Below are 114,097 nucleotides of genomic sequence, written 5' to 3'. Positions count from 1 at the left end.
TGGTCGGCGAAAGAAGGCCGGTAGGTAATGCCGAGGTCTAGATTCTTGATCCAGGGAGTCCGTCCAGCATCACCCGGAGGAGATGCCTGGCCTCCGCAGTAATGATAGGCAGAGCCATAACCGATCGGATTTCCTTCGTTGGATCCAAAGTAGCCAAGGCATGAAATCGGAGTGCCCGACATGACGCGTACCGTGGCCGACGCCATCCATTCCGGCGAGAGCTGATACGCCCCGAATGCCTTTAGCTGATGCCGACGATCATTCGCCAGGCTACCACCGGCGTAATACATCAGTTCGGCAGCATCCCAGTCCTGAGTCTTGGAAACGTCGGACTGACCAATATCAGACTTCACCTGGCCTTCCGTGTTGCCGTAGCTATGTGACCAAGTGTAGTCGACGCGGCCATACCATTTTTCATCGAACGGATGCTCCAGGAACAGATCAACCGCGACGTAGTTGCGACGCGCCTTATCGGTGAATCCCCAGTCGGACTGACTCATGCGCAGCTGCGTGTAGCCTGATCCGTCGACGTTGGCAAGATTGTAGGTATTGGTCTGTCCAGGGTTGAACATGACGCAGCCCGGGATACTTACGCTGTTGACATCGCCACCGCTTGCAGCCAACTTCGCGGACATCTTGCCAGGATCGCAGACGTCATCGATCGCGCTCTGCAACTTGCGGTATGTCACCTTCGCACCGGAATTCCAGCTCTCGCCCAATGTCTTTTCAAAGCCGAGAATGATTTCGTCCTGGTACTGTGACTTCAGATCGCTTGGTGCGAAGGCGTTGGGATCTGGTGCCTGGCCGTACTCACCATTGCTCGAGACAGGGCCGGGACCGATAGCGCCAAGACCGGTCGGCTCGCCATTCGCATCGATACCGGTGTAGGTGAAGTATTCATCGGTGTAGGTGGATGCCGACGCACCGCGAATCGCGACGCTGTTAGGCAGTGCCAGATAGTAACGGCCGAGGTTGGCAAACACCTTCAACGAAGAGTCACCGAACACATCCCAGCTTGCGCCCAAGCGGGGTGCCCACTGGTCGCCACTATCCACATAGGCGACGTGATCGCTGTTGAAGTTGGTGAACTTGTCGTTACGGATGCCGAGCGTCAGCAGCCAATTGTCGTTGACCTGCCAACGGTCTTCCAAATAATAGGCTTTCTGTTCGACTGCCATGCTGGTTGTCGTGGAAAAGATCCGACGTTGCGCGTAGTAACCCTGGCCACCTGGCGCACCGACGCCGAGTTCCGGATTAATACCTTCGGCGGGGTTGTCCTGTCGCCCGTAGATCCATTGATAGCCCGGACCCGTGGTGCGAACGCCCTCGTCGTAGGCATTGAAATACATATTGTCCACGCCTGCGGTCAGGTCGTGATTACCCAGGCGATATTCCAGCTCAAGGCGAAGGCTACGGGTTTTATTGATCGGATCGTCCGCCTTCGCCCGATTGGTAGCCTGGTTGTTGCGGATGGGCGTGGTGCCGACGATTGCCGGGTCTTGATCTGTGACCCCGTCCAGGAACGGAAGCGCCGAGATGTTGGGGTTGAACTGGCGGTTGTGCTCGGTGCTACGGCCCCAGGTAGCGTTCAAGGTCAAATCATCGGTGAGATAACCGGTGTATTTGAAGATGTCGTACTTGTCGGTGATCTTGAACGTATCAGGGAAAGTGCCGGTTGCACCGCCAGTGCTCAAATCGTTGTAATTGAATGCGGTGTAATAGCCACCACGGCGGTCCGTGTTCTGAATGCGTGTGTATTCAAGAATATTGGAGTCGTTGATGTTCCAGTCCAGCTTCCCATAGAACTTGGGAGAACTGTACCCATAGTTGTTTTGCCCCTGGATCGCACTCGTGCGAGCGTTCGTGGTGACGCCGTCGGTCTTATCGGTTTCGCCCGCGACAAAAATGAAGAGCTTGTCTTCGATCAACGGACCGCCTGCGTACGCGCTGTAAACGGTACGGGTCTGATTATTGTCTTTGCCGCTGCGATAGAGCGTCCCGGGCTGGGTTCGGTTGGTGTAGCCGTAATTTGCCGGCAGCGTCTTGTTCGGGAACCAGACATCGCCGGTGGAACTCGCCAGGGAGTCCGGCTCCCACACGGCTTGCGCACCAAAATGCCATTCGTTGGTACCGCGCTTGCCGACCTGGCTGATCACGCCGCCGGTCGAGCGGCCGTACTTGGCGCTGTAGCCGCCTGTATAGGTTTCCTGCTGGTCGATCGCGCCATAAGGCAGGCTGACGCCGCCCAGATTGCTCAACGGATTGCTGACGTTGAAGCCGTTGATGTAGTAGGCGTTTTCGGTGACGCCGGAGCCGCCGAAAGACACCACCGAACGCGAGCCATTGTTGAATGCGCCTGCGCCGGACACGGCACCCGGTGCCAGCAACGCGATCGCCTCGGCGCTACGTCCCAGCGGCAAGGTGGCCAACTGCTCGGAGGTGATCACCGAACGCGAGCTGGTAGAGCTGACATCGATCTTCGGTACATTGGCGGCGGTAACGGTGATTGCACCGAGCGTGGTTGCATCGGCATTGCTACCCGAAGTGCCTGCGCCAGCGAAGGACACTTCCGTGCCCGAGCCAACGCGCAACTGCACGTTTTTGCGGGTGTCGACGACCTGGTCGCCGCGCTTCAAGGTGACGGTGTAGGCACCCACCGGCAGCGAGCCGAGCGTGTAGCGGCCATTGGCGTCGATGGTGATGGTGCGGCTGAGGCCGGTGTCGCTCTGCACGACAATCGTGCTGCCGGCTTCGGACGGGGCGCTGCCGTAGATGCTGCCGGTGGTGCTTTGCGCGTAGACCGCGCCGTTGGTTAGGCAAGCACCGAGCACGACGGCGAGGGCGGTGCGTTTGAGGACTTGGCGACGCAACTGATTGCTCATTCCTGACCTTTTCAACTGAAGTTCGGATAAGGGGCGGTCATCGGGGAGTCAGATGGCCTTAACCCGAACGTAATGAATGGCTGCTATGCAGTGCAAGCTTTTGAAACGATTTGTTAATGAAATAGTCCGGATCCGCGTCGAAAGTGAGGAATTCGGCACAAAATGTCGCCGCGCAACACACCTAAACAAACGACCTCGAGCGACACGCGTGAATTAATGGTTACGTTCGATACAGTTTCCTTCGTGTCGCAAGCGAGCTCAGCGTTGATCACAGTGTTCCCGGCGGCGAGTGAAGATCAACAGGTATGCCAAATCCGCAAAAAGCCCCGACAAGCGGGGCTTTTTTTTTATGTGCATCAAGCCATCGGAATCTCACCGGCGTTCCCAGGTAGAAGAACCGGCCCACGTTGTCGTCCAGCGCAGAGGTGAAATCCGAGCCGACGTAGCTGCCACACCAGACCGTACGACAGGCTGCGCGCGTGCTCCGGCTTCAAGTCCGCATTTGTCGCCGCTCACACCGGAGCGAATGGAGGTACGAGTGGAGATAAGGGTGTCGATCCAGCCCACCGGGATGCCCAGCACACTGCTCTTGGCCTGGCGCAATGCCACATCGCACATCCGGTCGAGCCGGTACACTCACGCCCTTCTTTTGATGCAGCGCCGAGCGATGCTCAAGTCGCTCGCGCCGTAGCACACGACAAGTCGAGTAAGCGATGAACACGATGGTTGAAGTTGGTTGCGTGGCGGCAGTGGCTCTGACAGGGGCGGCTCGCGCATGACGGGCGAACGCAGAGTTGCAGCGCATGCGGTGCAGGGCGCGTTGGCGCCGCACCCGCGCATCCGCAATGTCATTGCGGTGGGGTCGGGCAAGGGTGGGGTGGGTAAGTCCACCACCGCGGTGAATCTGGCGCTGGCGCTGCGCCAGCTCGGCGCGCGGGTGGGTGTGCTGGATGCCGATATCTATGGCCCCAGCGTGCCGGCGATGCTGGGCTTGAGCGGCAAGCCCGACAGCCCGGACAACAAGTCGATCGAACCCTTGCGTGCGTTCGGGATCGAGGCGATGTCGATCGGCCTGCTGGTCGACCAGGACACGCCGATGATCTGGCGCGGGCCGATGGCCACCTCCGCCCTGACCCAGCTGTTCAACGACACGCTGTGGGACGACCTGGACTATCTGCTGATCGACCTGCCGCCCGGCACCGGCGACATCCAGCTGACCCTGTCGCAGAAGATTCCGGTGGCCGGCGCGTTGATCGTGACCACGCCGCAGGACATCGCCACGCTGGATGCGCGCAAGGCGCTGAAGATGTTCGAAAAGGTCGAGGTGCCGGTGCTGGGCATCGTCGAAAACATGGCGGTGCATACCTGCAGCAACTGCGGCCACCGGGAGCATCTGTTCGGCGAAGGCGGCGGCGAGCGCATGGCCGCGCAGTACGGCGTGCCCTTGCTGGGCTCGTTGCCGCTGGAGATCGCAATCCGCGAGCAGGGCGATGCCGGCCAGCCGATCGTGATCGCAGCGCCGGACTCTGCGGCTGCGCAGGCCTACCTGGCCGCAGCCAGGCGCTTGTCGGAAGAGTTGGGCAAGCGTCCGCGCGCCAGCATCCCGATTTCCGCCTCGCTGCTGTAACGCGTCGGCCGGCCTCCGGTGCCGGCCGCTGGTAGAATTCGCCGTCTTCGCGCGGGCCGCTCGGCCCGCCGCCTTCCGTCTTCAAGGAACACCGCATGAGCATCAAGAGCGACCGCTGGATCAAGCGCATGGCCGAACAGCACGCGATGATCGAGCCGTTCGAGCCCGGCCAGATCAAGCACGACGCCGCCGGCCAGCGCATCGTCAGCTTCGGCACCTCCAGCTACGGCTACGACGTGCGCTGCTCGCGCGAGTTCAAGGTCTTCACCAATATCAACTCGACGATCGTCGACCCGAAGCATTTCGACCCGGGCAGCTTTGTCGACATCGAATCGGATGTCTGCATCATCCCGCCGAACAGCTTCGCACTGGCGCGCACGGTGGAATATTTCCGCATCCCGCGCGACACGTTGGTGGTGTGCCTGGGCAAGAGCACCTATGCGCGCTGCGGCATCATCGTCAATGTGACCCCGCTGGAGCCGGAGTGGGAGGGTCACGTGACGCTGGAATTCAGCAACACCACGCCGCTGCCGGCGCGCATCTACGCCAACGAAGGCGTGGCGCAGATGCTGTTTTTCCAGTCCGACGAAGTCTGCGAAACCTCGTACAAGGACCGCGGCGGCAAGTACCAGGGCCAGACCGGCGTGACCTTGCCGCGCACTTAGAGCAGCGACCCAAACGACTGCGCTCACCGCCAGGCGGGCGCGGCCGGTGCCCGGAATCGGCACGTACCACGCATACGCGGCGTTTCCTCCGCGCCATCCACGCCCACCGGGCGACTGCTCGTTACGTTCTGTTAGACGCCCTGGAAGAAGGATCCGCAGTGCCTTCAGCAGGTCGCGGCAGCGTTCTCGCGGTAGCGCAGTAATTGGCGCACGCCAGCGGCGATGAGAAACACCGGCCACCAGGTTGCGATCAGGTTGCCGACATCCATATGGGCCAGGCCCAGGTTGTCCAGCAGGAACAACGCGCCCAGGACGATCAGGAACAGGGCGGGGATCAGGCGGTACTTCATGGCGATGTCCTCGTTGGGTGTGAGGCCATCCTGCGCCGGATGCACCTGCCGATCAGGTGCCGGAAGTCAACAATCGCAGATGACACACGTCATGTCGCCAGCGGCATGGGTCGCGACGGGCGGTGGCGGAGGTGTGGGCGTTGCTGCGTGTGATCGGCCGTTGCCGACGCGACGGCCGACGCAGTCTGGTCGCAGACGTCAAGTTTCGAAGCGCAAGCGACAGCGTGCCAGGCTTTGCCCATCCCCGCATCCGCCCCTTCCGGGCACCTTCTCGCGATGGGAGAAGGAAGCTGCGGTGAGCGAAAGACTGCACTGGCTCTGCTCAGGACAGAGCTGACCCCGTCCAACCCTGCAGCAACCGATGCGTACGGACAGCATGGGTAAGAGAGCGATCGTTGATTGAACTGCCACGCGCGCAATAGCAACGGCGCGATCAAGCGTCGGGCCTGACCTCAACTGGCAAGCGCCAATCCTGCCCAGCCGCTGGAATATCAGCAGCGCCAGCAGCCCGCTCTCATCACTCCCAATCTCAGCTCCCCACTCCCGGCCCCGCCTACTTTCCGCGCCCGAACAGCATGCCGATTCCGCAAGCAACCAAGGCGGCCGGCCACCAGGTAGCGATCAGACGACCAATACTGAGATTGGTCCAGCCCAGGTTGTTGGCCAGGAACAGCAGGCCGACGAGGATCAGGATCAGCGCGGCGACGACATTGGATTTCATGCGGGAGACTGGTTGAAAGACAGGCGCCTATCGTAGCCGCTGCGCCCACGCTGCGACATGGTGCTGCAACGTGTCGGGCGCAAAGCGCTGCGCACTGCCGCTGCCCCAGACGGGGCCCGGCCAGGCCGCATCGCCGGGATGGCGACCGACCAGATGCACGTGCAGCTGCCGCACGATATTGCCCAACGCGCCAATATTGAGCTTGCTGACCGCAGGTTCGACGCGCAGCAACTGCGAGAGCTGGTTGACTTCGGCCAGCAACAAACGCTGCTGGCCACCATCCAGATCGATCCACTCACTGACATCGGCCACCCGCGGAACGAGCACCAGCCACGGGAAGCGCGCATCGTCCATCAGCCGCACCTGCGACAGCGGTCCGTCGGCTACGAACACGCTGTCCGCCGCCAGGCGCGGATCGAGCTGGAAACCGCCCGCAGGCGCGCCTGGTGCGGTGTCGCTCATCCCAGGTGCGCTGCGAAGAAGCCCAGGGTGCGCTCCAATGCACGCTCGGCACTGTCGGCGTCGTAGTGCGTCGGGTCGATGCTGCGGTTGAAGGCGTGCCCGGTCGGATACACGAAGGTTTCCATCTGCGGCAGCTTCTCGCGATGGGCCTGGATCGCCTCGGGCGGGATGCTGGCATCGCGCTCGCCAAAGTGGAACATCACCGGTGCCTTGGGGGTTTCGTCCAGCAGCTGGGTGTTGCGGCCGCCGTAATAGCTCACCGACGGCAGGCCCAGGCGAATCGCCGACAGCAGTGCCACCGAGCCGCCCCAGCAATACCCCACCGTGCCGACCTTGCCGGCGCGGGTCAGCAGGGTCGCTGCGGATTTCACTACTTCCACCGCGCGCTCGAGGCCCACCGTATTGGCCAGCGCCAGGCCCCGCTGGACGCTTTCCTGGTCGTACGGCAGCTGCACGTCTTTTTCTTCGAGGTCGAAGAAGGCCGGTGCCAGCACTTCATAGCCGCGTGCGGCGTAGTCATCGGCCACTGCGCGGATATGTTCGTTGACGCCGAAGATCTCTTGAATCACCACCAGGCCGCCGCGCGGGCTGGAAGCAGGTGTGGCGTGCCAGGCGGCAACCTGGCCGTCGGGGGTGTCGAGCGTGGTCCAGTGACCCATGGAAATTCCTGCTGAAGGACGGGGAGAGGCGCGCATTATCGACCGGATTGGCGGCGCGGAAGGTGAGGGTTCCGCTAAGATGAACTTGCTTGCGCGGCATGTGGCTCAGAGCGCTGCTCACGCACCGCTATAATTGGTCCGCTCAGGCCCCAGGCCGCTCCGTTCCCAGGCTCCTGCTTCCATGTCCCAGCTGAACCCCAAAGTCGGCTTCGTCAGCCTTGGCTGCCCGAAGGCGCTCGTCGATTCCGAACGTATCCTCACCCAGCTGCGCGTGGAGGGTTACGACATCGTGCCCAGTTACGACGCTGCCGATGTGGTGGTGGTCAACACCTGCGGTTTTATCGATTCTGCGGTGACCGAGTCGCTGGACGCGATCGGCGAGGCGATGAACGCCAACGGCAAGGTCATCGTCACCGGCTGCCTGGGCAAGCGCCCGGAGCAGATCCGTGAGGCGTACCCGCAGGTGCTGGCGGTGTCCGGCCCGCAGGACTACCAGAGTGTGATGGAGGCGGTGCACGCCGCCTTGCCGCCGCGTCACGACCCCTTCGTGGATTTGGTGCCGGACTACGGCATCAAGCTGACCCCGCGCCATTACGCGTATCTCAAAATTTCCGAAGGCTGCAATCACCGCTGCAGCTTCTGCATCATCCCGTCGATGCGCGGCGATCTCGTCTCGCGTCCGGTCGATGAGGTGCTGCGCGAGGCCGAACGGCTGGTACGCGGTGGCGTGAAGGAATTGCTGGTGGTGTCGCAGGACACTTCCGCCTACGGCGTGGACCTGAAATATGCCGAGCGCCCGTGGCGCGACCGCATGTACCAGACCCGCATGAAGGCGCTGTGCGAGGGCCTGTCGGAGCTGGGGGTGTGGACGCGCCTGCATTACGTGTATCCGTATCCGCACGTGGACGACGTGATTCCGCTGATGGCCGACGGCAAGCTGCTGCCGTATCTGGACATCCCGTTCCAGCACGCCAGCCCGCGCATTCTGAAGTTGATGAAACGTCCGGGTGCCGTGGAAAAAACCCTGGAGCGCGTGCAGCGCTGGAAGGCGATGTGCCCGGAGATCACCGTGCGTTCGACCTTCATCGTCGGTTTCCCCGGCGAGACTGATGCCGAGTTCGAATCCTTGTTGAACTTCCTGGATCAGGCGCAGCTGGACCGCGTCGGTGCATTCGCGTATTCGCCGGTCGATGGCGCCAGCGCCAACGCCTTGCCGGACCCGGTTCCGGAAGAAGTGAAGCAGGAGCGCCTGGCGCGCTTCATGGCCAAGCAGGCAGAAATCTCTGCGTTGCGTCTGGAAGCCAAGATCGGCAGCGTGCAGCAATGCCTGGTGGATCTGATCGAAGACGGCATCGCAGTGGCCCGTTCACGTGCCGATGCCCCGGAAATCGATGGGCTGGTGCATATCCAGAACGGCGGCGAGCTCGGGTTGAAGGTGGGCGATCTGGTCGACGTGGAAATCACCGACAGCGATGAGCACGATCTGTTCGGTGATGCACTGCCGGCGAATGTCGCACCCCAACAAGGGCGCCCGTTGAATCTGCAGATGGTGTGATCGGCGTGCGCTGCAACGGCGACGTGTTCCGGTTAAACCCAGAGCGTGTTGCTCTGTAGGAGCGCGCTGGCGCGCGATGCAGGCTGACCGATAAAGCCACATCGCGCGCAGGCGTTTCGATAGGTCAGCCACTTGCGGGCAGCTGCCGACTACGGAGTTGCGTAGTCCACCGACACCACCACAAAGGTGTGCTTGCCGGCCGGCAATTGCGCGTCGAATTCGTCGTCCACGCGCTTTTTCAGCAGCGCACGCGCCAGCGGCGAATCAATGCTGATCCAGCCGCGTCCGGCATCGGTTTCGTCCGGGCCGACGATGCGGTAGCGCAGCAGCTCGCCGCTGTCGGCATCTTCCAGTTCCACCTGCGCGCCGAAAAACACCGCATTCGGGTCGGTGGGCGCCGTATCCACCACCCGCAGCGCTTCCAGGCGCTTGCTCAGATAGCGCACACGGCGGTCGATCTCGCCGAGCTGCTTCTTGCGATAGGTATATTCCGCATTCTCCGAGCGGTCGCCTTCAGCGGCTGCCGCCGCCAGTGCGCGGACCACCTCGGGCCGACGCACGCGCCACAAGTCGTCCAGCTCGGCCTTGAGGCGGGCATGGCCTTCGGGCGTGATCAGCGCGGTGCTTTTTTCGGCAGGTGGGCGCCAACGGCTCATGGGCTGGGTAGGTTCGAACGGCGGGGCCGCGATGCTAGCGCGCATGACGTGCTTGCGCATCTGCCGCCGCACAGCGAAGCTTTGCGCCATTCTCGGACACGGACGTTGTCATGTTGATCATGCCGCTGCATAAACCCTGGTCGCGCCAGAACATTCCCTGGGTGACGCTGCTGCTGGTGCTGATCAATGTGGCGGTCTACCTGGGCTACCAGCGCAAGGACGACAGCCTGGTCGAGAGTGCCGTGCACTATTACGTGCACTCCGGATTGGGCGCGCTGGAGGCCGATGCGCATACCCGTTACCTGCAGCAGACCGCTGACGCCAAGCTGCGCGCGGCACGCCAGGCAATGCTGGACACTGTTCCCGCGCAGCAGCGCATTGCATATCTGGCGCACCTGACGATGCACGATGTCGCCTTCGAACAGGCGCTGCGCAGCGGTCGCTTGTTCAAGGATGACGAGCATCTGCGCGAATGGCGAGCCTTGCGTGCGCCTTACGACACGCGGCTGTCCAAGATATTCACGCTACGCCATTTGCAGCGCAGCTCCGAATGGTCGCCAGCGCGCATGCTGACCGCCACGTTCCTGCATGGCAGTTTCGACCATTTGTTGGGAAACATGCTGTTTCTGCTTGCGCTAGGCACGTTGTTGGAAGGGGCGATTGGCAGTGGCTGGTTCCTGCTGCTGTATCTGCTCGGCGGATTCGGCGCCAGCCTGGCAAGCCTGTGGTGGCGTTGGGGCGAGCCGGGTGGCGGCTTGGGTGCTTCCGGTGCCATCGCCGCCTTGATGGGCGCGTTTTGCGTGGTCTGGGGACGGCGCAAGGTGCGCTTTTTCTATTGGTTTTTCGTGGTCTTCAACTACGCGCGTGGCCCGGCGATCCTGCTGCTGCCCCTATGGCTGGGCTGGGAGTTGTATAGCCTGGCATCCAGCGACAACGGTGCAGTTGCCTTCGAAGCGCATGCCGGCGGTCTGGTCAGCGGTGCACTGCTGGGCGTGTTGCTGGTACTGCTGCGGCGAACCCGGCCGGCATTCATGGAGGAGGGCGATGCGGCAGAGGTGGACGATCGCTGGGAGCGTGCGCAGCGGCATCTGGGCCGGATGGAAAACGCCGAGGCCGAGTCTCTCTTGGCAGAGTTGGCCAGCGAGCAGCCGCACAATCGTGACGTTGCGCTTGCGCGCTATCGGGCCGCACGTCATGCAGGACGTCGCCAGGAGAGCCTGCGTCATGCCGAGACTTTGCTGACACTGCAGACGCACAGCGCGGAACAGACGCGTGTCCAACTGGCGGTCGCCGACGAACTCAGCAAGGCCAAGATCGCCTATGGTCTTCCGGCACGCAGGGCGCTGATCGCTGCGTGCATACGCAACGGACTGCTGGCCGATGCCGAGCGCTTGTTGAAGGAAGGCGAGCTGAGTGCGCCACGCGACGAACTGGCGCAACAATGGTTTGTGCTTGCCTTGCGTCACGGCGAGCTGCAGGCAGGCGAGCAGCGCACGCGCCTGCTGCGTATGGTCGCAGAGCAGTTTCCCGAGCAAGGGCAGGCCACCAAGGCACGGTTTCTGCTCGACAATGGGTAATCCGTTTCAGCCTGCTGGCTTGCTGCACCAAACCAAACATGCACTGCCATCGATCGTGTGTCGATAATAGAGCGGATGATCTGTGGCTGATTGCAGGGCCCGTGCGCCCCTATCGCAGCGAACGCTGCAACTACGTCCATGCACGCTTTTGTGCGGCATCCTTTCCGTCTAAAGCTTCGCGACGGCGAGCAGGCAAGACCCCGTCGTGTTGGCTTGCCCCTGCGCGGAGTCTCGATGCGCGCTGTTTGATCAGAGCCCTCAAGAAGTTTGACAGCCGCTTAAGCCGGTTGAATTGTCACAGCTTTCAACGCTGCATCCAGCTTCGCGCGGAGTGCATCGTCTTCGCAGCGATCCATTGCATTCTGCAATACGCCACGTGCCTCGTCATCGCGACCGAAGCGCTCGGCCAGCAGCAAACCGGCGTCCAGCGACCAGGTTGGCAACATCGGGTCGCGTGGCCATGCAGCGATGGCGGCCAGCAGGCCGTCGGTTGCCAATTGGAATTGTCCGGCCATCTTTGCGCGCTCGGTCAGCACATTGGCCTGCTCGGGCGTCAGCGGTGTAAATGTGGAGTCGATGTCCAGTGCCTCGCGCTGTAGTGCAAGCGCGCGCCGTTCCTGCTTTTCCTGCAGCAGGCGATGGATGTACTGGCGCGTGTGTTCGCGTAGCTCGTCGTTGCGGTGATGTTGGTGGAGCAGACGCTGATACAGCTCGTGTACCGCCAGACTCACCGCACGCGAGCGCACCGCACCACGCAAGGCCTGGAAGGCTTCATCGGAGTGGCCGTCGCGCACATATTGTTCCGCCTCATCGAGCAGGCGCTGATCCGGGTCGCTGCGTGCGTGCGCCGCTCCGCTGTTGGGCTCGTAGCCGAGCTCCTCGTGGTACTGGTAGACCAGATAGCCCAGCAGGTGAAAGCTGGCGAACAGGGACCAGATCGAGGTCATGACCACCGTCGCTTCGCGCACCAGTGGGGGCAGATAGTTCAGCGCGAAGAAGACCGCTGCCGTGCCGCTGCCCTGGATGACATAGAGCAGGCCGTAGGCGGCCAGATACGGCCAGCCGATCCGCAGCGCCATGTCGATCGAGACGGCGGGATTGAGCGCGCGACGCAGGCTGCCGTCGATGGCAAGCGAGATCAGCATGCCGGGCAGCAGCAACATGGTGCCCAGATAGGCAATGGTCAGGCCGAACCGACCCGCGATGGCGGCAGCCGCGCCGATCACGATGCCAAGTGCAATGGCCAGCAGGATCAAGCGCAGCACGGCACTATCGAAGCTGTTGTAGCCCAGGCGTGGTGCGTCGGTGTCGCCATCGGCGGTATGGCGCAGGATGTCGAACGCATAGGTGTAGGTGGCCATGCCCAGCACGCCAGCAATCACCAGCGTCACGATGCCCGGCAACGCCAATAAGGCGCTGCATAGCGTCAGCGCGATCAGTGCGTACAGCGCCGAGCCACGCAGCGGATAGGTGGCGATGGAGGGAATGCGGGTCCAGAACGGTGCAGGCGCAGCCTGCGCGGCCACCTTGCGTGCGCGAAAACGGTCTTCCATGACGCTCCCCAGGCGTGTGATGTGAAGGGATTGTGAGGTGATGCGCGACCGGGCGCAATTGCGGCATCGCGTCTGGCGCGTTGAGGTCCGCTTGAGTGGGGTCGGGGGCGCCGGCCTCTACCCCGGCGGCTCCACTGCGCTCAGCGGTGGACTGCGTGACGCAGCAGCTGGTGGAGACGGGCCTGCCCAGTTGACCGTGCGAACGCACACCGATGGTGCCGGCACACGCTGTGCTCACGACGATTGCGATCATCGCGATCATTGCAATGGGCGGGCCGTGGGCCATCATGCCCACCGGCCGCGCATGGACTTCTGCGCAGAACCTGTGGTCCGCTACCTGTCGGCCGCCCGCCATGTGGCGAGGTTGCCGCAGGCGGCATGCGCTTGCCTGCAATCGCGAAGGTGCGGCCCGTCCCTTTCTCGCAAGGAGTCTCGCTTGAATCCATCCGTCGCCGACACCCCGCAGGTTCGCATTCGCAGCATCGATGTGCTGTCGGACAACTGGTACGTGCTACGCAAGGTCACCTTCGACTTTCAGCGCAAGGACGGCCGCTGGCGGACCCTGTCGCGCGAAGCCTACGACCGCGGTAACGGCGCCACCATCCTGCTCTACAGCCGCGCCAGGCAGACGGTGATGCTGACCCGGCAATTCCGCTTGCCGACGCTGCTCAACGGCAACCCGGATGGCATGTTGATCGAAGCCTGCGCCGGCCTGCTCGACCAGGACGATGCGCTGACCTGCATCCGCAAGGAAACCGAAGAGGAGACCGGCTACCGCATCGACAACGTGCGCAAGGTGTTCGAGGCCTTCATGAGCCCCGGCTCGGTCACCGAACGCCTGTACTTCTTCGTCGGCGAGTATTTCGACGGCGACAAGGTGAGCGCCGGCGGAGGCGTCGAAGAGGACGGCGAAGAGATCGAGGTACTGGAGCTGTCACTCGATGCAGCGCTGGCGATGATCGCGTCCGGTGAGATCGCCGACGCCAAGACCATCATGTTGCTGCAGTACGCCAAGTTGCATGGGGTGTTGGATTGATCAACACGCGTTCGCCTGCCGTGTCCGGCAGCTCGTGGGCCGCCGGGATTTAATCGAGCGTTGAGACTGCTCAGCGCACACGTTTGAGTGTTTTGTCGAGATATTCGGACGCGCCGCCACTTTCGCAGTCCGAACCATCCTGTGAGAGCACGATGCTGTGGCTTGCTCCAGGAGCCTCGTTTTCGAGGATGCGAAAGCCGTATAGCGGGTAGTAAAGGGGCGGGTTGAGTGCTGGGTCTGGCTCTCGTTCCAGTATCAGACAACTGCCTGCAATCTCAACGATTCCCCAGGTGCTGCGTAGCGTCACGATCTTCTTGCGGTAGTTCGGATCCTTTCCCGAGAGGCAGGTGTAGGTCAGTGTGTAGTGAAGACTGTCTGGGCGCCCTTTGATGGCCTCCAGGCGCAAATCTGCGGTCGCTGAAGGGCAGGCACGTCGATCTACCTGCACCTGGATCTTGCCGGTGTAGCGTCCGGCAAGCAGATGTTGCCGACGCGCGGGCCATTTGATCGGGCCGTAGTTGGAGCCGGGCGTGTAGTCGTAATCCGGATTGCGCGCCTCCTGTGCAGGGCACGTGGCCGCCGTGAGCAATAAGAAGCCGATTCCAAAACGATTCCGCGAGCTGGGGTGCATGATATACGTCCTTGTCGTGATCGGACGTGTTTAGCGCTTCCCACTAAAAATGCTACCGAAAATGCCACGCACGATCTGCTGGCCGATCTTGTTGCCCACGGTGCGCGAGGTCTGCTTGGCCATCGCCTCCAGCATGCCCTGGCGACGGCTGGTGCCGAAGATCGCGTCCTTGACCGCCTGGCCGAAGCCGCTGTCGTGCGCCTCGTCGTCTTCGCGGGTGCGGGCGGGTGGGGCTGCGCTGTGTTCGGCCACCCGTTCGACGCGGCGGGCGAGCAGTTCTGCGGCCGATTCGCGATTGATGGCGGTGTCGTAGCGCGTGCCGACCGGGCTGGTGGCGCGCACCTGCGCGCGTTCGGGTGCGGTGATCGATCCCATCCGGCAACGCGGTGGTGCAATCAGGGTTTGTTGCACCGGCGCAGGCACGCCTTTGCCCTGCAGCGGCGACACCAGCGCCTCGCCGGTGCCCAGGCTGGAGATGGCGGTGGCGACATCGAGCTTGGGGTTGCCCACGAAGGTCTGCGCGGCGGTCTTGACCGCCTTCTGGTCGCGCGGGGTGTAGGCGCGCAATGCGTGCTGCACGCGGTTGCCGAGCTGGCCGAGAATGTTGTCGGGAATGTCGTCGGGAAACTGCGAGCAGAAATACACGCCCACGCCCTTGGAACGAATCAAACGCACCACCTGTTCGATCCGCTGCACCAGCGCAGGCGGCGCATCGTCGAACAGCAGGTGCGCCTCATCGAACACGAACACCAGCTTGGGTTGTTCCAGATCGCCCACTTCCGGCAAGCGTTCGAACAATTCCGATAGCAGCCATAGCAGGAACGTGGAATACAGCTTCGGCTTGAGCACCAATTGGTTGGCAGCCAGGATGCCGATCACGCCGCGGCCATCGGGCGCAACGCGCATCAGCTCGGCCAGCTCCAGTGCGGGCTCGCCGAAGAAGTGTTCGCCGCCATCCTGCGACAAACGCAGCAAGGCGCGCTGGATGGCAGCCACCGATTGGCTGGACACCAGCCCGTAACTGGTCGAAAGCTCCTTGCGTTGCTCGATCACCAGTGCGAGCAGCGCGCGCAGGTCGTCCAGATCCAGCAGTAGCAAACCGCGGTCATCGGCCAGCTTGAAGACGATGTCGAGCACGCCGGACTGGGTGTCGTTGAGTTCCAGAATGCGGGCGAGCAGGGTGGGGCCCATCTCGCTGACGGTGGTACGCACCGGGTGCCCGAGCTGCCCGTACAGGTCCCAGAACACGACCGGGTTGGCGGCCGGGGCGTACTCGGCAATGCCCATCTCTTTGGCGCGCTGCAGCACACCGGGCGCGCCATCGCCAGCCACGGCCAGGCCGGCGACATCGCCTTTCACATCGGCCAGGAACACCGGCACGCCCAGTCGCGAGAATCCTTCGGCCAGGGTCATCAGCGTCACGGTCTTGCCGGTGCCAGTGGCGCCGGCCACCAGCCCGTGGCGGTTGCCGAAGCGTCCTTCCAGCACAACCGGAATGTCGTCGGTGACGCCTTTGCCGAGCAGGAACGAGGCCATAGCGCAGATCCGGTGGGAAAGTTCGGATTCTAGCGGGCATTCCCGGCGGGCAATGCCCGTCTGCACATCAGCGGCTTCTGGCCCGGCAGCCTGGATGGAACCGGCCGATCACGCGCACGCCACGCTGTATCCGTGGGCTCAGTCACTCGTCGCCATGGCGAGCCGGTTTGCAGGTGCCGCAAGCATCGATCACTCCCACCAAGCTAACGGCCCACTGACCCCGGCGACCCCGCCGCCTTGCCCCGGTGTCGCCCCGGCGGCTACCCTGCCTGCCTTTCCGCTGTACTGCCTACGATGCCGCTCGCTCATTTTGGTTTGCGCCCATGGCCGGTTCTGGTCGTGGTTGCGTTGATGTCTGTCGTCCCCGCCGCCCACGCTATCTCCAAACGCGACACGGAGAAGGCCGCCGCGCTTGATGCGCGCATGGCCGCCGCCGAAAAGCGCTATCGCGATGCGCTGGTGCTGGTGAACAACTCCGATCCCAAGGGCACCGCCGAAGGCGACGCCGCGCTGGAGGACATGGAAGACATCATCGACGCCTGCATCAAGCAGCGCGGCTGCCTGGTTTCCAATCAATTGGCCACCTACAAGCGCCTGCTCAAGGCGCGCGCCGATGCCGAAGCGCCGGCCGCTGAAGATCCGGAAGACGACGACACGCTGCTGCAGGCCGACCCTGACCATCTCGGCCCGGCGTCGAACGGCGTTCCCGAGGCCGCGCGTGCCGCCACGCTGCTCAACGACCAGCGCCACGACTTCGACAAGATGGTGCAGTACAACCCGGCCGTGCAGGCCGGCATCCGGCGCTGGCTCACCGATATGCGCCCGGCGCTGCTCACCAGCTACGAGAACTACGGCAACCTGCGCGGCGTGATGTGGCCGGAATGGCAGAAGCGCGGCCTTCCCGAGGCGCTGCTGTTCGGCATCATGGCCAAGGAATCCAATGGCAAGGTGCATGCCAGTTCGCGTGCGGGCGCGGCCGGGCTGATGCAGTTCATGCCGGCCACTGGGCGTCGCTTTGGACTGGGTCCGGACGGCACCGGTTTCGACACGCGCTTCGATGCACGCAGCGCCGCCGAAGCCAGCGCCGCCTATCTCAACGAGCGCATGGCCGAGCTCAACCGCAGCATCGAACTGGCGCTGGCCGCCTATAACGGCGGCGAAGGGCGTGCCGCGCGCGTGTTCTCGCAGAGCGGTGGGCGCGGCTTCTGGGATCAGGACGTCTACAACCAGTTCCCGGCCGAAACCAAGGATTACGTGCCGATGGTGATCGCGGCGGCGTGGATCTTCCTGCACCCGCGCCAGTACGGCGTGGACTTCCCCAAGCTCGATGCGCAGCCGGCCACGCTCAAGCTGGCCAAGTCGACCACCATCTACGAGCTCACCATCTGCCTGGGCAGCATGGGCACGCGCGACGGCTACATGCGTGCGCTGCGCAATCTCAACCCGCGCTACGAGTCCGATGGCTGGATTCCGGCCGGCACCGTCATCAACGCCACCAACCGCATCGTCAGCCTGTACACGCGTTACTGCGTCAACGGCCCGCGCGCGGATCTGGCGCGGACCTTGATCACTGCCGACCTCAATAGCGCAATCGTGCGCAGCAGCGCGCCTGAGTACGTGCCCAGCGTGGCGGTGGGCGATGTCAGCCAGATGGCCGGCGTGCCAACCACCGTGGCCACCGGCAAACCGGCAGTGGCCAAGCCCAAGGCCAAGCAGGTGCGCAGTTACACCATTGCCAAGGGCGATACGCTCGGGCGCGTCGCGCAGAAGTACCAGTGCGAGATCAAGGAACTGGCGAAGGCCAACGGCTTGAAAGCGCCGTCGTACGCGCTGAAGCCGGGGCAGAGCATCAAGCTGGCGGGCTGCGATCGCTGATGCGACGCAGTCGGTGCCAACGCACCTAGCGATGCGTCGGCAACCGCGTGCTGGCCGGGCTCTTCTAGCAGCAGCTTAGCCCCGACGGAGCTGTTCCGGTAGCTCCATGCAAGCCGCGCCTGCAGGGGGGCGCTAGGCCGCAGGCTAAGCCGATGCTGCTGCGCGCGCCGCTACGCGTCAGCCAGGCTGACGACGTGCGAGTGCCTGGCCAAGGCGAACCGCTGTTTCGGCACGAAGTCCGCCATCGAGCTTTGCCACACCCGGCGGCAGCAGCACGATCACCGTCGAGCCGTAGTTGAAACGCGCCATCTCCGCGAACTTTTCCAGCACGATGCCCTTGCCGCGGTAATCCTTGCGCGTGATGCGGTCGCCATAGCGCGGAATCTCCACGCCGCTCCAGACCGTCTCCACGCCGGAAACCAGGAGCGCGCCCACCATCACCGAGGCCATCGGGCCGAAGTCGGTGTCGAAGTGGCACACCAGCCGCTCGTTGCGCGCGAACAGGCGTGGCACGTTGCGCACTGCATCCGGGCCCACGCTGAACAGCCGCCCGGGCACGTGCACGGTTTCGCGCAAGGTGGCGGTCCATGGCATATGCACGCGGTGGTAATCCTTGGGCGACAGGTACACGGTGGCGAACAGGCCGTCGTTGAACGGCACTGCCGCTGCTTCGTCGCCGAGCAATTCGGCAGCGGTGAATGACTGCCCCTTGGCCTGGAAAATGCGGCCGTTCTCGATCGGGCCGAGCTGGCTGATGCGGCCGTCCGCCGGCATCAGCAACGCCGCCGGGTCGGCATCCGGCACGCGGGCATCGGGCTTCAAGGCGCGGGTGAAAAACGCGTTGAAGGTGGGATAGGCGCGCGGATCCGGCTCCTGCGCTTCGCTCAGGTCCACACCGAACTTGCGCGTCACCGTGTCGATCAACCACTGCTTGGTGGAGGGTGTCTCCGAATACGCCAGCGCGCGCGCCAGTGAAGACAGCAACCGGTGCGGCAGCACGTAGGTCAGGGAAGTGACGAGACTCACGGTGCGGTTACCTTGGTCAGCTGTTGGAGGTCGGCGGCAATCGCCTTGGGGTCGAGCGGGGGGCGAATCAGCCCGGCCAGGCGGCCTTGCGGATCGAGCACGGCGATGGCGGCCGAATGATCCATGCTGTAGTCGTTGGGATTCTGTGCGTAGCCCTTGCCCGGCACCTTCTGGAACACGAAGCCCAGCGCGGTGGCGAAGCGCTCCAGTGCCGGCACGTCCGCGGTGGCGGCCAGGGTGTCCTTGTGGAAGGCGTGCGCGTACTCGCCCAGGCGCGCAGGCGGGTCGCGCTGCGGGTCTATCGAGACGAACAGCACGCGCGGGCGCAAGCCATCGGGAATGCTCTCCCATTGCTGCTGCGCCACTGCCAGATCGGTCAAGGTGGTCGGGCAGACATCCGGGCAAAAGGTGAAGCCCAGAAACACCAACGTCCAATGCCCCTTGAGCTCGCCGGGCACCAACTGAGTGCCGTCGGACTGGCGCAGGCTGAATTGCGGCAAGGGGCGCGGCTGCGGGTAAAAGGTGATGGTCTGGGTGGGCGGCCAAGGCGAGCGGGGCGCCCCGCCGAAGAACTTCTGACCCAGCAACAACCCAAGACCGGCGGCCAGCGCCACCAGTAGCACGATGCCGGTATTGCGATTGAACATGGCGGTTTCCAGTGCAACGGACGCTCATGATACCGATCCGACCTCTATAATCGGGGACCGATTCCTCTTTAGTTGTTGCCATGACTGCCGCCGCGGCCGACGAACTGCACACCATCATCGACCTGATCCGCTACGGCACCAGCCGTTTCAACGCAGCCGGTCTGACCTTCGGCCACAGCTACGACAATGCGCTGGACGAAGCCACCCAACTGGTTCTGCACAGCCTGCATCTGCCGCACGATCTGGGCCCGGCTTACGGCCAGGCGCGATTGCTGCGCTCGGAAAAAGAGCGGGTGCTTGGCTTGTTCGAGCGCCGCATCACCGAGCGTGTGCCGGCCGCTTACCTCACCGGCGAGGCCTGGTTTGCCGGCCTGAGTTTCAAGAGCGATGCACGCGCCCTGGTGCCGCGTTCGCCGATCGCCGAATTGATCGACGCTGGCTTCGAGCCCTGGCTGGGCGGCCGCGAAGTGACGCGCGCGCTCGATCTGTGCACCGGTTCGGGCTGTATTGCCATTGCGATGGGTCACTACAACCCGCAGTGGGATGTGGATGGCGTGGACATCAGCGACGATGCGCTGGCGCTGGCTGCCGAAAACAAGGAGCGTCTGCATGCCGACAACGTCACCTTGCTCAAGTCGGACCTGTTCGCCGGGCTGGGCGGTCGCCAGTACGACCTGATCGTCACCAATCCGCCGTATGTCACCAACGATGAAACCGACGCGCTGCCGCAGGAGTATTCCTACGAGCCCGAACTCGGCCTGCGCGCTGGCGACGACGGTCTGGACCTGGTGCTGAAGATCCTGCGCGATGCGCCGCAGCACCTGAGCGAAGACGGCTTGCTGATCTGCGAAGTGGGCGAGTCCGAGCAGCATCTGATCAAGCTGCTGCCGGAAGTGGATCTGGCCTGGGTCGAGTTCAAGGTGGGGCAGATGGGCATCTTCGCGGTGGAATGCCGCGAATTGATCGCACACGGCGCCCGCATCGCCGAGCTGGCCGCGCAGCGATGAGCCTGTGCGCATGAGTGCCAATTCCTTCGGCAAGCTGTTCACCGTCACCACCTTTGGCGAATCGCACGGGCCGGCGATCGGCTGCGTCGTCGATGGCTGCCCGCCCGGTCTGGAGATCGCGCCGGAAGAGTTCACCCACGATCTGCAACGGCGTGCCAGCGGCAAGAGCCGGCACACGTCGGCGCGCCGCGAAGCCGATGAGATCGAGATCCTGTCCGGCGTCTACGAAGGCCGCACCACCGGCACGCCGATCGGCCTGCTGATCCGCAATACCGATCAGCGCAGCAAGGACTACAGCAACATCGCCCAGCAGTTCCGCCCTGGGCATGCGGACTACACCTATTGGCAGAAGTACGGCATCCGCGATCCGCGCGGCGGCGGGCGCTCGTCGGCGCGCGAGACCACCATGCGCGTGGCTGCCGGCGTCATCGCCAAGAAGTGGCTCAAGCAGCGTTACGGTGTACTGGTGCGCGGTTACCTGTCGCAGCTGGGCGAGATTCGTCCGACCGGTTTCGATTGGGATGCGGTCGAAGACAACCCGTTTTTCTGGCCGCATGCCGCGCAGGTGCCAGAGCTGGAAACCTACATGGACGCGCTGCGCAAGTCCGGCGATTCGGTCGGCGCGCGCGTGGACGTGGTGGCCGGCGGCGTGCCGGCAGGCTGGGGCGAACCGATCTACGGCAAGCTCGATGCCGAGCTGGCTGCTGCATTGATGAGCATCAATGCGGTCAAGGGCGTGGAGATCGGCGATGGCTTCGCCAGCGCCGTGCAGAAGGGCACCGAGCACCGCGACCTGATGACCCCGGAGGGCTTTCTCAGCAACCATGCCGGCGGCATTCTGGGCGGCATTTCCACCGGCCAGGCGGTCACCGCCTCGATGGTGCTCAAGCCCACCTCCAGCCTGCGTCTGCCCGGCGCAACAGTGGATGCGGATGGCAGTGTGGTCGATGTCATCACCACCGGCCGGCACGACCCGTGCGTGGGCATCCGCGCCACCCCGATCGCCGAGGCGATGATGGCGCTGGTGTTGATGGACCAGGCGCTGCGTCATCGCGCGCAATGCGGCGATGTCGGCGAGGTGTCGCCGCGCATTCCCGGTCAGGTCGATGTCTGAAGCAACGCGCCCCAAGGTGTGGGTCAGCCAGCCGCTGTTCGACGATGTCGTCGCGCAGCTGGGCGAGCATTTCGAGCTGACGACCACCGAGCACGTCAGCGCGTATTCGCCGGCAGAACTGGCCGCGCACCTGGCGCCGCTGGACGGTGCCCTGATCACTCTCAACGAGCGTATCGGCGCGGCCGAAATCGCCTCGGCGCCGCAACTGCGTGCGATCGCCAATGTGGGCGTGGGCTACAACAATCTGGATCTGGATGCGCTGAGCGCCGCCGGCATCCTGGCCAGCAACACGCCGGATGTGCTCACTGAAACCACGGCCGATCTCGGCTTTGCGTTGCTGATGGCCACCGCGCGCCGCATCACCGAATCCGAGCGCTGGCTGCGCGACGGGCAGTGGGGGCAGTGGTCGTTCAAGACCATGCTCGGCGCCGATCTCCACGGCAGCACGCTCGGCATCCTGGGCATGGGCCGGATCGGGCAAGGCATCGCGCGGCGCGGCGCGCATGGCTTCGGCATGCGCGTGCTGTACCACAACCGCAGTCAGTTGCCGGCCGCCACCGAACAGGCGCTGGGCGCGCACTACGTGGATTTCGATACGTTGCTGGCGCAATCCGATCATCTGGTGCTGGTGTTGCCCTACACCAAGGAATCGCACCACATCATCGACGCGGCGGCGCTGGGCAAGATGCGCGCCACCGCCACGCTGGTGAACATCGCCCGTGGCGGTATCGTCGATGAGGTGGCGCTGGCCGATGCGCTGGCTAACGGGCGTCTGGCCGGTGCCGGCCTGGATGTGTACGAGGGCGAGCCTCGCGTGCGTCCGGAGCTGTTGGCGCTGCACAACGTGGTGCTCACCCCGCATATCGGCAGCGCCAGCCTGGCCACGCGCCGCGCGATGGTGCAGTTGGCGGTCGACAACCTGATCGCTGCGCTGGGCAAAGGCCCCCATGCCGGCCATCCGCCGAGCGCGCTCAATGCCGATGCGGTTGCCGCTGCCAACCATGGCGGTACCGACGCGGCCGCGAAAAAAACCGGCGTCACCGGCACCATTTCGAGCAAACGATAGGGAACCTCCGCGGCCAGCTTTGGAGGTTCCCCGAACCCAGCGCGCAGTGCTTCCTCTTTCCCCTTTTCGATAAAGACAAACCTCATGAGCAACGAAAACCGTCGTTTCAACGTCGCGGTCGTGGGCGCCACCGGCGCTGTCGGCGAGACCATGCTGAGCATCCTGGCCGAGCGCAACTTCCCGGTCGCCACCTTGTACGCCCTGGCGTCGTCGCGCTCGGCGGGCGGGCAGGTCGAGTTCAATGGCGGCAAGGTCGACGTGCTGGATCTGGCCGACTTCGACCCGACCGGCGTGGACATCGCGCTGTTCTCCGCAGGCGGCAGCGTGTCCAAGGAATACGGCCCCAAGTTCGCCGCCGCCGGCGCGGTGGTGATCGATAATTCCTCCGCGTTCCGCTACGACGACGACGTGCCGCTGGTGGTGTCGGAAGTCAATCCCGAAGCGCTCAAGCAGCGCCCGCGCGGCATCATCGCCAACCCCAATTGCTCGACCATGCAGATGCTGGTGGCGCTGGGCCCGATCCACCGCAAGTACGGCATCGAACGCATCAATGTGGCGACCTACCAGTCGGTGTCCGGCGGCGGCCGCTCGGCGATGGAAGAACTGGGCAAGCAGACCAGCGAGCTGCTGAGCTTCCAGGAAATCGATCCGCAGCGGTTCCCGGTGCAGATCGCCTTCAACCTGATTCCGCACATCGACGACTTCCAGGACAACGGCTACACCAAGGAAGAAATGAAGCTGGTCTGGGAGACCCGCAAGATCCTCGGCGACGACAGCATTCAGGTGAACCCCACTGCGGTGCGCGTGCCGGTGTTCTACGGCCATTCCGAAGCGGTGGCGATCGAAACCCGCGACAAGATCACCGTGGAAGCGGCGCGCGCGCTGCTGGAAGCATCGCCCGGCGTGGAAGTGGTGGACGAGCGCAAGCCCGGTGGCTACCCGACCCCGGTCACACACGCTTCCGGCAAGGATGCAGTGTTCGTCGGCCGCATCCGCGAAGACCTCTCGCATCCGCGTGGTCTGAACCTGTGGATCGTCTCCGATAACATCCGCAAGGGCGCTGCGCTCAACGCCGTGCAGTTGGCCGAATTGGTCGCCCAGGAAGGCTGAGAGCCGCTACAAAAACGCCTGCGCAGCCGCCGCGCAGGCGGCCGGTGCCCCGGATTGGTCGGTGCCACGCGTGCACTGCATTCCTGTGCGCTGTCTGCAGGCGCCTGACGACTGCTCGCTGCGTTTCGTTAGGCGCTCCAGGCCGCCGCCCACGTGCAGGAGCGGGCCCGCGCGATGATGTGTCCCGGGGACGCCTCATCGCGCCAAGCGCTCCCGCAGGTGCAAACCGGCGCATCGATTGAAGGAAGTGGCTACCTTCAACGAAAGGTTCAACGTGCAGGCGCGCGGTCATCGCGCGCCTGCCTGCATGCGTGGCCTGCACGTGTCAGTTCATAGTGAGGGGCCTACGTGTTGACGGAGCGGTAGGTTGCGCTACCGCGGTCACGCTGCCTGCATCTTGCGCACCCTTCGCTTGCTCACGCGGCAACTCATGACCCTGCCATCGACGCAATGTCATGGCATCACGCACGTCATTGTGCATCACGCGAGCTGCTGATGAGCCGCTGCACGCGTGAGACGCAGCGCAGTGGTGTCGCCCATCAATGGGCACCGATCTGCATCGGCCGTGCATGCATGCCGCACTGCGGCAGTCGCACTCTCGCATCGCTCTGCATCACGGCGCCGACTTTTTCGCTCATCCAGCGGCTATATTGATGCCCATGAAACATAGGGGCGGGGGCGCGATGCGTCCGATACAAGGGATAGGTGCGTTGCTGCTGATGGCCTGCAGCGGCGCTGCCATGGCGTTGGGGTTGGGCGATATCCGGGTGCTGTCCAAGCCCGGGCAGCCGCTGGTGGCCGAGATTCCGGTCATCTCCAACGAGCCGGGCGAACTCGACAACGCGCGCGTGGCGCTGGCATCGGCCACCACGTTTGCGCGGGTCGGTCTGGAACGCCCGCAAGGCTTGGTCAGCAATCTACAGTTCCAGTTCGCGCAGGACGCGCGCGGGCGTGCGGTGATCCGCGTGACCAGCAGCCAGGCGGTGGACCAGCCGGCGATCAACTTCCTGATCGAAGTGGAGTGGGGCCAGGGCCGACTGGTGCGCGAATATTCCGCCCTGGTCGATGCACCCAACACCGCTGCCGCGATCGCCGAGCCGGCCATCGAAGCGCCGCGCGCCGGTTCCAGCAACACCATTGCGCGCGCGCCGGCGGCTGCGCCGGTTGCCAACCGCGATGCACAGGACAACGCGAGAGCCGAGCCTGCTGCACGTGCAGCCGCCAGTGCGTCGGCTGCATCTTCCACGCAGGCAGGCGATGTGTTGCCGGCCGTGCGCTCGGGCCAGACCTTGTCGGAGATCGCCGCGGTGGTGGCACGTTCCAGCGGACATTCGCTGGACCAGACCATGCTGGCCTTGCTGCGCACCAATCCGGATGCCTTCATCAACGGCAACATCAACCGCCTGAAGCAGGGCGCGGTGCTGCGCACACCGCAGGAAGACGCGCTTGCACAAATCGGCGCGGCCGAAGCGGCAGTGATGGTGCGCGAGCAGGCTGCTCAGTGGCGGCAGGCACGCTCGGCGGTGCCGCAACCGGCCGAAGCCGGCGCTGCTGCCGCACCAACCCCGCCAACCGCCACGCCTGCCGCAACGGCCGGTGCCGGTGCGCGGCTCGAAATCGCCCCTGCAGTGGCGAGTCAGACCAACACCGCCGGCGTCACGTCCGGTACCAGTGCCGAAGGCGAGGGCGAGATGGCGGCCAACCAACAGTTGCAACAAGCCAAGGAAGATATCGCCACCCGCGATGCGGAATTGCAGGATCTACGCACCCGCGTGGCCGACCTGGAAAAGCTCAAGCAGCAACAGCAGGCGCTGATTGCAATGAAGGATACCGATCTGGCGGCCGCACAGAAGCGCCTGTCGGAAGTCCCGGCGGCCGCGCAACAGGGCGGTGGTTTTCCGATGTGGTTGATCGGCGCGCTGGTGTTGATCGTCGCTGCGGTGGTGGCGTGGTTGGCTGCCCGCCGTCGCAAACCGTCGCCACTGCCGCCGTTGCCGCGCCGGCAGTACGACTTCGTCCTGCCTGGCGCGCCAGTGCAGGCCGCCGAGCCGCAAGACGAGGCGCAGGCCACGGAGCCGAGCGAACGTGATGTGGTGCACGAGACCGAATTTGAGCAGGCCGATCTGCGCGAAGACGAGCGCGCCCACGACGTGCACCACCCGCTATCGGACGTGCTGCGTCGCGAACCGCTGCTCTCCGAGCCTGCTGCTGCGCCAGTGGCGGTCAACAGCGACGATTGGCGCGCGCTGCGTGCCACGCCGCCGGTGGTGAAGGAGTCGCAGCACACCGCGCCCATTGACGAGCCGCCGCACTCTCCGGCGCCCGAGGTTGTGGCGCCGAACCCTGCCGAAGTCGTACCCACGCCAAGCGAAGGGCCGTCCGCTGCGCCATCGATATCTACGCAGAACAGCCTGGATTTCGATTACCCCTCTGCAGCGCCGATTGCTGCGCCCAGCACCTCGACCAGCCGCGAATTTGCCTCGGCCGGGCGCGATCGCCTGGAGCTGGCAGTGGCCTACATGGATCTGGGCGACAAGGACACTGCTCGCGGTCTGCTGCTGGAAGTTGCCGCCACCGGCGATGACGCCACCCGCGCCGAGGCCGCCAAGCTGCTGGAACGCCTGGCATGAGCCCGGCGATCGACCATCTCGTCCCGCACGAAAGCACCGCACGCGAGCGCCGGATCGACTATGTGGAGTTCGCCTCGGTCGATCCGGACGCCAGTCGCGCGTTTTTCGAAATGGTGTTCGGTTGGCGGTTTCAGGCTTATGGCCCGGATTACCTGGCCTTCAACGACGGCCGCCTGGACGGTGGCTTCTACCGTGCAGCCGCGCCAGCGCCGGCCGAAGGTGGCCCACTGGTGGTGCTGTATGCCGATGACCTGGCGCCGGTGCTCGAGCGGGTGCGTGTTGCGGGCGGAGAGATCGTCAAGCCGGTGTTCGGCTTCCCTGGCGGCAGCCGCTTTCACTTCCGCGAGCCCGGCGGCACCACGCTTGCCGTGTGGTCCGAGCGGACCGTCGCGGTCAACGCCTAACACCCCGCCTGCGCGTTGGCCGCACGCGCGACGCCGCTGCTCGGCATCGGACGATGCTGCTCGTACACTTCACGTTCTCCGCAGCGGCGGGGCCGTGCCGACCATTGCCTGCGATGGCGTGGTCTGCATGACCTGCGCGCGCATTCCATCGATTCATTAGAGGCAGGTACCGATGCGTTACGCGCTGGGCGTGGAGTACGACGGCAGCGAGTTCCAGGGCTGGCAGCAGTTGGGCGAGCATGGCGGCCCGAGTGTGCAAGCCAGCCTGCAGGCGGCATTGTCGTCGGTCGCCGATGCGCCGGTGCAGGTGGTCTGCGCCGGACGCACCGACGCGGGCGTGCATGGCGAATGCCAGGTGGTGCATTTCGACAGCGACGCACGCCGCGAGCCGCGCGGCTGGATGCTGGGCACCACCGCGCGGCTGCCGCCGTCGATCGCCGTGCGCTGGTGCGTGCCGGCAGCCGACGACTTCCATGCGCGCTTTTCCGCGCGCGCGCGCCGTTATCGCTATCGCCTGCTCAACCGGCAGATTCGCCCGGCGCTGTATCGGCACACCTTGAGTTGGGAGCGTCGCCCGCTCGATGCCGATGCCATGCATGCGGCGGCGCAGGCCTTGCTGGGCGAGAACGACTTCAGCGCTTTCCGCAGCGTGCAGTGCCAGGCGTTGCATGCGCGCCGTAACTTGCAGACCATCGACGTGCAGCGCATCGGCGAGGTGGTGGAGGTGCAGGTCCAGGCCAATGCATTCCTTCATCACATGGTGCGGAATATTGTGGGCTCGCTGATTTTGGTCGGTACCGGCGAGCAGCCGGCCGACTGGATCGCGACGTTGCTCGCCGGACGCGACCGCACTGTGGCCGGCCCGACAGCGCCGCCACAGGGTCTGGTATTTATCGGACCTCTGTATCCTGCAGAGTGGCATCTGCCTGCTGAGGTGACCCAATGAATCGATCGCTGTACCGCACCCGTATCAAGTTCTGTGGCATGACCCGCGCCGGAGACATCCGACTGGCCGGGGAGCTGGGTGTGGACGCGGTGGGTTTCATCTTTGCGCACGGCAGCCCGCGGCGCGTGGCACCGGCTGAGGCGCGGGCGATGCGCCAGGCCACCGCGCCGATGGTCGATGTGGTGGCGTTGTTCCGTAACAACTCCAAGGAAGAAGTACGCGAAGTGGTGCGCACTGTGCGCCCGACCTTGCTGCAATTCCATGGCGAGGAGGACGACGCGTTCTGCCGCAGCTTCAATCTGCCGTATCTCAAGGCGGTACCGATGGGCAGCACTGGCATGAATGGCGAAGACGCCAATGCGCGCACGCTGCAGTTGTCGTATCCCAATACCGCTGGCTTCCTGTTCGACAGCCATGCGCCCGGCGCAGGCGGCGGCACCGGCAAGACCTTCGATTGGTCACGCTTGCCCACCGGCCTGCATCGTCCGTTTCTGCTGGCAGGCGGCATCAACGCCGATAACGTGTTCGACGCCATCGTGGCCACACTGCCCTGGGGCGTGGACGTCTCCAGCGGCGTGGAGCTGGCCCCCGGCATCAAGGATGGCCACAAGATGCGCAAGTTCGTTGAGGAAGTGCGACGGGCGGACTGTCACGAGATGTCGTGAGGCTGGGATTGGGAGTTGGGATTCGTAATGGCAGGTGCGTAACGCGGCGGGTTTGTTGGGTGTTTGGCTCGTTGGCTCAGTCCCTAGGCGTTGGCATGCTTTCCGAATTCCGGTTGACGATCAGCCATTAGCGGCGTGTCCGCTTTGCGTCTTCCTGCCAGTGGCGCCGATGCGAGGTGTTTCCGCTCGGTACACATAGCTCCTGGCGGCAGGCGTGCCCGTGGTAAGAACGGCTAACAAAACATAGCGAGCAGTCGTCAGGTGGGCGTGGACGATGCGCTCAGAACGACAGTGTATGGGTGTATATGTCGATTCCGGGCGTCGGCCGCACCCGCCTGGCGGTGAGTGCAGTCGTTCTGTTAGCTGCTCTAAGTCATGGGCTGGCGATGCAGGTTTGCACCGAGCATCCGTAATTGCCGCTTAGGCGTTCCCTGTTTGCATGGCCGGTGAGGCGCGCTGGTCGTTCGCCAAGGCTTTTTCTAGCCACTCTGCCAGCCGTTCGATGCGTGGGTCCGGGTTGCGCTTTGCGGCACATAGCACCCAGCGGCCGCGCGTGGCGGTGAATCCCCACGGCGCCAGGAGGCGTCCGGCCGCCAGATCGGCCGCCACCAAGGGCTGCGGCGCGATCGCGATCCCCAGGCCGGCGGCAGCGGCTTCCAGTAGATACACCAGGTGTTCGAATTCGGTGCCGAAGCGCAGGGCGTCGGGTGCCAGGCCCTGCGCCTGCGCCCATTCTGGCCAGGCTTGCGGGCGCGAGCGGGTGTGCAGCAGGGCGTGATCGCTCAGTGTGGCCGGGTCGTTCCCACCGATCTGCAAGGTCGATGCGAGCTGCGGGCTCAGCACCGGTCCGATCCACTCCATGCCCAGCACATGCACCTGCCATTCGCTTGGCCAGGGCGGGGTGTCCAGCAGCAGGGCGGCATCCAGGCCGTCCAGGTCCGGGCCGGGCGGCTGTTCGCTGGCTGACAGGTGCAAGCGCACGTCAGTCAGGTCGTGCTGCAGCAGGCCCAGGCGCGGGATCACCCAGCGCGCCAGCAGGCTGCCGGAACACCCCAGCACCAGCGGCGCCTCGGCGACCGGGCGCTGCAACGCTGCCCAGGTCTGGCCAATCACACCAAAGCCTTCGCTGGTGGCATCGCGCAGCCGGGCGCCGGCCGCGGTCAGCACCAGGCCGCGGCCCTGGCGCGCAAACAGCGCAGCACCCAGTGCGTGTTCCAGCGAACGCACGTGCCGGCTGATGGCGCCATGGGTGACGTGCAACTCCAGTGCAGCGCGGCTGACGCTCTGCAGGCGAGCGGCAGATTCGAATGCACGCAGCGCCGCCAGCGGCGGAAGGGAGCGGGTCATATGTGATTCCAGATCACAGGTGGCGGTAATCTTATCGATTTATCGCACACTGCGGCTGCGCTAAAGTGACGCCTCTCGTATGACGCATTGCTGCAGAGGATTTCCATGTCGGCCCAGCCCATCAGTGACTTTTACGCCTATCCGGATGCTGCCGGCCACTTCGGCAAGTTCGGTGGCCGGTTCGTCGCCGAAACCTTGATCGGCCCGCTGCAGGAACTGGCCGCCGCCTACGATCAGGCGCGTCAGGACCCGGCCTTCATCGCCGAATACGACAAGGACCTCAAGCACTACGTCGGCCGGCCTAGCCCGATCTATCACGCCGAGCGGCTCAGCCGCGAAGTGGGCGGGGCGCAGATCCTGCTCAAGCGCGAAGACCTGAACCACACTGGCGCGCACAAGATCAACAACACCATCGGCCAGGCGCTGTTGGCCAGTCGCATGGGCAAGACCCGCATCATTGCCGAGACCGGTGCCGGCCAGCACGGCGTGGCCAGCGCCACGGTGGCGGCGCGGCTGGGCCTGGAATGCGTGGTCTACATGGGCGCCACCGACATCGAACGGCAGAAGATCAACGTCTACCGGATGCAGCTGCTGGGCGCGAAAGTGGTTCCGGTGACCTCCGGCTCGGCCACGCTCAAGGATGCGCTCAACGAAGCGATGCGCGACTGGGTCACCAATGTACGCGACACCTTCTACATCATCGGCACCGTGGCCGGCCCGGATCCGTATCCGCGCATGGTGCGCGACTTCAACGCGATCGTGGGCCGCGAGGCGCGCGAGCAGATGTTGCAGGACTACGGCCGGCTGCCGGATGCGATCAGCGCCTGTGTCGGTGGCGGCAGCAATGCGATTGGCCTGTTCCACGCCTTCCTCAACGACCCGGGCGTCAAGATCTACGGTGCCGAAGCCGCCGGCGACGGCATCGCCACCGGCCGCCATGCCGCGTCCATCGCCGCCGGCCGCCCCGGCGTGCTGCACGGCAACCGCACCTACGTGATCTGCGACGACGACGGCCAGATCACCGAAACCCATTCGATCTCCGCCGGCCTGGATTACCCCGGCGTCGGGCCCGAGCACGCGTTCCTGTCCGATAGCGGCCGCGCGGTGTACCAGGGGATTACCGACGACGAAGCGATGGCCGCGTTCCATCTGCTGGCGCACACCGAGGGCATTCTCGCGGCGCTGGAATCCAGCCACGCGGTGGCGCAGTCGATCAAGCTGGCGCGCGAGCTGCCCAAGGACGCGCTGATCCTGTGCAACCTGTCCGGGCGTGGCGACAAGGACGTCCACACCATCGCCGCGCGCGAAGGCATGGTGCTGTGATCGCAGCGCAGATGCGCACGCTGGGCGGCGGTGCGGCGCTGTTGTGCATGTCTGCGCTCGCCCTGGCCGCGGCGCCTGCGCTGGGTACCTCTCAATGTGGGGCCTTGGGGCCCTGCGGCTATGTGGAAGCGGGGCTGCTACCCGATGCAGTGTCGATGATGGTCGAAGACGATCGCATCGTCCGGTTCGACGTCAGCGACCCAGGCGCGGTGGGCCCGTTCGGCATCCGGGTGGGCGACAGCGAAGCTGCCGCGCGGGCGCGCCTGCCGTCGGGCTACCGCGTCCAGCCGCATAAGTACGGCCGCGACGGCGGCAACGCTCTTTATCTGACTTGGCGCGACCCGCAAGGCGAGCTCGCCGTTCGTTACGAAACCGGAGAAGGCACTGTGACATCGATCTACTGGGGAAGCTGGGATGCCGTGCAGTTGGTGGAGGGGGGCGCATGAGCCGCGCGCCAGACCGTATCGCCACACGTTTTGACGTCCTGCGTCAGGCTGGCCGCAAGGCACTGATCCCCTTCATCACCGCCGGCGACCCGTCGCTGGAGGCCACCGTGCCGGTGATGCACGCGTTGGTGCGCGCCGGTGCCGACGTGATCGAACTGGGTGTGCCGTTTTCCGACCCGATGGCAGACGGCCCTACCATCCAGCGCAGCTCCGAGCGCGCGCTGAGCCGCGGCGCTGGCCTGGCCTACGTGCTGGAAGCGGTGCACGAATTCCGCCGCGAAGACGCCACCACCCCGGTGGTGCTGATGGGCTACCTCAACCCGGTCGAGATCCACGGCACGCGGCGCTTTGCCGAAGCCGCAGTGGCTGCTGGCGTGGACGGCCTGCTGCTGGTGGACCTGCCGCCGGAAGAGGCCGACGAGACGCGCGCCATCTTTACCGAGGTCGGGCTGGCGCTGATCGCGCTGGCCTCGCCGACCACCAGCGAGCAGCGGCTGGACATGCTGTGCAGCACCGCGCAGGGCTATCTGTATTACGTCAGCTTTGCTGGCGTCACCGGCGCCTCCAACCTGCTCGACACCCACGCCGCCAGCGACCGCCTGCGCCAGCTGCGTCAACGCGCCGGCGCACCGGTGGTGGCTGGCTTCGGCATCAAGGACGCCGCCAGCGCTGCCGCCATGGCGGTCGATGCCGATGGTGTCGTTGTCGGCAGCGCCCTGGTCGCGGCCTTGGCCAACGCCACCGACGTGCGTACTGCGCGCGAATGCGCCGAGGCTTTTCTGACGCCGCTGCGCCAGGCGCTGGATAAGGACTAGGACTAGGCCCGTTTTCCGGCTGCTATGGGCTGTGTGGATCGCCCGGCGCGAGCGATGCCCCCATCCGCCCTTCGGGCACCTTCCCCCGCAGGCGGGGGAAGGCAGGTAGGTCAACTGTTGCGCTGAAGCCCCTCTCCCGCGCGCAGGAGGCAGCCGACCGTGAAGCCCCTCTCACGCGCGCGGGAGAGGGGTGGGGTGAGGGCACCGGACGCAGGCAAAGCCCCCGCGCACCCAAGAAGCAGCGCACCTGGCCACCCTCCGAACTGCCGCCCCACGCCCACATTCACCCTCCGCGCTACCTGGGCCTTCGCGCAGCGCGTTAGACTGTCGCCCCTCTGCGGCCCGCATCGCCGCCCTGCATGGATTGTCATACACGCATGAGTTGGCTCAGCAAATTGATGCCCTCCGGCATCCGCACCGAGAACACCCCGGCCAAGAAGCGCAGCGTTCCCGAGGGTCTGTGGGAAAAGTGCAGCAACTGCGGCAGCGCGCTGTACGGCCCGGAGCTTGAGGAGAACCTGGAGGTGTGTCCGAAGTGTGACCACCACATGGCCATTCGCGCGCGCGCGCGCCTGAACTCGCTGTTCGACCCGGAAACCGCGACCACCGAGATCGCCGCCCAGCTGGGCCCGGTCGACGTGCTCAAGTTCAAGGACCAGAAGCGCTACGGCGAGCGCATCAAGGCCAGTCAGAAGGCCAGCGGCGAATACGACGCGCTGATCGCCATGCGCGGCACGCTCAAGGGCAACCCGTTGGTCGCCGCTGCCTTCGATTTCGCCTTCATGGGCGGCTCGATGGGGTCGGTGGTCGGCGAGCGCTTTGCGCGTGCGGCCGAAGTGGCGCTGGAAATCGGTTGCCCGTTCGTGTGCTTCTCCGCCAGTGGTGGCGCCCGCATGCAGGAAGGCCTGTTCTCGTTGATGCAGATGGCCAAGACCTCGGCCGCGCTCGGCCGTCTGCGCGAAGCGGGCTTGCCGTACATCTCGGTGCTGACCCATCCCACCACCGGTGGCGTGTCGGCCTCGTTTGCGATGCTGGGCGACATCAACATCGCCGAGCCGCACGCGTTGATCGGCTTTGCCGGCCCGCGCGTGATCGAGCAGACCGTGCGCGAAACGCTGCCGGAAGGCTTCCAGCGCTCCGAGTTCCTGCTCGACCACGGCGCCATCGATCAGATCTGCGATCGCCGCGAGATGCGCGACCGCATTGCCGAGCTCACCGCGATGATGATGCGTCAGCCGCATCCGCAGGACGCTGACGCCGCATGAGCGCACGCAAGTACTTCGGCACCGACGGCATCCGCGGTCGGGTCGGGCAGGGCGTGATCTCGGCCGATTTCGTGCTGCGGCTGGGCAATGCGCTCGGCCGCGTACTGACCCAGGGCCGCAGCAAGCGGCCGTTGGTGTTGATCGGCAAGGACACCCGCATTTCCGGCTACATGTTCGAAGCAGCGCTGGAAGCCGGCCTGGTCGCCGCAGGTGCCGACGTGCAGCTGATCGGCCCGATGCCAACCCCGGCCATCGCTTTCCTGACCAGCACGCTGCGCGCCGACGCGGGCGTGGTGATCAGCGCCTCGCATAATCCGCATTACGACAACGGCATCAAGTTCTTCTCTGCCGAAGGCGAGAAGCTCGATGACGCCACCGAAGCGGCGATCGAAGCGGCACTGGACGAGCCGTTCCACACCGTGGAATCCGAACGTCTGGGCAAGGCCATCCGCACGCGTGATGCGATCGGCCGCTACATCGAATTCTGCAAGGCCAGCGTGGCGCGGGGCTTCACCCTGCACGGGCTGAAGATGGTGCTGGACTGCGCGCATGGCGCCACGTATCACATCGCACCAATGCTGTTCCGTGAGTTGGGCGCCGAGGTGGAGGTCATCGGCGCGGCGCCGGACGGGCTCAATATCAATGCCGGTGTCGGCTCGACGCATATCGACAACCTCGCCGCCAAGGTGCGCGAGTGCGGTGGGCATCTGGGCATCGCCTTCGACGGTGACGGTGACCGCGTGCTGATGGCCGACGACCAGGGCAACCCGGTCGATGGCGACGATCTGCTGTATGTGCTTGCGCGCTCGTGGCAGGCCAGTGGCCGGCTGACCGGCACCGTGGTCGGCACTTTGATGACCAATTACGGTCTTGAACAGGCATTGGCTGCGCTGAACATTCCGTTTCAGCGCGCCAAGGTCGGCGATCGCCACGTGCATCAGGCGCTGGTCGAAGGCGGCGGCACCTTGGGCGGCGAAACGTCCGGCCATCTGCTGTGCCTGGACCGCGCCACCACTGGCGATGGCATCGTCAGCGCGCTGCAGGTACTCGAAGCGCTGGGGCGAGATGGGCAGAGCTTGCGCCAGGCGCTCAGCAGCCTGAGCAAGGTGCCGCAGAAGACCGTCAATGTGCGCCTGGATGGCGGTGCGGCCAAGGCCATCGTGGAAGCGGCCAACGTGCAACAGGCATTGCAGCAGGCGCAAGCCGCCGTTCAAGGCCGCGGCCGCGCGTTCCTGCGCCCCTCCGGCACCGAGCCGGTGGTGCGCGTGACCGTGGAAGCCGACGACGCGAGCCTGATGCAGGACACGCTTGATCGTCTCTCGGGTGCAGTGCGTGACGCGGCGTGAGTCAATCGTCATTGGCGTGTGCGTGGTCATTGCCAAGGCCGCGACGTTTTACCTGTTGTATCGCCTGCTGATCTGACCAGCAGGCTTTCTCTCGACCTTTTCGACTTCGACTGCAGACATCCGTATGAGCGCGCGCATCCCCACGCTGGACATCACCCGTTTCGACACCGACCGCGACGCCTTCGTCGCCGAGCTCGGTGCTGCCTATCGGCAGTGGGGCTTTGCCGGCATCCGCAATCACGGCATCGCGCAGACCGATATCGATGCGGCCTACGACGTGTTCAAGGCGTTTTTCGCCTTGCCCGAAGAGGTCAAGCGCCGCTATCACGTGCCGGGCAGCGGCGGCGCACGGGGCTACACCGCCTTTGGCGTGGAAACCGCCAAGGATTCCAAACACTTCGACCTGAAGGAGTTCTGGCACATCGGTCGCGAGATTCCGGACGATTCGCCGTACCGCGACGTGATGGCGCCGAACCTGTGGCCGGAAGAAGTGCCCGGATTCCGCGAGCGCGGCTATCAGTTGTATCAGCAGCTCGACCAGTTGGGCTCGCGCGTGCTCTCGGCGCTGGCGCTGCATATCGGTTTGCCGCAGGACTATTTCGTCGACAAGACCAACAACGGCAATTCGATCCTGCGGCCGATCCACTACCCGCCGATCACCAGCGACGACATCCCCAATGTGCGCGCCGGTGCGCATGGCGACATCAATTTCATCACCTTGCTCGTCGGTGCCAGCGCTGCCGGTCTGGAAGTGCGCTCCAACGATGGCGAGTGGGTGCCGTTCACCGCCGACGCCGACACCATCGTGGTCAACATCGGCGACATGCTGCAGCGCCTGACCAACCATGTGTATCCGTCCACGATCCACCGCGTGGTCAATCCGCCGGGCGAAGCGGCGCGCAAGCCGCGCTATTCGGTGCCGTTCTTCCTGCATCCGAATCCGGATTTCCTGATCGACGTGCTGCCCTCCTGCATCAGTGCCGACAACCCCAGCCGTTACCCCGAGCCGATCACCGCCCACGGCTTCCTGGAAGAGCGCCTGCGCGAGATCAAGCTGAAGTAACTCGGCGGACATCGTGACCGTTGACGATCGGGTTACTCATCGCCGGGCGTGCAACGCGCGGCTGCTCGCCCATGCCGCGCATGGCCGCGTCCGCAGCACGTGCCATGACAGAGCCCACAGTTCTGTTCATGAAATTCCTCTCGCGTCTGGTTAAAGCTTGCGTTCACCCGCGCCGATAACACAGGCTGATTGTTAGCGTGACGTCGGATTCGCCTGGCGTACGCTGCCGATTGCACGACGTAGGGGGCGCGCATGCGGATGCGGTGGTTACAACAACTAGGTGCGGTGTCGTTACTGGCGCTGAGTGGCACAGTGGCACCGGCCGCAGCGACGCCGGTCAGCGTCACCGTGACCGATGCAAACGGTGTCCTGGTCGATGCGGTGGTCAGTCTGGAATTGCCGCACCCCGCCGCAGCCAGCGCGGGCAAGGTGTTGGAGATGGATCAGGTCAACTCGCAGTTCGTGCCGGCGGTCTTGGTGGTGCGCACCGGGACCTCGGTGCGGTTTCCGAACAACGATCAGATCCGCCATCAGGTGTATTCGTTCTCGCCTGCCAAGCGCTTTGAACTGCCGCTGTTTCAGGGCACCACCGCTGCGCCGGTGCGGTTCGATCAGGCCGGTCTGGTCACGGTGGGCTGCAACATCCACGACTGGATGCTGGGCTATATCGTGGTGCTGGAAACGCCGTACTTCGGCAAGACCGGCAGCGATGGTCGCGTGCAACTCGATGTCCCGGCAGGAAACTACACGCTGCGCGTCTGGCATCCACGCATCAAGGGCGCTGCGGTGGGCGAGCCGCTGGTGATTGCGCGCGATGCCGTGCAACGCAAGGTCACCCTGCAGACCACCGGCGCCGCCCCGGTCGTCGCGCCGCCGGACGAGCGCGTGCGCGCGCTGCAGGACAAGTTCCGTCGCGCCGATCCCAAGAAGTCGCACCCATGAGGGCGATGCGCCTGCATACGCGCATCGCGGCCTTGCTGGTGCTGGTCGTGCTGGCCACGCAGGCGTTGACCTTCATCGCCGTGCAACTGGCGACCGAGCGCAGCGTCAAGGCGCAACTGGGCGAAGAACTGCAGATCGGCGAACGCGTCTGGGAGCGCATCAATCTGCGCCGCGATGAGCAACTGATGCAGTCGGCGTCGGTGCTGGCAGACGACTTCGGGTTTCGTGCCGCAGTGGCCAGCGGCGATGTGCCCACCATGCAATCGGCGCTGCGCAACCATGCCGCGCGCATGTCTGCGCAGACCGCCGTGCTGCTCTCGCCAGATGGCCAATTCCTGACCGGGCTGGCCGACCTTCCGCAAGCCGAACAACTGCGTGCGGTGCAGGCGTTGTTGCAACAGGCGCAGCGCGATGGGCGCGCGGTCGGCGTGGTTGCCCTGGATCAACACATCGTGCGCCTGGCCGTGGTGCAGGTGCTGGCGCCCAGCCGCGTTGGCTGGATTGCGATCGGCAACGAATCCGGCGACGGCCTGGCACAGGATTTCCGTAGCACGACGGGACTGGATGCCACGTTCTTTACCGATGGACCGCCGGTCCGCGTGCTGGCATCCACCCTGGAGCCGGCGATGCGCGGCGAGTTCGCGCAGCAGTTGCCGGCTGCCGAGCACACGCCGGCGGCGGCGATTCCGCTCAACCTGGGGCAGTCGCGCTACCTGGTCAAACTGCAATCGATCCAGGGCGGCAGTGACGTGCGGGTGGCCTTGCAGGCCTCGCTCGATCGCGCGGTCGCGCCCTATCGCATTCTCAAATTGCGCATCCTGCTGCTGGCCGGTCTGGCGACTGCTGCCGCGCTCGCGGTGGCGATCTTTCTCGCACGCAGCGTCAGCAAGCCGGTTGCGCAACTGGTGCAGGCGGCGCGCCGCATCCAGCGCGGCGATTATCAGACGGCGGTGGACGTTCCGCCCGGTCGCGAGCTCGCCGAGCTGGCCGACAGTTTCGGGCGCATGCAGCATCAGATCGCCAGCCGCGAGCAACACATCCTGCATCAGGCCCGACACGATGCCTTGACCGGTCTGCCCAACCGGATCTGGTTGCTGGAGCGGTTGAAGGAAGTGGTGGAGCAGACCGTGGCATCCGGTGGCACCGCAGCGGTGCTGATCCTGGATCTGGAGCGCTTCAAGGAACTCAACGACAGCCTGGGCCACGACTTCGCCGACCAAGTGTTGGTGGAGGCCGGGCGCCGGCTGGTGGAGGTCGTGCAGGAGCCCAATCTGGTGGGCCGGTTGGGCAGCGATGAATTCATGGTAGTCGTGGCGCAAGCCGATGCGGCCAGCGTGCAGCAGGATGCGCAGCGCCTGCTGCTACAGCTGCGTCGCCCGCTGGTATTGCCGCAGGCGCGTATCCAGCTCGAAGCCAGCATCGGTATCGCCCTGATTCCCGACCATGGCGCCGACCCGGATACTTTGTTGCGCCGCGCCGATATCGCGCGGCGCCAGGTCGGCACCACAAACGCTATCGGCCCCAGCGTCTATCGCCTGGGCCAGGACGAACAGCATCTGCGGCGTTTGCGCCTCACCGGCGATCTGCGTCAGGCCATCGGCGGTAACGAATTGAGTCTGCGCTTCCAGCCCAAGATCTGCCTGCGCAGCGATCGCGTCGAACAGGTCGAAGTACTGGTGCGCTGGCATCACCCGGTGCTTGGCCCGATCGGCCCGGACGAATTCATTCCGCTCGCCGAGCACTCCGGCGTGATTCATCCGCTCACCCGTTTTGTGCTGGACGAAGCGCTGCGCTGCCAGGCGCAATGGCGCGAGCAAGGGCTGGTACTTGGCATGGCAATCAACCTGTCCGCGCTCGATCTCTCCGACCCCGGCTTGCCCGACTTCGTGCGCGGCCGGCTGGAGCACCACGCCGTGCCGGCGCAGTCAGTCACACTGGAACTGACCGAAAGCGCCTTAATGCGCGATGTCGAATTCGCACTGCACATGCTGCATCAGTTGCGCAGCGTGGGGGTGCGTCTGTCCATCGACGACTTCGGTACCGGTTATTCCTCGTTGGCCCAACTCAAGCGCATGCCGGTGAACGAATTGAAGATCGACAAGAGTTTCGTCATGCAGTTGGCCGAAGGCACCGACGATGCCTTCATCGTCCGCAGCACGATCGATTTGGGGCATAACCTGGGACTTAGCGTCATCGCCGAAGGTGTCGAGAACGCCACCGCGCTGGCACTGCTGCATGGCTACGGTTGCGACATGGTGCAGGGCTATCTGTATTCGCCACCGCTGGAAGAAGCGCCGCTGGTGGCCTGGTGCATGCGCCAACTCGGCATGACGTCTGCCTCTCACGCAGGTGCGTAGCGATGAGCGTGCGTCTGCGTGTTGTAGTGCTCGCTGCATCCATTGCTGGTGCATTTGCGCCAGTGCACGCATTGGCCGGCGACGGCCGCCTGCTCGCCACCGGCGGCGTGTCGATGATCGAAGGCAGCAGCGGTGGCGGCATCGTGCCGTGGGCCACGTTGTCCGGGTATGGCACGCGCGATGAACTCGGCACCGTGCTGTTCGCCACGCATGTGGACAGCGGTGATTACCGGCTCGATGTGCAAGGCGCCGCGCTGACGGTCGGCAATCGGCTGGAGTTGTCGCTCGCCCGCCAACGTCTGGACTTGGGCACGTTGCAGGACCGGCTTGGCTTGCCGTGGAATGCGCTCGGCCAGGACGTGTTTGGCGCCAAGTTACGTCTGGCCGGCGATCTTGTGTACGGACATGCGCCCCAGGTCAGTCTGGGCGTGCAATACAAGCGCTTGCGTAACGGCACCTTGCCGTTGGCGATCGGTGCGCGCGACGACCACGGCACCGACGTCTACGTCAGCGCAAGCCGCTTGTTGCTGCAGGGCGCCGGCGGGTATCAGTTGCTGCTCAACGGCACCTTGCGCGCCACCCGCGCCAACCAGACCGGCTTGCTCGGCTTCGGCGGCGATCTTCGCAACAGCTATCGTCTGGTCCCCGAGGCCAGTGCTGCGGTGGTGCTGTCGCCGTCCTGGGCGGTGGGCGTGGAATATCGCGACAAACCGAATAACCTCGGTTTCGCACGCGAGCAAGCGTGGGCAGATGCATTCGTCGCCTGGTTCCCAAGCAAGCATGTCTCGTTGACTGCTGCATTCGCCGATCTTGGCGACATCGCCACGCTTGCCGATCAGCGCGGTCCTTATCTTTCCTTGCAGGTGGCGTTCTGATGAACCGATGGTTGCGCTGGTCCTTGCTGTGCATGCTCGGCCTGACCAGCGCCTGCGCCAGCACGCAATCGCGCCCCACGCTCTACGACGAACTCGGCGGGCACGCCGGGATCGAAGCGCTGGTGGAAACCATGCTGTCGCGCATCGCCGACGACCAACGCATCGTCGACAAGTTCGCGCGCGTCAACATCGTCATGCTCAACGAGCGCCTGGTGCAGAAGTTCTGCCATGTCGCCGACGGCCCGTGCCCGGATACCGCCAAGTCGATGCAGCAGGCGCACGCGCACCTGGCCATTCGCGAAGGCGACTTCAACGCTTTGGTAGAGGATCTGAACTGGGCGATGGATCAGCGCAAGATTCCGCGCCGCACGCAGAACCGTCTGCTGGCGCGGCTGGCGGCCATGCATGGCGAGATCGTCAATCACTGAGAGCTGCGATTGGTTTTCGCGCGTGTGGTTGGGCGCGTGAGCCGATGTTGGTGTGGACCGACGTGCGCGCGCATCCACATCATTCGACGATCGATACATGCGCTTGCGTGGTCATCCCACGCCCTCCAAGCACCGAGGTTGCAGGCAGGCACGAAGCGCTGCTGAGCACCGGCGATATCTCCCGCACGCGCATCCTGCCACCTCAATCCAGCGGTCGCACGCGATGCGAGCCGCGCGCCATCAGGCGCAAGGCAAACGCATGCGGCAGCAGCCGCAGTGCGGCATTGACCAGCCGATAGCGCCAGCCAGGGACCGCCAGCACCTGGCCGCGTTCCATTGCATCTATTCCGTACTCCGCTACGGCATCGGCCTGTAGCCAGGCCCAGGCGGGCAGGGCGGACATCGCTTCGCGGGTGCCGGTCACGTCGTGGAATTCCGACCAGGCAAAGCCTGGACAGAGCGCGCACACCTTGACGCCGCAATCGGCGTTTTCCAGCGCAAGCGACTCGCTGAAGCGCAACAGAAAGCTCTTGCTGGCCGCGTACAGGGTCTGCCCATCGGCGCTCGGCGTCAGCGCCGCGAACGAGGCGACGTTGAGAATGCGGCCCTGGCCGCTGGCGCGGATCATCGGCAGCAGCCGCCAGGTGAGTTCGCATACCGCAGTCACCATCACCTGCAGAAAGCGCGCATGCGTGGCCCAGTCGTTATGCAGGTAACGGCCCGGCACGCCGTACCCGGCGTTGTTGACCAGTGTGCCCACGGTCCAGCCATTGCGCTGGATCTGCGTCGCCAAGGCGTCGGCCGCGGCCGGGTCGGCCAGATCGGCCGGCAGCACTTCCACCCGCACCGCGCTGCGCAACTCATCGGCCAGTGCCTGTAGCCGATCCTCCCGGCGCGCGGTCAGGATCAACGGCACCCCACGTTTGGCATATGCCCGCGCGATCTCACGGCCGATGCCGCTGGAAGCGCCGGTGATCAGCGCGAAGACGGGTGAAACGGACATGGCAGGTTCCTGTCGGGGGAGGTGTGAGACATGTGGCAGACAGAAGTGTGCCGGTTGCCGACAGGGCATGGGCTATTCTGTGGCCTGTCTTCAACTCAGGAACCTGCGCCTGATGCGTCGAAAGATCGTTGCCGGAAATTGGAAGCTGCATGGCAGCCGCGCCTTCGCCACCGAGTTGGTGGCCAAACTCGCCGCGCACATGCCCCTGGAGGGTGTCGACGTCGTCATCCTGCCGCCACTGCCTTACCTCGGCGACCTGATCGAGGATTTCGAGGCCCATCACCTGGCGTTCGGAGCCCAGGACGTCAGCAGCAATGAGAAGGGTGCTTACACCGGCGAGGTGTCGGCCTCGATGCTGGTCGATGTCGGTGCCGTCTACGGGTTGGTCGGCCATTCCGAGCGCCGTCAGTATCATCAGGAGAGTAGCGAACTGGTGGCGCGTAAGTTCGCCGCCGCCATCCATGCTGGGCTGATTCCGGTGCTGTGCGTGGGCGAATCGCTGGAACAACGTGAAGCTGGTCAGACTGAGGCAATCCTACGTGCCCAGCTCGAACCGGTCCTGGCGCTGGTTGGTAGTGACGGTTTCGCAGGCGCAGTGCTGGCCTATGAACCGATCTGGGCCATTGGCACCGGCCGTACCGCCACCCCGGAGCAGGCCCAGGCCGTGCACGCCTTCCTGCGTGGCGAAGTCGCGAAGGCGGATGCTAGAATTGCCGATTCATTGCCCATCCTGTACGGGGGTAGTGTCAAGCCTGATAACGCCGGCGAGCTGTTCGAACAGCCCGATGTCGACGGCGGGCTTGTCGGAGGCGCCTCCTTGGTGGCCGAAGATTTCCTGGCCATTGCGCGTGCGGCGGCCGCTTGTTAACCCATTAAGTTTTGTCCGGGGACGGATTTCGAAATGCTGATGTTGATCCTCAATGTGGTCTACGTGCTGGTCGCGCTGGCGATGATTGCGCTGATCCTGATGCAGCGTGGCGCAGGTGCGGCGGCCGGTTCCGGCTTCGGTGCCGGCGCGTCTGGCACCGTGTTCGGTTCGCAGGGTGCCTCGAACTTCCTGTCCAAGTCGACCAAGTGGTTGGCGGTGGTGTTTTTCAGCATCAGCCTGTTCATGGCGTGGTATGCCACGCACGGCGCTCGTCCGACTGATCAGAACCTGGGTGTGATGTCGCAGTCGGCAACGCCGGCTCCGGCTGCCGCAGGCGAGCTGACCCAGCCGTTGCCGAAGGCGCCTGCCGCCGGTGCGGTACCGACCGCTCCGTCGCAGCCGGTTCCTGCCGCCGCGCCGGCAGCAGCGCCAGCACAGTCCGCACCGGCGCAGCCGGCGCCTGCAGCACGCGAAGAAAACGCTTCAGAACCAGCACAAAAACGCTGAAGCCGGTTACAATACGCTGCGCACTGGGATGCCCAGCGGCGCAACGTATGCCCAGGTGGCGGAATTGGTAGACGCACTACCTTGAGGTGGTAGCGACTTAGGTCGTAGGGGTTCGAGTCCCCTCTTGGGCACCATTGTTTGGCTGCAGTTCCTGCGCATCGTTCGTCGCGCGCGGGGTCTGCCTATACCCCATGCCGGCACGCGGCGCGTGTGGGCAGAGGCAAGAGAGAATCGCTGTGCTGGCCGAATATTTGCCGAGTCTGCTGTTTCTGATCGTCGCCACCGGTATCGGCATCGTGCTGATGTTGATTGGTCGGTTCCTCGCTCCGCGCAGCCCGGACGCGCGCAAGCTTTCTCCGTACGAGTGTGGCTTCGAGGCATTCGAAGACGCGCGCATGAAGTTCGATGTGCGCTACTACCTCATCGCGATCCAGTTCATCGTGTTCGATCTGGAAATCATCTTCATCGTGCCGTGGACGCAGGTGTTCATGGAGATCGGCGCACGTTCGCTGGTCACCATGGGGCTGTTCGTCGGCATGTTGTTCCTGGGCTTTATCTACGTGTGGAAGAAGGGAGCGCTGGAATGGGAGTGATTCAGACCCTGGATCGTCTGATGACCAACCCGATGCCGGAAGGCCGGGTGGAAGACATCCTGCGCCCGGAAGGCGAAAACCCGCTGCTCGAAAAGGGCTATGTGACCACCAGCGTCGATGCGCTGCTGAATTGGGCGCGCACCGGCTCGATGTGGCCGATGACGTTCGGTCTGGCCTGTTGCGCTGTCGAGATGATGCATGCCGGCGCCTCGCGCCTGGATCTTGACCGTTACGGCGTGGTGTTCCGCCCGTCGCCGCGTCAGTCCGACGTCATGATCGTCGCCGGTACCCTGGTCAACAAGATGGCCCCGGCGCTGCGCAAGGTCTACGACCAGATGCCGGATCCGAAGTGGGTCATTTCGATGGGCAGCTGCGCCAATGGCGGCGGCTACTACCATTATTCGTATTCGGTGGTGCGCGGTTGCGATCGCATCGTGCCGGTGGACATCTATGTCCCGGGCTGCCCGCCGACCGCCGAGGCCTTGGTCTACGGCATCTTGCAGCTGCAGAAGAAGATCTGGCGTACCCAGACGATCGCGCGCTGACACCCGTCTTCTTCCACCGAGAGCAGCCAAGCCCCCATGGCAGAGCAAGCATCCTCCTTCACTGACCGACTTGCGGCACGTTTCGCCGGTGCGCAGATTGCCGTGGCCTTGCCGCGCGGCGAAGTGACGCTGGAAGTCGCTGCAGCCGATTGGCACGCCACGTGTCTTGCATTGCGCGACGAGCTTGGTTTCGAGCAGCTCAGCGACCTGTGCGGCGTCGATTACCTGGGCTATGGCAGCGACGAGTGGGATACCGCCGACGTGTCGTCGCAGGGCTTCAGCCGCGGCGTCGAAGGCAAGGCCGTCGGTCGCTTCGGCTGGGGCGAGTTTCCCAGCCAGGAAAGCTCCACCGGCGCCCATCCGCAGCACATGCCCAAGCAGCGCTTTGCAGTGGTCGCCCAGCTGATGTCATACCAGCACAACCAGCGTCTGCGCGTGCGTTGCTACGCACCGGACGCGCAGGTGCCGGTGGTGGCGTCGGTCACCGATATCTGGCCGGGCGTGAACTGGTTCGAGCGCGAAGCCTTCGACCTGTTCGGCATCGTGTTCGACGGCCACCCGGACCTGCGCCGCATCCTGACCGACTACGGATTCGTCGGCCACCCGTTCCGCAAGGATTTCCCGCTGATCGGCAACGTCGAAGTGCGTTATGACGAAGAGCGCAAGCGCGTTGTGTACGAGCCGGTGACGTCGGTCGAGCCGCGCGTCGGTGTACCGCGCGTGATTCGCGACGATGCCCGCTATGAGACTGCCGCTGGTGAAGTGGGCAAGTCGGAGACTGCCAAGTGAGTGAGTTCCGCCAGGCAACCGATGCCTTCGCGAGCAATCCTGTCGAAAGCAAGCAGGAAATCCGCAATTACACGATGAACTTCGGCCCGCAGCATCCTGCGGCGCACGGCGTGTTGCGCCTGATCCTGGAAATGGACGGCGAAACCGTGGTGCGTGCCGATCCGCATATCGGCCTGCTGCACCGTGGCACCGAGAAGCTGGCCGAGTCCAAACCGTTCAACCAGTCGGTTCCGTACATGGATCGCCTGGATTACGTGTCGATGATGTGCAACGAGCACGCTTACGTGCGCGCGATCGAGTCCCTGATGGGCATCGAGGCGCCCGAGCGTGCGCAGTACATCCGCACCATGTTCGACGAGATCACCCGCATCAAGAACCACCTGATGTGGGTCGGTTCCAACGCGCTCGATCTGGGCGCAATGGCGGTGATGCTGTACGCGTTCCGCGAGCGCGAAGAATTGATGGACGTCTACGAGGCCGTCAGTGGCGCGCGCATGCACGCTGCCTACTACCGTCCCGGTGGCGTCTATCGCGATCTGCCCGATCGCATGCCCAAATACAAGGAATCCCGCTGGCACAAGGGCGGGGCACTGAAGAAGCTCAATGCAGCGCGCGAAGGCTCGATGCTGGACTTCCTCGAGGATTTCACCAATACGTTCCCGTCGCGTGTGGACGAGTACGAGACGCTGCTGACCGATAACCGCATCTGGAAGCAGCGTACCGTCGATGTCGGCATCATCAGCCCGGATCTGGCGCGTGCCTGGGGCATGACCGGCCCGATGCTGCGTGGCTCGGGCATCGAATGGGACCTGCGCAAGAAGCAGCCGTACGCCAAGTACGACGCAGTGGAGTTCGACGTGCCGGTCGGCACCAATGGCGACTGCTACGACCGCTATCTGGTGCGCGTGGCCGAGATGCGCGAGTCCAACCGCATCATCAAGCAATGCGTGAAGTGGCTGAAGGCCAATCCTGGCCCGGTCATGGTCACCAATTTCAAGGTCGCTCCGCCAAGCCGCGAAGGCATGAAGGACGACATGGAAGCGCTGATCCATCACTTCAAGCTGTTTAGTGAAGGTTACTGCGTGCCGGCCGGCGAAACCTACAGCGCGGTCGAAGCGCCCAAGGGCGAGTTCGGTTGCTACCTGATGTCCGATGGCGCCAACAAGCCGTTCCGCGTGCATCTGCGCGCGCCGGGTTTTGCGCATCTGTCGTCGATGGACGCGGTGGTGCGTGGCTATTTGCTGGCCGACGTCGTGGCGATGATCGGTACTTACGATTTGGTTTTCGGTGAGGTTGACCGATGAAGGCGACGGGTAATTTCGAAGCGGCGCGCGACGTCGATCCGCAGGTGGTGCTGAGCGACAAGACGCGCGCGCACATCGATCACTGGCTGGCCAAGTTTCCGCCCGATCGCAAGCGTTCGGCGGTGCTGCAGGGCCTGCATGCTGCGCAGGAGCAGAATCAGGGCTGGCTGACCGATGAGCTGATCGTCGGTGTGGCCAAGTATCTGGAACTGCCGCCGGTGTGGGCTTACGAGGTCGCCAGCTTCTACTCGATGTTCGAGACCGAGAAGGTCGGCCGCCACAACGTGGCATTCTGCACCAACATCAGCTGCTGGCTCAACGGCGCCGAAGATCTGCTGGCGCACGCCGAGAAGAAACTGGGTTGCAAGCTGGGGCAGTCGACGGCCGATGGCCGCGTCTACCTCAAGCGCGAAGAAGAGTGCCTGGCGGCCTGCTCTGCAGCGCCGATGATGGTCATCAACGGCCATTACCACGAGCACCTGACGAAAGAGAAGGTCGACGCGCTGCTGGACGGGCTGGAGTAAGACATGGCACATCATCACGCACCTACAGGTCCGGTCGGTCCGGCGCCGTTGCCCCATCAGGTCGTCTATACGACGCTGCATTACGACACCCCGTGGTCGTATGAGAGCTATCTGAAAACCGGTGGCTACGCTGCGCTGCGTAAGATTCTCGAAGAGAAGATTCCGCCGGCCGACGTCATCGAAATGGTCAAGGCCTCTAACCTGCGCGGCCGCGGTGGCGCAGGCTTCCCGACCGGTCTGAAGTGGTCGTTCATGCCCAAGGGCAACATGCAGAAGTACATCCTGTGCAATTCGGACGAATCCGAGCCGGGAACCTGCAAGGACCGCGACATCCTGCGTTACAACCCGCATTCGGTGGTGGAGGGCATGGCGATCGCCTGCTACGCCACCGGTTCGACCGTGGGCTACAACTACCTGCGCGGCGAGTTCCACCACGAGCCGTTCGAGAACTTCGAACTGGCGCTGGCCGATGCCTATGCCAACGGCTGGCTGGGCAAGAACATTCTCGGCAGCGGCGTGGATATCGATATCTACGGTGCGCTGGGTGCCGGCGCCTACATCTGCGGCGAAGAAACCGCGCTGATGGAATCGCTGGAAGGCAAGAAGGGCCAGCCGCGCTACAAGCCGCCGTTCCCGGCCAACTTCGGCCTGTACGGCAAGCCGACCACCATCAACAACACCGAGACCTATGCGTCGGTGCCGGCGATCATTCGCAACGGCCCGGAGTGGTTCTTGGGGCTGAGCAAGACCAAGAACGGCGGCCCGAAGATCTTCTCGGTGTCCGGTTGCGTGCAGAAGGGCGGCAACTTCGAAGTGCCACTCGGCACCACCTTCGATGAGCTGCTGGAAATGGCCGGTGGCCTGCGTCCGGGCCGCAAGCTCAAGGGCGTGGTGCCCGGCGGCGTGTCGATGCCGGTGCTGAAGGCCGACCAGGTCGCTGGTCTGCAGATGGATTACGACACCTTGCGCGCGCTCGGTACGGGCCTGGGTTCCGGCGCCATCGTGGTGCTGGACGACAGCGTCTGCTGCGTGCGTTTCGCTTGCCGCATCTCGCAGTTCTTCCACAAGGAATCCTGCGGCCAGTGCACGCCGTGCCGCGAAGGCACCGGCTGGATGCACCGCGTGCTGGAGCGCATCGTCGCCGGCAAGGCCACGATGGAAGACCTGCACCAGCTGCGTACCGTGGCCGGCCAGATCGAAGGGCACACCATCTGCGCGTTCGGTGAAGCGGCGGCGTGGCCGATTCAGGGCTTCCTGCGCCAGTTCTGGGACGAGTTCGAGTACTACATCGTCAACGGTCGTTCGATCGTCGATACGCAAGTCGGAGTGGCTGCATGAGCGCCCAACCAGTGAACCCGAACGTGCCGCCGGACCATGTCACCGTCGAAATCGACGGCCAGAGCCTGGTGGTGCCGAAGGGCTCGATGATCATCCAGGCGGCCGACAAGGCCGGCATCCCGATCCCGCGCTTCTGCTACCACGAGAAGCTGCCGATCGCGGCCAACTGCCGCATGTGCCTGGTCGATGTCGAAAAGTCGCCGAAGCCGTCGCCCGCCTGCGCCACGCCGGTGATGGACGGCATGAAGGTCACCACGCGTAGCGAAAAGGCGCTGAAGTACCAGCGCAGCGTGATGGAGTTCCTGCTGATCAACCACCCGCTGGACTGCCCGATCTGCGATCAGGGCGGCGAGTGCGAGCTGCAGGACGTCTCGCTCGGCTACGGCCGTTCGGTCAGCCGTTTCAACGAGCGCAAGCGCGTGGTGCCGGACGAGGATATCGGTCCGTTGGTCGCCACCGAGATGACCCGCTGCATCCAGTGCACCCGTTGCGTGCGCTTCACTGCAGACATTGCCGGTACCTACGAGTTGGGCGGCATGTATCGCGGCGAAAACCTGCAGATCGGCACCTACGACGGCAAGCCGCTGACCACCGAGATTTCCGGCAACGTCATCGACGTATGCCCGGTGGGCGCGCTGACCAACAAGGTGTTCCAGTTCCGCGCGCGTCCGTGGGAATTGATGGCGCGCGAGTCGCTGGGCTACCACGATGCGATGGGCTCGAACCTGTTCCTGCACGTACGTCGCGGCGAAGTGCTGCGCACCGTGCCGCGCGAGAACGAGGCGGTCAACGAGTGCTGGCTGTCCGATCGCGACCGTTACTCGCATCAGGGTCTGTACTCCGAAGACCGTGCGGTCAAGCCGCTGAAGAAGATCAACGGCGAGTGGACAGAAGTGAGCTGGACCGAAGGTCTGGCCGCTGCGACCCAGATCCTGCGCGACAACGCTGGCGATCAGCTTGGCGTCCTGGTGCATCCATCCACCTCCAACGAGGAAGGCGCGCTGCTGGTGCGTCTGGCCGAAGGTCTGGGTAGCGGCAATCTGGATCACCGTCTACTCACTCGCGATTTTTCCGACGCTGCGGTGGCCGAAGCCTTTGCAACGCCGCTGGCCGAGATCGAACAGGCCGATGTGGTGGTGTTGTTCGGCACCAACGTGCGGCATGAATTGCCGTTGCTGCATGCACGTCTGCGCAAGGCGCAGGTGCAGAACCGGACCCAGATTCACTCGGTCAATCCGGTCGATTTCGATTTTGCTTTTACTCAGGCGAGCCGCACCGTGGTGGCGCCGTCGCAGCTGGAAGCTGCGCTCGACGACGCAACGCTGCGCGATGCGGTCAAGGGCGCAAGCCGGGCCGTCATCGTAGTCGGCGCCTTGGCCGAAAACCATCCGCAGGCTGCGGCGCTGCGTGCTGCTGCACGCGATTTTGCCGCCGCCACCGGCGCATCGTTGTGCCGCATCCCGCAGGGGGCCAATGCCGTCGGTCTGGTGTCGCAGGGCGTGCTGCCCACCGCGCGCGATGTCGCCGGCATGCTGGCCCAGCCGCGTCAGGCCTACGTGTTGTATGGCATCGAGCCGGGTCTGGATTTTGCCGATGCCGTCGCTGCACGCAGTGCGTTGGCGGGTGCCAAGGTCGTTGCATTCAGCCAGTTCGCCTGCGCGTCGACGCGCGATGTGGCCGATGTGATCCTGCCGATCGGTGCGTTGCCGGAAATCGATGCATCGCTGACCAATCTCGATGGTCGCGTGCAGACCGCACGTGCCGCAGGCCGCCTGCCGGTCGAAGCGCGCGAGGGTTGGCGCGTGTTGCGTGCACTCGGTGGTGAGCTGGGTCTGGCCGGGTTCGAATTCATCGACCTGGTTGGCCTGCGCGCCGGCATGCAGAACCGCGATGTGCGCCCGGTGTCCTCGGCTCAGCCGCAGGCCACCCATGACGGGCTGGAGGTTGCGGCAACCGCTGCGATCTATCGCACCGATGCGGTGGTACGTCGCGCCGCTGCGCTGCAATCGCATCCGCTCAACATCGCACCGTGCGTGGCGATGCATCCGGAGCAGGCTGCACAGTTGCAGGTCCAGGCAGGTCAGATGGTCAAGGTCGGTACCGATGCCGGTAAGGCAACGTTGCCGGTGGTGCTGGACAAGCGCGTCGCACCGGGCACGGTGTGGATCGAATCCGGCCATGGCGCAACCGCGCCGCTCGGTGCCGGTCGTGTAACGGTGGTGGCTGCATGAACGAATTGCTGTTGAACCTGGTCGACCCCTTGCACCAGTGGTTTCTGGGACTGGGCGATGGCGGCGTGGTGCTCTGGTCGGTATTGAAGATCCTGCTGATCGCCGTGCCGGTGATTATCTCGGTGGCCTTCTACGTGGTCTGGGAGCGCAAGCTGATCGGCTGGATGCACGTGCGCCACGGGCCCATGTATGTGGGAATGGGCATCTTCCAGGCCTTCGCCGACGTGTTCAAACTCCTGTTCAAGGAGATCCTGCAGCCGAGTAGCTCGCACAAGGCGATGTTCATCATCGCCCCGTTGCTGACCCTGGCACCTGCATTTGCCGCGTGGTCGGTGGTGCCGTTCGATGCGAAGCTGGTGTTGTCCAACGCCAACGTCGGTCTGCTGTATCTGCTGGCGATGACCTCGCTGGGCGTGTACGGCATCATCCTCGCTGGCTGGGCCTCCAACTCCAAGTACGCCTTCCTGGGTGCGATGCGCTCGGCCGCGCAGGTGGTCAGCTACGAAATCGCGATGGGCTTTGCGCTGGTCGGCGTCATGATCGCTTCCGGCAGCGTCAACCTCAGCCAGATCGTGTTTGCGCAAGCGGGTAATTCCGGCTTCTTCGACTGGTTCCTGATTCCGCTGTTCCCCTTGTTCATCGTGTACTGGGTCTCCGGCGTTGCCGAAACCAATCGCGCGCCGTTCGACGTGGTGGAAGGCGAATCGGAAATCGTCGCCGGCCACATGGTGGAATATTCGGGCGGTGCATTCGCACTGTTCTTCCTGGCCGAATACGCCAACATGATCCTGGTCAGCTTCCTGATCTCGATCTTCTTCCTGGGCGGCTGGCTGAGCCCGATCCAGGGTTGGGTCACAGCGGATATTTCGCCGTGGGTCAATTGGGTGTGGACTGGCGGTTGGCCGTGGCTGCTGATGAAGGTGTTCTTCTTCGCCAGCGCCTACATCTGGTTCCGTGCCAGTTTCCCGCGCTACCGCTACGACCAGATCATGCGTCTGGGCTGGAAGGTGTTCATTCCGCTCACGATCGTGTGGATCGCAGTGACGGCGTTGATGGTGTTTTACGGCGTGATCCAGAAGGGCGTGTAACTGATGAACAAGATCACCCATTACTTCAAGAGCTTGCTCCTGCTCGAACTGCTCGGAGGCTTGTGGCTGACGTTGAAATACACGTTCAAGCCCAAGTACACCGTGCTGTATCCGATGGAGAAGTTTCCGCAGTCGCCGCGTTTCCGTGGCCTGCATGCGCTGCGCCGCTACCCCAACGGCGAAGAGCGCTGCATCGCCTGCAAACTGTGCGAAGCGGTGTGCCCGGCGCTGGCAATCACCATCGATTCGGCCAAGCGCGAAGACGGTAGTCGCCGCACGACGCGTTACGACATCGACCTGTTCAAGTGCATCTTCTGCGGTTTCTGTGAGGAAAGCTGCCCGGTGGACTCGATCGTCGAGACGCACATCCTCGAGTATCACTTCGAGAAGCGTGGCGAAAACATTATCAACAAGCCGCAGCTGCTGGCGATCGGAGACCGGTTAGAAACCGAGATCGCCGAGCGTCGCGCTGCCGATGCCGCCTTCCGTTGAGGTCATGATGGACTGGGTCTCTATTGCTTTTTACGCCTTCTCCGCCGTCGCGGTCGTGTCCGCCGGTGCGGTGATCAGCGTGCGCAACCCGGTGTACGCCGTGTTGTGCCTGATCCTCACCTTCTTCTCGATGGCCTGTATCTGGCTGCTGGTCGGTGCCGAGTTCCTTGGCGTCACCCTGGTGCTGGTCTACGTCGGCGCGGTGATGGTGTTGTTCCTGTTCGTGGTGATGATGCTGGACATCGACACCAGTCGGCTGCGCGAGGGCTGGGTCAAGTACATGCCGCTGGGCGTGATCGTTGCGGTGGCGATGCTGGCGCAGATGGTCACCTTGATCGGGGTCAAGTCGCGCACTGCCACGCCGTTTCCGGTCGACAATGCAGCAGCGCAGGCTGCCGACAGCTCGAACCTGACCTGGCTGGCCAAGAGCCTGTACACCGAGTTCCTGCTGCCGTTCGAATTTGCCGCGGTGATTCTGACCGTGGCGGTAGTGGCTGCGGTGATGCTGACCCTGCGCAAGCGCACCGGCATCAAGCTGCAGAACGCCGGCGAGCAGTCGCGAGTGAAGGCTGGCGACCGTTTGCGCATGGTCAAAATGGCGGTTGAAAAGCCGGTACAGGTTGCGCCGCAGAGTGACGCGGCCGACGGACAGGAGGCGAAGTCTTGATTACCTTGGGCCACCTGCTGGGACTGGGCGCGGTGCTGTTCTGCATCTCCCTGGCCGGCATCTTCCTCAACCGCAAGAACGTCATCGTGTTGCTGATGTCGATCGAGTTGATGCTGCTGTCGGTCAACGTCAACTTCATCGCGTTCTCGCGCGAGCTTGGCGATACCGCCGGTCAGTTGTTCGTGTTCTTCATCCTGACCGTTGCCGCCGCAGAGGCCGCCATCGGTCTTGCGATCCTGGTGACTCTGTTCCGTACGCGCCGCACGATCAATGTGGCCGAAGTCGACACGTTGAAGGGCTGACCCGTAGATGGAAATCACTCTCTCCAAGAGTCTGCTGATCGCAGTGGTGCTTGCACCGCTGGTCGGCAGCATCATCGCCGGCCTGTTCGGTCGTCAGGTGGGGCGCAAGGGCGCGCAGTACGTCACCATCCTCGGCGTGGCGGTCAGCTGTGTGTTGTCGTGCCTGACCCTGTATCAATTGGTGGAGCAGGGCGCCAGCCCGTTCAACCAGAACCTGTATACCTTCTTCGACGTCGGCAATTACTCCGCGCATGTCGGCTTCATGGTCGATCGCCTGACCGCGATGATGATGGTGGTGGTGACCTTCGTGTCGCTGCTGGTGCACATCTACACCATCGGCTACATGGAGGAAGACCCGGGTTACCAGCGCTTCTTCAGCTACATCTCGTTGTTCACCTTCTCCATGCTGACGCTGGTGATGAGCAACAACTTCCTGCAGCTGTTCTTCGGCTGGGAAGCGGTGGGTCTGGTGTCGTACCTGCTGATCGGGTTCTGGTTCAAGCGCCCGACCGCCGTGTTCGCCAACATGAAGGCCTTCCTGGTCAATCGCGTCGGCGACTTCGGCTTCATCCTCGGCATTGCCGGCGTGTTGTTGTGGTTCGGTTCGCTGGATTACTCCACCGTGTTTGCCAACGCGACCACCATGGCCGGTGCCAAGGTGCAGCTGTTCGCAGGCCACGAGTGGAGCGTGATGACGCTGATCTGCATCTGCCTGTTCATCGGTGCGATGGGCAAGTCGGCGCAGGTGCCGCTGCATGTGTGGTTGCCGGACTCGATGGAAGGCCCGACCCCGATCTCGGCGCTGATCCACGCTGCCACGATGGTCACCGCCGGCATCTTCATGGTGGCGCGTATGTCGCCGCTGTTCGAGCTGTCCGAAACCGCGCTGAACTTCATCCTGTTCATCGGTGCGACCACGGCCTTCTTCACCGGCCTGATCGGCATCGTGCAGAACGACATCAAGCGCGTGGTCGCGTACTCGACGCTGTCCCAGCTCGGCTACATGACCGTGGCGCTGGGCGTGTCGGCCTATTCGGCCGCCGTGTTCCACCTGATGACGCATGCCTTCTTCAAGGCGCTGCTGTTCCTGGCGGCCGGCTCGGTCATCATCGGCATGCACCACGAGCAGGACATGCGCAAGATGGGCGGCCTGCGCAAGTACATGAAGGTGACTTACTGGACCAGCGTGATCGGGACCCTGGCGCTGGTCGGTACGCCGTTCTTCTCCGGGTTCTACTCGAAGGACACCATCATCGAAGCGGCTGCGCATCACGCACATGAGTCGCATAGCTGGATCGCGACCTATGGCTACTGGGCCGTGCTCGGCGGCGTGCTGGTCACCAGCTTCTACAGCTTCCGCCTGCTGTTCCTGACCTTCCACGGCAAGGAACGTTTCCGCGATGCCCATGCGCACGATGCGCATGCACACCACGACAGCGCGCACACCGATGCCGAGGCGCAGGTCCACGCGCACGACAGTCATGCGCACGACGCACATGCACACGACGCACATGCACACGATACGCACGGCCACGACGACCACGGTCATGGCCACCATGGTGCGCACGAGCCGCACGAATCCAAGTGGGTGGTGACGCTGCCGTTGATCCTGCTGGCGATCCCGTCGGTGGCGATCGGCTTCTTCACCATCGGCCCGATGTTGTTCGGCACCGATTGGCAGGGCCATCACCCCGCGCACGCGCTCAAAGGGCAGGCCGTGTCGTTCTTCACCGGCATCGTCGACTTCTACGACCCGGCACGCGATACCGTCGGTGCGCTGGCCGAAGAATTCCACGGCCCGGTCGCGTTCGCGTTGCACGGCATGATGGCGGCGCCGTTCTTCCTGACGGTCGCCGGTCTGTTGCTCGCTGCGCTGTTCTATCTGTGGAAGCCCGACCTGGCCACCAAGTCGCGCAAGGCGTTCGCGCCGATCGTGTGGCTGCTGGAAAACAAATACGGCTTCGACAAGCTGTGGATCAATGGCTTCGCCGGTGGCGGTGTTGTCCTTGGCAAGGCGTCACGCGCCATCGATACCCATGTGGTCGACGGTGTCGTCGTCAATGGTTCTGCCCGACTGATCGACCTGGCTGCAAATCTGCTGCGTCGCACGCAATCCGGTTTCCTCTATCACTACGCCTTCGCAATGATCATCGGTTTGATCGCCTTGTTGGCGGTACTGATGCATTTCTGGCGTTGACCTGTACGGAATAAGAAAACGTGTCGAACTGGCCTTTACTGTCTATCTTGATCTGGCTGCCGATTATCGGTGGCGCCCTGATCCTTGCGTTGCGCAACGCCGAGACTGCCCGCTGGGCATCCCTGGCGGTGGCGGTGGCGACCTTTGTGCTGAGTCTGCCGCTGCTGGGCTACGACACGGCCAATGACGCGATGCAGTTCATCGAACTGCACGCCTGGATTCCGGCCTACAACATCGGCTACAACCTGGGCGTGGATGGCATCGCGGTCGCGTTGATCGTGCTGACCACGCTGGTGACCGTACTGGCCCTGATCGGCGCCTGGCGCTCGATCGACAAGCGCGTCAATCAGTACGTCGCCGCGTTCCTGATTCTGGAAGGCGTCACGGTCGGTATCTTCGCTGCCACCGACGCGATGCTGTTCTATGTCTTCTTCGAAGCCATGCTGATCCCGATGTTCCTGATCATCGGCGTCTGGGGCGGTCCGCGGCGTATCTACGCGGCGATGAAGTTCTTCCTCTACACCTTCCTCGGCTCGGTGCTGATGCTGGTGGGTCTGGTCTACCTGTACCTGAAGGGCGGCAGCTTCCAGCTCGCCGACCTGTATGCGCTGCAGCTGACCGCCAAGGAGCAGACCTGGATCTTCTTCGCGTTCCTGATCGCGTTCGCGGTCAAGGTGCCGATGTTCCCGGTGCACACCTGGTTGCCGGATGCGCACGTGGAAGCACCGACGGCCGGTTCGGTGATCCTGGCGGCGATTGCGTTGAAGATCGGTGGCTACGGCTTCCTGCGCTTCAATCTGCCCATCGTTCCCGATGCCAGCCATGAGTTCGCGTGGCTGGTGATCACGCTGTCGCTGATCGCGGTGATCTACGTCGGCCTGGTGGCATTGGTGCAGGACGACATGAAGAAGCTGGTGGCGTATTCGTCCATCGCGCACATGGGTTTCGTCACCCTCGGCACCTTCATCGCCTTCACCCTGGTGCGCGAGTACGGCAGCACCGATGCGGCTCGCCTGGGCCTGCAGGGCGCGATGGTGCAGATGATTTCGCACGGCTTCGTGTCCGGCGCGATGTTCTCCTGCATCGGTGTGCTGTACGACCGCATGCACACGCGTCGCATCGCCGACTACGGCGGCGTGGTCAATGTGATGCCGTGGTTCGCCACTTTCTCCATGTTGTTCTTCATGGCGAACGCCGGCTTGCCGGGCACCAGTGGTTTTGTCGGTGAATTCATGGTGATCCTGGCCAGCTTCCAGAAGCACCCGCTGGTTGCCTTCGCTGCTGCCACGACGTTGGTGATCACCGCTGCCTACACACTGTGGCTCTACAAGCGCGTGTTCTTCGGCGAAGTGGCCAACGCACACGTGGCCGAGCTGAAGGACATCAATGGCCGCGAAGCATTCGTGCTGGGGGTCTTCGCCGCTGGCGTGCTGGCCCTGGGCCTGTACCCGAAGCCGCTGACCGATCTGATGGAACCCTCGATCGCCAAGCTGGCTACCCAGATTGCCGCGACCAAGCTCTGACCGCTTGCCGTACGTTTTGATTTCCAGGATTTAATGATGACCACGCCAACGCTCGCGCCGTTGACCACCGCTGACCTGGCTCCGCTTGTACCGGAGTTGGTGCTGATTGGCGGCGCCTTCGCACTGCTGATGCTCGACCTGTTCGTGAGCCAGCGGAACAAGGTCTGGACCCACCTGTTCTCCGTCGCTGTTCTTGCCGTGGTGCTCGTGTTGTTGGCGACCGGCACGGGCGGGCAGGGCGATATCTTCAACGGCATGTTCGTTCGCGACACTGCGGCTGATGTCATGAAGACCGTGATCGTGCTGGTCAGCGGACTGAGCTTGGTCTATGGCTGGACTTACTTGCGCGAACGCAATCTCTACCAGGGCGAAATTCCGGTATTGGTGCTGTTCGCCACCGCCGGCATGATGTTGCTGGCGTCGGCCGGCAGCCTATTGATGGTCTATCTGGGTCTGGAGTTGCTGGCGCTGTGCTCCTACGCACTGGTCGCTTCCAACCGCGACAATGGCCTGGCTACCGAAGCGGCGATGAAATACTTCGTGCTCGGGTCACTGGCATCGGGCTTGCTGTTGTACGGCATGTCGCTGGTGTACGGCGCTACCGGTACGCTCAGCCTGGCCGGCATCCACGACGCGATCGAAGGCTCCAACGAGCGCACGTTGCTGCTCACCGGCACCATCTTCATGATCGCCGGCGTCGCCTTCAAACTGGGCGCTGCGCCATTCCACATGTGGTTGCCCGACGTATATCAGGGTGCGCCTGCGCCGATCGCATTGTTCATCAGCTCGGCGCCCAAGCTTGCGGCATTCGGTATGGCGTATCGCCTGCTGGAAGTCGGTATGGGTCCGTTGTCTCCGCAATGGCATCTGCTGATCGGCGGTCTGTCGGCTGTGTCGTTGGTCGTCGGCAACCTAATGGCCATTGCGCAGAGCAACCTCAAGCGCATGCTCGCGTATTCGACCGTCTCGCACATCGGCTTCTTGCTGATGGGCGTGGCAGGTGGCGGCGAAGAAGGCTATGCAGCTGCGATGTTTTACGCGGTCAGCTACACCATCATGTCCACTGCTTCGTTCGGCGCCATCATTGCGCTGTCGCGTAATGGGTTTGAAGCGGAGAACATCGACGACTTCAAGGGACTCAACGCGCGCAATCCGTGGATGGCTGGCCTGGTGCTATGCATCATGGCGTCGTTGGCAGGTATCCCGCCGTTCCTGGGTTTCTGGACCAAGCTGGCAGTACTGGGCGCGGCAGTGAAGGGCGACATGCTGTGGCTGGCCCTGGTCGGTGTGATCTGTGCGGTGATCGGTGCGTACTACTACCTGCGTGTCATCAAGGTCATGTACTTCGACGAGCCGGTAGGCGAGCCGTTGCCGGCCAATAACGATCGCGTGCTGGGCACTGTGCTCGGCGTCAACGCGCTGGCCCTGCTTGCACTTGGTCTGGCCTGGAGCCCGATCATGGTGTGGTGCCAGCGCGCATTCGCCGGTCTCGCGTAAGACCGCTGCGTCAGCGCGACGTCTTGCGATGCCACATCCTCTGTGTGGCATCGCACTGAAATAAAACTGTGCTGAGTGTTTCGTTTTTGTTGCATTGCGGGTATCATTCGCCGCGACGTTGAACAGCCGCCACGCTGTTCAACAGATGAAAAACTAGGGCTTGCAATTTTCGCTCAAGTTCTTCATAATTCCGCTTCTGCTGCGGGGTGGAGCAGTCTGGCAGCTCGTCGGGCTCATAACCCGAAGGTCGCAGGTTCAAATCCTGCCCCCGCTACCAAGTTTCGAATTGTTGCTTCATCGCAGTAATTCAGCTTCTTGGATCGTAAAGGCGCATGTTCCCGTCTTTACGCCGACCCTGAGAGGTCGGGCTTTTTTCACGCAAGGGGCCCATCGGGCCCCTTGTTTTTTCCGGAACCGGAAAGTTTGCTGCCGGTTGCCGGGGTTCTACTGGCAATCATCTGATCAGGGCAGTCTGTGAGCGAAAAAGCGACTGAAATCGCGAATCTGCTGAGTCCAACGGTTGAGTCCTTGGGCTTGGAACTGCTGGGCGTGGAATATCTTCCCGCTCCAGGTGGCGCCACGTTGCGCCTGTATATCGATGTGCCGCTGGCCGAACAGCCCGCGCGCGTCATCAACGTCGACGATTGCGAGCGCGTGAGCCGTGAAGTCTCGGCCCAGCTCGACGTCGAAGATCCGATCAGCGGCAACTACACCCTGGAGGTGTCTTCGCCGGGTGTGGATCGTCCGCTGTTCACGCTGGAACAGTTCGCGCGCCATACCGGCGAATCCGCAAAGATTGTCTTGAAGCTGGCGCAGGATGGTCGGCGTCGTTTCCAGGGCGAGATTCTGCGGATCGATGCCGAGGCTGGCGCCGTGGTGTTTGCCGTCGACGGCAAGGACGTGCAGATCGACTTCGATAACATCGACAAGGCGCGCATCCTGCCGGATTGGGTCGCTTTGGGCCTGGCACCGCAGAAACCGAATAAGCCCGGCCCGAAAAAACCCGGGCACGAGAAGAAGAAACCATCCAACGAGTCGGCGGCTGGTAAGCCGCGCGCGGAGTGACGAAATGAGCAAGGAACTTTTGCTGGTAGTGGATGCGGTTGCCAACGAAAAAGGCGTGCCGCGCGAAGTGATCTTCGATGCGATCGAGGCCGCGCTGGCTTCCGCAGCGAAGAAGCGCTATCCCGACCAGGACGTGCTGGCCCGCGTCACCATCGATCACAAGGACGGTACCTACGAAACCTACCGTCGTTGGGAAGTGGTTGCCGATGATGTGGTGATGGAATCCCCTGACCGCCAGGTGCGTCTGATGGATGCCATCGACGAAGCCGACGGCGTGGATGTGGGCGACTACATCGAAGAACAGATTGAAAACCCCGACTTCGGCCGTATCGCTGCGCAGGCTGCCAAGCAGGTGATCGTGCAGCGTGTGCGCGAAGCCGAGCGTCAGCAGGTGGTGGACGCGTGGAAGGATCGCGTTGGTGAGTTGATCACCGGTGTGGTCAAGCGCGCCGAACGCGGCAATATCTTTGTCGATCTGGGCGGTAATGCCGAAGCCTTCATTCCGAAGGACAAGGGCATTCCGCGCGATGTGCTGCGCCCGGGCGACCGCGTCCGCGGTTATCTGGCCGAGGTGCGTTCCGAGCCGCGTGGCCCGCAGCTGTTCATCAGCCGCGCCGCACCCGAATTCATGATCGAGCTGTTCAAGCTCGAAGTGCCGGAAGTGGGCCAGGGCCTGGTCGAGATCAAGGCCTGCGCACGCGATCCGGGCGACCGGGCCAAGATCGCGGTGATCGCGCACGACGCCCGCACCGATCCCATCGGCGCGTGCATCGGTATGCGGGGTTCGCGCGTCCAGGCAGTGTCCAACGAGCTCAATGGCGAGCGTGTGGACATCGTGTTGTGGAACGAGAACCCGGCCAACTTCGTCATCAACGCAATGGCGCCTGCGGAAGTGCAGTCGATCATCGTCGATGAAGACAAGCACTCGATGGACCTGGCCGTGGCAGAAGACCGCCTTGCCCAGGCAATCGGCAAGGGCGGCCAGAACGTGCGTCTGGCCAGCCGCCTGACCGGTTGGCAGCTCAACGTGATGACCGCTGATCAGGTGGCCGCCAAGTCCGAGGCCGAGCAGGCAGCGGCACGCCAGCTGTTCATGGATCGTCTGGAAGTGGACGAAGAAATCTCCGCGATCCTGGTGTCCGAAGGCTTCAACACGGTCGAAGAAATTGCCTACGTCCCGGTCGGCGAGTTGTTGGCGGTGGAAGGCTTCGACGAAGACATCGTCGAAGAGTTGCGTGCCCGTGCCCGCGATGCGCTGCTCAATGCAGCGCTGGCCGAGGAAGAAGGCCTGGAAGGAACTCAGCCCACCGAGGACCTGCTGGCGCTGGAGGGGATGGACGAGGAGACGGCCTTTGCTCTGGCCGAGCACGGCGTGCGTACCAGCGAGGACTTGTCCGATCTGGCCGCGGACGAGATCGTCGACTTCGGCATCGAGGGCATGACCCAGGAGCGCGCCGCGGCGCTGATCCTGGCAGCCCGCGCCGAGGAGATCGCCCGTTTGGAGCGCGGCGAATGAGCCGGCAATGAACCGCGCCCTGACCCCATCAGGGCTTAGAATCAGCGTTTCCCTTGCTCTGGGCGAGGGGGCGCCAACCAGATCATAGGATCCGAATGTCGCAGCAAACCACCATCCGCAAGCTTGCCGAACTGGTCAATACGCCGGTCGATAAACTGCTGGTTCAACTGGCCGAGGCCGGAATGAAGTTCAGCGGTCCCGACCAGGTCGTGACCAGCACCGAGAAGATGAAACTGCTTGGCTTCCTGCGTCGCACGCATGGCAAGGCCGACACGCCCGCCGAAGCGGCGAGCGAGGCAGCCAAGAAGATCACGCTCAATCGGCGCAAGCTGCAGGAAGTCACGGTCAACGCCGGCCGCACCAAGACCACGGTCAACGTGGAAGTGCGGCAGAAGCGCACCTACGTGAAGTCCGAAAACGAAGGCGGCGGCCGTGCCGCGCCGATGACGCCGGACGAAGAGCGCGCCGACATCCTGCGCAAGCTCGAGGAGTCGCGTAAGCGCAACCTCGACGAGCAGCAGCGTCTGGCCGAAAGCGACCGCGTGCGCGACGAAGCAATCCAGCGCAAGCGCGACGAAGAGCAGGCCGCCAAGGACCGCGTAGAGGCCGAGCGCAAGGCTGCCGAGGAGGCCGCTGCGGCTGCCAGTGCGCCGGCCCCGGTTGCTGCTGCCCCGACGACGCCGTCTGCCGCAGCGCCTGCTGCACGTGCACCGTCGTCGCCGTCTTCCGCACCGCGTCCTTCGCGTCCAGGTGGCGCATCGCCTGCCTCGCGTCCGGCCACGCCTGCTCGTCCGGACGACCGCAACAACGCCGCCAAACACAAGACGCGCGGTTCGCACGTCATGGTGGCTGGCGTCGAAGACGACGATGCGACCAAGCGCTTTGCCGGTCAGCTGCACCTGTCTGCGGCCGATCGTGCGCGTCGTTCCAACGTGCGTGGCAAGCCGACCGGCCGTCCCGGTTCGTCGTCGTCGCGCCGTGGCAACGATGGCGGTCGCGGCAGCAACCAGAGCAATAGTGGCCCGCACGGGTTCGAGCGTCCGACCGCACCGGTGGTGCGTGAAGTGGCGATCGGCGAGACCATCACCGTGGCCGACCTGGCGCAGAAGCTAGCGCTCAAGGGCGGCGACGTGGTCAAGGCGCTGTTCAAGATGGGCGTCATGGCGACCATCACCCAGAGTATCGATCACGACACCGCTGCGCTGGTGACCGAAGAACTCGGCCATAAGGCCGTGCGTGCCGACAATGCCGACTTCGAGGACGCGCTGCTGGCGCATGCCGAAGACGCGCAGGGCGACACCACCTCGCGTCCGCCGGTGGTCACCATCATGGGTCACGTCGATCACGGCAAGACCTCGCTGCTGGATTACATCCGTCGCACCAAGATCGCCTCGGGCGAAGCCGGCGGCATTACCCAGCACATCGGTGCCTATCACGTCGAAACCAATCGTGGCGTCATCAGCTTCCTGGATACACCCGGCCATGCCGCGTTTACCTCGATGCGTGCCCGTGGTGCCAAGATCACCGACATCGTGGTGCTGGTGGTTGCAGCCGACGATGGCGTGATGCCGCAGACCAAGGAAGCGGTCGCGCATGCCAAGGCGGCAGGCGTTCCATTGATCGTGGCGGTCAACAAGATCGATAAGACCGGCGCCGATCCGCTGCGGGTCAAGAACGAGCTGCTGGCCGAAAACGTGGTGGCCGAAGAGTTCGGCGGCGATACCCAGTTCATCGAAGTGTCGGCCAAGGTCGGTACCGGTGTGGACACGCTGCTGGACGCGATTTCGCTGCAGGCCGAAGTGCTGGAACTCAAGGCAGTGGCCGACGGCCGCGCCAGTGGTACCGTGATCGAATCGTCGCTGGACAAGGGCCGCGGCCCGGTCGCGACGGTACTGGTGCAGCAGGGCGCGCTGAAGCGTGGCGACTACCTGGTGTGCGGCATTCAGTACGGCCGCGTGCGTGCACTGTTCGACGAAACCGGCCATCAGCCGGCCTCGGCGGGCCCGTCGATCCCGGTGCAGGTGCTCGGCCTGTCCGGCGTGCCGGAAGCCGGCGATGACTTCGTGGTCGTCGACGACGAGCGTCTGGCCAAGGACGTGGCGCAGCAGCGCGAAACCAAGCGCCGCGAATCGCGTCTGGTCGCCTCGGCCACCAACCGCATGGAAGACATCCTGGCCCAGATGGGCAAGGGCGAGGGTCAGCAGGTGTTGAACCTGGTGATCAAGGCCGACGTGCAGGGTTCGGTGGAAGCGCTCAAGCAGTCGCTGGTGGCCTTGTCCAACGACGACATCCGCATCAACGTGATCCACTCCGGCGTGGGCGGCATCACCGAGTCCGATGCCAATTCGGCAGCGGCCTCCAAGGCCACCATCATCGGCTTCAACGTGCGTGCAGATGCATCGGCGCGCAAGATCGTCGAATCCAACGGTATCGATCTGCGTTACTTCTCGATCATCTATGACGTGATCGACCAGGTGAAGCAGGTGGCCTCCGGTCTGCTCGGCGTGGAAATCCGCGAAGAGATCATCGGTATCGCGCAGGTCCGCGACGTGTTCCGCAGCTCGAAGTTCGGCGCGGTTGCCGGCTGCATGATCATCGAAGGCGTGGTCAAGCGCAGCAAGCCGATCCGCGTGCTCCGCGACAGCGTCGTGGTGTTCGAAGGCGAGCTGGAATCGCTGCGTCGCTTCAAGGAAAACGTCGACGAAGTGCGCAACGGGACCGAATGCGGTATCGGTGTGAAGGCTTACAACGACGTCAAGGCTGGCGACCAGATCGAGTGCTTCGAGCGTATCGAAGTCGCCCGTACGCTGTAACGGCTGACGGGGCCTGCGGGCCCCGGACTCCGCCCTGCGGAGTTGTCCAACGCAGGTTCTGCAAGGCGAGGGCGGCATGGCCGCCCGCGTTTGTTTTTGGCTTCGGTGCCGACTGGCCCTCCGAATCAACAAGGTCCACGACCATGGCAACCAAATCATTCCATCGCACCGACCGCGTGTCTGCGCAGGTGCGTCGCGACCTCGGCACGATCGTGCACGCGGCCGTGCGCGACCACGGCTTGCCGTCGGTCAGCGTTTCCGACGTCGAAATCAGCCGCGACCTGGCGCATGCCAAGGTGTTCGTCACCGCGCTGCAGCAGGAACGTTCGGCCGAAGCGGTCAAGGGACTCAAGGAAATCGCCGGGCAGCTGCGCACGCAGCTGGCGCGCGCAATGAAGCTGCGCCACGTGCCCGAGCTGCATTTCCATTACGACGATTCGGTCGATCGTGGCGAACGCATCGACAATCTGCTGCGTGACCTGGACGACGTCGGCCCCGAGGCCACGTCCAGCGACGAAGACGCCGAACAGCGCTGAGCGCTGTCACGGCCTGCCGCCTCTGCTTCGGCCCTGATTCCCGCGGGCCCGCACAGCGCCCGATTCGAGCACCGATCTTTTGAAACCCCGCATCGTCTACCGCCCGTTGCACGGCATCCTGTTGCTGGACAAGCCGGCCGGGCTCAGTTCCAACAACGCATTGCAGGCCGCGCGCCGGTTATTGCGCGCAGAGAAGGGTGGCCATACCGGTAGCCTGGATCCGCTGGCCACGGGCCTGCTACCGCTGTGCTTTGGCGAAGCGACCAAGATCGCCGGACTGCTGCTTGGGTCGGCCAAGGCTTACGACGCCCAGATCGTGTTGGGCGTCACCACCGATACCGACGATGCCGACGGCGAGCCGCTGCGTGAACGTGCGGTGCCCGACGTGAGCGAGGCCGATCTACAGGCGGCGCTGGCGCCCTTCATCGGCCGCATCCAGCAGCAGGCACCGATCTATTCCGCGCTTAAACAGGGCGGCGAGCCGCTCTATGCCAAGGCCAGGCGCGGCGAAGCCATCGAGGCGCCGGTACGTGAGGTTCAGGTGCAGGCGATCGAGGTGTTGGGCTACTGCGCGCCGCGTCTGCAACTGCGCGTGACCTGCGGCTCGGGGACGTATATCCGCAGCCTAGCGCGCGATCTCGGCGAAGTGCTGGGCTGCGGCGCGCATATCGCCTCGTTGCGTCGGCTCTGGGTGGAGCCCTTTCGCGATCGGCAAATGATCACGCTGGAGGCGTTGACGACAGCGCTGGAGGCAGGCGCAGAAGCGCAGTCATTGTTACTGCCGATCGAGGCTGGTCTGGCCGATTTTGCGCGGATCGTGCTCGATGAGACCCTCGCCGCGCGTTTTCGCATGGGCCAGCGCTTGCGCGATACCGCATTCCCGACTGGCCAGGTGGCCGTGTTCGGACCGGACGGAAGCCCCTCAGGCCTAGGCGTGGTGGATGCGGACGGGCGCTTGTCGCCACAGCGATTGTTCAATGGACTGAACGGGATTTCAGTCTGTTAAGATTTTGTCAACTTGTTCCCTGGGCCGCGCAACGGTACAATTTCGCGGCCCCGCTCGGGGCACCTCAGCGCCAAGCGCGCTCATCCCAAGCAAACGGCGAGTCCGACGGTGCGTCATGCACGTTCCTGTCGACCACGCATCTATCGAGAAAACATCATGTCTGTCGACACCCAGAAAGTTATTGAAGACAACAAGCGCAGCGCCCAGGACACCGGTTCGCCGGAAGTGCAGGTCGCTCTGCTGACCGCACGTATCGAGCTGCTAACCGGTCACTTCAAGACCCACAAGAAGGATCACCACAGCCGTCGTGGTCTGCTGCAGATGGTCAACCGTCGCCGCAGCCTGCTCGACTACCTGAAGAAGAAGGACAACGAGCGTTACAAGTCCTTGATCGAGAAGCTCGGCCTGCGCCGCTAATCGAGTCCTACCGCCGCGGCGCAGCGATGCGCCGCGGTTTTGTTTTGGTCATCGCACTCCGTTTTTCGCAACACGCAATCTTGGGCCGGAGCCTCCCGGCCGCCCGTTCTCGGCATGGGTCGACGACGGTCCAACGCAGACAGCAACACCTAAGGGAAAAAACCTCCGTGGCAAAAATCACCAAAACCTTCCAGTACGGCAAGCACACCGTCACCCTTGAGACGGGCGAAATCGCTCGCCAGGCAGGCGGTGCCGTCATCGTTAAGTTCGACGACACCGTACTGCTGGTCACCGCCGTCGCCGCCAAAAGCGCGCGCGAAGGGCAGGACTTCTTTCCTCTGACGGTTGATTATCAGGAGAAGTTCTACGCCGGCGGCCGCATCCCGGGCGGCTTCTTCAAGCGCGAAGGACGCGCGACCGAGAAGGAAACGTTGATCTCGCGCCTGATCGATCGCCCGATCCGTCCGCTGTTCCCGGAGGACTACAAGAACGAAGTGCAGATCATCGCCACCGTGATGTCGATGAACCCGGACATCGACGGCGATATCGCTGCGCTGATCGGCGCATCGGCCGCGTTGTCGCTGGCCGGCACCCCGTTCAACGGCCCGATCGCTGCGGCGAAGGTCGGTTACAAGAATGGCGAATACATCCTCAACCCGACCGTGACCGAGCTGAAGGATTCTCAGCTCGAGCTGGTCGTGGCCGGTACCGCCAATGCGGTGCTGATGGTCGAGTCCGAAGCCGAACTGCTGTCAGAAGAAGTGATGCTGGGCGCGGTGACGTTCGGCCATCGCGAAATGCAGAAAGTCATCAACATCATCAACGAGCTGACCGTCGAGGCCGGCACCAAGCCGTCCGATTGGGTCGCTCCGGCGAAGAACGACGGCATGATCGCCGCACTGAAGGAAGCAGTGGGCGACCAGCTCGCTTCGGCGTTCCAGGTGCGCGATAAGCTGCAGCGTCGCGATGCGATTTCGGCGATCAAGAAGGATGTGCTGGGTGCGCTGGCGCCGCGCGCCACGATCGAAGGCTGGGCTGCCGGTGATCTGTCGAAGGAATTCGGCGAGCTGGAATACCAGACCATGCGTGGCTCGGTGCTGAGCACCAAGGTGCGTATCGACGGCCGTGCATTGGATACGGTGCGTCCGATCAGCGCCAAGGCTGGCGTGTTGCCGCGTACCCATGGTTCGGCACTGTTCACCCGCGGCGAGACGCAGGCGATCGTGATCACCACGCTGGGTACCGCACGCGACGGGCAGGTCATCGACGCCGTCTCGGGCGAGTACAAAGAAAACTTCCTGTTCCATTACAACTTCCCTCCGTATTCGGTGGGCGAGTGCGGTCGTTTCGGTGCGCCGAAGCGTCGCGAAATCGGTCACGGCCGTCTGGCCAAGCGCGGCGTGCTGGCGGTGATGCCGAGCCTGGAAGAATTCCCGTACACCATTCGCGTGGTCTCGGAAATCACCGAGTCCAACGGTTCGTCTTCGATGGCATCGGTCTGCGGTAGCTCGCTGGCGCTGATGGACGCCGGTGTGCCGATCAAGGCACCGGTCGCCGGTATCGCGATGGGTCTGGTCAAGGAAGGCAACGACTTCGTCGTGCTCTCCGACATCCTGGGTGACGAAGATCACCTCGGCGACATGGACTTCAAGGTGGCCGGTACTGCCGAAGGCGTGTCCGCGCTGCAGATGGACATCAAGATCGAAGGCATCACCGAAGAGATCATGAAGCAGGCATTGCAGCAGGCCAAGGCCGGCCGTCTGCACATCCTCGGCGAGATGGCGCATGCGCTGACCACGCCGCGTCAGGAACTGAGCGATTACGCGCCGCGTCTGCTGACCATCAAGATCCACCCGGACAAGATCCGCGAAGTGATCGGCAAGGGTGGCTCGACCATCCAGGCCATCACCAAGGAAACCGGCACGCAGATCGACATCCAGGACGACGGCACGATCATCATCGCCTCGGTCAACGCCATTGCTGCGCAAGCTGCGAAGTCGCGCATCGAGCAGATCACCTCGGACGTGGAGCCGGGCCGCATCTACGAAGGCAAGGTCGCCAAGATCATGGACTTCGGTGCGTTCGTCACCATCCTGCCGGGCAAGGATGGCCTGGTGCACGTCTCGCAGATTTCCAGCGAGCGCGTGGAGAAGGTCGGCGACAAGTTGAAGGAAGGCGATCTGGTCCGCGTCAAGGTGCTGGAAGTGGACAAGCAGGGCCGCATCCGTCTGTCGATCAAGGCAGTGGAAGAAGGCGAAGGCGTTCCGGCTTCGGCCGAGTAACCGCTGCTGCCTAATGCGTCAGCTGTGATGCATGACGAAAAAGCGGGCTTCGGCCCGCTTTTTTGTTGTGTGCGATCACTGCTCGATTCCTTCTCCCATCGGGACAGTGTCCCCCTTCATGGGGGCGAAGGGGGCGCGCAGTGCCGGATGAAGGTGCGCCGCAGGGAGATATCACCGCCGCGACGGCCGAACGCGTCGCCACGCGCCAGCAGAAGTGAATCGATGGCGTCGCGCTCACCCCCCAAGCCTGTCTCCCGACGGGAGAGAGGCTTTACCGCTACAACCTATCCCTGCGGTTGCGGTGGCACAGGCTGCGTTTCCGGACGCGGCGGTACGACCAGCGGAAAGCCTGGGGGCATCGTGTGTTCTGCAGGCGTGATGCTGGGTGTCGGCAGTGGCGCTGTCGGTGGCGGCGCAACCACTGCCGCATCAGGACGCAGTTTCAGCAGTGCAGCCCAGTCGCGGCGATTGAAATCGCACAACTCTTCATGCGCTGGCGTGCACTCGCTGGCAATACCCAGGCTGTCTTCGTTCGGGTCCTGGCTGCTGTCCGATTGCGGCGTCGGCAACACCACGCGACCGGCGCGATCCAGCGGCATCTTGCGCATCATCACCGTGTTGAACACATTGCCGCCGATCAAGTACAGCGTGCGATCGCCGCCGACGTTGGCGGCCACCACCACGTCGCAATGCGATTGCCACGGCATCGGTGTGCTGCCGCCGAGCGCAGCCTTCAGGCCGGCATAACCCAGCGCGGCGCTGCGTCCGCGCAGCAGGCACAGCAGATCGCCCGGCGCGGGCTTTTCGACCGCCGGATCGGTGAATTGGTACGGGCCAGTGGCGCCGTCGTTGTAAGCGCTGCGGATGTAATCCAGATGGCGTGCGGAACGATGAAAACCGCTCAGCCCCGACTGCGTCATCACCCAGGAAATGAAAGCGGCCGACCATGGGTTGTCGATCAGAAACGCGCGGCAGTCGCTGGCGGTGTAGCGCGTGCCATCCACTGCCGCGCAGCTCGATGCGCCGGGGCGGCCGCCCATCGATGCAAGTGTGCCGCTGTCGCGCCAGTAGCCTGCAACGCGCTGCCAGGCGACCAGACCGTGGTCGGCGAGATAACCCGATTCGGCTTCGGTGACGCCCAGGCTGGCCACGCGACCCTTGGCATCGATAAACGGGCGCTGCCACAAACGGTGCTCATTGCAGGCATTACGCACGATGGCGATGGCAGCGGTGCTGGTGCCGAACCGTGGCGGGATATCGCACACTTCCGCAGCCGCAGCGCTGCTTCCAGCACCTGCCAGCAATAAGCAGAGCCACGGCCAAGGTTTTACGGTCATTGCAGATCCTGCACGGAAACAATCGCAGCAGGCTGCCAGAGCCGGCTGCGCGCACGCGTGAAATCAGCGTGTTGGCGGCGGGCCGAGTTTGAGCGACAGATCGACTGCCTGCACGTGCTTGGTGAGCCCACCAATCGAAATGCAGTCCACGCCGTCTTTGGCAATTACGCCAATGCCGGCCAGATCCACGCTGCCGGAGACTTCCAACGGGATGCGTCGTTCGGGTGGCAATGCGGCAACGATACGCACCGCTTCGCGGCGCATGGCTTGGTCGAAGTCGTCGATCAGGATGCGCGTACAGCCAACCTGCAGTGCCTCATGCAGTTGCTCCAGCGTTTCCACTTCGACCACCAGCGGCAGCTGCGGTTGCTGCGCGCGTGCGGCATGCACGGCAGCACTCAACGACCCGGCGGCACGGATGTGATTCTCCTTGAGCATCACCGTATCGAACAGACCGATGCGGTGATTGTCGCCACCGCCGCAGCGCACGGCGTATTTCTGCGCGGCGCGCAGGCCTGGCAGCGTCTTGCGCGTGTCCAGGATGCGCGCATGCGTCCCGGCCACCGCAGCCACATAGGCCGCAGTGGTGGTGGCCGTGGCAGACAGCGTCTGCATGAAATTGAGCGAAGTGCGTTCGGCACTGACCAGGCTACGGCTGCGCCCTTGCAGCAGCGCGAGCACCGTGCCGGCAGCCACGTGCTGGCCTTCGTGTACCTGCCAATCGATGTGCACTTGCGGGTCGAGCGCGCGGTGGGTGGCATCGAACCAGGGGCGGCCTGCGATCACCGCGTCCTGTTTGCACAGCAGGTACGCGCTGTCTGCCTGGTCGGGCAATAGCGCGGCGGTCACATCGCCGCTGCCGATGTCTTCGGCCAGGGCGCGCGCCACATCGGCTTCGATCGATTCGGCGGGCGGCGCGACCGGCACGTTGGTGTGCACCGGGAGGTTCACTTCTCGGGGAAGTCGGCGATGTGCGCGGTAGCGATAGCCTCTTCGGCCAGCAGCACCGGGATGCCGTCGTCGACGCGGAAAATCTGCTTGCGGTCGCGGGTGATCAGCGCTTCGCGCAGCGGTTGGGTTTGTGCGGCGCCGTCGGCGCGCTGCAGGGTTCCGCCGGCAATGGCGGCGTTGAGTGCTTCCAGGCCCTTGCCGTCGAGCAGCGAAAGCGGCTGGCGGGTGTCGGGCGAGCACAGCAGGTCGAGCAATTTGCGATCCATCGAAGTCTTGTCTTGCGTGGAGATTGGCTAGAATACGTCTTTACCGCAGGGCAGGGCCATGACCTCCAACCACTCCGCGCCGCTGGTCGGCATCGTGATGGGCTCCCGTTCGGATTGGGAGACCATGCAACACGCAGCTCAGAAGCTCGACGCGCTGGGCGTGCCGTACGAAGTCAAGGTGGTCTCGGCGCACCGTACCCCGGATGTGTTGTTCACCTACGCCGAGCAAGCCGGCGAGCGCGGCTTGCGCGCCATCATTGCCGGTGCCGGCGGCGCGGCGCATCTGCCGGGCATGCTGGCGGCCAAGACCGCCGTGCCGGTACTCGGCGTTCCGGTGCAGTCGAAGGCGCTCAACGGCATGGATTCGCTGTTGTCGATCGTGCAGATGCCAGCCGGCATTCCAGTGGCCACCTTTGCGATCGGCAATGCCGGTGCGGCCAATGCCGCCTTGTTCGCTGCAGCGATGCTGGCGCCGGAGCAGGCGCAGATCGGTCAGGCGCTGGCGCAGTTCCGCGCCAAGCAGACCGACGATGTGATGGCCAGCGACGACCCGCGCCAATGAGCACTGTCGGCATTCTCGGTGGCGGCCAGCTGGCGCGCATGCTGGTGCTGGCCGGTGCGCCGCTAGGCATACGCTTTGCGGTATTCGATCCGGCGGCCGACGCCTGTGCGGGGCAGGTGGCGCCGCTGCAGGTTGGTGCGTTCGACGATGCTGCGGCACTTGCCGCATTCGCCGAACAGGTGGATGTGATCACCTTCGACTTCGAGAACGTGCCGGCCACCAGCGCGCAGCAACTTGCCGCGCAGGTGCCGGTGTACCCGAGTCCGGCTGCGCTCGCAGTTGCGCAGGATCGGCTCACCGAAAAAACCTTGTTCCGGGAGCTCGGCATTCCGGTACCGGAGTTTGCCGCGATCGACGACCGGGCCGGCCTGGATGCAGCGCTCGCGCGTATCGGCACGCCGTGCGTGCTGAAGACGCGCCGCTTCGGCTATGACGGAAAGGGCCAGTTCCGCATCAAGACGCTCGCCGATGCCGATGCAGCGTGGGATGCACTCGGCGCGCAGGCAGCGCACGTCGGATTGATCGTGGAAGCCTTTGTGCCGTTTCAGCGCGAGGTGAGCGTGGTCGCGGTACGCGGGCGCAATGGTGAATTCCGCGCCTGGCCGTTGACCGAAAACTGGCACGTGGACGGTGTGCTGTCGGCCAGCCTGGCACCTGCAAGCGTGGATACGGCACTACAGGCCGTGGCGGAATCGCATGCACGTGCAATAGCGGAAAAGCTCGATTATGTCGGCGTGTTTGCGTTGGAACTGTTCGTGCGCGACGGTGAGCTGCTTGCCAACGAAATGGCGCCGCGCGTGCACAACTCCGGGCACTGGACCATCGAAGGTGCCGAGACCTCGCAGTTCGAAAATCATGTGCGCGCGGTGCTCGGTTTGCCGCTCGGCAGCACCGCGATGCGCGGGCATGCCTGCATGCTCAACTGGCTGGGCGCGATGCCGGACGCTGGCGCATTTTTGGCAGTGCCGGGCGGGCATTGGCACGACTACGGCAAGCAAGCGCGCGATGGTCGCAAGGTGGGGCACGCGACGCTGCGTGCGGAGACAACGCAGGCGCTTGCAGTGTCGGTGAGCGATGCAGGTGCGGCGTTGCTGCGCGATGCGCAAGTTCTGCCGGTGATTGCGCGCTTGAACGAAGGCTGATGCGGGCAGCGCATCGGCGGTGAGTCAGCGCTGTGTAAGGCGTTTCCCGCAATGACGCGCTGGTGCCGGGTTCGAAAACGCTCGGCAATTTCGTTGGCAGATGAGCCAGTCCCCATCTGCCAACGGACGCTGGGTGGTCAGCCCAGCCGGCTTGCGACAAAATCCCAGTTGACCAGCTTCCAGAAAGCATCCAGGTAGCGCGCGCGATCCTGCTGGTAGTCCAGGTAATACGCGTGTTCCCAGATGTCGCAAGCCAGTAGCGGAATGTCCGGCCCGGTCAGCGGGGTGGAGGCATTGGGTGTGGCGACCACTGCCAGCGCGCCGTCAGGGCGCTGCACCAGCCACACCCAGCCCGAGCCGAAGCTGGTCAAGGCCACGCGATTGAATTCTTGTCTGAAATGCACGAAGTCGCCGAAGCATTTGGCGATGCCGTCGCCCAGCTGTCCAAGCGGCTCGCCGCCAGCGCGCGGACGTAGGCACTGCCAGTAGAAATTGTGGTTCCACACCTGCGCGGCGAGATGAAACAGCGTGCCCTGCGCCTGCGCGATGATCTCTTCCAGCGTCAGCTCGGCAAATTCGCTGCCTTCGATGCGCGCGTTGAGCTGTTCCACCTCGCTGCGGTGACAGACGCCGTGGTGCGCCTCCAGTGTTGCGGAGGACAGATGCGGCTCCAGGGCAGTGCGGGAGTAGGGCAGTGCAAGGTGTTCGATCGGCATGATGGCAAGGGCAGCGAAGGGAGTGCGGCGACAGGTCGCGTTGAAGGCTTACAATGCGCGCCTTTGCGGAAGTCTATCCGACCCGGCGGTCGGGCCTGCCGCTCCCAGTCAGGAGAGTCCAATGCCGGTGATGGAACGGATCCAGGCCGAAGTCGAACAACACCCGATCGTGCTGTTCATGAAAGGCACCCCGCACTTCCCGATGTGCGAGTTTTCCAGTCGCGCTGTGCAGGCCCTGGTAGCCGCCGGCGCAGATCAGCTGCGCACGGTCAACGTGCTCGAAGAGCCGGAGATACGCGCCAATTTGCCGCGCTATTCCAACTGGCCGACCTTCCCGCAATTGTTCATTCATGGCGAACTGATCGGCGGGTGCGACATCACGCTGGAATTGTTTGAAGCCGGCGAGCTCAAGCGCATCGTCAGCGAGGCGTACCAACCGTGAATGCGGCACAGGCCCAGCCTCAAACAGCGGCCTTGTCGGGTTGCGTGGTGCTGATCACCGGTGCTGCCGGCGGCCTCGGCGCCGCAGCGGCGCAGGCATGCGCAGCCGCGGGCGCCACGGTGGTCTTGCTTGGGCGCAAGCTGCGCCCGCTGGAGCGCGTGTACGACGCGGTTGCAGCGCTGGGTACCGAGCCGCTGCTGTATCCGCTGGATTTGGCCGGCGCCACGCCGGACGACTACGCCACACTTGCGCAACGGTTGCAGGCTGAGCTCGGTGGTCTGCAAGGCCTGCTGCACTGCGCCGCCGACTTTGCCGGCCTGACGCCAGCCGAACTCGCCGCACCTGCGGATTTCGCGCGCACCTTGCACGTCAACTTGACTGCGCGCGCGTGGCTGACCCAGGCATGCTTGCCGCTACTGCGCCAGCAGCACGACGCGGCAGTGGTATTTGTAGTGGACGACCCGGCGCGCGTCGGCCAGGCCTACTGGGGGGCGTATGGCGCCGCCCAGCATGCGCAGCGTGGCCTGATCGCGAGTTTGCATCACGAAACTGCCGCTGGCCCTGTCCGCATCAGCGGTCTGCAGCCCGGCCCGATGCGCACCGCATTACGCGCACGCGCTTTCACCCATCACGAAGACAGCAGCGCAGTCGATGCCGCACGTTACGCACCTGCATGCGTCAGCGTGTTGTCAGCTGCTGGGGCGACACATCGCGGTGCGATCTGGAGTCCGTCGGTATGACCATTCTTTCAGCGGCGCTGCTGCTGTTTCTGATTCTCGACCCGCTGGGCAACATCCCGGTGTTTCTCAGCGTTCTCAAACCGTTGCCGCCCAAGCGCCAGCGCTTCGTGCTTGCGCGTGAACTGCTGATCGCCCTGTGTGTGTTGATGGCGTTCCTGTGGGGCGGCAAGTACGCGCTGGAGCTGATGCATCTGCGCCAGGAATCGGTCGCCATCGCCGGCGGCATCGTGCTGTTCCTGATCGGTATCCGCATGATCTTCCCGCGGCCTGAAGGTCTGATGGGTGAAATCCCCGACGGCGAGCCCTTCATCGTGCCGCTGGCCATCCCGCTGGTGGCCGGCCCGTCCGGAATGGCTGCGGTCATGCTCATGGGCAGCAACGAGCCCACGCGGCTCTGGGACTGGAGTCTGGCGCTGATGATCGCCTGGATCGGCGCCTCGTCGATCCTCGCCTCCGCACCGCTGCTGTACAAACTGCTCGGACACCGCGCCCTGACGGCCATCGAGCGCCTGATGGGCATGCTGCTGGTCGCCATCTCGGTACAGATGTTCCTGGATGGCCTGGGTACGTATTTCAAGCTGCCGGTATCGATCTGACGCGCTGCTGGGAGAGGGGATTCCCTGGGACTGTCGCGTGCGTGCGGGAGCGTGCACCGATGGGGTGGTTCTCACCCCATGCTTGCCCTGCGTTCCTGTGCTCACTGCCCAAGGCGCAGGCCGATGACCAGCGCAACAGATCGCCAAAAGTCGACAAGGCTGCCGTGGCGGGTGGTGGAGACGAGGTCGTTGTTCGCCATTTGCCACCGTCTTGAGGTACGTCTGCTCGTTTCGGCAACGCCGCAGTTGGGTGTCATATTCCGAAGCGCAAGCGGCATGTGACGTCGACATGCGCCGCGCGCATGCGATACGCGAATGCAGCCGTTTGATCGCTACGCTCCTTTCCGCGTGCTTCAACTGCTGTAAAGCTGCGACACAGGTCGCTATCCCGCTGGGACCTTGCGCAATCTGGCGATTACGCCATCGCCTGCGCAGTTCATGTTGCAGCGCGCGAAGTTTGTCACGCCGCCGTCACAATCAGGCCTTAGCGTGTTAATCTGTTGTTAACCGTTGCGGCCGCAACCAGCCGCGCGGCAAGGGACCCCAGATCATCTGGCAGCCCACCCCCGGTAACGGTTGGGCTGACTGCGCCTTTTTGTCACTGCCCAACCTGTATCGAGGCTACCGAAATGACCCACCCCCGTTGTCTCCGCATGTCCAAGCTGACGCTTGGCCTTGTCGCCGCGCTCGCCGCCGCTCCTGTGTTTGCCCAGAACACCTCTGCCGGCGTCGCTGGCGTGGTGACAAGCAGCGGCGGTCAGCCGGTGCCGAATGCCGAAGTGACCATCACGCACGTTGAGTCTGGCACGGTCAGCCGCGCTACTACGGATGCCAGCGGTCGCTACAACGCGCGCGGCTTGCGCGTGGGCGGCCCGTACACCATCACCATCACCAAGTCGGGTGAAGGTACAAAGACCGAAGAGGGCGTTTACCTGAACCTCAATCAGGTCAATACGGTCAATGCGGATCTCAAGGGCGATATCGCCGCCACCAACCTCGAAGCTGTCCAAGTGATGGCTGTAGCCGGTGGCTCGGACCTGTTCAGTGCCTACAAGATGGGCACCGGTACCAACGTTTCGCGCGAGACCATCGAGTCGCTGCCGTCGGTCAACCGTAACATTCAGGATTACATCCGTCTGGATCCGCGCATTTCGCAGGTTAGCAAAGCCGACGGTGCGATTTCCGTCGGTGGCCAGAACACGCGCTACAACGCCATTCGTATTGACGGTATCGGTGCAGGCGATCCGTTTGGTCTGGAATCCAACAATCTGCCGACTGAGCGTCAGCCGGTGTCCATGGATGCCATCCAGGAAATCAACATCGATGTCGCCAACTACGACACGACGATTTCCGGCGGTACCGGCGCAGTGATCAATGCGGTCACCAAGTCGGGTACAAACAAGTTCGGCGGCACGGTTTATTACGCGTACCGCGACAAAGACATGGTGCGCAAGGAACTGGAAGGCGTTCGTTTCAACGGTTTCGACGATGAAAAGACCTACGGCATGACGCTGGGTGGGCCGATCGTCAAGGACAAGCTGTTTTTCTTCGCCAACTACGAAAAGATGGAGCGCTCGGCGCCGGGCGTCAGCTTGGCTGATTCGCCGTATGGCAAGGGCACCATCACCGACGCCGACATCGCGCGTGCGCAGCAAATCGCCACCGGTTATGGTTTCGATGCAGGCTCGCTGAAGCAGCCGGCCAACAGCACCGAGGTCGAAGAATATGCGCTGAAGATCGACTGGAACATCAACGAAAATCATCGTGCTGCCGTGCGCTACAACAAGCTTGAGCAGAACGTCGTGCGCTTCCCGCAGATCAGCAACAGTGCTGTGTCGTTGAGCACCTTCTGGTACCAGCAGCCGAAGACCTACGAATCCTGGATGGGAGAGCTGTTCAGCGACTGGTCCGATAATTTCTCGACCGAATTCAAGCTGTCACGTAAGGAGTACTCTGCGATCCGCGAGCCGTATTCGACCCTTCCGCAGATCCAGGTGCGTGGCTTCGGTGGCACCACCGTCAACAATTCGTTGTACTTCGGTACCGAGCAGAACTCGCACGTCAACGCGGTGGAGAGCAAGGAACTGAGCGCCTTCGGTGCCGCCACATGGTACGTGGGTGACCATACCGTCAAGTTCGGTTTCGATTACTCCAACAATGACCTGCTGAACTATTACGGCCGCAATCTCAACGGCGTGTACGTGTTCAACAACCTCAACGATTTTGCTGCAAATCGCGTCAACCAGTACATCGTGCGCGCACCGCGTCCGGGCGGCAGCTACGACGACATCCCCGCCGAGTACACGCTGAAGAACACTGGTCTGTTCCTGCAGGATAGCTGGGCGGTGAACAGCAACCTGACTGTGCAGGGTGGCGTACGCATCGATATGCCCGACTTCAGCGATCAGCGCCTGTATAACCCGCGCATCATGTCGTTGTATGGGTACGACAACACCCAGTTGCCCGACGACAAGTTGGTGCAGCCGCGCTTCGGTTTCAATTACACCTTCGACAGCGACCGCCCGACCCAGCTGCGTGGTGGTCTCGGCCTATTTGGCGGCGCGGCCCCGAACGTATGGCTCGCCGGCGTGTACCAGAACACCGGTCTGAACTACACCGAGTACACGGTGAACAATCCTGTCGGGATCTTTACTCCTAACACCAACCCGCCGTATATCCCGAGCAGCGGCGCAGGAGCGCGTCAGAACGTAGACATCGCCGCGTCCGATCTGAAGCTGCCGTCTGTGTGGAAGACCAACCTCGCGTTCGATCACGAGTTGCCTTGGTATGGCATCGTTGCGTCTGCTGAAGTGGTCTATACGAAAGTTAATAACGCGATTTACCTTGAGCGCCTTGACCTTTATAACCAGGCTGGCGTCGGGGCAACGCGCATCGGCCAGGATGGGCGTGAGCTGTATTGGAATGCAGCCGGTTACGTGCCTTCCACCGGGGCCAATACGTCCGTGCAAAACGGACAGAATCTTGGTGGTGGACTGGTGGTCAGTGGAAAGGCTAATCGCCCCAGCGACATGGGCGATGTCATGTTGATGCGCAATACCGACAAGGGTGACGGCAAGCAGTTCACTTTTGGTCTGAACAAGCCGCTGATCAACAACTGGGGTTGGTCGCTTGCGTACACCTATACCGAAGCAACGGAAGTCAGCCCGCTGACCAGCTCGCAGAACACCTCCAACTGGGGCGGCACGCTGATCGGCACGGCCAACGAGAACGTGGCCTATGACTCGCGCTACGCACTCAAGGACCGCATTACCGGTTCGCTTAACTGGAAGAAGGCGTTCTTCGGCAAATACAACACTAGCGTCGGCTTGTTCTACGAAGGCCGCTCTGGTCGTCCGTTTAGCTACATCTACTACAACGACATGAACGGTGATGCTGCCGCGACCTCTGGTAACGGCTACTTCAATGACCTGTTCTATGTGCCAAAGGGTCCTGGTGATGTGAAGTGGGTGGGTGGTGCTGCGATGGAGCAGCGGTTTTTCGACTGGCTAGCGAAAAATCCCGAACTGGCTGCTTACAAGGGTCAGATCGCACCGGCTAACGAGTTCCGCACAGGTTGGGTGAACAGCTTCGATGTGCACATCAGCCAAGAGTTGCCGGGCTTGTTCGAAGGCCATAAGACCGAACTGGCGCTGGACATCATGAACGTGGGCAACCTGCTCAACAAGAAGTGGGGGCGTATTGAAGACTATGGCTTCAATTCCACTGCTCGCGTTGCCAGCTACGCAGGTATCGATCCTACGACTGGGAAGTACATCTACAACTTCACCGGTACCACCGACGAGCCGACCGTGCAGGAAAACAACAACGACAAGGGCAATACCGGCGTTTCCCGCTGGTCAATGCAGCTAACCTTGAAGTACAAGTTCTAAAGCAACTTGAGAAGTAAGCAGCAAAAACGGCCGGGGTCTCCCGGCCGTTTTCTTTTGTGCGGGTGAGTACGCTAAAGTTCTGTGTAGACGACAGGAGCATGCTATGGAACTCAGCAGTACGGCAGCACGGGCGCTGCCGGTGGTGGATGCGCGGATCTACCCGCGTGGTGGCCTGGATGTGTTGTCCAAGGCGGAAGTGGCCAGGCTGCGTGATGCATCCAGCGGTGGCATGCATGAGCTGTTGCGCCGCTGTGCGCTGGCCGTGCTGACCAGCGGCAGCGCATCGGACGACCCGCGCGCCGCGCGCGATCTGTATCCGGATTTCGACATCCAGGTGAACCAGCAGGATCGCGGCATTCGCATCGATCTGACCAACGCGCCGGCGATGGCGTTCGTCGATGGCGAAATCATCCGCGGTGTGGCCGAGCTGCTGTTCGCCGTGGTGCGCGATCTCGCCTACATGGCCATCGAACTCGAAGCGCAACGCGCCGATCTCGATAGCAGCGAGGGCATCACCAATGCCGTGTTCGGTCAGCTGCGCAATGCACGCATCCTGCAGCCGTTGGATCCGAATCTGGTCGTGTGCTGGGGAGGGCATTCCATTTCGCGCGACGAATACCTGTACACCAAGCAGGTCGGCTATGAACTCGGCCTGCGTGGGCTGGATATCTGCACCGGCTGTGGCCCGGGCGCGATGAAGGGCCCCATGAAGGGCGCCACCATCGCGCATGCCAAGCAGCGCAAACACAACACCCGCTACATCGGCGTTACCGAGCCCGGCATCATCGCCGCCGAATCGCCGAACCCGATCGTCAACCATCTGGTGATCATGCCGGACATCGAGAAGCGCCTCGAAGCCTTCGTTCGCATCGGTCATGGCATTCTGGTGTTCCCAGGCGGCGTCGGCACGGCAGAAGAAATTCTCTATCTGCTAGGCATCCTGTTGCGCGAAGAAAATGCAGCCCTGCCATTCCCGCTGATCCTCACCGGCCCGACCATCGCCGCGCCGTACTTCGAGCAGATCGACCGCTTCATCCGCCTGACCCTCGGCGATGCAGCTGCCTCGCGCTACGAGATCATCGTCGGCGACCCGGTCGCCGTGGCGCGTCGCATGGCCGAAGGGGTCCACGAGGTGCGCGCGCACCGCAAGGACCAAAAGGACTCGTACTACTTCAACTGGTCGGTGCACATTCCGCTCGAGTACCAGCAACCGTTCGAGCCCAGCCACGAGGCGATGGCCGCGCTGGACCTGCATCACGGTCGCCCGGCACCCGCCCTGGCCGCCGACCTGCGCCGCGCCTTCTCCGGCATTGTCGCCGGCAATGTGAAGGAGGATGGCATGCGCCGCATCGAGGAATTCGGCCCCTTCGAAATCCACGGCGATCCCGAGATCATGCAGGCCCTGGACGACCTTCTGCGTGGCTTCGTCGAGCAACGGCGGATGAAGATCTCGGGGGACTACCGGCCTTGTTATCGGGTGGCGACCTAGGGCTCAAGAATCTCCAAGCTCTGGCCGAAAAGTGGTGGGGGAAGGTAATTTGCCGGAAAGATCGTCTGACGCATACGTCGGTGACCCTGAAACAACCGTTCGTCCCCCTTGTGCTTGTTGCTAGGGGGCGGGCATAGCATCTTGCACACGTCACGCTGGGGAGCGTTCAATGTCTTTTCGCCGATCTGCCGGCTTTACACTCGTGGAACTCATGATCACGATCGTCGTGCTGGCGATCCTGCTCACCATTGCTTTTCCCAGCTTCCGCGGAACGCTTCGCTCCAATCGAGTCGCGAGCAGCGCCAACGAGACCCTCGGTTTGCTATCGGTGGCGCGCAGTGAGGCCATTCGGAATCGCCGTGGCGGCGGTGTCTGCGGCAGCGCGTCCGGGACCGCGTGCGACGACAACTGGGGTGCAGGAATGCTGGCCTGGGCCGATACAGATGGCGATGGCGCATTCAAAACTGGCGATACGGTCCTGCGCTTCGTCGCGATCGACGCATCGCTGACCAGTACCGGGCCGTCTGGCGCCGTGATTGCTTTCGATGGGCGGGGGCGCAGGGTCGCGTCCACCAACCAACAGATCACGCTGCAGCCGGTGACCTGCGATGGGCAGGCGCTGCGTCGCACCCTGTTCGTCAATGCTGCCGGCCAGATCACGTCTCAGAAGAGCGCCTGCCAATGATGCGTCTCCGTCCCTTCATTTCGCCCTCTCGCACCAAGGGATTCAGCCTGCTTGAGGTGTTGATCGCCATCATCGTTCTCGCATTTGGCTTGCTCGGCTTTGCGCTGTTGCAAACGGCCAATGTACGGTTCGTGCAGAGTTCCAACTACCGTACCCAGGCGACCAACCTGGCGTATGACTTGATGGACCAGATGCGAAGCAACCGCTTCCAGTCTGCCTGGTATACCGATGCCACCTTTTCCGCAAACACTGTGACTGCAGCCAGCTGCAGCCGGCCTCTCGGGAGCGTGGCCATTGCTGACAATATCTTGCGTTGGAAATGCCAGGTCGTGCGCGCATTGGGCGAAGGCGCAAGTGCAACCGTTCTCAATAATAACGGACAGGTCACCGTTGGCATCAGCTGGGGGGATCAGCGTTGGGATGCCAATAATCCCAACGCCCAGACTACCTTCACCCTGGTATCGCAGCTATGACGCGACGTTTTTCTAACCAACGCGCTGCTGCCGGCATCAGCCTGGTGGAGATGATGATCGCCATGGTCATCGGCCTGGTGCTGATGCTGGGAGTCATCCAGGTCTTTTCTGCCTCGCGTACCGCATCGATGTTGGCCGAAGGTAGTGCGCGTGCGCAGGAAAACGGACGTTTCGCGATGGATTTCCTCCAGCGCGACATCCGCATGGCCGGGCATTTCGGTTGCGTCAACGACCAAGCGCATTTTGTGCGCGGGGAAGGGGATCCGGCCATCAATACCGGCGCGGTCAGTGGTTCAGGTCATCCGCTGGATTTCAGCATTAGTGTGCAAGGCTACGAGGCGCCTAACACCAAGCCGCCCGGCACGCTGACCCTTGGAGATACATGGGCAGTGCCGGCGGATCTGCCTGCTGCGATTACAAAGCTCAACCCTCGGGGCGGCAGCGATATCTTGGTTTTGCGTTACCTGGCCCCGGAAGGCGTGCCGATCAAGGCGTTGACCACCGGCAGCGATAGCGTCGTGGGCTTCGATGCCGCCGCCGGACTGCGTCTGACGGAAGGTGGGCAAGCGGCGCCGAACGTGTTCGGAGTTGCGGACTGCGCTCATGCCACGGTATTCAAAGGCACTTATGCCAGCGGCAAGGTCACTGCCACCGGGACCAATTTGTCCAATTACTCCACACGCCCAAGCGGCCAGGCCATGATCTACCGTGCCGAGTCGCTGGTGTATTACGTCGGCACATCTGCTACTTCAGGCGAGCCGGCACTGATGCGCGCACGGTCCAATGGCGTTGACGATTACGGTACGCCGGAAGAGCTGGTCGAAGGGATCGAGAACATGCAGTTGCTGTTCGGGCTCGATCAGACTGCGAACATATCCAATACCTCGCCGCCGTTGGGAAACATCAGCACCCAGGCGATCGCGAGCGACGTCTCTGTTAAGACTGATTCCACCGCAGCGGGACAGTGGAGACGGGTTGGGCAAGTCCAGGTTGGCATCCTGGCGCGCAGTCCTACAACTTCTACCGCCGAACGCCCGGCAACTGCAGTGAGTTATCCCAGTGCGCTGGGCGTCTCGTTTGCGCCGCCCACCCAGACGGATGGCCGTTACCGAATGACTTACGAATCCACGATCGCCTTACGCAATCGCCTGTTCGGAAATTGACCAATGAATGCAGTCGCTCGCCGCCGCCCAATGCCCTCCCGCCCCCGTGGGGCAGTGCTCTATGTTGCCTTGATCATGTTGATCCTGCTGGCGTTGATCGGGATCGCCGGCATGCAGGTGGCAGGTATGCAGGAAAAAATGGCGTCCAATTATCTGGTGACCAACATCGCCTTCCAGAATGCCGAGGGCGTGACGCGTAGGAGCGAGCGGGCGATTGAAGCCATCGCCAATCGCAAGAGTGCTCCCAGCGACGCAACGTTGGTCGACACGGATATCCAGCAAAACTGCGATACCGCATTCGATCCGGTGGCTTGGGCGCGTAATAAGGCCGTGTCGGTGAACCAGGCGGTCAATGTGCGGCGCATCGACTCGTGCATTATCGGTGGCGGCTCGCTCGCGATGGGCGATACGGTAGATCCTGTAACTCCTGTATATCAAATCACCACCTTCGCCAACGATGCGACGACGGATGCATCTTCGTCGGCGGCGATCGATTCCATCTTCAAGCTTTGAGGCCGTGAGCATGTCGCGTCGCACCGTTCGAACCGCTATCGCCTCCGTCATCGTCCTGATCGCGATGAGCGGTTACTTCGTATACAACCTGATCGCGGCGCAGGGTCAGGAAAAGTTGGCACAGGGTCCACTTAATAATGGCAGTCCGGTCGCGCCAGCATTTATTATGACGGTGGATGATTCGAACTCAATGACGTTCGAGCGTATTTTCAAAGGCGGTGATGGGCGGCTGCAATGGAATAGTGTCAATTCCAGCTTCTTTAACGCCGATGGAAGTTTTTTTAATAATGGTTCCGACTGTAATGGTTTTGTCGACTGTTACGTGTATTTATTTCCTTTTCCCTTGTATAATTCGTCATATAGTCCGGGTGTGGCTCTTCCGCCGATTGATCAATTTGGTTTTGCAAGATCGCCAGCATATAACGCTAATTATTTCGATCCGAATATCAAGTACGAACCGTGGAGTCTATCCAAAGGCGATGATGCTAATAAGGGCTTATGGCCGCAGGCCGATTTTGGCAGTGCTCGAGCGGATTCACGTGACCCCGATGTTTATTGGGAAGACGGCACGATAAGCATGAGCCGCTACGACACTGCCGTTAATCTTGGAGTAAGTAGAGAGGTTAATAGCGATAGTTCATTTCGGTTTTTAATTGGAATGACGATTCCTTCTGGGACGCGCTATCGCACGGGCGGTAATGCTAGGGCGTGCAATACCAACAACTCAAATGGCCTGCCGGGCACGAATGGACTTTGGTCAACTCTTAGCTTTAATGCCCAGGTGGCTGCAAATTGTTCGGTGCAAATCTCCTACGTCCCTGCAACGTTCTATTTGCCTGCCGCCGCCCCGGCGCCCGCAGGATACCTGACTAACGACTCCAATCGGCCAATTATCGCAAATGCATGCGGCCCGGGGTGCAATATGCGGCGATATCAAATATTGCGGAGCAATTATTCCGCTGCTAATACGTCTGCTTATAATGACGCCAAACAAAATTTTGCTAATTGGTTTCAATATCACCGGAATCGTATTCTCTCGATCATTGGCTCCGAGTCGCGAGCATTGACCGGCATTGAAAATATGCGGGTCGGTTATTTCACAATCAATAATTTGGCTCAGCCGACCATGTATGATGTCACGAACGATGATTCGCGTGAGGCTTTATTTCAGCAAATTTATCGTCTCAGGCCGAGTGGTGGCACGCCAAATCGCGCGGCCATCGATTATTTGGGTCAACAATTTAGGCGGACGGGGGACGGAGCTCCGGTGGTGCGCGCATGTCAGAAGAATGGCGGCATGCTATTTACTGATGGGTACACGACTAAGAACAATTCGGTCACTGGCTATGGCAATGCCGATTCCACTGGTACGGTGGATTTCCCCATCGTGCCGTTCGCTGATAGTTACAGCGATACAATCGCTGACATCGCTGCGAGTTATTATTCAGGGGCTTCTACGCCACTAGTGACAGGGCCGGGCTTCCCGGCTGGGCTGGTGCCTGTGGACGAAAAGTGCGCGACGCTCGCCAAGACATCTGCGGATTGGAAGCGTTTGGACTGCCAGAAAGATCTGCATATGAACTTCTATGCGATCACATTAGGCGCGCAGGGGAATATCTATGAGGTCAATCAAGCGGCTACAGATGACCCCTACGCCAATGCCCCAGACTGGACTGGAAATGGAAATCCGGTAACTTCTGACGATGGTCGTGTCATTGACGAGCTATGGCACGCCACGGTCAATAGTCGTGGTCAGTTTATCAACGCCAAGAGTCCTGATGAAGTGACCAGTGCCATGCGCCGCGTGCTGTCGGCTGCCAGTGCCCCCAACTCGCCGTCTGGCACCCTTGCGTTGACAGGTGCGCGCATCGGTGCAGGCTCGTTGACCGTCACTCCTGAGTACCAGATCAAGAACAACGCCACGGATTGGTCCAGTACGCTGAAGGCCAATAGTGTCTCTGTCGATCCGGATACGCGCGAGGCGCGCTTTACGCCGCTCTGGGAGGCAGCTGCGCAAATGCCAACTGCAAGTGCGCGTAATGTGTACTTCAATGATGGCAGCAACGTGCGAAAGCTCGATGGCACTACCATCAGCTTAAGCGGTCTATGCAGTCTGTCTAAGACGTTGTATCCCAGTCAGTCGCTTTGCTCTGAGTCAGACCTGACCAGTCTTGGTGCAACCGCCCCGACTGCAGCCAATTATCTGCTGGGCGACCGCAGCGGCGAAGTTCAGCAGGGCGGCAAGCTACGCGATCGGAGTACTGTGCTCGGCGATATCGTCAATTCCACACCGGTGATCAGTGCCCCGGTCGATGACTACGGATATCGTAGCCTGGGCGGCACGCTTGGGACTAGCTATACCAACTACCTGAATAGCAAGCGCAACAAAAGCTATATGGTGTATGCAGGAGCCAACGATGGCATGCTGCATGCTTTCGATGGCGGCATCGACATCACTGGTGCCGTTACCGGAAGTGGTGGCCGCGAGCGCTTTGCGTATGTGCCGGCAACTTCCTATGGCCACATGGGAAATTTGTTGCTTCCGTACCAAGCCACTAAGTCGTCTACGTTGCTCAATTTTGAGCATCGTTATTTTGTCGATGGTCCGATTGCCGTAGGAGATACCTACTACAACAACGCCTGGCAGACGACGCTGGTCGGCACCACGGGTGCAGGGGGTCGGGGTGTCTTCGCACTAGACGTTAGCAATCCCGCAAGCTTCGGTGCCGGTAGCCGTCTCTGGGAGATCAACGATCTTGCTGGCGATGCCGCTGTGCGCGCGAACATCGGGCATGTGCTCGGCAAGCCCGTCATCGTCCCTGTGCGCGCGTCCAATGGGACGGTCAGCTGGAAGGCAATCTTTGGTAATGGTTATTCTAGCGCCAGTGGGAAGGCGGTGCTGTTCGTTGTCGATATCGGAACCAACTCCACACCGACGATTCGGATGATTGAGGCAACTGAGGCGGGGACTTCAATCAGCGGCAATAACGGGCTCGGCAATCTTATTGTACTGGATCGCATCGATAATCTGACGATCGACCCGACTACCAATAAGCCAGCTCGCACGCGTGATGGATATGCCGATACCGTCTATGCGGCCGATCTTCGCGGAGCAATTTGGAAGTTCGATCTCACTTCGACCGCAACGTCAGTAACCGTCCCCGCGTTCACGACCGGGATTTATTCCGAAGGTGGTCTAAACTATCGTCAGCCGATCACTGGTGGGCTGCAGGCCGCTTCCGGCGAGAATGGAGGGGTGCTGGTTTTGTTCGGCACGGGCAGTTTCTCGTTTAATAAAGACAACCTGGCGAGTTCCGCGCTGCAGACGCAGAGTTTGTATGGCTTCACGGATCAGGTGGATGGCGTGCTTTCCTCAACTCTCACAAGGACGAACCTGACTCCATACTCGGTCAGTACTGGCGCCTCCGCTACCACTCGATCGCTGCAGCAGGGGACTGCTCCCGCCCTGGCACTTGGCTGGTATGTGGATCTGCCTGCCGGTGAGCGATTTGTGGGCTATCCCGAACTCGTTTCAGGAATTCTGTTCATGCCCACCTACTCGCCGCTCGCGATCAGCAGCGGGTGCAGTACCGATGGTGTGAACTGGTTGTTCGGATTAAATCCGCGAACCGGCGTCGGAGCCCTATCCGGCGTGCGAATGGGGGGGATTGGTGGCTCCACGCTTGCTACCGGTTCGGCTGGCATTTCGCTCAATACTGGCGGCAATGCGCCGGTCAAGGACGTGGGTGTGTCGGTCGTGCCCAGGCTCGAGCCTAAGGTCAATCCCAAGGATGGTTCTGCGGCGCCTACTGTTCCTGCAGGTTCGGGCTGCTGGATGATCGTCAGCGTAGCCGGTGCCGCGCCCATGTATGTCCCTTATCCTTGCGGCCGCCAGTCCTGGCGCCAGCTTCAGTAACGGAGATTGTCAATGCCCTTAGACCTCTCGCGCTCCCTGTCTAGACAACTTCGCCAGCGTGCCGGCGCCGGTGGCTTTACCTTGATCGAGTTGATGATCGTCGTCGCGATCATCGGCATCTTGGCGGCTGTCGCCTACCCGTCTTACGCCGACCATGTTCGCAAGTCTCGCCGAGCGCAGGCCAAGGCCGACCTGGTCGAATACTCGCAGTTGTTGGAACGCTCGCATACGACTAACAACACCTATGCCAGTTTCAAGTTCGGAAACGGGTCGACGACCATCCAGTCGCCGCGCGAGGGCGGTACAGCGCAATACAGCATCACGCTCGCGACCACGCAGTCGACCTTCACCTTGACCGCTGGGCCTCAGGGCAATCAGGCCAAGGACAAGTGCGGCACGCTGACGTTGAACCAGGCAGGGGTGAAGACGCCGAGTGCGACTGCCAATCCAGGCTGCTGGTAGCCTGTGCTAGGTGTTGCGCTGCTGCAAAGTTGCGTCTAGAATACGCCTCCCCGCCCGAATAGCTCAGCCGGTTAGAGCACTTGACTGTTAATCAGGGGGTCGTTGGTTCGAGTCCAACTTCGGGCGCCAAGATGAAACAAAAAGCCGCGACGTGTCGCGGCTTTTTGTTTGCCTTTTTATCTGGCCATGCAGCTCACAGAACTGGTGTAGCGGACGGTACGTGCTCTTCCCGAGTTGTTGACTACTACGTCAGCGAGTCGCCGAGCCTTGCTGCATAAGCTGATGGTGATGTTCGTGCCGCTGCTGCGGCCGTTCGGCAGGAAGCGAACGATTGATCTTCCGACGGTGCTGGTGATGTCGAGGCCGTCGGTGGAGGAGGCATGCTCCACTCTGATGACGGATGCGCCGCTTGGCGGCTGCCCGCTCCGCTCCGGGTCCTTGAAGAGGATCCAGCCACTGCTCCAGTCGCGATCTGTTCGGCAACGAGCCCCGTCCGTAGAGGGGCAAATGCTGACAGGCTCGCCCTGTGTAATGGCGGAACTTCTGGCCATCGCAAGATGTGCGGTCAGCACGTGGACGCGTGTGGTCGCTCGCTGCCATTCGATGAGGCTTTTGAAGCTTGGCATACCAATGGCTGCACCGATTCCGATGATCGCCATCACGATGAGCAACTGGACTGCGGTGTACCCTCTCGCGCTCGAATAGCTTGCTGCACCCATGGCGCCGCTCCTTGAAGTGGAGCAAGCAGTCTCAACATTGGTTGTCTGCCACGTAACGCTGCCTCCACTTGCACGGCTGTCAGGGTTCTACCGATGTTGGCCTCCGTAAATTCGTGCAGCCTCCCCCGAGATTCGCTCCATGACCGACCGTTTTCAGCTCGTATCTCCATACTCGCCAGCCGGCGACCAGCCTGCAGCCATCGACAAGTTGGTGGCCAATTTCGAGGCCGGCCTGGCCAAGCAGACCTTGTTGGGGGTGACCGGTTCGGGCAAGACCTACACCATTGCCAATGTGGTCCAGCAGGTGCAGAAGCCGACCCTGGTGATGGCGCCGAACAAGACGCTGGCGGCGCAGCTGTACGGGGAGTTCAAGTCGTTCTTCCCGCACAACGCGGTCGAGTACTTCGTCAGCTACTACGATTATTACCAGCCGGAGGCTTACGTGCCGTCGTCGGACACCTTCATCGAGAAGGACAGTTCGATCAACGAACACATCGAGCAGATGCGTTTGTCGGCGACCAAGACGCTGCTGTCGCGGCGCGATTCACTGGTGGTGGCGACGGTGTCGGCAATCTATGGTCTTGGCGCGCCGGAAGACTATCTGTCGCTGCGCCTGATCCTGTCGGTTGGCGAGCATATCGATCAGCGCCAGTTGATCCGGCATCTCACCGATCTGCAGTACACCCGCAATGAATTCGAACTCACGCGCGGCGCCTTTCGCGTGCGCGGCGAGGTGCTGGATGTGTTCCCGGCCGAGTCCGATACCGAGGCTTTGCGCATTGAGTTATTCGATGGCGACATCGAGCAGCTGACGCTGTTCGATCCGCTGACCGGCGAGACCTTGCGCAAGTTGCAGCGCTACACCGTGTATCCGAAAACGCATTACGCCACGACGCGCGAGCGCACGTTGAGTGCGGTAGACACCATTAAAGAAGAGCTGAAAGAGCGCCTGGAACAGCTCTACTCGCAGAACAAGTTGGTCGAGGCGCAGCGGCTGGCGCAGCGCACGCAATTCGATCTGGAAATGATGGCCGAAGTGGGTTTCTGTAACGGCATCGAAAACTACTCGCGGCACCTCACTGGCAAGGCGCCCGGCGAGCCGCCGCCAACCTTGTTCGACTACCTGCCGCCGGATGCGCTGCTGGTCATTGACGAGTCGCACGTGACCATTCCGCAGATCGGTGCGATGTACAAGGGCGACCGCTCGCGCAAGGAGACGCTGGTGGAGTTCGGCTTCCGCTTACCGTCTGCGCTGGACAACCGTCCCTTGCGTTTTGAAGAGTGGGAAGCGCGGTCGCCGCGTAGCATCTACGTATCAGCGACACCGGGTCCATACGAGTTGCGCGAGTCGGCTGGTGAAGTCACAGAATTGGTGGTGCGCCCGACTGGCTTGATCGACCCGGTCGTGGAGATCCGACCGGTCGGCACGCAGGTCGACGACCTCATGTCCGAGATTCACGAGCGCATCAAGCTCGGCGACCGCGTATTGGTGACCACGCTGACCAAGCGCATGTCGGAAAATCTCACCGAGTACCTGGGCGAGCACGGAATTCGGGTGCGCTATCTGCACTCGGATATCGACACGGTCGAGCGCGTGGAAATCATCCGCGATCTGCGCTTGGGCAAGTTCGATGTGCTGGTCGGCATCAATCTGCTGCGCGAGGGCTTGGATATGCCGGAAGTGTCGCTGGTGGCGATCCTGGATGCCGACAAGGAAGGCTTCCTGCGGTCGACTGGTTCGCTGATCCAGACCATCGGCCGTGCCGCGCGTAATCTGCGCGGCAAAGCCATCCTGTACGCCGACAAGATCACGCGTTCGATGCAGGCGGCAATCGACGAGACCGATCGTCGCCGCGAGAAGCAGGTCGAGTACAACCTGGAGCATGGCATCACACCGAAGTCCGTCGAGCGGCCGATCTCCGACATCATGGAAGGTGCGCGCGAAGATGCAGCTGAGAAGAAGTCGGGCAAGGGGCGTTCGAAGTCGCGCCAGGTTGCCGAAGAGACACCCGATTACCGCGCCATGAAGCCCGCGGAAATCGCCGGCAAGCTCAAGAGCCTGGAGCAGAAGATGTATCAGCACGCAAAGGATCTGGAGTTCGAAGCCGCAGCTCAAATTCGCGACCAGATCCAGAAGCTGAAAGCGGCAAGCTTGGCCTAGGGCAGGGGATATTCGGGTGCGGGGAGGGCTTGTGGTCCATGAATCCCTGCGCTAGAATGCGCGCCCTGCACAGCGCAATGCTGACGCAGGATTCGGGCGGTTAGCTCAGCGGTAGAGCACTACCTTGACATGGTAGGGGTCACAGGTTCGAACCCTGTACCGCCCACCACTCTAAGTCCAGATGGCAACGTGGCTTGCAGTGGTTTCAACATCGGCAGCGACATCTGTCACCGACTCCAAGATAATCCCCGCTAAAGGCTGCCGCGGCGTTGGATGTGTTCTTCTGCATTCGAATCCCCAGTTTGCTGCGCTCACCCATGCTTCGTTGCGCTGCGCGTTGCGTATTGACCAGTGGTGCTGCCCGAAGTTGCGCTCTAGCACGGGAATTGGCTGGCTGCGGTTTGAGAGTTCCCGCTCAGGTGACCGGCGGTGACCGAGCGATCTCGATCGTGCTCCGGCATATTTTTCGAAGGACCCGTCGCGGCTGAGCGGCGGATAGGGGATGCCAGCAGTGCCGTGCTTATGCACCGGATGGGTGAACTGCCGTCGCTGCTCTCTTCATCTTGGGAAAATAGGTTGATCGATCGCCAAGGGGTGTCAGTCAAGCCCCATGACGGGTCAGTGCTGTCCGCGCGACGGGGCACTTCGTGCCGCAATCAGCGCAGCTGCCAGGCTGTCGCACTGTCTCCCCACGCAAAGGAAGGCGGGAGGCGGTCCACCTCTCCCGCTGCTCATGCGCGTCTCCGAGGGCGGTCGAGAGTGCCTCGGGTGTGGAAGTAAGCCCTCAGTGTGGCGGTTCTACAGGCTGGCGCGGCGCACCGCAGCCCAATCCGCCGAAACCGCTTTCACCGTCACACGTCTTGCTTTAGCATCGCCACCGCGCTGACGGAAAGGAAGGCTGGCGATGGACGAATATCAGCACACCGTGCTGACCAGGGGAGGGTATCGTGTCGTGGCCATCACGCGCGATGAGGTGTATGCGCCCGACGCGGTCGTGGCATACGCGGTTGTGACCGATGCGGGCACGCGAATCACGCCGGATCTGTCCCTGGATCAGGCCAAGGTCTGGATCGATTCGCTAGTGGAAAGCGAGAGTGGCGGGCGCAAGTCCGATCTTGTCGACCATAAGCCCGTCGTGCGTCGCTAGACCGCCATCGTGATGCAAGCCTAAGGAGAAGGGCGCATGTCCAAACCCAAGATCATCGCAATCGCCACGCTGGTGGCGGTGCTCGTTGGATACTTCCTGTCCGGCTATCTGACGCTGCTGTTGTTGCGGCTCGACACCGGTCTGTACGCGTGGGACACCTACTACCGCTATTTCAGCGCGCTTGGGCTGCCCCAAGTGGCGCCTTACGCGACCAAGATCAAGAGTGCGGGCATGCTTGGATTCGGCCTGCCGGCACTGGTCTGGGCGATCACCGTCGTGCTCGTTGTGAAGCCCAAGGCGCGCGCCCTGCATGGCGATGCGCGCTTCGCCGGCGCCGCCGACCTGTCCAAGCATGGACTGTTCAAGCCCAGCGGAAACGGCATTGTCGTCGGCAAGTTCAACGGCAAGCTGGTGCGACTGAGCGGCCAGCAATTCGTGATTCTTGCTGCACCAACCCGTTCGGGCAAGGGCGTTGGCGTCGTCATTCCTAATCTCTTGGAGTATCAGGAGTCGATCGTCGTCCTGGACATCAAGCAGGAGAACTTTGACCTGACCAGCGGGTGGCGTGCCAGTCAGGGCCACGAGGTCTTCCTGTTCAACCCGTTTGCCGAAGACCGTCGCACCCACCGCTGGAACCCGTTGACCTATGTGTCGAACGACTCCGCGTTCCGCGTTTCGGATTTGATGAGCATTGCGGCGATGTTGTATCCGGATGGGTCGGACGACCAGAAATTCTGGGTGAGCCAGGCGCGCAATGCGTTCATGGCGTTCGCTTTGTACCTGTTCGAAAACTGGGACGAGGAGCTGTCGCTCGGCTTCCCAGGCGGGGCAGGGGCGCCCACGCTGGGCGGGATTTATCGCCTGTCCTCGGGTGACGGTACCGATCTCAAGAAATATCTGAAGTCGCTGTCCGAGCGACGGTTCCTCAGTAGCAATGCCAAGTCGGCCTTTGCCAACATGCTGTCCCAGGCGGATGAGACGTTCGCCTCGATCATGGGCACCTTGAAGGAGCCGCTCAATGCGTGGATCAACCCGGTGCTGGATGCCGCCACCAGTGCGGACGACTTCCTGCTCACGGATCTTCGCAAGAAGAAGATGACCATCTACATCGGCATCCAGCCGAACAAGCTGGCCGAAAGCCGCCTGATCATCAATCTGCTCTTCAGTCAGATCATCAACCTCAATACCCGCGAACTGCCCAAGTCCAACCCGGAGCTTAAATACCAGTGCCTGTTGCTGATGGACGAATTCACCTCGATCGGTAGGGTGGACATCATCGCGACCGCGGTCGCCTATATGGCTGGCTACAACATCCGCCTGCTGCCCATCATCCAGAGCATGGCGCAGCTGGACGCGACCTACGGCAAAGATCTGTCGCGCACCATCATCACCAACCACGCCCTGCAGATCCTCTATGCGCCACGCGAACAGCAGGACGCCAACGACTACTCCGAGATGCTGGGCTATACCACCATCAAAAAGAAGAATGTCACCCGGGGGCGTGAGACCACGCATAGCGTGTCAGAGGAGCGTCGGGCGCTGATGTTGCCGCAGGAGCTCAAGGCCATGGGCAACGAGAAGGAAGTGTTCCTGTACGAAGGGATCCCGCACCCGGTGAAGTGCGACAAGATCCGCTACTACGAAGACCGTTATTTCACTGCCCGCCTGCTGCCGAAGACCGAAGTGAAAACGCTTACGATAAAATTGTGATGAATGTCGCACCTGGTGTGCGGGCGAGGGGCTGTAATTCTTGACGGATCTGCTCGTTAAGGGCAAAGTTATCGAGAATTGGCAGGGTAGATGGATTTTGTACAGGGGAGCGGCGCTGGACGGGGCCGTACTGGAGTAGGGCTATGGATGGTTTGTCAACGTCTTCTTTGTCTTCAGCAGTGAGCATTGCCAACTGGGGTGACTCGGTGGCTTGCGCGACTGTGAGTGGGCCATCAACGAAAAAAATTTTCCTCCGGTACCTGATGGTGCGCGGAGGCCTAGTGCTGTCCGGTGTAAGCCCAAAATTTCATGAGTTGGAGAAGTCAGAGTGAATCCGATGTATGTGTCCAAGCTGTCGTTGGTGCTAGTGGCTGCAGCATTGGTAGGCGCTTGCGCGACCAAGCCTGCTCCTGACTTTGGTGGTCGTTGGAAGCACGTCAACCACTTTGACGAGGCGCCAACCGAGATTCCTCTCTATACCTCGTACACGTATCAGGCCACGCCGATGGACGGCACGCTGAAGACCATGCTGGAACGCTGGGCCGCGGATTCCAACATGCAGTTGTCCTATAACCTGCCGTCGGACTACACCTTGATCGGGCCGGTTTCTGCAATCAGCACGACCAGCGTCCAGCAGGCGGCCACCGAGTTGAGTGCCGTGTACGCAGCCCAGGGAGTTTCAGTGTCTGTGTCTGCCAACAAGTTGCTCGTCCAGCCGGTGCCGGTGTCGTCTGGCGCAAAGCCTTAAGGACCGCCTTCTGATCCATGCCCCTTAGGCATGGAGCTTTGGCATTCCTGCCTTCTCAAATGCCCGCGACGCGTTGCGGCGATAGTTTCAGGCCTGACAAGGCCCCACGGTGACGGATCTAGACATGTTGCGTAAGAAGGTCAGTGAAAAGGACGGTTCCGCCCAAGTGGGTGCGGCAGTTCAAAAAGCGGTGAATTACGAGGTCAGCATTGCCGACCTCGCACGCCGCAGCGAAAAGCGTGCCTGGATTGTGGCGACCCTGTCGATGCTGGTCACCGTCATGACGGCAGGTGGCTACTACTACATGCTGCCGCTGAAGGAAAAAGTGCCATATTTGGTCATGGCGGATGCCTATTCCGGTACCAGCACCATCGCCAAGCTTGAGCCCAACTTCGGTGGTCGGACAATCAGCACCAGCGAAGCGCTGGCGCGCAGCAATATTGCGCGTTTCATTATCGCGCGTGAGTCGTTTGATCTTTCTATCATCGGTCAGCGTGACTGGAACACGGTTTCGGCAATGGGATCGACAAATGTCGTGAGCGAATATCGTGCGCTGCACTCTGCCAATAACCCGTCGAGGCCGCTCAGCACGTACGGTAAGCTTCGGGCGATTCGCGTCAATATTTTGAGCATTACCTTGATCGGCGGTAATGGGAAGGCATATACCGGAGCAACCGTTCGCTTCCAGCGAACCGTTTATGACAAGAACTCCACGGTTTCCACGCTACTGGACAACAAGATCGCCACGATGGGGTTTGTTTACCAGGATAATCTTGAGATGAGCGATAGCTTGAGAGTGGAAAATCCTCTGGGTTTTCGGGTCACTGATTACCGCGTAGATAATGACTACTCCGCACTGCCCGTCGCTCCAGCGGCTGGTGCGGTTATTAACTCCCAGCCTCAGGCAGCAGTGCAGCAGCAGGCTACGCAGCAGCCGATGACTGGGATGGTCGATCCAAATGCAGCAGGTGCCAGCATTGCACCTCAAGCGGGTGTTCCGCTGCAACAAGGCATGCAGCAGCAAGGTGGCGCGCCTCAGCAGCAGGCGCAACCAGCATTTCCTGATCAAATGCAGCCGGCCGGTCAGCTGCAAGCCCAGCCTGCAATGCAACCCCAAGGGACGCCCAAGAATGTCAATGGAGCAAGTGGTCGATGAAACTTTTTAACCGATATAGGGTTGCGTTGTTGTCAGCGCTACCACTTGCGCTGTGCGCTTTGTCGGCAGCTGCGCAAGTGGTTCAGGAATATGAGTATGCACCCGACCGCATCTATCAGGTGCGTACAGGTCTGGGCATTACCACTCAGGTGGAGCTGAGCCCGAACGAAAAAATTCTGGATTACAGCACCGGTTTCACTGGTGGGTGGGAGCTCACTCGGCGAGAGAATGTTTTTTATCTCAAGCCTAAAAATGTCGACGTCGATACGAACATGATGATTCGTACCGCGACACATTCTTATATTCTTGAGCTCAAGGTGGTGGCAACAGATTGGCAGCGTCTGGAGCAGGCAAAGCAGGCGGGTGTTCAATATAAGGTTGTGTTTACCTATCCGAAGGACACAAGCTTCAATAATGTCGAGGATGCGGATACCGCGAAAAACGGTCCGTTACTGAATGCCAAGATCCTGAAGGATCGTCGCTACTATTACGATTACGATTATGCGACACGAACCAAGAAGTCCTGGTTGATTCCAAGTCGTGTATATGACGATGGTAAATTCACGTATATCAATATGGATTTGACGCGTTTTCCGACTGGAAATTTTCCTGCGGTCTTCGCCCGCGAGAAAGAACACGCCGAAGATTTTCTCGTTAATACGACGGTTGAGGGAAACACTCTGATCGTGCACGGAACCTATCCATTCCTGGTGGTTCGTCATGGCGATAACGTCGTCGGTCTGCGAAGGAACAAGCAAAAGTGAATTCGAATATTCCAAACAGCCCTGATGAGCGCTCCCAGAACCATGGCGGGGATGAGCAGCGCAACGGCGAATACAACGAGCGCAACAATCCCTACTTTGCGCGCCAACAAGCTGGCCCCGAGCCGGACTTGGATGCCAACGAGCCGGTCCTAAGATCGAGCGACATCAAGCGGCTTAATCGCAAGGCGCTGGTGTTCCTGGCTGCCATTGCAGCCCTCTTGATTCTCGCCATTTTCTGGCTGGCCACGCAAAGCGGAGAAGATTCTGCCCCACCAAAGCAACGTACCGAGACGGTGGTTGCGCCTGCGTTGCCGCAGAACATGACTGCGCCAGTTGAAGAGGCACCGGTTCCGCTGGCGCAGCAGCCCAGTCTGCCGCCACTACCGCCAATGCCCACCGACAGCAGCGATGAGGTTGGCTCCGCACCGGAACGTCAGCGCGGGCCAACGCTGTTGGAACGGCGCATCCTTGCTGAGTCTGCTGCAAACAACGGCAGCGTTCCCGGTCAACTTGGTGCGCAGCCCGCACCTGCTCAGGAAGATGGTCCGATCACGCTGGCCAAGCCGATCAGCAACCCGGATGGTCTGCTGGTGCGCGGTACCTATATTCGCTGCATCCTAGAGACCCGGATCATCTCCGATTTCGGCGGCTACACATCGTGCATCGTCACCGAGCCGGTCTACTCCATCAATGGACACAACCTGCTTCTTCCGAAGGGTTCCAAGATGCTGGGTCAGTACAGCGCCGGTGAGCCGACCTCTCATCGCCTACAGGTCGTGTGGGACCGCGTCACTACGCCTACCGGTTTGGACGTCACGCTCATGGGGCCTGGCATCGATACGCTGGGTAGCGCCGGTCATCCGGGGAATTACAACGCGCATTGGGGTAACAAAATTGCTTCAGCCTTGTTCATCAGTCTGCTGAGCGATGCATTTAAGTATGCAGCGGCCGAATATGGCCCCGAGACAACAACCATTGGCGTGGGCTCTGGCATCGTTACCCAGCAGCCGTTCGAGAGCAACACCGCACGTAGCATGCAGCAGCTTGCGGAGCAGGCAGTTGAAAAATCGGGACGTCGTCCTGCCACGCTGACGATCAACCAAGGAACGGTGTTGAACGTCTATGTTGCCAAGGACGTCGATTTCTCGGCGGTCCTGCCGAAGTGAATGAAATGGTTGCCATGACGATCGATGACTCCCCGACAGCGCGTATTTCGAATGACTTCCTGGACTACCAGTACTCCGTGCTGGGAATCCTGGACTATCTGAATTCGCCTGACGTGACCGAAATTTGCATCAATCGTCCTGGTGAGTTGTACCTGGAAACGATCCATGGATGGCAGCGAGTCGACGTGCCATCCCTCACGTACGACCGTGCGCGGCAGTTCTGTACGGCGGTCGTCAACGAGAGCAACACCGGTCAACGCATTACCGATGCTGACCCTGTCGTGTCGCTGACATTTCCGACTGGTCAGCGCGCGCAATTCGTGATGCCGCCAGCCTGTGATGCAGGCAAGGTATCCATCACCATCCGGCTTCCTTCAAAGCACACCAAGTCGCTGGAGCAGTACAAGCACGATGGTTTCTTTGATGAAGTGCTGGAGCAATCGGCGGACGTCAGCGATCACGACCAAGAGTTGCTTGAGCTGCGCCGCAAGCGTGATTACGCGGAGTTCTTCAAGAAGTGCGTGCTTTACAAGAAAAATGTCGTCGTTGCTGGGGCGACAGGTAGCGGCAAGACCACCTTCATGAAGGCGCTCGTCAACCACATTCCGAGCGAAGAGCGCCTGGTGACCATTGAGGACGCCCGGGAGCTATTCATCAGTCAGCCGAACTCTGTGCACTTGCTCTATTCCAAGGGCGGTCAGAGCGCTAGCAACGTGACTGCCAAGAGCTGCATGGAAGCCTGCCTGCGTATGAAGCCGGACCGTATCATCCTTGCCGAGCTGCGCGGCGATGAGTCGTTTTACTTTATTCGTAACTGCGCGTCTGGCCATCCAGGCTCCATTACCAGTTGTCACGCTGGAAGCGTTGAGCAGACGTGGGACCAGCTTGCCTTGATGGTGAAGGCCTCGAATGAGGGCTCCGGTCTTGAGTTCGAAGTGATCAAGCGCTTGCTCAGAATGACCATCGACGTAGTGGTTCACATCAAGGCGCACGCTGGACGGCGCTTCATCACGGGTATCGATTTCGATCCGCTGCGCACGCTGCGCGGCGGCTAGGGCGTTGACGTCGTCGTTGAGTTTGACCTGCTTTAGAAGGAGTACTGACATGTTGCCTGGCATGGAACTGATGGGATGCACTGGACTGGCCGTCCCCGGCGAGGTAATGCAGCACGTTGTCCGTGTCGAGTCGTCGCGTAATCCCTACGCCATTGGTGTCGTTGGTGGCCGCCTGGTACGTGAGCCACGCGGCCTAGCCGAGGCGGTCGCCACTGCGAAGATGCTGGAGCAGAAGGGGTACAACTTTTCGCTGGGTCTGGGGCAGGTCAATCGATACAACCTGCAGAAGTACGGTTTGGCGACTTATGAGATGGCATTCGACAAATGTCCTAACCTGGTCGCCGCCTCAAAGATTCTTGCCGAATGCCACTCGCGTTCTGGTGCCAACTGGGGGAAGTCGTTTAGCTGCTACTACTCTGGAAATTTCGAAACCGGCTTCAAACATGGCTACGTGCAGAAGATCTATGCCTCCATTCGGCAGTCGGTGGCGTCTTCCGGTGCCGAGCCCATCGCAGTCGTGCCAACCCGTCAGGTGCAGCTGAAGCCCGCCAATCCCCTGCGACAGGCTGCAGCCGAACTGGCGGACGCAATCGTATCTCGTCGCATTCAGGATTTTTCCGGGGCGAGCCACACAGCGGCTTCACCGCCAGGGCCTATGCTATCCCCGCCTGCAACAGCGTATTCCTTGCCGAGTCGGGTGGCGCCTGCAATTCCTGCAGCTCCAGCGGCAGACAATGAGCTGTATGTGGTGAAGGCAACGGGGCAGGGGCGTGGTGTGGCGGTGCCAGCTTCTGCGCCGCAGGGTTCGACGTCGGTCGAGCAATCTGCACCCGTTTCTATGCAGAGAGCACCGCAAACAGTTCCGCAAGTGGATAGTGCATTCGTTTTTTAGGATGGAAATTGCCAAGGATATGGCTGCTGGACCCCCTCTGTTCCCAAGGAGTTAGACATGAAGTTTGAAATCGACAACAAAACGATCGCCGAAGCCAAAATGGTCGGCACCCAGGCAGTGAAGGCATTGCTATTCATTTCGTTGCTGATGGTGGCCGGCGGTGCATCTGCAGACGGCAACGGTCTTGCAGACACCGACACCCGCGTGTGTGGCTTTTTGAACAATGTGACCAAGCTGTTGAACATGGGCTCGATCGCAGTGGTCACCATCGCGGTCATCGTGGCTGGCTACCAGATCGCTTTCGCACACAAGCGTATCTCCGAGGTTTCGCCCATTCTCATCGGTGGCGTTCTCATTGGTGCTGCTGGTCAGATCGCCAACATGATCCTCCAGAATAAAAACGGCAGTTCGGGTGATTGCTCGACGATTACCGGTTCGCTGATGCAGTTAGCTCAATACTATGCATAAAGACGTACTCTTCCGCGGATGCACCCGCCCCGCGATGTTTTTGGGGGTGCCCTACATCCCTTTCTTCATCGGTGCGGGCGGTGGCTTGCTGTTGGGGATGTATATCAATCTTTGGTACTTGCTGACCATCCCGGTCATCATCTTTGCCATGCAACAGATGGCTAAGCGTGACGAGATGATTTTCAGGTTGCTGGGATTGCGCTGGCTGTTCCGAATGCGTGCGCGAAACCTTCAGCGTTATTCAGGAATGTGGGTCTTCAGCCCAAATGAATATCGCAAGAATCCCTCGGGAAAATCGCGATGAACACGTAGCTGTTTTACCAACCCCACGCATGCAACCCGCGTGGGGTTGGTGTTTGCGATGGTCGCTTGGTGTGATGCTTCCTCTCTAAATTTGGTAAGACCATGTTCAGTCCAGACAGTCCGATCAGCGAGTTTGTTTCCATCTCGACGCATGTTGCGCCGTCGGTCGTCAAGACGACTGCCGGTGACTATCTGTTGATCTGGCATCTGGGCGGTTTGCCGTTCGTGGGGCGAGACGAGTTCGAGCTCGAACAACGGCACAACACGTTTAACCGTCTTCTGCAGACCCTGCGCGCGCCGGATTTTGCCAACGTTGCGTTCTGGGTTCACGATGTGCGGCGGCGGCGTAGAATCGGTTCAGGGGGGCGTTTCAAGCAGGCGTTCAATCAAAATCTGTCGGACGAATATTACACAGCGCTTTCATCGCAGAAGATCATGCAGAACGAGTTGTATTTCAGCATGATTTATAGGCCGGTGGTCACTGGGCGTCGCTTGGTGGAGAAATCCGCGAACCCGGACAAGATTCGCGCCGAAGAAGAACAGGCTGTTGCGAAGGTTGTCGAGCTCGCCACGAATGTGGAGGCCGTGCTCAAGGATTACGCACCGTATCGGCTTGGTATGTATGAGGCAAAGAATGGCGTGGTCTTCTCCGAGACGCTGGAGTTCCTGGGCTACTTGTTGAACCGTATCGATGAGCCGGTGCCGGTCTTGCCGGCTCCAGTGCCCGCGTATTTGCCCGTCAGTAAGCACATGTTCGCCAACAAGACGGGCGATTTCGTCATTCGTACTCCAGACGGAATCAATCATTTTGGCGCCATCCTGAATATCAAGGAATATGCGGACGGAACCTATCCAGGCATTCTCAATGGTCTGAAGTATCTGGATTTCGAGTACGTCATGACGCACTCGTTCAGCCCGGTCGGCCGCCATGATGCGCTGAAGGTGCTGGAACGTACCAAGGGGATGATGATTTCCTCCGGGGACAAGTCCTCTACCCAGATTCGCGATCTCGATGTTGCGATGGACGATGTTGCCTCGGGGAACTTCGTGCTCGGCGAATATCATTTCACCCTGGCAGTCTATTCCGACAGCCAGGAAAAGCTTGCCAGGCAAATCGCAACCACCCGCGCCGAGTTGTCGAATGCAGGCTTCGTTTCCGCCAAGGAAGACCTGGCGATCGCTTCGTCATTCTATGCACAGCTGCCGGGTAACTGGCGCTTCCGCACGCGCATCGCCAACCTGAGCTCGCTCAATTTCCTCGGCTTGTCGCCGCTGCACAATTTCGCTCAGGGCAAGCAGCACAACAATCCGTGGGGCGACTGCGTCACGACGCTGCAGACAACCAATGGGCAGCCGTACTACTTCAATTTCCACGCCACGCACCCATCCGAAAATTCCCTTGGCGAGAAGGCCATCGGCAACACGATGGTGATCGGTAAGTCGGGTACGGGTAAGACAGCGCTGATCAACTTCTTGTTGAGCCAGGTACAGAAGTTCGACCCGATTCCGACCATCTTTTTCTTCGACAAGGATCGCGGCGCGGAGATCTTCGTGCGCGCCTGCGGTGGTAATTACCTGGCGCTGGAGAATGGGTCTCCGACCGGCTTCAACCCGTTCCAATGCGAGCGCAACGAAGCCAACACCCAGTTCCTGGCCGAGTTGATCAAGGTGCTGGGCGGCAAAGCCGAATACAGCGCCCGTGAGGAAGAAGATATCTATCGCGCAGTGGAAGGCATGCTGGACACGCCGATGCACCTGCGCAGCATGAGCAATTTCCGTAAGAGTCTGCCCAACATGGGCGATGACGGGCTGTATGCGCGCCTGCGTCGCTGGACCGCGGGCAATTCGCTGGGCTGGGTCTTCGATAACCCGGTGGACACGATCGACCTGACGCGCGCATCCATCATTGGGTTCGACTACACGGACGTGATCGACAACGCCGAAGTGCGTGTGCCGGTCATCAACTACCTGCTGCATCGGCTGGAAGCCTTGATCGACGGCCGCCCGCTGATCTATGTGATGGACGAGTTCTGGAAGATCCTCGACGGTAAGGGCGGCCTGAAGGAATTCGCCAAGAACAAGCAGAAGACCATCCGTAAGCAGAACGGCTTGGGGATTTTCGCCACACAGAGCCCGGAAGATGCGCTGGCCAGCGACATTGCCGCCGCGTTGATCGAGCAGACGGCCACCATGATCCTGCTGCCCAATCCCAATGCCAGCCGCGACGATTACATGGAAGGGCTCAAGCTCACCGACGCCGAATATCAGGTGGTGGTGTCGCTGGACGAGCGCTCGCGCTGTTTCCTGGTCAAGCAGGGGCATGCCTCGGCGGTGTGCCAGCTCAACCTGCGCGGCATGGACGACGCGCTGTCGGTGATTTCGTCCTCGACCGACAACATCGAGATCATGCATCAGATCCTGGCAGGCAAGGCCGGCAAGCTTGGGGTGACCGTCGACCAACTGACGCCGGAGCAGTGGTTGGCCGACTTCTATGCCAACCGCAAGGGCTCTGGCAAGCGCAAATCGGCAAAGGACAAGGAGGTCGAAGATGCATAGTCAGCCCACGCAGGCGCAGCAGTTTCAACCCGCACCGTATTCATTTGTGTCACAGGAGGCGAAGAACACCATGGCAACCAAGTTCAGACATTTTTCCCGAGTCTTCGTGGGACTGGTGCTGCTCTGCATGGCGGGAGCGGCCAGTGCGCAATGGGAAGTGGTAGACAAGGATCTCAACGAAAAAGTCGATCAGATCCGGAAGAACCAGACCATCAAGAACGGCGACGGCAAGGAATCCAGCGGCAAGGAGGTCGAGAAGCCCAAAGAGACCTTGAAGAAGGTTCCAGATGATCAGGGGGTGGCCGCCTGTTCGGCGTCTACCTCCGGTACACCGGTCTCTGATTCGCAGAGGGAATCCTGTGAGCTGATCCAACGTACGCGTAACTCCCAGTTCAATTACATGGTGGCGATGTACGAGATCACCACCAAGCGCCTGGAGCGTCTGCGCACGATCGAGGAAGAGCGCAAGAAGATCGGCGACCAGAAGATTGGCGAGCTGGAGAGCAACACCAATAAGCTTCTGGCGCTGAAGGCGATGATGGATATCGATCGCCAGCAGATGGAGTCGGCAATGTTTGCCTACGAAAAGCGTCTGGCGGCCTTGACCGAACTGCAAACCGGCGCAGCGAAAGCCGCGATGGCTGGCAAGGAGCCGCCGAAGGGAGATGGAAGCGATTCGTGGATACCGTCCTGGATTCCCTCTGATCTGTTGAGCCTGGGCAAGACAGTCGCAGCCGGTCTGGTGATGAAAGGTGCACTCAAGACGGTCGAGAGTGACAAGCCATCTGGCATGGAACCGCCATTGGCGATCGACAAGGACTGACGCTGTGGCACGGCCGGATCGCGCAACGTAATCAACCCCGGGGCAGCGACTGCCCCACGGCATAGCCGTTAAGTGGATGTGGTGACATATGGATTTTTTGACGAACATCGCCCAATACGAATTTTTTCGTCTGATCAACGATTACCTGCGCAATGAGATTGCGATTTTCCAGTGGAATCTGTTGCAACGGACGACGGCGTGGGTGGGGGTGGTGGCGCTCACGGTGCTGACGCTGTGGATTTTGATCCAGGGCTATCGGATCGTGACCGGCCAGTCGCGTGAGGCGGCGATGGGGCTGGTGGTGACCGCGCTGCGTGCAGCGTTGATCATCGGTCTTGCCACGAGCATGGCCCAAGGGTCCTCGCGTCTGTACTGGACGTTGACCGACGGGATCAGCCATGCGATCACCAAGACGGTGACGGGCGACTCGGATAGCCCATATGAGGCGATCGACAAGAATCTGATGCTGATGCAAGTGGCGATGTCGGGTCTGGACCAGATCAACACCGGTGGCGATGCAGAAAGTAAGGACGAAAAAGACCGGGCCCGGTGGTTCACCGGCATTGGCATGGCCGGACCGGGCGTCGTTGCAGGTTCGATGTTGCTGCTGAACAAGCTAGCGATGGCGCTGGTGATTGGGTTTGGGCCATTGTTCATCCTGTGCCTGCTGTTCCAGGCGACGAAGTCGTTGTTCAGCAAGTGGCTGCTATACGGACTAGGCACCGTGTTCTCGTTGTCTGTCTTGACCTTCACGGTGAGCTTGGCAACCAAGGTGGTTGGCGCAGTGGGCGCAGCCTTCGTCGCAAAGTGGGCAATGAACGGGTTTACGGGCGAAGGCATCAGCAGCATGGCGCTGCAGCAGGGAGGATTAGGGCTAGTGCTCACAACATTGATCATCACCGCACCGCCGATGGCCGCAGCCTTCTTCCAGGGCACGCTTGGCCAGTTCACTGCGTATTCGGCGCTGGGGCAGCTGGATCGCGCGAGCCAGTCGCCGGGGGCTGGGCGGCCTTATGAGCCTGGGGCGCCAGCTAGGGATAATCAACGTTCTGAAATTACTCCTGTCCCTCAAGTGAGTGGCCGAGTTTCGGGCGATGAGTCCAATTCTAGCCAGACCGCAAGCGGTAAAATGGGCAACGCTAATAACGTCGACAGGCAGCGGGGCTAAAATGCGTAAAATTATTTTATTATTGGCGGTTATTCCTGTATTCGCGTTTGCGCAAACGGCGTGTCCAGTTGGTGTTGCGCCTGGCAGTCCACAATGCGGGCCTGATTCTGGGACGTCAAGAGGAGACATTCCTGCTCCGCCGCCGCGGCCTACGGGTGAGTGGATAAAAACATGGGGTGCCATTGCCATCGCCGACAATGGTGATGCTGGTTACACTAAGGGGCGTCTCACTAGCAAAGAGGCTGAAGATGCCGCCCTGCAAAACTGCCAAAAATTGGCTGGCATGCAATGTACTATCGCGTTGACTTTTCATAATCAGTGTGCTGCCATCGCGTCGCCTGCTTCTAGTCGTGGTAAGGGGGCGATAACTGGAGGCCCATCCTTGAATGATGTGGAATCCAGAGCAACGAAAACTTGCGAGAAGAATTCGGGAGGGGATTGTAAAATTGCAATGTCAACTTGCAGCGATCCCATCTTTAGGAAGTTCTGATTTTTCTGTCATAAATGCCGCTAGCAAAGTGTCGCGAACCGAGAGGCGGGCACAATTTGTTCGGAGCTGGTATTTAAGAAATATTGATTTGAATTGGAAGGATTTTCTATGGTGGAACGTACACTAGCAAGAGCGGTCGTGGGGGCGCTGTATTTAGCTTGCGCCATCTCGATCACAGCGTGCAGTCCTGGCAATACTCCGTCCGCAGAGGCTGACGGAGCGAAATTATCCGCCCAAGATCAAACTGGCAAAAAGCCTGAATCCTCTCCGCAAAAGGACTTGAAAATGCCATCTGCTGTCAATGCCAAGCTCAACGACCAGGGCGAGGTAAACGCAGATATCGGTGGCATTGCTATTTCAATCAAGTCGCAGGGCTGTAGCGAAGATAGTCCAGGGATCATGCTATGTAACCGTTCGCCAGTCGTGGAGGTGACATTCCCCGGAGCCAAGCCGATTGCACTGGAGCCTGATGCATTGTACGTGGATAGTAATTCCACGTTCTATCATGGCCCGCTAGATGACAATTACAAGAAAAACCGCCACTCGATCATTCTGGCCGATATCAATGGCGATGGACATGAAGATGTAGTGGTGTGGTCTGGAAAGGAGGGTAATTATGGCGGCCCCTCGTACAGCGTCTACCTTTTTGATGCTGCCAAGAAACACCTTATCTTTAATCAGTCGCTGTCTGATATTACTGTGATGGCCAATGGCCTATTCTCCGTCAAAGGGAATGTTCTGACATCTACATCTGGTGATGGATGCTGTATCCATGTCTTCGATACCTACGAGCTTAAGAATAACGAGGCAGTGCTGATAGAGCGGTTGACCGAAGACACGAATGATCCGGCCAATCCGAAGAAAAAGCTTGAGCGGCTCCAGGATGGCGAAATGAAGGAGGTGTCCAACTAGGAAGCGATTGGTAATTTGTAGTGAGTACATGCAACGCATCTTCGGATCTGCAGTGCCGATCATGCAACAACAAATTCTAACGACATGCACGTACGGAGAACGCTATGAGTGATGGACGTGGTCGAAGCACCGAGGGCTTTGGTGTGGATCGGGAATCTTCCGTTAGATTGATCGTCAAAACCGCTCTTGAGAACGGTGTGACCGATCCAAAACAAATATCGTACATGTTAGCGACGGCGCAGCATGAGACGCGTAATTTTCAGGCGCCTGAAGAAGATTTTGGACGCAGTCAAGCGCGTAAACTTGGATATAGCGGTGGCGAAGAGTTTTATGGCCGTGGTTACGTGCATCTTACCCACGATTACAACTATGCGAAGTTCGATAAGTTGCTAGGCCTTAACGGTGAAATGGTCCGCAACCCGGACATGGCCAAGCAGCCCGAAATTGCTGCGAAGGTTTTAGTTGTCGGTATGCGTGACGGCTTATTCACAGGCAAGCCTCTTGATCGCTACATCGATAATGATAGCCACGACGTCTACAACGCGCGACGCGTGGTCAACGGAGTTACTCCTAGCAAACCCTGGAGCGTAAAGGCGGCCAAGGAATGCGAGGAATATGCTGGCAATTGGGAGCGTCGCGTTCCCGATTTGATCGAAAGCGTCAAACGAGATGGTGTCAATCTCAAGCATAGCGTGACTCCCGGTTCGACTTCCCATCAGCCCTCAAATTCCCATGACGGCAAACTCGAACAAGGCGAGCGCGGCGAGTCGGTGAAGCAGTTGCAGGGTCAGCTCGCGCAACTCGGTGCAGTTGGCCGTGATGGTAAGCCGCTACAGGCAGACGGCGACTTCGGCGGCAACACCAAATACGCAGTCGAGCAATTCCAGCGTGAGCGTGGCTTGCTAGTAGATGGAGTGGTGGGTAACCAGACGCAGGCGGCCTTGGCACAGGCGCTGTCGCAACAAAAGGCTAGGCAAGCCGAGCAGACGTCCGCTCCCGCTGCACCGGCACAGGCAGCTGCATCCAGCCCCTTGCTGTCCGACCCTCGTCATCCAGACAACGCGATGTATACAAGCGCAGTGGGCAAGCTAGAAGCCTTGGGTGAACGTGGTGGTTTTTCCAACCGCAAGGAGCTTGAGCAAGCGGCTGGGCAGATCGTGTTCGAGGCCAAGGTCAGTGGTCTGCAGCGCATCGACCATGTGGTGCCCAACAAGGGCGGTGACGGCTTCTTCGCAGTACAGGGTGAGATGACCGACCCGGCAATGCGCCGTGTTTTCGTAGATCGCACGCAAGCAGAAGCGCAACCATTGGAGCACAGTACCCGACAGGTGGCTGAAGAAAACCAGCGCCAAGCGACGCAGGTGCAAGCCCAGGAGACGGCCTCGCGGTCGATGTCCATGTGAGGTAAGAAGTATTTGCAGTTCAGCGATCTGGTAACTCGCCAAGGCGGACAGGAATGCCCACCTTGGCTCCGCTTCCAACGACCTGCGCGAAGAAATCGCGATTTTTCAATGGAATTGTTGCAGCGGACGAAGGCGTTGGTAGAAGGGCTCGCTACAGCTTTACTGGACCTTGACCGACGGTATCAGCTCGCCATAACCAAGACGATGACCGGCGACTCGAAAAGTCCCTGCGAGGCGCTCAACAAGAATCTGATGTTGATGCAGATGGCCCTGTCCGGGCTAGATCAGATCAAGACCAGAGGCGATGCAAAAAGCGAAGACGCCAAAAACCGGGCGCGGTGGTTCACCGGGATTGGCATGGCAGGTCCTGGCGTGGTGGTTGGTTCAATGCTGCTGTTGAACAAGCTGGCAATGGCCCTGGTGGTCGGGTTTGGCCCGTTATTCATCCTGTGCCTACTGTTCCAGGCCACGAGGTCGCTGTTCAGTAAATGGCTGTTATGCGGATTAGGCACTATGTGTTCCTTGTCGGTGCTGACGTTTACGGTGAGCTTGGCGACCAAGGTGGTAGGTGCGGTGGGTGTGGCGTTCCTGGCGAAATGGGCGCTCAACGGCGGCAATGGCGAAGGCATCAGTAGCACGGCGCTGCAGCAGGGAGGAGTGGGCTTGGTCTTGACTACGTTAATTCTTACCGCACCGCCGATGGCAGCAGCGTTCTTCCAGGGCACGCTGGGTCAATTTGCCCCGTATTCGGCGATCGGGTCATTGGGTTCGTCGGATGCTGCGTCTAATGCAAATCGACAGGGTCCTAATGCGCAGATGAGCCCGCCGGTTAGGGATTCCGCTAACACCACCGGTCAAACAGTGAATGCAACCCCCCGATCCATACAATCTGAAAATTCGCAGTCTCAAGAGACAGCCCCGGGGGTTCGCGGGCTCGCGCAGAAGTAACTAATAACTTTAGGTGGTTGCAATGATTCGTTCCTGGATATTTTTACTTACTTTGCCCTTTTTAGCTTTCTCCCATGTTGCTTTGGGGCAAACTCGATGCCCCATTGGCACTCAAATGGGGAGTATGCAGTGCATTCCCGACACTCCTGAAATGCGGGGAGGGGGGAGTGATCCTGCACCGACAGGTGAGTGGGTAAAAACTTGGGGAGCGATTGCAATGTCGAAATCTACCGGCGACGTTGGTACTACCAAAGGAAAGCTTTCTCAAGGTGACGCGAAGAGTTCAGCTATCCAGCAATGTTCTAAAAATGGTGCTGATGACTGCAAAGTGACGCTGGTTTATCGGAACCAATGTGCTGCCCTGGCAGCCTCGCAACATAGTACTTTTTCTCAAGCCTCTGCCAGTAAAGATGTTGCAATTAGTCAAGTGATTAATATTTGTGAGCGTAGTGGTGGCGGCGCATGTAAAGTCGTTTTTTCAGAATGTTCCGATCCATTTTTTAAGAAATATTGATCGAATATTTATTGCCGCCTAAGGCCCCCGTGATGTGGTTTAACCTCATCTTAGCATTGTTTATTTTTCCTGTTTTTGTTTTTTTTGCACAAAAGCGATACCCCGTTGAAACTTAGATGGGAAGTGTTCAATGCATTCCAGATATGCCTGCAATGCAAGGCCAGCAACCACCTACCGTGGAACCTACAGGCGGGCAAATAAAAACTTGGGGCGCTATTCCTGGCTTTGATGCAACAGGAGAGGTTGGAACGGCTGTAGGGAAATTTTCAGAAAGCGATGCTAGGGAGGCAATGATTCGGCAATATGCGCTTGGTGGAGAGGGTGATTGCAAAGTTGATTTAACTTACCGCAATCAGTGCGCAGCTTTTGAAATCTCTGGTAATGAGGCATTTTTCTAGCTTCTTCCACTGAGCAGCGTGTAGTGAAACTCGTTAAAAAAGCCTGCGAACGATAGCGGCTCTTGTAAGGTATAGGTGTCCCGATTGCTCTGACCCAATCTTCAAAAAATATTGATTGCAGCTCTCTAGTTCCGGTGTCAAAGAGGAATTTTATGCATCTACATCTTTTTATTCTCCTTTTGATTGTTGCTATTGCAGGTACTGGCTGTAAAAGAGAACAATCGGCAGCTGTGTCAGCTGAAAAGAACGACGTTTCGGCTCATTTGTCAAAGCCATCTCCACAAGTGTCTGGAGAGCTGCCTACCGAGCATAAGGTGAACGCTAAAGAGGTTCGGGATAATGCCACCTCAGCAGAAGGTCTTAGGCAAAAGCAGCTTGCGCAACAGTATGACGCTGAACTAGAAAATGCTCTAAACGGGCCTGGTGATACTGAGCGGGCGGACTTTGGAGGACCTACCAAATTACGAGATTCTCATGCTTCATGCATAAAACTATCCGGTGGTGCCACACCAGATTTGCTTGATTGTGATAGCGATGAATATGATTACCAAAATTCTCGTTTAAATCGTGTTTATCGCTCTGTGATAGCGGGGCTTGATGCTGCAAAAAAACAGGAGTTATTGAGCGAAGAAAGGGCATGGATAGGAAAGAGAGACCGGCTTTGCAATTTGAATGGTCAGCTTGGTGGTGGACAGGCAGAAGATATCGAAGAGAGTAGCTGTCGACTGAATGCTACAGCGAGGCGTGCTGATGAGTTGGAAAAGCGGCAGACGTCTAAGTGAATTAATTTCCAAATGAAGGGAGTCGATAAATGTCAGAGATAACGGGTTGGCATATTGGAATGACCTCATCCAGCTACGAAAGTGGTGGTCGGGGTGCCGGTACTATCTCAACTGGAAAAAATGACCATGGTGGTGTCTCATATGGGACCTACCAACTGTCTACATCCCAAGGGACGTTGCAGGAATACTTGGATCAATCGCGCTATGGCCCTCAGTTTTCTGGTCTCGTGCCAAAGACTGAAGAATTCGATGAGAAATGGAAGTTGCTTGCAGATAAGGTTCCGGGATTTGCGCAGGATCAGCATAATTTTATTCGTGAGACTCATTACGAAAAGCAGGTTGCACGTCTTTCCGCAGTTGGCTTGGATTTAACTGATCGCGGGCCTGCGGTGCAGGATGCGCTTTGGAGTACCTCGGTCCAGTTTCGGAATTTGACGCCAGGAATATTTCAGAAAGGGTTATCTGAGAAATTTGGCGAGGGTTATAAGCTCTCCGATCTTTCTGATAAGCAGATAGTCGAAGCAGTTCAAGATTATAAATATTCTCATACCGAAACATTGTTCAAGAAGTCTCCAGGGTCATGGAACGAGCTTCGTGATCGTGCTTTAAATGAGAAGCATGACCTGATGGAGCTTGCTGAAGGCCGATTGCCAACTCAGCCCTCAGCATCCAAACACCGAATTGGATCCTCATCTGATGATGGCAAGCTCGAACAAGGCGAGCGCGGCGAGCAAGTGAAGCAGCTGCAAGGTCAACTTGCGCAGCTTGGCGCTACCGGCCGCGACGGCAAGCCGCTCCATGCCGATGGCGACTTTGGTGGCAACACCAAATATGCGGTCGAGCAATTCCAGCGTGAGCACGGTTTGCAAGTAGACGGCGTGGTGGGTGGTCAGACGCAGGCTGCTTTGGGCAAGGCGTTGTCGCAGCACACTGCCAAGCAGGCCGAGCAGACGGCCGCTCCGGCTGCGCCGGCACAGGCATCATCCAGCCCCTTGCTGTCCGACCCGCGCCATCCAGACAACGCGATGTTCGTCGGTGCCGTCGGCAAGCTGGAGGCGTTGGGCGAGCGTGGTGGTTTTTCCGACCGCAGAGAGCTTGAACAGGCGGCCGGTCAGATCGTGTTCGAGAGCAAGGTCGCCGGCCTGCAACGCATCGACCATGTGGTGCCCAACAAGAGTGGCGACGGGTTCTTCGCGGTACAGGGCGAGATGACCGACCCGGCCATGCGTCGTGTGTTCGTGGATCGCGATCAGGCGCAGGGGCAGTCGTTGGAGCACAGTAGCCGACAGGTTGCCGAGGAAAATCAGCGTCTGACTGCGCAGATGCAGTCGCAGACGCAACAAGCAGCTTCACCTGCGATGTCGATGTAGCGACTCTGCTTTTGTATGCCGAAGTGGCGCGTCTACCGAGGCCATTTTATGGGATTGGTAGGCGCGTCGAATATGGTGAGCTAACACAGTAGATCTTTATTAAGAGCTAACGCATTGCTACTTTCAGTGGACGCTCCTGCAGCGCACCTCGGCCTTGATTGGCGTTGTGTCCTTGACGGTGTTGACGCTGTGGATCATCTTCCAGGGGTACCGCATCGTGACCGGCCAGTCCCGCGAGGCGGCGATGGGCTTGGTGGTGACGGCGCTGCGCGCCTCGCTGATCATCGGCCTTGCGACGAGCATGGCTGAAGGTTCGTCGAAGCTTTACTGGACCCTGACCGATGGTGTGAGCCAGTCCATTACCCAAGTGGTGACGGGGGATTCGAAAAGTCCCTACGATGCGATCGACAAGAATCTGGGTCTGATGCAGATTGCAATGATGAGCATCGATCAGATCCAGACAGCAGGTAACCAACAGCGCGACGACGAGAAGACCCGTGCGCGCTGGTTCACTGGGGTAGGGATGGCCGGCCCCGGCGTAGTGGGTGGCTCACTGCTTCTGTTGAACAAGATTGGGATGGCGCTGTTTGTGGGCTTCGGTCCCTTGTTCATCATGTGCCTGTTGTTCCAGGCGACGAAGTCGTTGTTCAGCAAGTGGCTGCTATATGGCTTAGGTATGGTGTTTTCGTTTTCGGTACTGAGCTTCACGGTGAGCCTGGCAACGAAGGTGATCGGCGCAGTGGCTGTCGCATTCCTGGTGAAGTACGCGATGCCAGGAAACAGTGGCGAGGGCATCAGCAGCATGGCATTGCAACAAGGAGGGCTAGGCTTGGTCATGACAACCTTGATCGTCACCGCACCGCCGATGGCCGCCGCCTTCTTCCAGGGCACATTGGGTCAGTTCACGGCGTACTCGGCACTGGGGCAGTTGGATCGAGCCAATCAGGAGCCGGGTGCTGGTAGGCCTTATCAGCCGTCGGAGCCGGCTCCCAGGAGCGAGACAAAAACTGCTACTACGGAGCAGCTAGGTGGTCGAGTGGCAGGAGTTCCGCAACAAGAGAATCCCCAAAGCGATGGGCGTTTAGGAAAAGCTAATGCTTAATTCAAACTTAATGCGCAATATTCTCTATATGTCACTTGCTATTTGGTGTGGCTTTCCTTTTGCGGCTATTGCACAGACTGCCTGCCCAAATGGCGTTGCGCCTGGAAGCCCCCAATGTGGACCTGATTCAGGCACATCAAGGGCTAATCCAGCTCCGCCCCAGCCTACGGGTAGGTGGATAAAAACATGGGGGGCCTTGGCTAAAAACTCCTCTGGGGACATGGGGTTTTCCGCTGGAAAAATTGAGAGGGATAACGCTGAGGCAGAGGCTATTAGTCGCTGCGAATCTTTTGGAGCTGGAAGTTGCCAAGTTTTTGAAACTTTTAATAATCAATGCATTTCTACCGCAGTTTCCTCGTCTGGTCAGGCAGGCATTGCTATCGCACCTACGAAAGAGAAAGCATCAAGCTTGGCTACTGAAAAATGCGAAAAAAGTTTCGCTGGCGTGTGTAAAGTAACACTTGCTGAGTGCACTCGACCTATTTTTGAGAAGTTTTAGTTAGGTAATTGACTGTGGTGGCTGTTTTCTGTTGGAGATATCTGGTCTGCTGCGGCTGTGAATAAAATTTCTGCGACAGAGATGGAAGGAAGGGCGTGATTTATCATGTGGCTATGGAAGTGATTGATTTAGTTGTCTTCAGGTTGCGCTAGGGTGGTTCTTAACTAATACTGAGATACAGCATTGAGTTAAATGTATTTTATTCAAGTGAGATTTTTGTGATAAAAATTACAAGAAATCTAATCGGCGGTTTAATGCTCATCGGATTTTTGCTTCTTGCAGCATGTAAGCAAGAAGCTGCCACAGAAAAAGTGGCTGTCATGCCTCTTGAAAAACAGCAAAATTTGCAAGGAAGCCAAAGTACAACTGTGTCTCAGACCAGAAGTTCAGAAGGAGCCGAACGAATGACATCACTTTACCAAGTTGTTTCGTTACTTGTTGCCAAGAACGGCACGCCTTGGGCGATCTTTGATTCAGCTCCCGGTGTGCAGTGGCGCGATACCTCCCCAAAATCTAATTCCGATAGTACAGATCCCGAGAGTGCGCAGTATCGCAGCGGGACCTTGCTGCTTGATGGATTCGGCGCGGTAGATGTGCCGGATGGAGGCCAGGGTGCAGAAGTCGCGCCGAAGCAAGCCAATGAAGGCGAGTCAGGCATCACGCTCAATGGCGATGCGCACAGTGTGCAATCCATTGCAGTGAAGAAGTTCTACGCTAGTCCAGAGTATGCCGAAGTCTTGAAGCGCCAGTTGCCGGCGGCTACATCGGTGCGATTGATCGCAGACAAGTGTGGGGGAGACGATGACGGTGGGCCTGATTCATTGCAGACCAAGTTCTATGCGATCGGTCTTGATGCAGGTGAGGCATTTGTAGAGGCCTATCTGGATGATGGTACAGAAACGCGTGGGCCAGGCTCCACAACGTTCGTTTTTACGAAAACCAAGCCACAAAAAAGAATTCAAGCGCTGCAATGTAAAGAGGCGTGAAATAGTCATCCCCAGGCACCAGTAGAAGGCTGGTGTTTTTCCTAACCGTCATATCCAGAGGACATGCATCATGGCTGATAGACGAGAAAAAGCGGCGGCCACCGCTCAAAGCTACGATCAAGGCAACGTCGCGGGTCTCGATGACGCAATGACGCGTCGTCTGATTGCATCAACCGTCATGACCGAAAGTAATGGCGGCGATTTGCAGATTACTAATAAACAGGGTTACGTCGGTCGTTATCAAGCAGGGGCAGGCTGGTTAGCCGATGCGGGATATGTAGATCGTGCCAAGCTCAACGACGCGATGACCGATGCCGGTTTCGATCCACAAAAGGTACGTGGTGCGGAATGGAAGTGGGCGAGTAGCGGCGGTATGACGCGTTTTCTTGAGGACTCCTCTAACTGGAAGAACGGGTCGAGCCTTGAGCAATACAAGTCATCGGCCGCATTGCAGGATGGTGCGTTCAAGATCAACAGCGACAAGGCTTATAGCCAAGCGATCCGCAATGGCGTGTTGGACGAAGGTGATGATCCAGCCAAGGTGGCAGGCTTTCTGAAAGCCCGCCATATCTCAGGCTACGGTGGTGCGCGCGAAGCTGTCACTGGCGGGCGGGTCATCAGCGACAGCAACGGCACCAGCAACTATGACTACATGCACGACATCACACGTAATCGTGATGGAATGGATCAATACATGCAGCCGGGCCGTTCGCATGCCATGCATACAAATACCTCTGCTGTGCCTCAGCAGCCGAAGCGCGATGCATCGCATGACGGCAAACTAGAACAAGGCGAGCGCGGCGA

The 114,097-nt window shown here is 61.4% G+C and carries 102 protein-coding genes, 4 tRNA genes, 3 other RNA genes and 2 pseudogenes (1 of these 111 cut by a window edge); 92 read left to right on the top strand and 19 right to left on the bottom strand.

The window, feature by feature from the left end; translation table 11 throughout:
• Positions 1-2,882: the 5' portion of a TonB-dependent receptor gene (locus tag XpruCFBP8353_RS00585; protein WP_101361467.1), read on the bottom strand. Its footprint begins 178 nt before the window's first position; only the first 2,882 of its 3,060 coding nucleotides appear in the window; its start codon is at positions 2,880-2,882; the stop codon falls past the left edge of the window.
• Between the two features lie 775 nt (positions 2,883-3,657).
• On the opposite strand from XpruCFBP8353_RS00585, the gene apbC reads away from it, so the two are divergent.
• From apbC to XpruCFBP8353_RS00560, 3 genes are all read left to right on the top strand, one after another.
• The gene (apbC, locus tag XpruCFBP8353_RS00580; RefSeq protein ID WP_101361466.1) at positions 3,658-4,509 is read left to right on the top strand and encodes an iron-sulfur cluster carrier protein ApbC; all 852 of its coding nucleotides are present in this window, start codon (positions 3,658-3,660) and stop codon (positions 4,507-4,509) included.
• 95 nt (positions 4,510-4,604) lie between these two features.
• A complete protein-coding gene (gene dcd / locus XpruCFBP8353_RS00570) occupies positions 4,605-5,174 on the top strand; it encodes a dCTP deaminase (protein ID WP_005912996.1) in 570 nt (189 codons plus the stop codon).
• Positions 5,175-5,235: 61 nt separating this feature from the next.
• A non-coding RNA gene (locus XpruCFBP8353_RS00560) (sX9 sRNA) lies at positions 5,236-5,311 on the top strand.
• A gap of 27 nt (positions 5,312-5,338) precedes the next feature.
• On the opposite strand, the gene XpruCFBP8353_RS00555 is transcribed toward XpruCFBP8353_RS00560, so the two are convergent.
• The 4 genes from XpruCFBP8353_RS00555 to XpruCFBP8353_RS00540 all read right to left on the bottom strand — a co-directional run bounded on the left by XpruCFBP8353_RS00555 (position 5,339) and on the right by XpruCFBP8353_RS00540 (position 7,366).
• On the bottom strand, positions 5,339-5,524 hold the full coding sequence (locus XpruCFBP8353_RS00555) for a LiaI-LiaF-like domain-containing protein (protein ID WP_101362409.1): 186 nt from the start codon (positions 5,522-5,524) through the stop codon (positions 5,339-5,341).
• Between the two features lie 553 nt (positions 5,525-6,077).
• Positions 6,078-6,245 carry a LiaI-LiaF-like domain-containing protein gene (locus XpruCFBP8353_RS23890; RefSeq protein WP_008577498.1) on the bottom strand — a complete coding sequence of 56 codons (168 nt, stop codon included), beginning with the start codon at positions 6,243-6,245 and terminating at the stop codon, positions 6,078-6,080.
• A 27-nt stretch (positions 6,246-6,272) separates the two neighbouring features.
• Positions 6,273-6,707 (bottom strand): HIT domain-containing protein, encoded by a 435-nt coding sequence (locus XpruCFBP8353_RS00545; RefSeq protein WP_101361465.1) that lies wholly within the window; start codon positions 6,705-6,707, stop codon positions 6,273-6,275.
• Positions 6,704-7,366 (bottom strand): dienelactone hydrolase family protein, encoded by a 663-nt coding sequence (locus tag XpruCFBP8353_RS00540; RefSeq protein WP_101361464.1) that lies wholly within the window; start codon positions 7,364-7,366, stop codon positions 6,704-6,706. The genes XpruCFBP8353_RS00545 and XpruCFBP8353_RS00540 overlap by 4 nt, the downstream gene beginning before the upstream one ends.
• Positions 7,367-7,547: 181 nt before the next feature.
• On the opposite strand from XpruCFBP8353_RS00540, the gene rimO reads away from it, so the two are divergent.
• A complete protein-coding gene (gene rimO / locus XpruCFBP8353_RS00535) occupies positions 7,548-8,921 on the top strand; it encodes a 30S ribosomal protein S12 methylthiotransferase RimO (protein ID WP_101361463.1) in 1,374 nt (457 codons plus the stop codon).
• A 149-nt stretch (positions 8,922-9,070) separates the two neighbouring features.
• Here the strand turns inward: rimO and greB are convergent, their stop codons facing one another.
• Positions 9,071-9,577, bottom strand: coding sequence for a transcription elongation factor GreB (greB, locus tag XpruCFBP8353_RS00530; protein WP_101362407.1), 507 nt, complete (start codon positions 9,575-9,577; stop codon positions 9,071-9,073).
• A 110-nt stretch (positions 9,578-9,687) separates the two neighbouring features.
• On the opposite strand from greB, the gene XpruCFBP8353_RS00525 reads away from it, so the two are divergent.
• The gene (locus XpruCFBP8353_RS00525) at positions 9,688-11,154 is read left to right on the top strand and encodes a rhomboid family intramembrane serine protease (protein WP_162300908.1); all 1,467 of its coding nucleotides are present in this window, start codon (positions 9,688-9,690) and stop codon (positions 11,152-11,154) included.
• Positions 11,155-11,432: 278 nt separating this feature from the next.
• On the opposite strand, the gene XpruCFBP8353_RS00520 is transcribed toward XpruCFBP8353_RS00525, so the two are convergent.
• Positions 11,433-12,707 (bottom strand): hypothetical protein, encoded by a 1,275-nt coding sequence (locus XpruCFBP8353_RS00520; protein WP_101361462.1) that lies wholly within the window; start codon positions 12,705-12,707, stop codon positions 11,433-11,435.
• Between the two features lie 436 nt (positions 12,708-13,143).
• On the opposite strand from XpruCFBP8353_RS00520, the gene nudK reads away from it, so the two are divergent.
• Positions 13,144-13,743 carry a GDP-mannose pyrophosphatase NudK gene (nudK, locus tag XpruCFBP8353_RS00515; protein ID WP_101361461.1) on the top strand — a complete coding sequence of 200 codons (600 nt, stop codon included), beginning with the start codon at positions 13,144-13,146 and terminating at the stop codon, positions 13,741-13,743.
• A 70-nt stretch (positions 13,744-13,813) separates the two neighbouring features.
• On the opposite strand, the gene XpruCFBP8353_RS00510 is transcribed toward nudK, so the two are convergent.
• Together XpruCFBP8353_RS00510 and XpruCFBP8353_RS00505 are read right to left on the bottom strand one after the other, a co-directional pair.
• Positions 13,814-14,374, bottom strand: coding sequence for a hypothetical protein (locus tag XpruCFBP8353_RS00510; RefSeq protein WP_101361460.1), 561 nt, complete (start codon positions 14,372-14,374; stop codon positions 13,814-13,816).
• A gap of 30 nt (positions 14,375-14,404) precedes the next feature.
• Positions 14,405-15,910 (bottom strand): helicase HerA-like domain-containing protein, encoded by a 1,506-nt coding sequence (locus tag XpruCFBP8353_RS00505; RefSeq protein ID WP_101361459.1) that lies wholly within the window; start codon positions 15,908-15,910, stop codon positions 14,405-14,407.
• 294 nt (positions 15,911-16,204) lie between these two features.
• On the opposite strand from XpruCFBP8353_RS00505, the gene XpruCFBP8353_RS00495 reads away from it, so the two are divergent.
• Positions 16,205-17,785 (top strand): transglycosylase SLT domain-containing protein, encoded by a 1,581-nt coding sequence (locus XpruCFBP8353_RS00495; RefSeq protein ID WP_101361458.1) that lies wholly within the window; start codon positions 16,205-16,207, stop codon positions 17,783-17,785.
• Between the two features lie 177 nt (positions 17,786-17,962).
• On the opposite strand, the gene asd is transcribed toward XpruCFBP8353_RS00495, so the two are convergent.
• Together asd and XpruCFBP8353_RS00485 are read right to left on the bottom strand one after the other, a co-directional pair.
• A complete protein-coding gene (asd, locus tag XpruCFBP8353_RS00490) occupies positions 17,963-18,811 on the bottom strand; it encodes an archaetidylserine decarboxylase (protein WP_101361457.1) in 849 nt (282 codons plus the stop codon).
• Positions 18,808-19,458 carry an SCO family protein gene (locus tag XpruCFBP8353_RS00485; RefSeq protein ID WP_101361456.1) on the bottom strand — a complete coding sequence of 217 codons (651 nt, stop codon included), beginning with the start codon at positions 19,456-19,458 and terminating at the stop codon, positions 18,808-18,810. Before XpruCFBP8353_RS00485 ends, asd begins: the two co-directional genes overlap by 4 nt.
• Positions 19,459-19,538: 80 nt before the next feature.
• On the opposite strand from XpruCFBP8353_RS00485, the gene prmB reads away from it, so the two are divergent.
• The 9 genes from prmB to XpruCFBP8353_RS00440 all read left to right on the top strand — a co-directional run bounded on the left by prmB (position 19,539) and on the right by XpruCFBP8353_RS00440 (position 28,400).
• Positions 19,539-20,465 (top strand): 50S ribosomal protein L3 N(5)-glutamine methyltransferase, encoded by a 927-nt coding sequence (prmB, locus tag XpruCFBP8353_RS00480; RefSeq protein ID WP_101361455.1) that lies wholly within the window; start codon positions 19,539-19,541, stop codon positions 20,463-20,465.
• 10 nt (positions 20,466-20,475) lie between these two features.
• Positions 20,476-21,579 carry a chorismate synthase gene (gene aroC / locus XpruCFBP8353_RS00475; protein ID WP_101361454.1) on the top strand — a complete coding sequence of 368 codons (1,104 nt, stop codon included), beginning with the start codon at positions 20,476-20,478 and terminating at the stop codon, positions 21,577-21,579.
• Entirely contained in the window at positions 21,572-22,645 is a 1,074-nt protein-coding gene (locus tag XpruCFBP8353_RS00470) for a 2-hydroxyacid dehydrogenase (RefSeq protein ID WP_101361453.1), read from the top strand. The genes aroC and XpruCFBP8353_RS00470 overlap by 8 nt, the downstream gene beginning before the upstream one ends.
• Positions 22,646-22,729: 84 nt before the next feature.
• Positions 22,730-23,755: an aspartate-semialdehyde dehydrogenase gene (locus tag XpruCFBP8353_RS00465; protein WP_101361452.1), complete on the top strand. Its 1,026-nt coding sequence runs from the start codon at positions 22,730-22,732 to the stop codon at positions 23,753-23,755.
• 59 nt (positions 23,756-23,814) lie between these two features.
• Positions 23,815-23,889: non-coding RNA, sX9 sRNA (locus XpruCFBP8353_RS00460), on the top strand.
• A gap of 549 nt (positions 23,890-24,438) precedes the next feature.
• Positions 24,439-26,385: a type IV pilus assembly protein FimV gene (locus tag XpruCFBP8353_RS00455; protein ID WP_455685155.1), complete on the top strand. Its 1,947-nt coding sequence runs from the start codon at positions 24,439-24,441 to the stop codon at positions 26,383-26,385.
• Positions 26,382-26,789, top strand: coding sequence for a VOC family protein (locus tag XpruCFBP8353_RS00450; protein WP_101361451.1), 408 nt, complete (start codon positions 26,382-26,384; stop codon positions 26,787-26,789). The genes XpruCFBP8353_RS00455 and XpruCFBP8353_RS00450 overlap by 4 nt, the downstream gene beginning before the upstream one ends.
• Positions 26,790-26,961: 172 nt before the next feature.
• On the top strand, positions 26,962-27,735 hold the full coding sequence (truA, locus tag XpruCFBP8353_RS00445; protein ID WP_101361450.1) for a tRNA pseudouridine(38-40) synthase TruA: 774 nt from the start codon (positions 26,962-26,964) through the stop codon (positions 27,733-27,735).
• Positions 27,732-28,400, top strand: a complete 669-nt coding sequence (locus tag XpruCFBP8353_RS00440) for a phosphoribosylanthranilate isomerase (protein WP_101361449.1) — start codon at positions 27,732-27,734, stop codon at positions 28,398-28,400. The genes truA and XpruCFBP8353_RS00440 overlap by 4 nt, the downstream gene beginning before the upstream one ends.
• Positions 28,401-28,631: 231 nt before the next feature.
• On the opposite strand, the gene XpruCFBP8353_RS00435 is transcribed toward XpruCFBP8353_RS00440, so the two are convergent.
• Both XpruCFBP8353_RS00435 and XpruCFBP8353_RS00430 read right to left on the bottom strand, forming a co-directional pair.
• Positions 28,632-28,707, bottom strand: a non-coding RNA gene (locus XpruCFBP8353_RS00435) — sX9 sRNA.
• 113 nt (positions 28,708-28,820) lie between these two features.
• Positions 28,821-29,747 carry a LysR family transcriptional regulator gene (locus XpruCFBP8353_RS00430; RefSeq protein WP_101361448.1) on the bottom strand — a complete coding sequence of 309 codons (927 nt, stop codon included), beginning with the start codon at positions 29,745-29,747 and terminating at the stop codon, positions 28,821-28,823.
• 105 nt (positions 29,748-29,852) lie between these two features.
• On the opposite strand from XpruCFBP8353_RS00430, the gene trpB reads away from it, so the two are divergent.
• The 10 genes from trpB (at position 29,853) to XpruCFBP8353_RS00380 (ending at position 40,607) form a co-directional block, all read left to right on the top strand.
• The gene (gene trpB, locus XpruCFBP8353_RS00425; protein WP_101361447.1) at positions 29,853-31,070 is read left to right on the top strand and encodes a tryptophan synthase subunit beta; all 1,218 of its coding nucleotides are present in this window, start codon (positions 29,853-29,855) and stop codon (positions 31,068-31,070) included.
• A 47-nt stretch (positions 31,071-31,117) separates the two neighbouring features.
• Positions 31,118-31,516 (top strand): hypothetical protein, encoded by a 399-nt coding sequence (locus XpruCFBP8353_RS00420; protein WP_407071301.1) that lies wholly within the window; start codon positions 31,118-31,120, stop codon positions 31,514-31,516.
• The gene (gene trpA, locus XpruCFBP8353_RS00415; RefSeq protein ID WP_101361445.1) at positions 31,513-32,331 is read left to right on the top strand and encodes a tryptophan synthase subunit alpha; all 819 of its coding nucleotides are present in this window, start codon (positions 31,513-31,515) and stop codon (positions 32,329-32,331) included. The genes XpruCFBP8353_RS00420 and trpA overlap by 4 nt, the downstream gene beginning before the upstream one ends.
• 377 nt (positions 32,332-32,708) lie before the next feature.
• A complete protein-coding gene (gene accD, locus XpruCFBP8353_RS00410) occupies positions 32,709-33,596 on the top strand; it encodes an acetyl-CoA carboxylase, carboxyltransferase subunit beta (RefSeq protein WP_101361444.1) in 888 nt (295 codons plus the stop codon).
• Complete coding sequence (glmM, locus tag XpruCFBP8353_RS00405) at positions 33,593-34,942, top strand: phosphoglucosamine mutase (protein WP_101361443.1); 1,350 nt, start codon at positions 33,593-33,595, stop codon at positions 34,940-34,942. Before accD ends, glmM begins: the two co-directional genes overlap by 4 nt.
• A 124-nt stretch (positions 34,943-35,066) precedes the next feature.
• Positions 35,067-36,005, top strand: coding sequence for an isopenicillin N synthase family dioxygenase (locus XpruCFBP8353_RS00400; RefSeq protein WP_101361442.1), 939 nt, complete (start codon positions 35,067-35,069; stop codon positions 36,003-36,005).
• A gap of 258 nt (positions 36,006-36,263) precedes the next feature.
• Positions 36,264-36,947 (top strand): methylamine utilization protein, encoded by a 684-nt coding sequence (locus XpruCFBP8353_RS00395; RefSeq protein ID WP_101361441.1) that lies wholly within the window; start codon positions 36,264-36,266, stop codon positions 36,945-36,947.
• Positions 36,944-39,304 carry a putative bifunctional diguanylate cyclase/phosphodiesterase gene (locus XpruCFBP8353_RS00390; RefSeq protein WP_101361440.1) on the top strand — a complete coding sequence of 787 codons (2,361 nt, stop codon included), beginning with the start codon at positions 36,944-36,946 and terminating at the stop codon, positions 39,302-39,304. The genes XpruCFBP8353_RS00395 and XpruCFBP8353_RS00390 overlap by 4 nt, the downstream gene beginning before the upstream one ends.
• Before the next feature lie 2 nt (positions 39,305-39,306).
• Positions 39,307-40,179, top strand: coding sequence for a DUF3034 family protein (locus XpruCFBP8353_RS00385; protein ID WP_101361439.1), 873 nt, complete (start codon positions 39,307-39,309; stop codon positions 40,177-40,179).
• Positions 40,179-40,607, top strand: a complete 429-nt coding sequence (locus XpruCFBP8353_RS00380; protein ID WP_101361438.1) for a group I truncated hemoglobin — start codon at positions 40,179-40,181, stop codon at positions 40,605-40,607. Before XpruCFBP8353_RS00385 ends, XpruCFBP8353_RS00380 begins: the two co-directional genes overlap by 1 nt.
• 202 nt (positions 40,608-40,809) lie before the next feature.
• On the opposite strand, the gene XpruCFBP8353_RS00370 is transcribed toward XpruCFBP8353_RS00380, so the two are convergent.
• Positions 40,810-41,610, bottom strand: a complete 801-nt coding sequence (locus tag XpruCFBP8353_RS00370) for an SDR family NAD(P)-dependent oxidoreductase (RefSeq protein WP_101361436.1) — start codon at positions 41,608-41,610, stop codon at positions 40,810-40,812.
• Positions 41,611-41,722: 112 nt separating this feature from the next.
• Between XpruCFBP8353_RS00370 and tpiA the strand changes: the two genes are divergently transcribed.
• From tpiA to pnp, 25 genes are all read left to right on the top strand, one after another.
• Positions 41,723-42,478: a triose-phosphate isomerase gene (gene tpiA, locus XpruCFBP8353_RS00365; protein WP_101361435.1), complete on the top strand. Its 756-nt coding sequence runs from the start codon at positions 41,723-41,725 to the stop codon at positions 42,476-42,478.
• Between the two features lie 33 nt (positions 42,479-42,511).
• Positions 42,512-42,985, top strand: coding sequence for a preprotein translocase subunit SecG (secG, locus tag XpruCFBP8353_RS00360; RefSeq protein WP_101361434.1), 474 nt, complete (start codon positions 42,512-42,514; stop codon positions 42,983-42,985).
• Between the two features lie 49 nt (positions 42,986-43,034).
• Positions 43,035-43,119: transfer RNA gene (locus XpruCFBP8353_RS00355), tRNA-Leu, on the top strand.
• Positions 43,120-43,221: 102 nt separating this feature from the next.
• Positions 43,222-43,578: an NADH-quinone oxidoreductase subunit A gene (locus tag XpruCFBP8353_RS00350; RefSeq protein ID WP_005991364.1), complete on the top strand. Its 357-nt coding sequence runs from the start codon at positions 43,222-43,224 to the stop codon at positions 43,576-43,578.
• Positions 43,569-44,123: a NuoB/complex I 20 kDa subunit family protein gene (locus XpruCFBP8353_RS00345; RefSeq protein WP_010371165.1), complete on the top strand. Its 555-nt coding sequence runs from the start codon at positions 43,569-43,571 to the stop codon at positions 44,121-44,123. The genes XpruCFBP8353_RS00350 and XpruCFBP8353_RS00345 overlap by 10 nt, the downstream gene beginning before the upstream one ends.
• A 36-nt stretch (positions 44,124-44,159) precedes the next feature.
• The gene (locus tag XpruCFBP8353_RS00340) at positions 44,160-44,912 is read left to right on the top strand and encodes an NADH-quinone oxidoreductase subunit C (RefSeq protein ID WP_101361433.1); all 753 of its coding nucleotides are present in this window, start codon (positions 44,160-44,162) and stop codon (positions 44,910-44,912) included.
• On the top strand, positions 44,909-46,216 hold the full coding sequence (locus XpruCFBP8353_RS00335; protein WP_101361432.1) for an NADH-quinone oxidoreductase subunit D: 1,308 nt from the start codon (positions 44,909-44,911) through the stop codon (positions 46,214-46,216). The genes XpruCFBP8353_RS00340 and XpruCFBP8353_RS00335 overlap by 4 nt, the downstream gene beginning before the upstream one ends.
• Positions 46,213-46,740 (top strand): NADH-quinone oxidoreductase subunit NuoE, encoded by a 528-nt coding sequence (gene nuoE / locus XpruCFBP8353_RS00330; protein WP_005991372.1) that lies wholly within the window; start codon positions 46,213-46,215, stop codon positions 46,738-46,740. Before XpruCFBP8353_RS00335 ends, nuoE begins: the two co-directional genes overlap by 4 nt.
• 3 nt (positions 46,741-46,743) lie before the next feature.
• Positions 46,744-48,078, top strand: a complete 1,335-nt coding sequence (gene nuoF / locus XpruCFBP8353_RS00325; protein WP_101361431.1) for an NADH-quinone oxidoreductase subunit NuoF — start codon at positions 46,744-46,746, stop codon at positions 48,076-48,078.
• Positions 48,075-50,309, top strand: a complete 2,235-nt coding sequence (gene nuoG / locus XpruCFBP8353_RS00320; RefSeq protein ID WP_101361430.1) for an NADH-quinone oxidoreductase subunit NuoG — start codon at positions 48,075-48,077, stop codon at positions 50,307-50,309. Before nuoF ends, nuoG begins: the two co-directional genes overlap by 4 nt.
• Positions 50,306-51,397 (top strand): NADH-quinone oxidoreductase subunit NuoH, encoded by a 1,092-nt coding sequence (gene nuoH / locus XpruCFBP8353_RS00315; protein ID WP_101361429.1) that lies wholly within the window; start codon positions 50,306-50,308, stop codon positions 51,395-51,397. Before nuoG ends, nuoH begins: the two co-directional genes overlap by 4 nt.
• 3 nt (positions 51,398-51,400) lie before the next feature.
• Positions 51,401-51,889 (top strand): NADH-quinone oxidoreductase subunit NuoI, encoded by a 489-nt coding sequence (nuoI, locus tag XpruCFBP8353_RS00310; protein WP_101361428.1) that lies wholly within the window; start codon positions 51,401-51,403, stop codon positions 51,887-51,889.
• A 4-nt stretch (positions 51,890-51,893) separates the two neighbouring features.
• Positions 51,894-52,556: an NADH-quinone oxidoreductase subunit J gene (locus XpruCFBP8353_RS00305; RefSeq protein WP_207759582.1), complete on the top strand. Its 663-nt coding sequence runs from the start codon at positions 51,894-51,896 to the stop codon at positions 52,554-52,556.
• Positions 52,553-52,858, top strand: coding sequence for an NADH-quinone oxidoreductase subunit NuoK (nuoK, locus tag XpruCFBP8353_RS00300; RefSeq protein ID WP_005914274.1), 306 nt, complete (start codon positions 52,553-52,555; stop codon positions 52,856-52,858). The genes XpruCFBP8353_RS00305 and nuoK overlap by 4 nt, the downstream gene beginning before the upstream one ends.
• 7 nt (positions 52,859-52,865) lie before the next feature.
• A complete protein-coding gene (gene nuoL, locus XpruCFBP8353_RS00295; protein ID WP_101361427.1) occupies positions 52,866-55,055 on the top strand; it encodes an NADH-quinone oxidoreductase subunit L in 2,190 nt (729 codons plus the stop codon).
• A 20-nt stretch (positions 55,056-55,075) separates the two neighbouring features.
• Entirely contained in the window at positions 55,076-56,578 is a 1,503-nt protein-coding gene (locus tag XpruCFBP8353_RS00290) for an NADH-quinone oxidoreductase subunit M (RefSeq protein ID WP_101361426.1), read from the top strand.
• A gap of 36 nt (positions 56,579-56,614) precedes the next feature.
• The gene (gene nuoN / locus XpruCFBP8353_RS00285) at positions 56,615-58,075 is read left to right on the top strand and encodes an NADH-quinone oxidoreductase subunit NuoN (RefSeq protein WP_003485567.1); all 1,461 of its coding nucleotides are present in this window, start codon (positions 56,615-56,617) and stop codon (positions 58,073-58,075) included.
• A 200-nt stretch (positions 58,076-58,275) separates the two neighbouring features.
• Positions 58,276-58,352 (top strand) — tRNA-Met (locus XpruCFBP8353_RS00280).
• Between the two features lie 197 nt (positions 58,353-58,549).
• Positions 58,550-59,140 (top strand): ribosome maturation factor RimP, encoded by a 591-nt coding sequence (gene rimP, locus XpruCFBP8353_RS00275; RefSeq protein WP_101361425.1) that lies wholly within the window; start codon positions 58,550-58,552, stop codon positions 59,138-59,140.
• Between the two features lie 4 nt (positions 59,141-59,144).
• Complete coding sequence (nusA, locus tag XpruCFBP8353_RS00270; RefSeq protein WP_101361424.1) at positions 59,145-60,656, top strand: transcription termination factor NusA; 1,512 nt, start codon at positions 59,145-59,147, stop codon at positions 60,654-60,656.
• A 95-nt stretch (positions 60,657-60,751) separates the two neighbouring features.
• On the top strand, positions 60,752-63,469 hold the full coding sequence (infB, locus tag XpruCFBP8353_RS00265) for a translation initiation factor IF-2 (protein WP_162300907.1): 2,718 nt from the start codon (positions 60,752-60,754) through the stop codon (positions 63,467-63,469).
• A 143-nt stretch (positions 63,470-63,612) separates the two neighbouring features.
• On the top strand, positions 63,613-64,005 hold the full coding sequence (gene rbfA / locus XpruCFBP8353_RS00260; protein WP_010371223.1) for a 30S ribosome-binding factor RbfA: 393 nt from the start codon (positions 63,613-63,615) through the stop codon (positions 64,003-64,005).
• Between the two features lie 79 nt (positions 64,006-64,084).
• Positions 64,085-65,011 (top strand): tRNA pseudouridine(55) synthase TruB, encoded by a 927-nt coding sequence (truB, locus tag XpruCFBP8353_RS00255; RefSeq protein WP_101361422.1) that lies wholly within the window; start codon positions 64,085-64,087, stop codon positions 65,009-65,011.
• A 156-nt stretch (positions 65,012-65,167) separates the two neighbouring features.
• Entirely contained in the window at positions 65,168-65,428 is a 261-nt protein-coding gene (gene rpsO, locus XpruCFBP8353_RS00250) for a 30S ribosomal protein S15 (RefSeq protein WP_003485583.1), read from the top strand.
• Between the two features lie 167 nt (positions 65,429-65,595).
• Positions 65,596-67,710: a polyribonucleotide nucleotidyltransferase gene (gene pnp, locus XpruCFBP8353_RS00245; protein WP_101361421.1), complete on the top strand. Its 2,115-nt coding sequence runs from the start codon at positions 65,596-65,598 to the stop codon at positions 67,708-67,710.
• A gap of 284 nt (positions 67,711-67,994) precedes the next feature.
• Here pnp and XpruCFBP8353_RS00240 read toward each other — a convergent pair whose 3' ends face one another.
• The 3 genes from XpruCFBP8353_RS00240 to XpruCFBP8353_RS00230 form a co-directional block, all read right to left on the bottom strand.
• Positions 67,995-69,047, bottom strand: coding sequence for a DUF2272 domain-containing protein (locus XpruCFBP8353_RS00240; RefSeq protein ID WP_101361420.1), 1,053 nt, complete (start codon positions 69,045-69,047; stop codon positions 67,995-67,997).
• Between the two features lie 63 nt (positions 69,048-69,110).
• Complete coding sequence (gene nadC, locus XpruCFBP8353_RS00235) at positions 69,111-69,998, bottom strand: carboxylating nicotinate-nucleotide diphosphorylase (RefSeq protein ID WP_101361419.1); 888 nt, start codon at positions 69,996-69,998, stop codon at positions 69,111-69,113.
• Entirely contained in the window at positions 69,995-70,264 is a 270-nt protein-coding gene (locus XpruCFBP8353_RS00230; protein WP_017156105.1) for a Trm112 family protein, read from the bottom strand. The genes nadC and XpruCFBP8353_RS00230 overlap by 4 nt, the downstream gene beginning before the upstream one ends.
• A 58-nt stretch (positions 70,265-70,322) precedes the next feature.
• Here XpruCFBP8353_RS00230 and purE point away from each other — a divergent pair, with 58 nt between their 5' ends.
• Both purE and XpruCFBP8353_RS00220 read left to right on the top strand, forming a co-directional pair.
• On the top strand, positions 70,323-70,826 hold the full coding sequence (purE, locus tag XpruCFBP8353_RS00225) for a 5-(carboxyamino)imidazole ribonucleotide mutase (protein WP_101361418.1): 504 nt from the start codon (positions 70,323-70,325) through the stop codon (positions 70,824-70,826).
• Complete coding sequence (locus tag XpruCFBP8353_RS00220) at positions 70,823-71,968, top strand: 5-(carboxyamino)imidazole ribonucleotide synthase (RefSeq protein WP_101361417.1); 1,146 nt, start codon at positions 70,823-70,825, stop codon at positions 71,966-71,968. The genes purE and XpruCFBP8353_RS00220 overlap by 4 nt, the downstream gene beginning before the upstream one ends.
• A 137-nt stretch (positions 71,969-72,105) precedes the next feature.
• Here XpruCFBP8353_RS00220 and XpruCFBP8353_RS00215 read toward each other — a convergent pair whose 3' ends face one another.
• Positions 72,106-72,684, bottom strand: coding sequence for a superoxide dismutase (locus XpruCFBP8353_RS00215; RefSeq protein WP_101361416.1), 579 nt, complete (start codon positions 72,682-72,684; stop codon positions 72,106-72,108).
• Between the two features lie 121 nt (positions 72,685-72,805).
• Between XpruCFBP8353_RS00215 and grxD the strand changes: the two genes are divergently transcribed.
• The 12 genes from grxD to XpruCFBP8353_RS00150 all read left to right on the top strand — a co-directional run bounded on the left by grxD (position 72,806) and on the right by XpruCFBP8353_RS00150 (position 87,182).
• Positions 72,806-73,126 carry a Grx4 family monothiol glutaredoxin gene (gene grxD, locus XpruCFBP8353_RS00210; RefSeq protein WP_101361415.1) on the top strand — a complete coding sequence of 107 codons (321 nt, stop codon included), beginning with the start codon at positions 72,806-72,808 and terminating at the stop codon, positions 73,124-73,126.
• The gene (locus XpruCFBP8353_RS00205; protein ID WP_101361414.1) at positions 73,123-73,866 is read left to right on the top strand and encodes an SDR family NAD(P)-dependent oxidoreductase; all 744 of its coding nucleotides are present in this window, start codon (positions 73,123-73,125) and stop codon (positions 73,864-73,866) included. The genes grxD and XpruCFBP8353_RS00205 overlap by 4 nt, the downstream gene beginning before the upstream one ends.
• The gene (locus XpruCFBP8353_RS00200) at positions 73,863-74,462 is read left to right on the top strand and encodes a YhgN family NAAT transporter (protein ID WP_064508074.1); all 600 of its coding nucleotides are present in this window, start codon (positions 73,863-73,865) and stop codon (positions 74,460-74,462) included. Before XpruCFBP8353_RS00205 ends, XpruCFBP8353_RS00200 begins: the two co-directional genes overlap by 4 nt.
• 629 nt (positions 74,463-75,091) lie before the next feature.
• Entirely contained in the window at positions 75,092-78,352 is a 3,261-nt protein-coding gene (locus tag XpruCFBP8353_RS00190; protein WP_101361413.1) for a TonB-dependent receptor, read from the top strand.
• A 103-nt stretch (positions 78,353-78,455) separates the two neighbouring features.
• On the top strand, positions 78,456-79,841 hold the full coding sequence (gene ppnN / locus XpruCFBP8353_RS00185; RefSeq protein WP_101361412.1) for a nucleotide 5'-monophosphate nucleosidase PpnN: 1,386 nt from the start codon (positions 78,456-78,458) through the stop codon (positions 79,839-79,841).
• 169 nt (positions 79,842-80,010) lie between these two features.
• Positions 80,011-80,526, top strand: coding sequence for a GspH/FimT family pseudopilin (locus tag XpruCFBP8353_RS00180; RefSeq protein WP_101361411.1), 516 nt, complete (start codon positions 80,011-80,013; stop codon positions 80,524-80,526).
• A complete protein-coding gene (gene pilV / locus XpruCFBP8353_RS00175; protein ID WP_101361410.1) occupies positions 80,523-80,999 on the top strand; it encodes a type IV pilus modification protein PilV in 477 nt (158 codons plus the stop codon). Before XpruCFBP8353_RS00180 ends, pilV begins: the two co-directional genes overlap by 4 nt.
• On the top strand, positions 80,996-82,162 hold the full coding sequence (locus XpruCFBP8353_RS00170; RefSeq protein WP_101361409.1) for a PilW family protein: 1,167 nt from the start codon (positions 80,996-80,998) through the stop codon (positions 82,160-82,162). Before pilV ends, XpruCFBP8353_RS00170 begins: the two co-directional genes overlap by 4 nt.
• Positions 82,163-82,165: 3 nt before the next feature.
• Positions 82,166-82,675 (top strand): pilus assembly PilX family protein, encoded by a 510-nt coding sequence (locus tag XpruCFBP8353_RS00165; protein WP_101361408.1) that lies wholly within the window; start codon positions 82,166-82,168, stop codon positions 82,673-82,675.
• Between the two features lie 922 nt (positions 82,676-83,597).
• Complete coding sequence (locus XpruCFBP8353_RS00160) at positions 83,598-86,591, top strand: pilus assembly protein (RefSeq protein ID WP_101361407.1); 2,994 nt, start codon at positions 83,598-83,600, stop codon at positions 86,589-86,591.
• 12 nt (positions 86,592-86,603) lie between these two features.
• The gene (locus XpruCFBP8353_RS00155; RefSeq protein WP_101361406.1) at positions 86,604-87,053 is read left to right on the top strand and encodes a type IV pilin protein; all 450 of its coding nucleotides are present in this window, start codon (positions 86,604-86,606) and stop codon (positions 87,051-87,053) included.
• Positions 87,054-87,105: 52 nt separating this feature from the next.
• Positions 87,106-87,182: transfer RNA gene (locus XpruCFBP8353_RS00150), tRNA-Asn, on the top strand.
• A gap of 47 nt (positions 87,183-87,229) precedes the next feature.
• On the opposite strand, the gene XpruCFBP8353_RS00145 is transcribed toward XpruCFBP8353_RS00150, so the two are convergent.
• Positions 87,230-87,772, bottom strand: a complete 543-nt coding sequence (locus XpruCFBP8353_RS00145; RefSeq protein ID WP_101361405.1) for a GspH/FimT family pseudopilin — start codon at positions 87,770-87,772, stop codon at positions 87,230-87,232.
• A 139-nt stretch (positions 87,773-87,911) separates the two neighbouring features.
• Here XpruCFBP8353_RS00145 and uvrB point away from each other — a divergent pair, with 139 nt between their 5' ends.
• From uvrB to XpruCFBP8353_RS00005, 27 genes and pseudogenes are all read left to right on the top strand, one after another.
• Positions 87,912-89,933, top strand: a complete 2,022-nt coding sequence (gene uvrB / locus XpruCFBP8353_RS00140) for an excinuclease ABC subunit UvrB (RefSeq protein ID WP_101361404.1) — start codon at positions 87,912-87,914, stop codon at positions 89,931-89,933.
• A gap of 94 nt (positions 89,934-90,027) precedes the next feature.
• Positions 90,028-90,102: transfer RNA gene (locus XpruCFBP8353_RS00135), tRNA-Val, on the top strand.
• Between the two features lie 735 nt (positions 90,103-90,837).
• Positions 90,838-91,080 carry a hypothetical protein gene (locus XpruCFBP8353_RS00130; protein WP_078584021.1) on the top strand — a complete coding sequence of 81 codons (243 nt, stop codon included), beginning with the start codon at positions 90,838-90,840 and terminating at the stop codon, positions 91,078-91,080.
• Between the two features lie 36 nt (positions 91,081-91,116).
• On the top strand, positions 91,117-92,790 hold the full coding sequence (locus tag XpruCFBP8353_RS00125; RefSeq protein ID WP_101361403.1) for a type IV secretory system conjugative DNA transfer family protein: 1,674 nt from the start codon (positions 91,117-91,119) through the stop codon (positions 92,788-92,790).
• Between the two features lie 337 nt (positions 92,791-93,127).
• Complete coding sequence (locus tag XpruCFBP8353_RS00120) at positions 93,128-93,538, top strand: TcpQ domain-containing protein (RefSeq protein WP_101361402.1); 411 nt, start codon at positions 93,128-93,130, stop codon at positions 93,536-93,538.
• A 124-nt stretch (positions 93,539-93,662) separates the two neighbouring features.
• Positions 93,663-94,694, top strand: coding sequence for a virB8 family protein (locus XpruCFBP8353_RS00115; protein ID WP_162300906.1), 1,032 nt, complete (start codon positions 93,663-93,665; stop codon positions 94,692-94,694).
• Positions 94,691-95,458: a TrbG/VirB9 family P-type conjugative transfer protein gene (locus tag XpruCFBP8353_RS00110; RefSeq protein ID WP_101361400.1), complete on the top strand. Its 768-nt coding sequence runs from the start codon at positions 94,691-94,693 to the stop codon at positions 95,456-95,458. The genes XpruCFBP8353_RS00115 and XpruCFBP8353_RS00110 overlap by 4 nt, the downstream gene beginning before the upstream one ends.
• Entirely contained in the window at positions 95,455-96,624 is a 1,170-nt protein-coding gene (locus tag XpruCFBP8353_RS00105) for a TrbI/VirB10 family protein (RefSeq protein ID WP_101361399.1), read from the top strand. The genes XpruCFBP8353_RS00110 and XpruCFBP8353_RS00105 overlap by 4 nt, the downstream gene beginning before the upstream one ends.
• Before the next feature lie 5 nt (positions 96,625-96,629).
• Positions 96,630-97,679 carry a P-type DNA transfer ATPase VirB11 gene (gene virB11 / locus XpruCFBP8353_RS00100; protein WP_172645694.1) on the top strand — a complete coding sequence of 350 codons (1,050 nt, stop codon included), beginning with the start codon at positions 96,630-96,632 and terminating at the stop codon, positions 97,677-97,679.
• A gap of 61 nt (positions 97,680-97,740) precedes the next feature.
• On the top strand, positions 97,741-98,571 hold the full coding sequence (locus tag XpruCFBP8353_RS00095) for a lytic transglycosylase domain-containing protein (RefSeq protein ID WP_162300958.1): 831 nt from the start codon (positions 97,741-97,743) through the stop codon (positions 98,569-98,571).
• Positions 98,572-98,628: 57 nt separating this feature from the next.
• A complete protein-coding gene (locus XpruCFBP8353_RS00090; protein ID WP_101361396.1) occupies positions 98,629-99,039 on the top strand; it encodes a TrbC/VirB2 family protein in 411 nt (136 codons plus the stop codon).
• Positions 99,032-99,343 carry a type IV secretion system protein VirB3 gene (locus XpruCFBP8353_RS00085; RefSeq protein WP_101361395.1) on the top strand — a complete coding sequence of 104 codons (312 nt, stop codon included), beginning with the start codon at positions 99,032-99,034 and terminating at the stop codon, positions 99,341-99,343. The genes XpruCFBP8353_RS00090 and XpruCFBP8353_RS00085 overlap by 8 nt, the downstream gene beginning before the upstream one ends.
• 101 nt (positions 99,344-99,444) lie before the next feature.
• The gene (locus XpruCFBP8353_RS00080; RefSeq protein WP_101361394.1) at positions 99,445-101,898 is read left to right on the top strand and encodes a VirB4 family type IV secretion/conjugal transfer ATPase; all 2,454 of its coding nucleotides are present in this window, start codon (positions 99,445-99,447) and stop codon (positions 101,896-101,898) included.
• The gene (locus tag XpruCFBP8353_RS00075; RefSeq protein ID WP_243391022.1) at positions 101,891-102,721 is read left to right on the top strand and encodes a hypothetical protein; all 831 of its coding nucleotides are present in this window, start codon (positions 101,891-101,893) and stop codon (positions 102,719-102,721) included. The genes XpruCFBP8353_RS00080 and XpruCFBP8353_RS00075 overlap by 8 nt, the downstream gene beginning before the upstream one ends.
• Positions 102,722-102,809: 88 nt before the next feature.
• A complete protein-coding gene (locus XpruCFBP8353_RS00070) occupies positions 102,810-103,889 on the top strand; it encodes a type IV secretion system protein (protein ID WP_101361393.1) in 1,080 nt (359 codons plus the stop codon).
• A 1-nt stretch (position 103,890) separates the two neighbouring features.
• Positions 103,891-104,379, top strand: coding sequence for a DUF4189 domain-containing protein (locus XpruCFBP8353_RS00065; RefSeq protein WP_101361392.1), 489 nt, complete (start codon positions 103,891-103,893; stop codon positions 104,377-104,379).
• Between the two features lie 108 nt (positions 104,380-104,487).
• The gene (locus XpruCFBP8353_RS00060; protein WP_243391021.1) at positions 104,488-105,291 is read left to right on the top strand and encodes an FG-GAP repeat protein; all 804 of its coding nucleotides are present in this window, start codon (positions 104,488-104,490) and stop codon (positions 105,289-105,291) included.
• Between the two features lie 104 nt (positions 105,292-105,395).
• Positions 105,396-106,694 carry a peptidoglycan-binding protein gene (locus XpruCFBP8353_RS00050; RefSeq protein ID WP_108723466.1) on the top strand — a complete coding sequence of 433 codons (1,299 nt, stop codon included), beginning with the start codon at positions 105,396-105,398 and terminating at the stop codon, positions 106,692-106,694.
• A gap of 142 nt (positions 106,695-106,836) precedes the next feature.
• Positions 106,837-107,642, top strand: a pseudogene (locus XpruCFBP8353_RS00045) (type IV secretion system protein); the annotation flags it as partial.
• Between the two features lie 22 nt (positions 107,643-107,664).
• Positions 107,665-108,156: a DUF4189 domain-containing protein gene (locus XpruCFBP8353_RS00040; RefSeq protein ID WP_101361390.1), complete on the top strand. Its 492-nt coding sequence runs from the start codon at positions 107,665-107,667 to the stop codon at positions 108,154-108,156.
• Positions 108,157-108,308: 152 nt separating this feature from the next.
• Positions 108,309-108,554, top strand: a complete 246-nt coding sequence (locus tag XpruCFBP8353_RS00035) for a DUF4189 domain-containing protein (RefSeq protein WP_211287862.1) — start codon at positions 108,309-108,311, stop codon at positions 108,552-108,554.
• 152 nt (positions 108,555-108,706) lie between these two features.
• On the top strand, positions 108,707-109,336 hold the full coding sequence (locus tag XpruCFBP8353_RS00030) for a lysozyme inhibitor LprI family protein (protein WP_101361388.1): 630 nt from the start codon (positions 108,707-108,709) through the stop codon (positions 109,334-109,336).
• Between the two features lie 29 nt (positions 109,337-109,365).
• A complete protein-coding gene (locus XpruCFBP8353_RS24185) occupies positions 109,366-110,706 on the top strand; it encodes a peptidoglycan-binding domain-containing protein (RefSeq protein WP_101361387.1) in 1,341 nt (446 codons plus the stop codon).
• Positions 110,707-110,827: 121 nt separating this feature from the next.
• A pseudogene (locus XpruCFBP8353_RS00020) lies at positions 110,828-111,808 on the top strand (type IV secretion system protein); the annotation flags it as partial.
• Entirely contained in the window at positions 111,801-112,307 is a 507-nt protein-coding gene (locus XpruCFBP8353_RS00015) for a DUF4189 domain-containing protein (protein WP_224096745.1), read from the top strand. The pseudogene XpruCFBP8353_RS00020 and the gene XpruCFBP8353_RS00015, both read left to right, overlap by 8 nt.
• Positions 112,308-112,525: 218 nt before the next feature.
• On the top strand, positions 112,526-113,293 hold the full coding sequence (locus XpruCFBP8353_RS24180) for a hypothetical protein (protein WP_249027449.1): 768 nt from the start codon (positions 112,526-112,528) through the stop codon (positions 113,291-113,293).
• 70 nt (positions 113,294-113,363) lie between these two features.
• Positions 113,364-114,097, top strand: a 734-nt coding sequence (locus XpruCFBP8353_RS00005; protein WP_243391019.1) for a peptidoglycan-binding protein, incomplete at its 3' end; no start/stop codon positions are given.

Origin of the sequence: Xanthomonas prunicola, assembly GCF_002846205.1 — a bacterium.
Classification (GTDB): domain Bacteria; phylum Pseudomonadota; class Gammaproteobacteria; order Xanthomonadales; family Xanthomonadaceae; genus Xanthomonas; species Xanthomonas prunicola.
The sequence above is the reverse complement of the archived record's forward strand: the minus strand, read 5'-3'. Positions and strand labels throughout refer to the sequence as shown.

Bases quoted from the DNA above. Each gene is read 5' to 3' on its own strand.
- XpruCFBP8353_RS00505 (WP_101361459.1), bottom strand. From the start codon at position 15,910: ATGGCCTCGTTCCTGCTCGGCAAAGGCGTCACCGACGACATTCCGGTT.
- XpruCFBP8353_RS00485 (WP_101361456.1), bottom strand. From the start codon at position 19,458: ATGTTCAATCGCAATACCGGCATCGTGCTACTGGTGGCGCTGGCCGCC.
- XpruCFBP8353_RS00345 (WP_010371165.1), top strand. From the start codon at position 43,569: ATGGGAGTGATTCAGACCCTGGATCGTCTGATGACCAACCCGATGCCG.
- greB (WP_101362407.1), bottom strand. From the start codon at position 9,577: ATGAGCCGTTGGCGCCCACCTGCCGAAAAAAGCACCGCGCTGATCACG.
- XpruCFBP8353_RS00385 (WP_101361439.1), top strand. From the start codon at position 39,307: ATGAGCGTGCGTCTGCGTGTTGTAGTGCTCGCTGCATCCATTGCTGGT.
- truA (WP_101361450.1), top strand. From the start codon at position 26,962: ATGCGTTACGCGCTGGGCGTGGAGTACGACGGCAGCGAGTTCCAGGGC.
- prmB (WP_101361455.1), top strand. From the start codon at position 19,539: ATGACTGCCGCCGCGGCCGACGAACTGCACACCATCATCGACCTGATC.
- dcd (WP_005912996.1), top strand. From the start codon at position 4,605: ATGAGCATCAAGAGCGACCGCTGGATCAAGCGCATGGCCGAACAGCAC.
- XpruCFBP8353_RS00430 (WP_101361448.1), bottom strand. From the start codon at position 29,747: ATGACCCGCTCCCTTCCGCCGCTGGCGGCGCTGCGTGCATTCGAATCT.
- XpruCFBP8353_RS00085 (WP_101361395.1), top strand. From the start codon at position 99,032: ATGCATAAAGACGTACTCTTCCGCGGATGCACCCGCCCCGCGATGTTT.
- XpruCFBP8353_RS00370 (WP_101361436.1), bottom strand. From the start codon at position 41,610: ATGTCCGTTTCACCCGTCTTCGCGCTGATCACCGGCGCTTCCAGCGGC.
- glmM (WP_101361443.1), top strand. From the start codon at position 33,593: ATGAGCGCACGCAAGTACTTCGGCACCGACGGCATCCGCGGTCGGGTC.
- XpruCFBP8353_RS00200 (WP_064508074.1), top strand. From the start codon at position 73,863: ATGACCATTCTTTCAGCGGCGCTGCTGCTGTTTCTGATTCTCGACCCG.
- XpruCFBP8353_RS00340 (WP_101361433.1), top strand. From the start codon at position 44,160: ATGGCAGAGCAAGCATCCTCCTTCACTGACCGACTTGCGGCACGTTTC.
- XpruCFBP8353_RS00545 (WP_101361465.1), bottom strand. From the start codon at position 6,707: ATGAGCGACACCGCACCAGGCGCGCCTGCGGGCGGTTTCCAGCTCGAT.
- XpruCFBP8353_RS00165 (WP_101361408.1), top strand. From the start codon at position 82,166: ATGAATGCAGTCGCTCGCCGCCGCCCAATGCCCTCCCGCCCCCGTGGG.
- XpruCFBP8353_RS00095 (WP_162300958.1), top strand. From the start codon at position 97,741: ATGGAACTGATGGGATGCACTGGACTGGCCGTCCCCGGCGAGGTAATG.
- secG (WP_101361434.1), top strand. From the start codon at position 42,512: ATGCTGATGTTGATCCTCAATGTGGTCTACGTGCTGGTCGCGCTGGCG.
- purE (WP_101361418.1), top strand. From the start codon at position 70,323: ATGACCTCCAACCACTCCGCGCCGCTGGTCGGCATCGTGATGGGCTCC.
- nuoL (WP_101361427.1), top strand. From the start codon at position 52,866: ATGGAAATCACTCTCTCCAAGAGTCTGCTGATCGCAGTGGTGCTTGCA.
- XpruCFBP8353_RS00125 (WP_101361403.1), top strand. From the start codon at position 91,117: ATGTCCAAACCCAAGATCATCGCAATCGCCACGCTGGTGGCGGTGCTC.
- XpruCFBP8353_RS00180 (WP_101361411.1), top strand. From the start codon at position 80,011: ATGTCTTTTCGCCGATCTGCCGGCTTTACACTCGTGGAACTCATGATC.
- XpruCFBP8353_RS23890 (WP_008577498.1), bottom strand. From the start codon at position 6,245: ATGAAATCCAATGTCGTCGCCGCGCTGATCCTGATCCTCGTCGGCCTG.
- XpruCFBP8353_RS00015 (WP_224096745.1), top strand. From the start codon at position 111,801: ATGCTTAATTCAAACTTAATGCGCAATATTCTCTATATGTCACTTGCT.
- nusA (WP_101361424.1), top strand. From the start codon at position 59,145: ATGAGCAAGGAACTTTTGCTGGTAGTGGATGCGGTTGCCAACGAAAAA.
- XpruCFBP8353_RS00130 (WP_078584021.1), top strand. From the start codon at position 90,838: ATGGACGAATATCAGCACACCGTGCTGACCAGGGGAGGGTATCGTGTC.
- XpruCFBP8353_RS00170 (WP_101361409.1), top strand. From the start codon at position 80,996: ATGACGCGACGTTTTTCTAACCAACGCGCTGCTGCCGGCATCAGCCTG.
- XpruCFBP8353_RS00520 (WP_101361462.1), bottom strand. From the start codon at position 12,707: ATGGAAGACCGTTTTCGCGCACGCAAGGTGGCCGCGCAGGCTGCGCCT.
- nuoI (WP_101361428.1), top strand. From the start codon at position 51,401: ATGAACAAGATCACCCATTACTTCAAGAGCTTGCTCCTGCTCGAACTG.
- XpruCFBP8353_RS00240 (WP_101361420.1), bottom strand. From the start codon at position 69,047: ATGACCGTAAAACCTTGGCCGTGGCTCTGCTTATTGCTGGCAGGTGCT.
- infB (WP_162300907.1), top strand. From the start codon at position 60,752: ATGTCGCAGCAAACCACCATCCGCAAGCTTGCCGAACTGGTCAATACG.
- XpruCFBP8353_RS00120 (WP_101361402.1), top strand. From the start codon at position 93,128: ATGTATGTGTCCAAGCTGTCGTTGGTGCTAGTGGCTGCAGCATTGGTA.
- XpruCFBP8353_RS00190 (WP_101361413.1), top strand. From the start codon at position 75,092: ATGACCCACCCCCGTTGTCTCCGCATGTCCAAGCTGACGCTTGGCCTT.
- XpruCFBP8353_RS00510 (WP_101361460.1), bottom strand. From the start codon at position 14,374: ATGCACCCCAGCTCGCGGAATCGTTTTGGAATCGGCTTCTTATTGCTC.
- uvrB (WP_101361404.1), top strand. From the start codon at position 87,912: ATGACCGACCGTTTTCAGCTCGTATCTCCATACTCGCCAGCCGGCGAC.
- XpruCFBP8353_RS00070 (WP_101361393.1), top strand. From the start codon at position 102,810: ATGGATTTTTTGACGAACATCGCCCAATACGAATTTTTTCGTCTGATC.
- trpB (WP_101361447.1), top strand. From the start codon at position 29,853: ATGTCGGCCCAGCCCATCAGTGACTTTTACGCCTATCCGGATGCTGCC.
- XpruCFBP8353_RS00450 (WP_101361451.1), top strand. From the start codon at position 26,382: ATGAGCCCGGCGATCGACCATCTCGTCCCGCACGAAAGCACCGCACGC.
- nuoH (WP_101361429.1), top strand. From the start codon at position 50,306: ATGAACGAATTGCTGTTGAACCTGGTCGACCCCTTGCACCAGTGGTTT.
- XpruCFBP8353_RS00040 (WP_101361390.1), top strand. From the start codon at position 107,665: ATGATTCGTTCCTGGATATTTTTACTTACTTTGCCCTTTTTAGCTTTC.
- rbfA (WP_010371223.1), top strand. From the start codon at position 63,613: ATGGCAACCAAATCATTCCATCGCACCGACCGCGTGTCTGCGCAGGTG.
- XpruCFBP8353_RS00555 (WP_101362409.1), bottom strand. From the start codon at position 5,524: ATGAAGTACCGCCTGATCCCCGCCCTGTTCCTGATCGTCCTGGGCGCG.
- XpruCFBP8353_RS00440 (WP_101361449.1), top strand. From the start codon at position 27,732: ATGAATCGATCGCTGTACCGCACCCGTATCAAGTTCTGTGGCATGACC.
- XpruCFBP8353_RS00390 (WP_101361440.1), top strand. From the start codon at position 36,944: ATGAGGGCGATGCGCCTGCATACGCGCATCGCGGCCTTGCTGGTGCTG.
- nuoG (WP_101361430.1), top strand. From the start codon at position 48,075: ATGAGCGCCCAACCAGTGAACCCGAACGTGCCGCCGGACCATGTCACC.
- nuoE (WP_005991372.1), top strand. From the start codon at position 46,213: ATGAAGGCGACGGGTAATTTCGAAGCGGCGCGCGACGTCGATCCGCAG.
- apbC (WP_101361466.1), top strand. From the start codon at position 3,658: ATGACGGGCGAACGCAGAGTTGCAGCGCATGCGGTGCAGGGCGCGTTG.
- XpruCFBP8353_RS00030 (WP_101361388.1), top strand. From the start codon at position 108,707: ATGCATCTACATCTTTTTATTCTCCTTTTGATTGTTGCTATTGCAGGT.
- XpruCFBP8353_RS00035 (WP_211287862.1), top strand. From the start codon at position 108,309: ATGCAAGGCCAGCAACCACCTACCGTGGAACCTACAGGCGGGCAAATA.
- XpruCFBP8353_RS00215 (WP_101361416.1), bottom strand. From the start codon at position 72,684: ATGCCGATCGAACACCTTGCACTGCCCTACTCCCGCACTGCCCTGGAG.
- tpiA (WP_101361435.1), top strand. From the start codon at position 41,723: ATGCGTCGAAAGATCGTTGCCGGAAATTGGAAGCTGCATGGCAGCCGC.
- XpruCFBP8353_RS00080 (WP_101361394.1), top strand. From the start codon at position 99,445: ATGTTCAGTCCAGACAGTCCGATCAGCGAGTTTGTTTCCATCTCGACG.
- trpA (WP_101361445.1), top strand. From the start codon at position 31,513: ATGAGCCGCGCGCCAGACCGTATCGCCACACGTTTTGACGTCCTGCGT.
- XpruCFBP8353_RS00420 (WP_407071301.1), top strand. From the start codon at position 31,118: ATGTCTGCGCTCGCCCTGGCCGCGGCGCCTGCGCTGGGTACCTCTCAA.
- XpruCFBP8353_RS00090 (WP_101361396.1), top strand. From the start codon at position 98,629: ATGAAGTTTGAAATCGACAACAAAACGATCGCCGAAGCCAAAATGGTC.
- XpruCFBP8353_RS00115 (WP_162300906.1), top strand. From the start codon at position 93,663: ATGTTGCGTAAGAAGGTCAGTGAAAAGGACGGTTCCGCCCAAGTGGGT.
- grxD (WP_101361415.1), top strand. From the start codon at position 72,806: ATGCCGGTGATGGAACGGATCCAGGCCGAAGTCGAACAACACCCGATC.
- XpruCFBP8353_RS00495 (WP_101361458.1), top strand. From the start codon at position 16,205: ATGCCGCTCGCTCATTTTGGTTTGCGCCCATGGCCGGTTCTGGTCGTG.
- XpruCFBP8353_RS00540 (WP_101361464.1), bottom strand. From the start codon at position 7,366: ATGGGTCACTGGACCACGCTCGACACCCCCGACGGCCAGGTTGCCGCC.
- nuoF (WP_101361431.1), top strand. From the start codon at position 46,744: ATGGCACATCATCACGCACCTACAGGTCCGGTCGGTCCGGCGCCGTTG.
- XpruCFBP8353_RS00050 (WP_108723466.1), top strand. From the start codon at position 105,396: ATGAGTGATGGACGTGGTCGAAGCACCGAGGGCTTTGGTGTGGATCGG.
- aroC (WP_101361454.1), top strand. From the start codon at position 20,476: ATGAGTGCCAATTCCTTCGGCAAGCTGTTCACCGTCACCACCTTTGGC.
- XpruCFBP8353_RS00525 (WP_162300908.1), top strand. From the start codon at position 9,688: ATGTTGATCATGCCGCTGCATAAACCCTGGTCGCGCCAGAACATTCCC.
- nuoN (WP_003485567.1), top strand. From the start codon at position 56,615: ATGACCACGCCAACGCTCGCGCCGTTGACCACCGCTGACCTGGCTCCG.
- XpruCFBP8353_RS00395 (WP_101361441.1), top strand. From the start codon at position 36,264: ATGCGGTGGTTACAACAACTAGGTGCGGTGTCGTTACTGGCGCTGAGT.
- XpruCFBP8353_RS00060 (WP_243391021.1), top strand. From the start codon at position 104,488: ATGGTGGAACGTACACTAGCAAGAGCGGTCGTGGGGGCGCTGTATTTA.
- pilV (WP_101361410.1), top strand. From the start codon at position 80,523: ATGATGCGTCTCCGTCCCTTCATTTCGCCCTCTCGCACCAAGGGATTC.
- XpruCFBP8353_RS00455 (WP_455685155.1), top strand. From the start codon at position 24,439: ATGCGTCCGATACAAGGGATAGGTGCGTTGCTGCTGATGGCCTGCAGC.
- XpruCFBP8353_RS00220 (WP_101361417.1), top strand. From the start codon at position 70,823: ATGAGCACTGTCGGCATTCTCGGTGGCGGCCAGCTGGCGCGCATGCTG.
- rimO (WP_101361463.1), top strand. From the start codon at position 7,548: ATGTCCCAGCTGAACCCCAAAGTCGGCTTCGTCAGCCTTGGCTGCCCG.
- XpruCFBP8353_RS00400 (WP_101361442.1), top strand. From the start codon at position 35,067: ATGAGCGCGCGCATCCCCACGCTGGACATCACCCGTTTCGACACCGAC.
- rpsO (WP_003485583.1), top strand. From the start codon at position 65,168: ATGTCTGTCGACACCCAGAAAGTTATTGAAGACAACAAGCGCAGCGCC.
- XpruCFBP8353_RS00110 (WP_101361400.1), top strand. From the start codon at position 94,691: ATGAAACTTTTTAACCGATATAGGGTTGCGTTGTTGTCAGCGCTACCA.
- XpruCFBP8353_RS00065 (WP_101361392.1), top strand. From the start codon at position 103,891: ATGCGTAAAATTATTTTATTATTGGCGGTTATTCCTGTATTCGCGTTT.
- XpruCFBP8353_RS00145 (WP_101361405.1), bottom strand. From the start codon at position 87,772: ATGGGTGCAGCAAGCTATTCGAGCGCGAGAGGGTACACCGCAGTCCAG.
- XpruCFBP8353_RS24185 (WP_101361387.1), top strand. From the start codon at position 109,366: ATGTCAGAGATAACGGGTTGGCATATTGGAATGACCTCATCCAGCTAC.
- accD (WP_101361444.1), top strand. From the start codon at position 32,709: ATGAGTTGGCTCAGCAAATTGATGCCCTCCGGCATCCGCACCGAGAAC.
- XpruCFBP8353_RS00380 (WP_101361438.1), top strand. From the start codon at position 40,179: ATGAACCGATGGTTGCGCTGGTCCTTGCTGTGCATGCTCGGCCTGACC.
- ppnN (WP_101361412.1), top strand. From the start codon at position 78,456: ATGGAACTCAGCAGTACGGCAGCACGGGCGCTGCCGGTGGTGGATGCG.
- virB11 (WP_172645694.1), top strand. From the start codon at position 96,630: ATGGTTGCCATGACGATCGATGACTCCCCGACAGCGCGTATTTCGAAT.
- XpruCFBP8353_RS00465 (WP_101361452.1), top strand. From the start codon at position 22,730: ATGAGCAACGAAAACCGTCGTTTCAACGTCGCGGTCGTGGGCGCCACC.
- XpruCFBP8353_RS00305 (WP_207759582.1), top strand. From the start codon at position 51,894: ATGATGGACTGGGTCTCTATTGCTTTTTACGCCTTCTCCGCCGTCGCG.
- XpruCFBP8353_RS00470 (WP_101361453.1), top strand. From the start codon at position 21,572: ATGTCTGAAGCAACGCGCCCCAAGGTGTGGGTCAGCCAGCCGCTGTTC.
- XpruCFBP8353_RS00230 (WP_017156105.1), bottom strand. From the start codon at position 70,264: ATGGATCGCAAATTGCTCGACCTGCTGTGCTCGCCCGACACCCGCCAG.
- XpruCFBP8353_RS00155 (WP_101361406.1), top strand. From the start codon at position 86,604: ATGCCCTTAGACCTCTCGCGCTCCCTGTCTAGACAACTTCGCCAGCGT.
- XpruCFBP8353_RS00075 (WP_243391022.1), top strand. From the start codon at position 101,891: ATGCATAGTCAGCCCACGCAGGCGCAGCAGTTTCAACCCGCACCGTAT.
- XpruCFBP8353_RS00160 (WP_101361407.1), top strand. From the start codon at position 83,598: ATGCGGCGATATCAAATATTGCGGAGCAATTATTCCGCTGCTAATACG.